At 44.1% G+C, this 93495-nt stretch carries 70 protein-coding genes; 34 read left to right on the top strand and 36 right to left on the bottom strand.

All coding sequences use genetic code 11. The features are described from left to right. Positions 1-28 precede the first annotated feature (28 nt). The gene (locus I6E86_RS05110) at positions 29-895 is read left to right on the top strand and encodes a glycosyltransferase (protein ID WP_197175799.1); all 867 of its coding nucleotides are present in this window, start codon (positions 29-31) and stop codon (positions 893-895) included. Between the two features lie 64 nt (positions 896-959). Then, the gene (locus I6E86_RS05115; RefSeq protein WP_197175801.1) at positions 960-2060 is read left to right on the top strand and encodes a glycosyltransferase; all 1101 of its coding nucleotides are present in this window, start codon (positions 960-962) and stop codon (positions 2058-2060) included. Here I6E86_RS05115 and I6E86_RS05120 read toward each other — a convergent pair. The 4 genes from I6E86_RS05120 to I6E86_RS05135 all read right to left on the bottom strand — a co-directional run bounded on the left by I6E86_RS05120 (position 2057) and on the right by I6E86_RS05135 (position 6198). Next, on the bottom strand, positions 2057-2824 hold the full coding sequence (locus I6E86_RS05120; RefSeq protein ID WP_194363170.1) for a hypothetical protein: 768 nt from the start codon (positions 2822-2824) through the stop codon (positions 2057-2059). The genes I6E86_RS05115 and I6E86_RS05120 overlap by 4 nt on opposite strands. 93 nt (positions 2825-2917) lie before the next feature. Next, a complete protein-coding gene (locus tag I6E86_RS05125) occupies positions 2918-3931 on the bottom strand; it encodes an NAD-dependent epimerase/dehydratase family protein (RefSeq protein WP_197175802.1) in 1014 nt (337 codons plus the stop codon). After that, entirely contained in the window at positions 3931-5097 is a 1167-nt protein-coding gene (locus I6E86_RS05130) for a nucleotide sugar dehydrogenase (RefSeq protein WP_197175805.1), read from the bottom strand. The genes I6E86_RS05125 and I6E86_RS05130 overlap by 1 nt, the downstream gene beginning before the upstream one ends. A gap of 99 nt (positions 5098-5196) precedes the next feature. Continuing rightward, on the bottom strand, positions 5197-6198 hold the full coding sequence (locus I6E86_RS05135) for a Stealth CR1 domain-containing protein (RefSeq protein WP_197175806.1): 1002 nt from the start codon (positions 6196-6198) through the stop codon (positions 5197-5199). Positions 6199-6466: 268 nt separating this feature from the next. On the opposite strand from I6E86_RS05135, the gene I6E86_RS05140 reads away from it, so the two are divergent. Next, positions 6467-7588, top strand: coding sequence for a glycosyltransferase (locus I6E86_RS05140; protein WP_197175807.1), 1122 nt, complete (start codon positions 6467-6469; stop codon positions 7586-7588). Positions 7589-7590: 2 nt separating this feature from the next. On the opposite strand, the gene I6E86_RS05145 is transcribed toward I6E86_RS05140, so the two are convergent. From I6E86_RS05145 to aspS, 4 genes are all read right to left on the bottom strand, one after another. Next, entirely contained in the window at positions 7591-8448 is an 858-nt protein-coding gene (locus tag I6E86_RS05145; RefSeq protein ID WP_197175808.1) for a hypothetical protein, read from the bottom strand. A 110-nt stretch (positions 8449-8558) separates the two neighbouring features. Next, entirely contained in the window at positions 8559-9335 is a 777-nt protein-coding gene (locus I6E86_RS05150; protein ID WP_197175809.1) for a glycosyltransferase, read from the bottom strand. 29 nt (positions 9336-9364) lie between these two features. After that, positions 9365-10279, bottom strand: a complete 915-nt coding sequence (locus tag I6E86_RS05155; RefSeq protein WP_197175810.1) for a lysophospholipid acyltransferase family protein — start codon at positions 10277-10279, stop codon at positions 9365-9367. A 67-nt stretch (positions 10280-10346) separates the two neighbouring features. Further along, entirely contained in the window at positions 10347-12173 is a 1827-nt protein-coding gene (gene aspS / locus I6E86_RS05160) for an aspartate--tRNA ligase (protein WP_197175811.1), read from the bottom strand. 357 nt (positions 12174-12530) lie between these two features. Here aspS and sohB point away from each other — a divergent pair, with 357 nt between their 5' ends. The 5 genes from sohB to I6E86_RS05185 all read left to right on the top strand — a co-directional run bounded on the left by sohB (position 12531) and on the right by I6E86_RS05185 (position 18524). Beyond that, positions 12531-13511: a protease SohB gene (gene sohB / locus I6E86_RS05165; RefSeq protein WP_197175813.1), complete on the top strand. Its 981-nt coding sequence runs from the start codon at positions 12531-12533 to the stop codon at positions 13509-13511. A gap of 258 nt (positions 13512-13769) precedes the next feature. Beyond that, positions 13770-15020 (top strand): acyl-CoA dehydrogenase family protein, encoded by a 1251-nt coding sequence (locus tag I6E86_RS05170; protein WP_227680550.1) that lies wholly within the window; start codon positions 13770-13772, stop codon positions 15018-15020. A gap of 352 nt (positions 15021-15372) precedes the next feature. After that, positions 15373-16680 (top strand): phosphotransferase family protein, encoded by a 1308-nt coding sequence (locus tag I6E86_RS05175; protein WP_197175823.1) that lies wholly within the window; start codon positions 15373-15375, stop codon positions 16678-16680. Positions 16681-16727: 47 nt separating this feature from the next. Further along, positions 16728-17483: a histidine phosphatase family protein gene (locus I6E86_RS05180; protein WP_197175825.1), complete on the top strand. Its 756-nt coding sequence runs from the start codon at positions 16728-16730 to the stop codon at positions 17481-17483. 171 nt (positions 17484-17654) lie between these two features. After that, positions 17655-18524, top strand: coding sequence for an SDR family oxidoreductase (locus tag I6E86_RS05185; RefSeq protein ID WP_197175827.1), 870 nt, complete (start codon positions 17655-17657; stop codon positions 18522-18524). Positions 18525-18769: 245 nt separating this feature from the next. On the opposite strand, the gene I6E86_RS05190 is transcribed toward I6E86_RS05185, so the two are convergent. From I6E86_RS05190 to I6E86_RS05210, 5 genes are all read right to left on the bottom strand, one after another. Continuing rightward, positions 18770-20470 (bottom strand): AMP-binding protein, encoded by a 1701-nt coding sequence (locus I6E86_RS05190; RefSeq protein WP_197175828.1) that lies wholly within the window; start codon positions 20468-20470, stop codon positions 18770-18772. 706 nt (positions 20471-21176) lie between these two features. Continuing rightward, positions 21177-22874 carry an AMP-binding protein gene (locus I6E86_RS05195; RefSeq protein WP_194363184.1) on the bottom strand — a complete coding sequence of 566 codons (1698 nt, stop codon included), beginning with the start codon at positions 22872-22874 and terminating at the stop codon, positions 21177-21179. A gap of 451 nt (positions 22875-23325) precedes the next feature. Continuing rightward, positions 23326-24120: an ABC transporter permease gene (locus I6E86_RS05200; RefSeq protein WP_197175829.1), complete on the bottom strand. Its 795-nt coding sequence runs from the start codon at positions 24118-24120 to the stop codon at positions 23326-23328. 88 nt (positions 24121-24208) lie between these two features. Then, positions 24209-25087: an ATP-binding cassette domain-containing protein gene (locus I6E86_RS05205; protein WP_197175832.1), complete on the bottom strand. Its 879-nt coding sequence runs from the start codon at positions 25085-25087 to the stop codon at positions 24209-24211. 5 nt (positions 25088-25092) lie between these two features. Beyond that, positions 25093-25677, bottom strand: coding sequence for a hotdog domain-containing protein (locus tag I6E86_RS05210; protein ID WP_197175834.1), 585 nt, complete (start codon positions 25675-25677; stop codon positions 25093-25095). A 231-nt stretch (positions 25678-25908) separates the two neighbouring features. Between I6E86_RS05210 and xthA the strand changes: the two genes are divergently transcribed. The 3 genes from xthA (at position 25909) to I6E86_RS05225 (ending at position 28791) form a co-directional block, all read left to right on the top strand. Then, on the top strand, positions 25909-26733 hold the full coding sequence (gene xthA, locus I6E86_RS05215) for an exodeoxyribonuclease III (RefSeq protein WP_197175836.1): 825 nt from the start codon (positions 25909-25911) through the stop codon (positions 26731-26733). 98 nt (positions 26734-26831) lie between these two features. Further along, positions 26832-28055, top strand: a complete 1224-nt coding sequence (gene argJ, locus I6E86_RS05220; protein WP_197175839.1) for a bifunctional glutamate N-acetyltransferase/amino-acid acetyltransferase ArgJ — start codon at positions 26832-26834, stop codon at positions 28053-28055. 337 nt (positions 28056-28392) lie between these two features. After that, positions 28393-28791 (top strand): DUF4377 domain-containing protein, encoded by a 399-nt coding sequence (locus tag I6E86_RS05225; protein ID WP_194363190.1) that lies wholly within the window; start codon positions 28393-28395, stop codon positions 28789-28791. Positions 28792-28928: 137 nt separating this feature from the next. Here the strand turns inward: I6E86_RS05225 and I6E86_RS05230 are convergent, their stop codons facing one another. Continuing rightward, on the bottom strand, positions 28929-30362 hold the full coding sequence (locus I6E86_RS05230; protein ID WP_227680537.1) for an L-serine ammonia-lyase: 1434 nt from the start codon (positions 30360-30362) through the stop codon (positions 28929-28931). Positions 30363-30889: 527 nt separating this feature from the next. On the opposite strand from I6E86_RS05230, the gene I6E86_RS05235 reads away from it, so the two are divergent. Continuing rightward, positions 30890-32338 carry a solute carrier family 23 protein gene (locus I6E86_RS05235; RefSeq protein WP_227680538.1) on the top strand — a complete coding sequence of 483 codons (1449 nt, stop codon included), beginning with the start codon at positions 30890-30892 and terminating at the stop codon, positions 32336-32338. Positions 32339-32471: 133 nt separating this feature from the next. Here the strand turns inward: I6E86_RS05235 and I6E86_RS05240 are convergent, their stop codons facing one another. Then, entirely contained in the window at positions 32472-33404 is a 933-nt protein-coding gene (locus tag I6E86_RS05240; RefSeq protein WP_197175840.1) for a DMT family transporter, read from the bottom strand. A gap of 574 nt (positions 33405-33978) precedes the next feature. Between I6E86_RS05240 and I6E86_RS05245 the strand changes: the two genes are divergently transcribed. Further along, a complete protein-coding gene (locus I6E86_RS05245; protein ID WP_413786988.1) occupies positions 33979-34905 on the top strand; it encodes a WG repeat-containing protein in 927 nt (308 codons plus the stop codon). A gap of 150 nt (positions 34906-35055) precedes the next feature. Here I6E86_RS05245 and I6E86_RS05250 read toward each other — a convergent pair whose 3' ends face one another. Beyond that, positions 35056-36090 carry an alpha/beta fold hydrolase gene (locus tag I6E86_RS05250; RefSeq protein ID WP_194363194.1) on the bottom strand — a complete coding sequence of 345 codons (1035 nt, stop codon included), beginning with the start codon at positions 36088-36090 and terminating at the stop codon, positions 35056-35058. A gap of 27 nt (positions 36091-36117) precedes the next feature. Next, on the bottom strand, positions 36118-36282 hold the full coding sequence (locus I6E86_RS05255) for a rubredoxin (RefSeq protein WP_011280463.1): 165 nt from the start codon (positions 36280-36282) through the stop codon (positions 36118-36120). Between the two features lie 517 nt (positions 36283-36799). On the opposite strand from I6E86_RS05255, the gene I6E86_RS05260 reads away from it, so the two are divergent. Continuing rightward, complete coding sequence (locus I6E86_RS05260) at positions 36800-37366, top strand: adenine phosphoribosyltransferase (protein ID WP_197175845.1); 567 nt, start codon at positions 36800-36802, stop codon at positions 37364-37366. Between the two features lie 197 nt (positions 37367-37563). Here I6E86_RS05260 and I6E86_RS05265 read toward each other — a convergent pair whose 3' ends face one another. Beyond that, a complete protein-coding gene (locus tag I6E86_RS05265; protein WP_197175847.1) occupies positions 37564-38073 on the bottom strand; it encodes a hypothetical protein in 510 nt (169 codons plus the stop codon). Positions 38074-38178: 105 nt separating this feature from the next. Continuing rightward, entirely contained in the window at positions 38179-39120 is a 942-nt protein-coding gene (locus tag I6E86_RS05270; protein WP_197175855.1) for a transaldolase, read from the bottom strand. Positions 39121-39543: 423 nt separating this feature from the next. Between I6E86_RS05270 and pheA the strand changes: the two genes are divergently transcribed. The 6 genes from pheA to I6E86_RS05300 all read left to right on the top strand — a co-directional run bounded on the left by pheA (position 39544) and on the right by I6E86_RS05300 (position 46836). Further along, positions 39544-40725, top strand: coding sequence for a prephenate dehydratase (gene pheA, locus I6E86_RS05275; protein WP_194363198.1), 1182 nt, complete (start codon positions 39544-39546; stop codon positions 40723-40725). 104 nt (positions 40726-40829) lie between these two features. Then, on the top strand, positions 40830-41972 hold the full coding sequence (gene hisC / locus I6E86_RS05280; protein WP_197175857.1) for a histidinol-phosphate transaminase: 1143 nt from the start codon (positions 40830-40832) through the stop codon (positions 41970-41972). Between the two features lie 277 nt (positions 41973-42249). Further along, a complete protein-coding gene (locus I6E86_RS05285) occupies positions 42250-44583 on the top strand; it encodes a bifunctional prephenate dehydrogenase/3-phosphoshikimate 1-carboxyvinyltransferase (RefSeq protein WP_197175859.1) in 2334 nt (777 codons plus the stop codon). Between the two features lie 266 nt (positions 44584-44849). Continuing rightward, positions 44850-45812 carry an EamA family transporter RarD gene (rarD, locus tag I6E86_RS05290; RefSeq protein WP_197175861.1) on the top strand — a complete coding sequence of 321 codons (963 nt, stop codon included), beginning with the start codon at positions 44850-44852 and terminating at the stop codon, positions 45810-45812. Positions 45813-45875: 63 nt separating this feature from the next. Then, positions 45876-46313, top strand: coding sequence for a dihydroneopterin aldolase (gene folB / locus I6E86_RS05295; RefSeq protein ID WP_197175863.1), 438 nt, complete (start codon positions 45876-45878; stop codon positions 46311-46313). Continuing rightward, complete coding sequence (locus I6E86_RS05300) at positions 46303-46836, top strand: 2-amino-4-hydroxy-6-hydroxymethyldihydropteridine diphosphokinase (protein ID WP_227680539.1); 534 nt, start codon at positions 46303-46305, stop codon at positions 46834-46836. The genes folB and I6E86_RS05300 overlap by 11 nt, the downstream gene beginning before the upstream one ends. 157 nt (positions 46837-46993) lie before the next feature. Here I6E86_RS05300 and cysE read toward each other — a convergent pair whose 3' ends face one another. From cysE to ggt, 5 genes are all read right to left on the bottom strand, one after another. Next, positions 46994-47902: a serine O-acetyltransferase gene (cysE, locus tag I6E86_RS05305; protein WP_197175865.1), complete on the bottom strand. Its 909-nt coding sequence runs from the start codon at positions 47900-47902 to the stop codon at positions 46994-46996. Between the two features lie 132 nt (positions 47903-48034). After that, on the bottom strand, positions 48035-48913 hold the full coding sequence (locus tag I6E86_RS05310; RefSeq protein ID WP_197175867.1) for an RNA methyltransferase: 879 nt from the start codon (positions 48911-48913) through the stop codon (positions 48035-48037). Continuing rightward, positions 48913-49287, bottom strand: coding sequence for an Hpt domain-containing protein (locus tag I6E86_RS05315; protein WP_197175868.1), 375 nt, complete (start codon positions 49285-49287; stop codon positions 48913-48915). The genes I6E86_RS05310 and I6E86_RS05315 overlap by 1 nt, the downstream gene beginning before the upstream one ends. Before the next feature lie 339 nt (positions 49288-49626). Next, positions 49627-53331 carry a DNA polymerase III subunit alpha gene (dnaE, locus tag I6E86_RS05320; RefSeq protein ID WP_197175869.1) on the bottom strand — a complete coding sequence of 1235 codons (3705 nt, stop codon included), beginning with the start codon at positions 53329-53331 and terminating at the stop codon, positions 49627-49629. Between the two features lie 294 nt (positions 53332-53625). Beyond that, the gene (ggt, locus tag I6E86_RS05325) at positions 53626-55575 is read right to left on the bottom strand and encodes a gamma-glutamyltransferase (RefSeq protein ID WP_197175870.1); all 1950 of its coding nucleotides are present in this window, start codon (positions 55573-55575) and stop codon (positions 53626-53628) included. Positions 55576-56068: 493 nt separating this feature from the next. Between ggt and I6E86_RS05330 the strand changes: the two genes are divergently transcribed. Continuing rightward, positions 56069-58111 carry a hypothetical protein gene (locus tag I6E86_RS05330; protein WP_197175871.1) on the top strand — a complete coding sequence of 681 codons (2043 nt, stop codon included), beginning with the start codon at positions 56069-56071 and terminating at the stop codon, positions 58109-58111. Between the two features lie 54 nt (positions 58112-58165). Then, the gene (locus I6E86_RS05335) at positions 58166-59761 is read left to right on the top strand and encodes a hypothetical protein (protein WP_197175872.1); all 1596 of its coding nucleotides are present in this window, start codon (positions 58166-58168) and stop codon (positions 59759-59761) included. A gap of 149 nt (positions 59762-59910) precedes the next feature. On the opposite strand, the gene I6E86_RS05340 is transcribed toward I6E86_RS05335, so the two are convergent. After that, the gene (locus I6E86_RS05340; RefSeq protein ID WP_197175873.1) at positions 59911-60444 is read right to left on the bottom strand and encodes a Spy/CpxP family protein refolding chaperone; all 534 of its coding nucleotides are present in this window, start codon (positions 60442-60444) and stop codon (positions 59911-59913) included. A 211-nt stretch (positions 60445-60655) separates the two neighbouring features. Here I6E86_RS05340 and I6E86_RS05345 point away from each other — a divergent pair, with 211 nt between their 5' ends. The 3 genes from I6E86_RS05345 (at position 60656) to I6E86_RS05355 (ending at position 70074) form a co-directional block, all read left to right on the top strand. Continuing rightward, positions 60656-61342, top strand: a complete 687-nt coding sequence (locus tag I6E86_RS05345; protein ID WP_197175874.1) for a response regulator transcription factor — start codon at positions 60656-60658, stop codon at positions 61340-61342. 14 nt (positions 61343-61356) lie between these two features. Continuing rightward, positions 61357-62991 (top strand): sensor histidine kinase, encoded by a 1635-nt coding sequence (locus I6E86_RS05350; RefSeq protein ID WP_197175875.1) that lies wholly within the window; start codon positions 61357-61359, stop codon positions 62989-62991. A 432-nt stretch (positions 62992-63423) separates the two neighbouring features. Continuing rightward, on the top strand, positions 63424-70074 hold the full coding sequence (locus I6E86_RS05355; RefSeq protein WP_197175881.1) for an ESPR-type extended signal peptide-containing protein: 6651 nt from the start codon (positions 63424-63426) through the stop codon (positions 70072-70074). Between the two features lie 173 nt (positions 70075-70247). Here I6E86_RS05355 and I6E86_RS05360 read toward each other — a convergent pair whose 3' ends face one another. Further along, positions 70248-71429 carry an acyl-CoA dehydrogenase family protein gene (locus tag I6E86_RS05360; RefSeq protein ID WP_197175883.1) on the bottom strand — a complete coding sequence of 394 codons (1182 nt, stop codon included), beginning with the start codon at positions 71427-71429 and terminating at the stop codon, positions 70248-70250. 267 nt (positions 71430-71696) lie between these two features. Between I6E86_RS05360 and I6E86_RS05365 the strand changes: the two genes are divergently transcribed. After that, positions 71697-72830, top strand: coding sequence for an energy transducer TonB (locus tag I6E86_RS05365; protein WP_197175885.1), 1134 nt, complete (start codon positions 71697-71699; stop codon positions 72828-72830). A gap of 71 nt (positions 72831-72901) precedes the next feature. On the opposite strand, the gene I6E86_RS05370 is transcribed toward I6E86_RS05365, so the two are convergent. The 5 genes from I6E86_RS05370 to maiA all read right to left on the bottom strand — a co-directional run bounded on the left by I6E86_RS05370 (position 72902) and on the right by maiA (position 77951). Then, the gene (locus I6E86_RS05370) at positions 72902-74047 is read right to left on the bottom strand and encodes a HupE/UreJ family protein (RefSeq protein ID WP_197175886.1); all 1146 of its coding nucleotides are present in this window, start codon (positions 74045-74047) and stop codon (positions 72902-72904) included. After that, positions 74044-75273 carry a tetratricopeptide repeat protein gene (locus tag I6E86_RS05375; protein ID WP_197175887.1) on the bottom strand — a complete coding sequence of 410 codons (1230 nt, stop codon included), beginning with the start codon at positions 75271-75273 and terminating at the stop codon, positions 74044-74046. The genes I6E86_RS05370 and I6E86_RS05375 overlap by 4 nt, the downstream gene beginning before the upstream one ends. Positions 75274-75349: 76 nt before the next feature. Beyond that, positions 75350-75619, bottom strand: coding sequence for a hypothetical protein (locus I6E86_RS05380; RefSeq protein ID WP_197175888.1), 270 nt, complete (start codon positions 75617-75619; stop codon positions 75350-75352). Positions 75620-75646: 27 nt separating this feature from the next. Then, the gene (locus I6E86_RS05385) at positions 75647-77143 is read right to left on the bottom strand and encodes a DUF4331 domain-containing protein (RefSeq protein ID WP_197175889.1); all 1497 of its coding nucleotides are present in this window, start codon (positions 77141-77143) and stop codon (positions 75647-75649) included. Positions 77144-77303: 160 nt separating this feature from the next. Then, positions 77304-77951: a maleylacetoacetate isomerase gene (gene maiA / locus I6E86_RS05390; protein WP_197175978.1), complete on the bottom strand. Its 648-nt coding sequence runs from the start codon at positions 77949-77951 to the stop codon at positions 77304-77306. Positions 77952-78081: 130 nt separating this feature from the next. Here maiA and I6E86_RS05395 point away from each other — a divergent pair, with 130 nt between their 5' ends. Beyond that, on the top strand, positions 78082-78939 hold the full coding sequence (locus I6E86_RS05395; protein ID WP_197175890.1) for an IclR family transcriptional regulator: 858 nt from the start codon (positions 78082-78084) through the stop codon (positions 78937-78939). Between the two features lie 45 nt (positions 78940-78984). On the opposite strand, the gene I6E86_RS05400 is transcribed toward I6E86_RS05395, so the two are convergent. The 5 genes from I6E86_RS05400 to I6E86_RS05420 form a co-directional block, all read right to left on the bottom strand. Beyond that, on the bottom strand, positions 78985-80037 hold the full coding sequence (locus I6E86_RS05400; protein WP_197175891.1) for a TRAP transporter substrate-binding protein: 1053 nt from the start codon (positions 80035-80037) through the stop codon (positions 78985-78987). 153 nt (positions 80038-80190) lie between these two features. Continuing rightward, entirely contained in the window at positions 80191-80766 is a 576-nt protein-coding gene (locus I6E86_RS05405; protein ID WP_194363224.1) for a VOC family protein, read from the bottom strand. 173 nt (positions 80767-80939) lie between these two features. Beyond that, positions 80940-82241 carry a fumarylacetoacetase gene (gene fahA / locus I6E86_RS05410; RefSeq protein WP_197175892.1) on the bottom strand — a complete coding sequence of 434 codons (1302 nt, stop codon included), beginning with the start codon at positions 82239-82241 and terminating at the stop codon, positions 80940-80942. A gap of 255 nt (positions 82242-82496) precedes the next feature. Beyond that, positions 82497-83693 (bottom strand): aromatic amino acid transaminase, encoded by a 1197-nt coding sequence (locus tag I6E86_RS05415; protein WP_197175893.1) that lies wholly within the window; start codon positions 83691-83693, stop codon positions 82497-82499. 157 nt (positions 83694-83850) lie between these two features. Then, the gene (locus I6E86_RS05420; protein ID WP_197175894.1) at positions 83851-84798 is read right to left on the bottom strand and encodes a LysR family transcriptional regulator; all 948 of its coding nucleotides are present in this window, start codon (positions 84796-84798) and stop codon (positions 83851-83853) included. Between the two features lie 161 nt (positions 84799-84959). Between I6E86_RS05420 and hppD the strand changes: the two genes are divergently transcribed. From hppD to I6E86_RS05455, 7 genes are all read left to right on the top strand, one after another. Next, positions 84960-86060 (top strand): 4-hydroxyphenylpyruvate dioxygenase, encoded by a 1101-nt coding sequence (hppD, locus tag I6E86_RS05425; protein WP_197175895.1) that lies wholly within the window; start codon positions 84960-84962, stop codon positions 86058-86060. A 132-nt stretch (positions 86061-86192) separates the two neighbouring features. Continuing rightward, a complete protein-coding gene (locus tag I6E86_RS05430) occupies positions 86193-87155 on the top strand; it encodes a phenylalanine 4-monooxygenase (protein ID WP_197175896.1) in 963 nt (320 codons plus the stop codon). 148 nt (positions 87156-87303) lie between these two features. Beyond that, positions 87304-87645: a 4a-hydroxytetrahydrobiopterin dehydratase gene (locus I6E86_RS05435; RefSeq protein WP_194363230.1), complete on the top strand. Its 342-nt coding sequence runs from the start codon at positions 87304-87306 to the stop codon at positions 87643-87645. A gap of 197 nt (positions 87646-87842) precedes the next feature. After that, positions 87843-89246: a Na+/H+ antiporter NhaC gene (nhaC, locus tag I6E86_RS05440; protein ID WP_197175897.1), complete on the top strand. Its 1404-nt coding sequence runs from the start codon at positions 87843-87845 to the stop codon at positions 89244-89246. Positions 89247-89624: 378 nt separating this feature from the next. Next, positions 89625-91112, top strand: coding sequence for a PepSY-associated TM helix domain-containing protein (locus tag I6E86_RS05445; RefSeq protein ID WP_197175898.1), 1488 nt, complete (start codon positions 89625-89627; stop codon positions 91110-91112). Between the two features lie 688 nt (positions 91113-91800). After that, positions 91801-92763 carry an OmpA family protein gene (locus I6E86_RS05450; RefSeq protein ID WP_197175899.1) on the top strand — a complete coding sequence of 321 codons (963 nt, stop codon included), beginning with the start codon at positions 91801-91803 and terminating at the stop codon, positions 92761-92763. Between the two features lie 86 nt (positions 92764-92849). Then, positions 92850-93495 (top strand): hypothetical protein (locus tag I6E86_RS05455; protein ID WP_197175900.1); only part of this gene is annotated, 646 nt, incomplete at its 3' end.

Consider the following 93495-nt stretch of genomic DNA (forward strand, 5'->3'; position numbering starts at 1 on the left):
AAGCATGATTTAGTGAATGGATAAAATTATGAAAACAAACGATGCTATTAGAGTCTTTGTTGGTTGTGACCCAAATAACTGTGATCTAGAGCAGATGATGGTTTTAGATTATAGTATTCACAAACACACCAGTGTACCCGTTGAGATAGTATGGATGCAGCTATCGCGCGATCCTAATAGCTATTGGTATTCTAATCCCGAGGCTGGCGAGGGCTGGAATACTACTAAATGGTCGACACCTTTCTCAGGATTCCGTTGGGCAATTCCAGAATACTGCAATTATTCTGGACGAGCCATTTATATGGATGCTGATGTCATTATTTTAGATGATCTAGCAAAGCTATGGCAGCATCCTATTGAAGGGCAGTCCATAGTGGCGGCCAAAACGAATGCTGATATGACTCGTCTATGTACCTGTATATGGGATTGCGATGCTGCAAAAAACGTTGTTTTTCCTATCGAGAAACTTAGAAAAGATCCCAAAAGTCATAAAGAAATGATGGCTTTATTCAAGAAAAACACGCAATTGATTGAGTCTTATCAAGACAGTTATAACTGTATAGATGGTGAAAACTTAGCAGTAGAAGAAATCAAAATTTTGCATTACTCAGATATGGGAACGCAATTCAGTCATAAGTACTCGTTACCTAGAGTGAATGAGGAAGGAATCGAGCATTGGTTTGACGGAGAAGTTCTGCCACATCCAAGACAAGATTTGGTCGACCTTTTCGATGACTATTATAATGAAGCACTTACTGCTGGATATCATCTAGAGAGCTATAGAATTGAGCCTTTTGGTGCTTTTCCAAAGAAATCCCAGCAAGGCTATATTGGTAATAAGGTGACTCGTCCAAAAGCCTCCAAATCTCTATTTGCAAAATTATTCAAGCGTTGATTCATTTAACATAATAATATTTTACACACTAAATGAATAGAAATTCATCCATAGGTTATCGTTTATGAAGCAGCATAAAAAAATAGCGTTGCTCGCTATTAATTGTCTACAAGGTGGAGGGGCAGAGCGAGTTGTTCTTACTTTAGGACAGGGATTTTATGAATTAGGATACGAAGTACATATTGTAAGGTTTAAGCCGCGGGTCGAATACGATCTTAATCCAAACCTTATTTATCATGTGCTCAAATTCAAACCCTATAAGATGATACCAGGAGCACAGCGTCGTGATAAGTTTTTTGCTTATGCGGTAGATCGTTATGTCAAAAAAAATATTGGACAGCCTGATATTATTTTGTCGAACCTTGATCGTTCAGATAGTATCTTTAGCTACAGTAGCCTGCCGAACATCATTTATGTGATTCATAATACTTTGTCACTACTTTATAAGTTTGCAAAAACAGATGTGGGTCATCAGAGAAAAGAAAACTTTACCAGAATTTATTCCAAAAATCCTTGTGCCTGTGTCAGTAATGGCGTAGAAAAGGATTTTGTAGAAAACTTTGGTCATGTTACTTCAACAACGGCAATACATAATCCAATTGATAGAGACGGTATTCAAAAATTAGCTGATGCCTTTATTCCAGAATATCAAAATTATATTATTCACGTTGGCAGTTTTAAAGAAGCAAAACGTCACGATGTGCTGTTGAGAGCTTATGCAAAGACAGATCAGTCTTTGCCGTTGCTTCTGTTGGGTAAAGGCAAGCTTCAAAGTAATATAGAGGAGTTGGTCGTAGAGCTCAAGCTAGAAGATAAGGTTGTTTTCTTAGGCTTCCATGAAAACCCTTTTCCTTATATAAAGCATGCGCAGTTTAAAGTACTAACTTCTGACTGGGAAGGTTTTGCTTTGGTGATTGCAGAGTCTTTAGTTTTAGGAACACCAGTTATCAGTACTGACTGCCAGTCTGGGCCAAGTGAGTTATTGCCTCAGAAAAACCTAATGCCTATGAGAGACATAGATGCTATTGCAGCTAAATTAAGCTTAGCAATGAAGAATCCAGAGCAATTTCAGTCCGAATTTAGTGAAACGCTCCTTCCTGTCACAATAGCAAAGAAATATATTGAATTCGCATCGAATTGTGAGAATACAGATAAGAGATCTTAATCTAACCACCATTTGGACCAATCATCTCTATGCAATTGCCGTAGCGTGGCAAAAGCACTCTGGTTATTCTGTAGTTTTTCGAATACAGCGAGCAGTATAGTAGTAGCTAATTTGTCGACTTTGTGGAATTTGTGATAGCGCTTGCGCATATTTCTCAGACTGTCATCGGTGCCGATACGAAAATAAGTGAGACCATCATATAGAGACAAGTCGCCGGCATACAGTATGTCGGTTTTTTCATCTAATAATGCTATGGGTTCGGCATCAGGAGGGGCTTGTAAAAAGTTTTTGGTCTCATAAGCTCGGACAGTATTCATTAGTGTGATGACATTCATCAAAATAGCGGCTCTATTGACGTTATCTGAGTGATCGATGAAAGTATCGCAGGCTGAAACTATCCAGCGTAGTGACAGGTTTTCTAATAAATAATGGTTCTCTGCCACCCACAGCCTTTCGAATTCTGCAAATATTTTGTCTATTTTGTATTTACGGCGCATCAATATAATGAGTGTATTGTGATAAAAGCAGAGTTCAGACTCACCCAAGGATTGATGCTTTAAGTTATTTAAATGACTTTCTAACGCTTTGCTCTTACGTTCGTCTGTCAGCGTCTCAACATCGCACATTGACTCTGTAATCATTGTTGCTTTCATGTCGTCAAAGCTTTTGCCATCATAGTTTTTGATAACCTTGCCCGCATTCAATCTTTTTTCACTTCGAAAGATTAATAGCAGTTTTCTTTGCCAGTTTGAAGGTGTAGTCATGTCACTAAAATCCTTTGAACAAATATGATGCGATTAGAGCTTAAACGTCTATCTAAAAAATTGATACTAAAGTGGTTTATAAAATATTTTTATTCAAACTGAATAATATCGCTTATACCATTCGACAAATTTTGCGATTCCATCTTCTATATTGGTTTCAGGCTTAAATCCAATATCATCCACCAATTCGTCTATATCTGCATAAGTAATGGGCACATCGCCTGCCTGCATGGGTAGCAGGTTTTCATTGGCTTTTTTGCCGCAAGCATCCTCGATGGCGGTGATGAAACGACGCAGCGTAATAGGTTGGTTATTACCGATATTATAAATTTTATAAGGGGCTGCTGCTGTCGTAATACCAGAGTGTTGGTTAGCCGGTACTTTTTTCATTACTCCTATGATGCCTTTAATAATATCATCAATGTAGGTAAAGTCACGCTGCATATCACCATTGTTAAACACATCAATCGGTTCACCAGCTAGGATTTTTTTGGTAAAAGAAAAATAAGCCATGTCTGGTCTGCCATAAGGGCCGTAAACGGTAAAAAACCGCAGTCCTGTCGTAGGAATGTTATACAAGTGACTATAACTGTGTGCCATGACCTCATTAGACTTTTTGGTAGCAGCGTATAGGCTGATAGGAAAATCAACACAGTCAGCAGTTGTAAATGGCTGCTTGATATTCATACCATAGACAGAGCTAGAGCTGGCATAGATCAGATGCTTGATATTATGGTGGCGACAGCCTTCGAGGATATTTACAAACCCGACCACATTTGAGTCAATGTATGCATTTGGGTTTTCGATAGAGTAGCGCACACCTGCTTGCGCGCCTAGATTGATAACTGTATCGAACTGATAGGCGGAAAAAAGCTCAGCCATCGCATCACGATCAGCCAAATCTAATTGAATGAACGTAAAATTTTCTGGTGTTGAGACGCTATTTAATATCTCTAAACGCTCTGCTTTTAGGCCTATGTCATAATAATCGTTAAGATTATCAATGCCAACGATCAGCAATGCTTCATCAGATAGGTGCGTCTCTAACAATGCTTTGATTAAATGAAAGCCAATAAAGCCCGCTGCGCCAGTTACTAGTACTTTCATCAATCGCTCCCAAACAAGTCTCGAGTAAATACTTTATCCGCCACATCTGCTATATCAGCAGACAAGCGATTTGCCACAATGACATCACTCATTGCTTTAAACGCATCTAAGTCTGTAATCACTCGCGAATTGAAAAAATTATCCTCTTTTAGTACGGGTTCATAAACCACGACTTCGATACCTTTTGCCTTAATACGCTTCATAATGCCTTGTATCGCGGACGCTCTAAAGTTGTCTGATCCACTCTTCATCACCAGTCGGTGTATACCGACGATTTTTGGCTGTCTTTCGATAATTTTATCAGCAATAAAATCTTTACGAGTTCTATTAGAGTCGACAATGGCCCTGATCAAGTTACTGGGCACTTCATCATAGTTTGCCAATAGCTGCTTGGTGTCTTTGGGTAGGCAGTAGCCACCGTAGCCAAATGATGGGTTGTTATAATGATCGCCAATACGCGGATCTAAGCCAATACCTTCTATGATTTGTTTGGTTTCGAGCCCGAATGTCTGAGCATAGGTATCTAGCTCATTAAAATAAGCCACGCGCATCGCTAGATAAGTGTTAGAGAACAGTTTGATCGCTTCAGCTTCGGTCGACTTCACAAACAGTAGCGGCACCTCTTTTTTGATAGCGCCTTCAAGCAATAATTCAGCAAATTGCTGTGCCTGTTCAGACTGTGCGCCCACAATAATTCGAGAGGGGTAAAGGTTGTCGTGTAGGGCTTGGCCCTCTCGCAAAAACTCAGGTGAGAAAATAATGCGATCCGTTTCATATCGCTCTCTGATACTAGCGGTATAGCCAACGGGCACAGTAGATTTTATGATGATGGTTGCCTGTTGATTGACCAATAGTACTTGTTCAATCACGGATTCTACCGTTGAGGTATTAAAGTAATTGGTCTTTGCATCATAATCGGTTGGCGTTGCGACAATGATAAAATCTGCGTTTTGGTAAGCCTGCTCGGCATCGAGTGTGGCAGAAAAATTAAGATCCTTATGTGATAAGAAGTCCTCGATATCTTTGTCTTCGATCGGCGACTGCTTTGCATTTAGCAGGTCAATCTTTCCAGCGATGACATCGACAGCGACCACTTCATTATGCTGTGCCAATAACATGGCATTAGATAATCCCACATAGCCTGTGCCTACTACTGCTATTTTCATAATATATCCAAATAATATTCAAGCATTGATAAAAAGAATTAATTTAAAATTGAGTAATGATAATAGTCATTCAACCATGGCTAACGTGTTTACCTAAGTTTAATCGCTAGTATGGCCTGCGACCGAATTGGGTAGATATTCTGAGAATTTATCTCTCATCGCCTGACTGACTTTTTGGTATAAATCTGGTTCAAGCAAATCCAAACTTTGAATGCAGCCATACTTTATGGTTTTATCTTCTAAGTCAATGACAAAATTTTCTACGCTGTCTTTGTTTTTTAAATAGTTGATAGACGTCTCAGGTTTTAAGTGTGCTTCATCTTTTTGAATTTTCAGATGATTCATCAGTGTTATAGGATTCACTTGCGCCACATCCCTAAATTTATACTTTATCTGCTCTGTTAGTAATTGAGGATGTGTTAGTAAATGGTCTTTTAAAATCGTCTTATCGACAATGTGAGGATAATGATGAATCTCAAAAAACTGATCCATATCAAGTATTTTGGCACTTAACATCTGCGCTATTGTATGCCTTGGCTGTATAGGTGTACCGAATAATTTCAAGCGAGATTTTCGAAAGTTGAGCTTGGCATTTAGAGCCGCATTTTTGCGCCAATGACCATGAATCATCAATTTTTCATTGTCTAAAAAGTCATCTATCACTACTGGCTGATTAAAAAAGAAATCATCGTTCATATAGATAAAATAATCAGACAGGCCTTTTATATTCCATATCATGGTCTCAATTGATCGGGTATTAAAGGTGGGCAAAAACTGCTCATAGCCTGAAAAAATATCTTTGTGATCAACCACTCGTATGGTATCTGCTGAACAGATATTTTGCTTGGCAAACTCATCGATGAATGCTGGCTGCTGCTGGTCTGTGACGATATAGATATGACGCACAAAAGGAACATACTTGATAATCGAGGCAATATTATAATATATCTCATCGTCACTGGCGAAACGTGTTGCCGTTACCGCATCTGAAGCCACTGTTTTGCCTGATTTGTACTGTTCTCTTTTTTGCTTCAGGATAGGGTCTGTACCATCTACCCAAGCAATGACCACATCTAGCGTTTTATCATTAGGCTGTTTCATGACAGATCCTATTATTTTTATTAGCATCTAAATGCTTGTAAGATTAAAAGTGATATCAGTAACGCAAGCGTTTGTGTGGTAGTTATTACTGACTGATATGGCTATAAGTGAGGGTGATTCTACTATGGGCAATTATACCAGTCAGGCTTATACTCTAGCGAATAACTGTATGGGTATAAAAGTAGATGAGACTAGCATATAAAGCCAGAAAGCTGCAATCACTATGACTACCAATGATCATCCGTACTGACAAAAAATTGAGATATGAATGCGCCCCATTATTTTGTTTATTTTAAAAGCACTTGAAGGCCGCGGCGCTGAGCGTATGGTCACCACATTAGCAAGTGCTTATGTGGACATGGGATATCGTGTTCATATCTTATGTTTAGAGCAGACACAGGATATGCCATTAGATGGCCGCGTTCGGTATCATATAGTGCCTTATGATGAGGTTTTTGCTGAGCAGAATCTTGACCCAGCATCTACACAAGCACAAGCCTATGAGGCCGTTGCTAGGCGTATTGATAATTATGTGCTCAGTCAAATAGGCGTGCCAGATTTAATACTGGCCAATATCTATAAAATAAACTGGATCATGGCCTATAGTCAATTACCCAACATCGTGAATGTACTGCACACAGCATTATCCAAGCAGTTTCAACGTCAGCTATTAGAGACACCAACCCAAACGATTCATCATCTAAAAACGGTCTATGGCGCGCATCCTTGTAGCTGTGTGAGTGAAGGGGCGCGGCAAGATTTAATCTCTCTAATCGGGCAGATTACCAAAACTACGACTATTTATAACCCCTGCGATGCGACAGATATTCAGGTTAAATCAATGGAGCCGTCATGTCTCGAACCGTTTGGCTTAGTAGACAAACAGTATATGATTCATGTCGCCTCATTTGACACCATGAAAGGTCATCGAGACTTGCTACAGGCTTATGCCAAAACAGTGCGAAAATTGCCCTTAGTATTGGTAGGCAAGGGCAAGCTTGAAGATGAGATTAAGCAGCTCGCGGCCGAACTTGGTATTAGCGACTGTGTCAGATTTTTAGGGTTTCAAGCCAATCCTTATCCATTGATTGCCTCAACAGCACTGATGGTCGTGACATCCAAGTTTGAAGGTTTTGGCTATGTCATCGTCGAGGCGCAGGCGTTAGGAGTGCCAGTGGTTAGTACAGACTGTCCGTTTGGCCCAAGGGAGCTGTTACCAGCTAAAAACTTGATACCAGTAGGGGATATCACTGGACTGGCCACACTCATCGATCAGGCAATAGACAACCTGACGCACTATATAGTACCGCTGAATCCGCAGCTATTACCTAAGCACATCGCACAGCAGTACTTGGCGTTTGGGTCAGTAATAGAGGGAAAAAGTGACTGATATTAGAGACTGTCAAATAACGTTCTAGAGACAGGAGAGTGATTGATGACAGGTACGCCGTGCGCTTTATAGGTTTCACCCAGTAAATTGAAGGAAGGTACGATACGTTCGCTCATGACTTTACTTAGCGTACTTGGTGCGCTGTTGCTTTTGTTTTCATAAAAACGTGGCTGGTCGCTGTTGAGCAGGTCGATACCATATAGGTGAATAGCCGCTGCCTGACGAGAAAAAGCGAGCTGAGCAGCCACATAGGCGACCGTACCGGCTTCTACAAATCCATGAGTGATGTTCAAAGAGACACCAATCTCGGCAGTGTTATGACGCTTATCAATAATAAAGTTTGGATGATTGATAAAGTATGACAACGGCATTTTTTTATTCAGACGTTTTTTCTTAAAAATCAGTTTATTGAATAACAGCTTATTTGATTTGACACCCCAAGGTCTATCTACTGGATATAACACCCGCATGGCATGATGATGATTGCGCATGATATCAGGATGTGTTGTCGCCATCGCTTCAAAGACGGCTAGCGTGGCATATAGAGGTTGCCCTGTATAATACTGCCGTAAGACTTCAGGATTATGACTGATAAAGCGCGCGTCACTGATGACATAACCGACGATATCCGTAAAGTGATGCTGATCTGCAAGGCTGATACTGCCATTGACAAAAATAGTAGGGGTGTCTAGCAATGTTGATAATGATAGATCATGTACGGATGGGCCTGAGGCAATAACATTGACACTTTTGCCATGCAGGCTTTGTGCTGGGTCATTGGCATTGAAAGCATTGATAACGACAGATTCACCATCAATACTGAACCTGACGGTAGCTGGTAACCTTAAATATAGCGCCATACTATTTTCCAGTAGTTGACTGTCACTGCGCCTATTCTATACCGTTATCGATAGCCTTTAAACTGTTTATAAGCTCGCTAAGTATATAAATATTATTGCTTTTCAGACCGTTACTGCCAATGGTCTTTTAACCATGGGCTTGGTTTGACATGGCGATACCACTTGCCTCCGCTACCAGCAATGGCATCTGGCGGATTGATTTCACCATGAAAAATAACGATTTTTGCGTTGTCTGGCAAACTGGGCGTGCGCACAAAATTGAAGGGAATAGGAGCGATACACTGGTACTTAAAGCTCACGCACCAGGTTTTGTCCCAGTATTCTAAATGATGGTGTTCACGGAGATAATTGGATAAGTAAGCTTGCTCATGACGTACTTGAGTGCGAATGGTTTCAAAGTTACGCTCAAAGTTAGATAACAAATCGGGATAGGTATTCATGCCAATATTGAAACGATAGACGGAGCTGTTACCGATCATGCGCCACGGTTTTTTCCAATCGCGAATGATGACAACACTGTCCTTATGTTCAGCTTTATAAGTAAAAAAAGCGTCGATACTATCGACAATGACAATATCAATATCCAAAAACAGTGCCACGCCTTTTAGACCGTATAGCTCAGGCTTGAATGTTGTGAGCTTTTTCCAGCCGCGCTCAGGACCGGCAGGCAGATCCATGTCTGGTATAGGATGACAGGTAATAGCAGGGTCAACGCCCGTACTGTCATCGGTCAAGCAGACCATTTGAAAGTCTAAGCTTAGATGACGGCTGACCATATTGTATAAACGATTGACGTACTCAGGACCGTACTTAGTACCCCATTTCATACAAATAACATAACGCTGATCGGTAGCATTATCGTCTGTTTTGGTTGCGTCAGTTGTCATAATGCACTCTTATTGAGATAAATGAAGGACTAATAAGAACGATGAGCTTGAATAAAGGCTTTTAAGGTTGCTTCATCGGTTCGATAAGGGTTGCCTAGTGTTGGTATGCGCTTAAAACGTCGATAGCCCCACATATAATGGCTATAGTGGTCGCTAATCATATGCTCCATGGCTTGATTGAGCGCATGCGTTGCCGTTTCGGCATTGCGATCATAAAGTGCGGCATTATCCAGCTTATAGCAGTGGATATCAAAACCTTGTCCATCATCTCGGCGAATACAGGATAAGCCGACCAGTGCACATTTGGTTTTGCTAGCCAGTTTGGACGCGAGCGTACTGGTCAAAGTATGGACACCGAAAAATGGTACTACCACGCCACCTGACGGCTCTGGGACATGATCTGGTAGCACAATACTAAAACCGGCTTGCTTGAGTGTCTTAAACACTGCTTTGACACCGCTGCCATCTGTCGGTACCAAGGTTGCATTGAGACGTGAACGTCCTTGCAGTACAAAGTTATTGGTGATATCACCCTTTACTGGTTTGTACATGATGGTTGGCGCACCAAACTGATTAAGCCAAGCGTTCATCATCTCCCACGTACCCAGATGTGGAACGATCGCCAGCATGCCATTAGGATTGGCAAGCCCCTCTAACAAAATATCTTTGTTGTGGACATCACGAATCTGAGCAATACTCCATTCAGGTGGCATTGCCCAGCTTTTGATAGATTCAATACTGGTCAAACACTGATGATAAATAATGTCTTTGACCAGCTGGCGCTTTTGGTGTTCAGGGAGGGCCTGAGCAATGAGTGCCATATTGATATGCACAGTGCGCATGATGCTAAGGCTCGGTATCTTTATGATCACCCAAGCGACAAAACGTGCCAACGTCTGCAGTACAGACAGTGGCACGAATCTGAAAAGATGGTATGGATTCATAACCACTCGCATGGTGATGAATCACATAACACATACAGCAGATAATAACGTTGCATCATCAAGCTGCTTATTGGGAAGGCTTGTTGGCATCGGCTTGTGCTTTTTCGCGCACACGGATACCAAGATCACGTAGCTGCTTGCTATCGACTTCAGCAGGTGCTTGAGTAAGTGGACATTCAGCAGTTTTGGTTTTTGGGAAGGCGATGACATCACGGATAGAGTCTGCGCCTACCATGAGCATAATCAGGCGATCCAAACCAAATGCTAAGCCACCATGCGGAGGCGCACCGAACTTCAATGCATCGAGTAGGAAACCAAACTTGTCTTCAGCTTCTTGCTCACCGATACCTAGCGCATCAAGTACCGCTTGCTGCATATCGTACGTATTGATACGTAAGCTACCACCGCCAACTTCTGTACCGTTCAATACCATGTCATAAGCGATAGATAGGGCAGCTTCTGGGTTGTTTTTCAGCTCATCGACTGAGCCTTTAGGCTTAGTGAACGGATGATGCATTGAGGTCCAGCGACCATCGTCAGTCTGCTCAAACATTGGGAAGTCAGTGACCCAAAGTGGCGCCCACTGGCAGGTAGTCATTTCAAGGTCTAGACCGATTTTTTGACGTAGTGCACCAATTGCATCGTTCACGACACTGGCTTTATCTGCACCAAAGAAGATAATATCACCATCTTCTGCACCAGTACGCTCGATTAGGCTAACCAGTACATCATCAGTCATGTTTTTGATGATTGGAGACTGTAGGCCAGACTCTTTGTCCACACCGTTGTTGATGCTGCTAGCATCATTGACTTTGATATAAGCCAAACCACGTGCACCATAGATACCAACGAACTTGGTGTAGGCATCGATTTGCTTACGGCTTAATGAAGCGCCACCAGGGATACGTAAGGCAGCCACACGACCTTTAGGATCGTTAGCAGGACCTGCGAACACTTTGAAGTCGACATCTTTCATCAAATCTGCAACGTCGACCAATTTTAGTGGAATACGTAAGTCAGGCTTGTCTGATGCATAGTCACGCATGGCTTCTGCGTAAGTCATACGAGGGAACTGTTCAAACTCAACATCCATCATGGTCTTAAACAAATGCTTGATAAGGCCTTCGTTGATGTTCATGATTTCTTCTTCGTTTAAGAAAGAAGTCTCAATATCCACCTGAGTAAATTCAGGCTGACGATCAGCACGTAAATCTTCATCACGGAAGCATTTAGCGATTTGATAATAACGGTCAAAACCTGAGACCATCAATAGCTGTTTAAATAGCTGTGGTGACTGCGGTAATGCAAAGAAGTTACCTGGACGGGTACGTGATGGTACGAGATAGTCACGCGCACCTTCTGGCGTCGCACGAGTCAAGATAGGAGTTTCAACGTCCAAGAAGCCATGGTCATCCAAATAACGACGAATCGTTGACGTGGCTTTGGCACGGAATACCATACGCTCTTGCATTTGCGGACGACGCATGTCTAGGTAGCGATACTTGAGACGCAAATCTTCTGATACCGTCGTTTTTTCGTCATTTAATGGGAAAGGCGGCGTTTCAGATTTCGCCAGCACTTCAATCTCTTTGCCTAGCAGCTCAATCTGACCACTGGTCATATTATTGTTTTCAGTACCTTCATAACGGCGACGTACACGGCCTGTTATTTTTAGCACATATTCAGGACGTACTGCATCAGCAGTCGCAAATGCTTCTGGCGTATCAGGGTCAACCACCACCTGTAATATACCAGCGCGGTCACGCATGTCTAAGAAAATCACGCCACCGTGATCGCGACGACGATGTACCCAGCCTACGATGCTAATGGTTTGATCGATGAAGCTCTCAGTTACGGCTCCGCAATATTCGTCTCGGTATTCGCTATGCGTCATAATATAATTATCCAGTTATCAGCCCAATTCGAAATACAATAATGCAGCCATAGTTGTGTGTTTCAAGATAATTGTGAAAAACACACAAACAACGCGATTATGACAATGGGTCATCACGTTGGCTACACAAAATTTATTATAAAGGCATATTATGCCTAATCTGCCCTTTTTATACAACCTGCTGAGTCCAATCAACGTAAAGCCATACACAAGTATCTGATGTATGTATCTATCCCTCTTTATATTGAGCAAAAGATAACTGTCTCGCTTGAAAATAGAGCGAGTCGTGCCTATATCAACCGCACGCTAATAAAAACAGCCATACTGATATATCTACTGACTTGAGGATTTGTAATCATGCTATTTCATCCAACCAAAAACCCTGTTGAACTGCGAGTTATCCATCTAAATAAAAATCAAGAGCACCGCCGTGAAGATTTAATGGAAGCCACTCAAGGTAAAGCGGCGCTTAAGCAGTTTAGAAAAACGATGGCTAAGAAAGCCAAACAGGCGCTAAAAGTGAAAACCAAGAATAAGAAAAAACATACTGATGATAAAGCACAAGTCTTTGTCCTTGATTTTGATGGTGATATTAAAGCCACCGCAGTCAAGCACTTGCGTGAGGAAATTAGTACGTTGATCAGTAGCGCGAATAAGGGTGATGAAGTCATTGTACGTCTTGAGTCCGGCGGTGGTGTGGTACATGGTTATGGTTTGGCCGCCGCACAATTGGTTCGCTTAAAAGATGCAGGTCTAAAACTGACTGTCTGTGTGGATAAAGTTGCCGCGAGCGGTGGCTATATGATGGCTTGTGTCGCAGATAAGATAGTGGCAGCACCATTCGCTATTATTGGCTCAATCGGTGTGGTATCACAGTTGCCAAACTTTCATAAATGGCTAAAAAATCATGATGTCGATTATGAGATGTTTACTGCGGGCGACTACAAGCGTACAGTCACTGTGTTCGGTGAGAACGATGCAGCAGATCGTGCCAAGTATCAAGAAGAACTGGAGCAGACACACGAGCTATTCAAACATTTTGTCAATAACTATCGCCCAACACTAGATGTGGCAAAAGTGGCCACTGGAGAGCATTGGTATGGCGAAGATGCGCTAAAACTCAATTTGATTGACAGTTTGCAAACATCAGACAGCTATATTTTAGAGCGCATGGAAGACAGTGAAGTGTATGCACTACATTCACGTCAAAAACCAACACTCGCTGAAAAGCTAGGACTAGCGCAAGCAGCTGAAGCAACATTGAGCATGGCGGTTGATAAACTGCCTGATGCACTGGCGCGTTTTGATTTAAATAGTCGCTTAAATATTCTGAAATAATGTTAGATATCATTGTGATAGTAAGTCTATGATATCGTAGAGTTCAAATGGTCTTCTACACATTGTTTGAGTTTTGTAAAAGGCGTGGCCTAGCTGGTCGCGCCTTTTTGCTGTTTATTGATAATTGCTGTGTTATAAATGTAGCATACGGAAAACAGTATACGTACGTGCACTAAAGCTCTAGTAGAGCTTTTTATTAACACTTGATTTAGACAATCAATAAAGAAAAGGAAGTCATTTATGTCTAACGACAATTTAATGTTTACCGCAACAGAACATGGTCAAGCCATGCATGCCAAAGTCAAAGCGTTCATTGAAACGTACATTGAGCCAATCGAAGCGCAATTCTGGGAAGAGTGTCATAAGAAAAATCCTGACGGTAATTGGGAAAACTGGGAGTGGCCAGAAGCCTACGAAAACCTGCGTAAGCAAGCACGTGAAGAAGGTTTATGGAATTTATTCTTGCCTGATGACACGCTAGGGGCAGGGCTTTCGGTCACTGATTACGCGCCTATCGCAGAATTGACTGGTCGCAGTTTGCTTGCGCCTCATGTATTTAACTGTAATGCACCTGATAGTGGCAATATGGAGCTGTTGTGGCGTTACGGCACTCAAGAGCAGCAAGACAAGTGGCTTACACCAATCTTAGAAGGTAAGACGCGCTCTGTATTTTGTATGACTGAGCCTGATGTAGCATCAAGTGATGCAACCAATATGGAAGCAACCGCTGTAGTCGATGGTGATGAGATTGTCATAAACGGTAGCAAATGGTGGTCATCTGGTCTTGGCGATCCTGCGGTTGATATTCTAATTGTCATGGCATATACCGCTGATGAGAGCGCAGACCGTCATCATCAACATTCAATGGTGCTTGTACCAGTCAAAACGGCGGGTGTGAACATCAAACGTATGCTCAAAGTGTTTGGTGATTATGATGCACCGCACGGACATGGTGAGATTAGCTTTGATAACGTGCGTGTGCCAGTCAGTCACTTCATCGGTGGACCAGGTAAAGGCTTTGAAATTGCACAAGGTCGTTTAGGGCCAGGTCGTATTCATCACTGCATGCGTTGTATTGGCGCTGCCGAAAAGTCTCTTGAATTAGCGGTCAAGCGAGGCATGTCACGTACTGCCTTTGGTAAGCCATTACTACAATTGGGTGGTAACTTTGAGCGTATCGCTGAAGCACGCATCAAGATTGATCAAGCACGTTTGATGACCTTATATGCTGCACAGAAGATGGATGCTCACGGCACCAAAGCAGCATTGACTGAAATCTCTGCTATCAAAGTAGTCGCGCCAACTGTGCTACAAGAAGTGGTGGATATGGCGATTCAGATTCATGGGGGTATGGGCGTCTGCCAAGACACATTACTACCAAACTTCTATGCTCAAGCACGTGTATTGCGTTTGGCAGATGGTCCTGATGAAGTGCATAAAACCATGATTGCCAAGTTAGAATTGAAGCGTCAAGGCTTTAGCCGTTCTGCTAAGTCTGAAAAAGCTTAATATTTATATGGACAATGGGCTAGGCGGAGTGACTACAATTTCGCTGCTTATTCGCCGCCAAAATGCCATCAAAATTAGGATGGTAATGTGGTAACTGAAAATTCACTACTAATCATTTAGTGGTGAATTTTTCATCACTACTGATGTTTTATCACTAGGGTGTGTCTTCATTTTAAAAATGGTGATAAATTGCCGTCAAACAAGAAAAGTAGCGCAGATAATATCGGAATATTAATCAGCTATTTGACGATGTTTGGCTATTTTTAGCCCTTTTAGATGACTATTGAGTGAATTAAAGACCCGCCCTAACACATATTATAAAAATAAATGACCACATGATAAGGACTGTCTCATGGCAATTGATAACCCTGCTGATAATAATCCTGCCGATAATACTGGCAGTAAAGATACCTCAACGAATAATAAAGTACTAGACACAGGCGGCGAAGTACGTGATGGCGAAGAGCTAGATGCCAAAGCCATTAGCGAATGGCTTCGTAGCCAAGGCATTGATGTGGTAGGTGAGCCTACCGTCACGCAGTTTTCAGGTGGTGCATCGAACTGGACGTATCGCTTACAGTACGAGGGCGTAGGCGATGATAAAGGTCAAGATCTGATATTACGCCGTCCACCAAAAGGCACCAAGGCCAAGTCTGCTCATGATATGGTACGTGAACATACGGTCCAAAAAGCCTTAAAAGAAGCCTATCCTTATGTGCCAGAGATGATCGCGCTATGTACGGACGAATCAGTCATTGGCGCGGACTTCTATGTAATGGAGCGCATGGAGGGGATTATTCCTCGTGCTAATCTGCCAAAAGGTGTCGATTTAGAGCCTGAACAAATTCGTTTGCTTTGTACCAATGTTTTAGACGCTTTGGTTGAGCTGCATCAAATAGACTATACCGAGCACCCTGATTTGGTTGATTTGGGTCGCGGTGACGGCTATTGCGCTCGTCAGGTGAGTGGTTGGGATAAGCGCTATGTCAAAGCAAAAACACCTAATGTGCCAAGCTTTGCATTGGTCAGACAGTGGCTTAACAAACATACTCCTGCCGATAGCAAAACCTGTATTATTCATAACGATTGGCGTTTTGATAATGTGATACTCGATGTGGCTGATCCCACCAAAGTCATCGGCGTACTCGACTGGGAAATGGCGACCCTTGGCGATCCATTGATGGATTTGGGTAGTGCATTGGCTTATTGGATTGAAGAAGATGACAATATCGTGATGCAGCAGTTCCGTCGACAGCCAACCCATTTAGAAGGCATGATGACACGCGATGAAGTGGTTGCTTACTATCTTGAGCAATCAGGCTTAGAGATAGACAACTGGACTTTCTATGAGGTATTCGGCTTGTTCCGGTTATCAGGCATCATTCAGCAGATTTACTATCGCTATTATCATAAACAAACCACCAACCCTGCTTTTAAAAATGCGTGGCTTGCCATTCATGTGATGCATGCCAAGTGCCTCAAGCTTATTGCTCAGTACGAGGGTGAAGCACTATTCAGTGCACATGTTCAGCCGCATTTAGAAGACATGGGCATCGACGCTGCTACCATCGAACAGTTACCAAGCCCTGTACAAAAAGTGATTAAAGGTATTTTACCAAAAGGTTATCTTGCCAAATCCTCTCAGTCACCTGACGCGTAAACATCCAAAATAAACACGCTGGAAAATATGATAAAGGGCATTATTTTATGACAACCATACTTTTAGCACGTCATGGTCAAGCATCTTTTGGACAAGAAAATTACGATCAGCTCTCAGAGCTTGGTACGATTCAGGCGCAAATGTTGGGTCAGCATTATGCCACCACACAGCGCCGTATTGATGCAATATTTACTGGTAGCTTGGTGAGGCAACAGGACTCTGCTCACCATTTTTGGAAGCGCTATGAGCCTTCTATGACGGCCAATGGCGACTCTGTTGTACCAGCAATCAATCTGGATGAGCCTGCTGGTTATGTATTACCTCAGTTTGATGAATTTAATCATAAAGACGTGTTTGTAAAGTCTGCAAATGCTGCTGGCAACCGTGCTGAGATATCGACTGATATGGCTAAGTCAGAAATGCCAGCCACTCGTCTGGCAGAGCTATTTGACCAAGCGATGCAGCGTTGGCATGCAGGGGACAACGATCAGGATTATATTGAGAGCTGGCCACAGTTCCATAACCGCACTCAGCAAGCACTTGAACAAATACGTACAAAAATAACCAGTTTGGGTTTGGGTCATGACAGTACCGTCCTGGTCTTTACTTCAGGCGGTGTCATCGCCGCGATTACTGCACAGTTATTAAAACAAGGCAGTCAAACCGCTTATCAGTTAAATAAAAGCTTGGTAAATACTGGCGTGACATCTATTACTCTAAAAGACCAAAGTAGCCGCTTATTATCCTTGAATGAATACAGCCATTTGTTTTCTGAAGGCAAACGCTTTGTGACATGGCGGTAATCTTGAGCATGCTATATTAATAATGCCAGTCGCTAAGGTCTATAATTATTGTTATCGTCAGAATTGATGACAATTATGGGCCACAGGGTAGGCATTACATACGCTTATGTTCTATAAATATGAGCGTCAAAAAGTTGATTCTGCTCAATATCGGTACACCAAGGATTGTCTATGAAAAATAAGCTAATAAGTTTGGTCACAAGCAGCGCTCGTGCGCGCAAAAATAAGATTGCCAGTGCTATTCAGCCATCACGTTATCTAAAAGGCTTACATAAGCAACAAATAGGCAAAGGCAAAACGGTACTAGTCACAGGCGCAAGTTCGGGTCTTGGTGAGGGAATGGCTAAGATTTTTGCTGAGCTCGGTTATAATCTTGCGATATGTGCACGCCGTACTGATCGTTTGGAGCAGCTAAAATCAGAGCTAACCGCCCAGTATCCGAATATTCGTGTTGAGTACCGTGTACTGGATGTCAGTGACTATGACACGATTTTTAAGGTATTTGATGCGTTTGCTGCTGACTTTGGACGTATTGATCGAGTCGTGGTCAATGCTGGCGTTGGTGACAGTCGCCGCATTGGTAAAGGGCGCTTTGATACCAACCGCCATACAGTTGAGATTAATTTCATCTCGGCATTGGCTCAATGTGAAGCGGCCATGAATATTTTTCGAGCGCAGAACAGCGGTCATTTAGTTGTTATCTCTAGCATGTCAGCAATGCGCGGTTTGCCTAAGCATTTGACCGCTTATGGCGCGAGTAAAGCGGGCTTGGCTCATCTGGCAGAAGGCATTCGTTCTGACATGATCTTGACTAAACTGCCGATCAAGGTTTCTACTATCTATCCAGGCTATATTCGTACCGAAATCAATGAAAATGCCAAACCTTTGCCATTTGAAGTAGATACGGATACCGGAACTAGAGCAATTGTCGCGGCGATTGAAGCAGGGGTAGACGAGGCTTGTGTGCCAAGTATGCCATGGTCGGTAGTTGGTCAAGCGATGAAACATTTACCATTACCAGTGATGAGTCGTTTAAGCTAATATAGTCAAGTCCATATAAATCCGCTATATCGTCATCCTCGCTAACCATACTAATGTATCGCTTGCACTCGGCTTCCTTGTATAGGAATTATTTGAACTCAACTATACCGAACTTTAAAAGTCAGATACGCTGTCGATATTCAATTTATAGAGAACTGACTATATATGAAAAAGGCCTTCTACATTGTGATGTAGAAGGCCTTTTCTTTTTTAGATATAGCACATCTTAAAACATAACGTTAAAGCTATAACGTCCTCGGGTTGTCTGATATATGTTGCTCGCGCAGTTTTTGACGCAGCACCTTACCGACATTACTCTTTGGCAGCTCGCTCACAAATTCAATGTGACGTGGGCATTTGTAGCCCGTCAAATTCTCTAAAGCAAACTCTTTGATAGTCTCTTTGGTCACATTATTGTCTGCAGGGACGATATATATTTTAACGGCTTCACCTTGGTTTTCATCAGGGATGCCAATGACCGCACACTCAATGATACCGTTGCAATCGAGCATAACAGATTCAATCTCATTCGGGAACACGTTAAAACCTGATACCAAAATCATGTCTTTTTTGCGATCAAGCAAGGTAAAATAGCCTTTTTCATCCATGCTAACAATATCACCAGTACGGAAGTATCCATCACTAGTAAAGTCATTGGTGATATCTGAATTAAAGTAGCCTGACATGACATTGGGTCCTTTGATACACATCTCACCCGCTTGATTCATACCAACACGCTGGCCGTTGTCATCTATTACGATGATATCGACACTAGGTACTGGTACACCAATAGTCCCGTTGAACTTACGCTCAGTAATAACATTGGCCGTGCCGCCGGCAACCCCTTCTGTCATACCCCAGCCTTCAACCATCGGGCAGCCAGTGATCTCAAGCCATTTGGCAGCGGTCTGTTCGGTGGCCGCCATACCGCCAGCCTGAGTGATACGTAGTGCGCTAAAGTCCAGATTTTTAAAGTTTGGCTGATCGAGCAAGCCTTTAAATAGGGTGTTGACCGCAGGGAATATATGAAAGGGCTGCTTTGACAACGTCTTAATAAACCCAGGCATATCACGTGGATTGGGTATCAATATAAAGGTATAACCTGAGCGCATACCAAGTAGGCTCAGCATAAAAGCAAAAATATGATACAGCGGTAACGCCATGACCATATTGATGTAAACTTCATTGATATCTGAGGTAACAGGACGGTACCAAGCTTCTGACTGCATGGCTGCAGCGACGACATTGCGCTGCGTCAAAACGGCGCCTTTGGATAGACCAGTCGTACCACCGGTATATTGCAAGATAGCCTTTTGTTGCAATGTGGTCTTAGGTGCTTGTATCGGTAAGTTTTTACCTTTTTTGAGCACTTCAGGGAACTTGGTCACATTGTATTTAGGGTCATTCAGATTGTATTTGGGCACCAGACGTTTGACTTGACGGATAACCGTGTTGACCAAAATACCTTTCAAGCCCATCATGTCGCCCATTTTCGATAGGACAATACGCTTGATGTTTGTCTCTTCAATCACTTGCTCGAGCGCTTGAGCGAAGTTATCCACCACAAAAATCACCTGAGCACCTGAATCATTCAATTGATGACGCAGCTCACGGCCTGTATATAGTGGATTGATAGGGGTGCAAACATAGCCTGCACGCAAGATGCCAATCATGATTGGTAGATATTGCGGGACGTTTGGCATCATAAGTGCCACGACACTGCCTTTAGGAAGGCCTTGCGCTTGTAACCATGCTGCTACCGCAAGAGACGCATTATCGACATCACCATAAGTATGAGTCACACCCATACAAATAGTCATCGGATGCATACGAAAACGATTAAAGCATTCTTCATAAAGCTCTATGAGGCTTTCATACTGATCAGGGTTAATCGTTTTAGGTACATTTGCTGGATATTGGGCAAGCCAAGGCTTATCTATTGTCATGAGTGACGTCCTTAAGTATTGATATAATATCAAACCCAAAAATATGAATAGAGATGTCAAACTCGTATAATCTACAATGCAGAACATTTACACGCGTTTTTTCCACTATCCTCATTTTTGAGTGATATAAGTTAAGGCTCGATAAAAAAGTAGTCACATCCATGTCAACTTTTTATTACTAACAACATAATAAAATGTCGAGTGCTATCCCATTTTGTTCACATACTGCTGAAATAAAGAGATCCTTATAAGTTTTAATCTAACCCCTTAATTGGATTAAGAAGCTAATTATTGATCCCATATCGAAAATATTGTCTCTAGCTATACTCCGTCAGTTCACTTGTCTTAAAATCAAACAAATTAACTGGCAGAAACTATAGTGAAATATTTTGACGTTACATTAACATAAAGACAACCGTTCTCGTTATTCTCATAAAAGAACTGCTTAGTTTACAATTAGATTTGATATGTATAAAAATATATGTTGCAAGATAAACAAGACAAATGGTTGATAAAAAAGATAAAGTCGTTCATTAGATAATTCAGCACCCGTTTATATTCGATCAGTATTAAAAGCATCCTATAACTAATATAAGATGCCTTTTAATAAGAGTAAGTCATTATTTAAATTTGATGTTACTCAAGTTCTATAAACATAGGCATTAATAGAAAATAGCGTTTCTTTTGTCAAAAGACTAATAACCGTCTATCGCTGTGGACGATCTGCATCATGCTTTTCACGCAACTTTTGACGCAATACTTTACCGACATTACTTTTTGGCAATTCACTGACAAATTCAATATGACGTGGACACTTATAGCCAGTGAGATTGTCTAGAGCAAATTCTGTCACCACTTCTTTGGTAACGTTATTGTCTTCAGGCACTATGTATATCTTGACAGCTTCACCTTGGCGATCATCCGGAATACCAATCACCGCACAGTCAATAATGCCTGGGCAGTCAAGCATGACAGATTCAATCTCATTCGGGAATACATTGAAACCTGAGACTAAAATCATGTCTTTTTTGCGATCAAGCAAGGTGAAATAGCCTTTTTCATCCATACTGACAATATCACCAGTACGGAAATAGCCATCACTAGTAAAGTCGTCACTACTGTCTCTGTTCAGGTATCCAGAGGTTACGTTAGGGCCTTTAATACACATCTCGCCCGCTTCATTAGTGTCAACCCGCCGGCCTTCATCATCAATCACAATCATATCGACACTAGGCAGTGGTAAACCGATGGTGCCATTGAATTTGTGATCCGTCACGATGTTGGCGGTGCCTGCCGCCACGCCTTCGGTCATACCCCAACCCTCGACCATAGGACAGCCAGTTACCTCAAGCCAGCGTGCAGCTGTCTGCTCAGTCGCTGCCATACCACCAGCTTGGGAGATACGCAGAGAGCTGAAGTCCAGCTGTGTGAAGCTTGGTGTATCAAGCAGTCCTTTGAATAGGGTATTGACGGCAGGAAATATATGGAAAGGCTGTTTTGATAACGTTTTGACAAATCCGGGCATATCGCGCGGATTGGGTACCAATATAAAGGTATAGCCTGAGCGCATGCCCAGTAGGCTTAGCATAAAAGCAAAAATATGATACAGCGGTAGCGCCATGACCATATTGATATATACTTCATTGATCTCTGAGGTGATAGGCCGTGTCCATGCTTCTGATTGCATGGCTGCTGCTACGATATTGCGTTGTGACAAAATAGCACCTTTAGAGAGGCCGGTTGTACCACCGGTATATTGTAAAAATGCTTTTTGATCCAGTAACAGTTTTGGCTTTTGGAAAGGTAGGTTTTTGCCTTTTTTCAATACTTCAGGAAATTTAGTGACATGGTATTTGGGATCGTTAAGATTGTACTTAGGCACCAAACGTTTGACTTGGCGAATGATAGTATTGACCAAGATACCCTTCAAGCCCATCATATCGCCCATCTTTGATAGGATAACGCGTTTGATGGCCGTCTCGTCGATTACTTGCTCTAAGGCTTGGGCAAAGTTATCCACCACAAAAATAGCTTGTGCACCAGAGTCATTTAATTGATGACGCAGCTCACGACCTGTATACAATGGGTTAACAGGGGTGCACACGTAGCCCGCCCGCAAAATCCCAATCATAGTTGGCAGATATTGCGGGACGTTTGGCATCATAAGCGCCACGACGCTACCTTTAGGAAGCCCTTGCGCTTGTAACCATGATGCAACTGCCAGTGAGGCCTTATCAATGTCGCCATAAGTATGAGTCACGCCCATACAAATACTCATCGGGTGTCCACGGAAACGATCGAAGCATTCTTCGTAAAGTTCCATGATGCTGATATATCTATCAGGGTCGATGGTTTTTGGCACACTTGTAGGATATTGGGAGAGCCAAGGTTTGTTCGGCGACATAGTGAGCGTCCTTGCAATGTAATATGGGTTAAGGTTTATAAAAAATCAGCCATACATATGTCAATATTACCAACCAGTATTGATAGAATTTATAGGTTACTGGGTGCAATAACGTCCTTGTATATTGACAGACTGCTAGCGCTTGTTAGTGCGGTACAATACCAATCAGCCAGTACTAAGAAATGTCTTAGATAAATAACCAAATCATTGTATAAACAAATAACACAAACAGTAAATATCCCAATAAGGGTCATCTATTGTTAGCAACTAGAGTATCAAAAAAATGATACATTTCAGCAATACATTAGCATGAATAAAACAGATAGCAATATGGATTTACAAAACTGTTCAGTACATAAACTGAATTAAATCATATTCTTAATAATGAATATAAGGAAGGGAAGCCGAAAAGGTAATCGCTGAGTGAGGTGAGGGCCAGTAAGTATTTTGATCATTCAGGTAGGATGAACTGACTGTTTTTATTGAAAAATCGTCGGTAAATAAGTAAAGCGCTGATGGTGCAGCCAAGTGTGCTACTCACACATATCAAAAACATCGTTATGATCTGATAACGAACGGCTTGGGTAGGATCTGCACCTGCCAGTATTTGCCCTGTCATCATACCGGGTAAGCTCACAATACCTACGACTAACATAGAGTTTAAGGTCGGGGTCATCCCATTAATAATCGCTGCCCGTATTTGCTCATGTACGGCCTCAAATGGCTTGGCAGATAGGCTAAGCATCATCTCGATACGAGATTGCTGCTGATGAAAAGACTCAACCAATTGGTTGCTAGTCAAAGAAATGGCGGTTAAAGAATTGCCCAGTATTAGCCCTAAGATAGGGATAATAAATTGAGGCGTGTACCAAGGAGTGACTCTCAAAATAGCTAAGATGGCTATCGCAGTGACCAATATGGCTGAGGTACTAACGGCCAGTAGTGTGTCTGCCAATAAACCTTTATAACTGCGTTTGACACGGTTTTTTGCAGCACTTGAGGCAATCAAGGTCATGATGGTCAGAATGATCAGTACTTCGTACCATTGCTCGCGTGCGAACACCCATGCCAATATCAGGCCAACAAAACTCAGTTGTACGATGGTTCTGATAGCAGCCGTTAATAGTGTCTTTGTCAGCCTTAAACGCAATTGCCATGATACGACAAGGACGATGAGGATTAGGCTCCCAGCAAGTGCGATATCACCATACGTTAAAAACACTTGCATATCATTTGTCCCGCTCATATGTACTCATTATAAGGGTGTAAAGGGAAGGTTGGCGTACAATCAGAATATTGTATCTTAAGATTTATATCATAGTTTAACAGTCGATTTAGAACACGTTGGTTAATACGCCTGCTTGCATATGCCAGTGTCTATCCGCCAATGGCATGATGTCCTTGGTATCGTGAGTGACCCATAGCAATGTACGCTGCCTATCGGCTTGTAACCAACGAATAAGCAGGCTGACCAACTGCGCGGATGTATCGACATCTAAGGCAGCGGTCGGTTCATCCAGCAATAGTACTCGAGGGTTGAGTTGTAGTAAGCGCAACGTATTGACCAGCTGCCGCTCGCCACCAGATAGATAGTTGGCATTTTGCTGCAAAAACGCTGCGCTTTTACCCAAATGTACAAGCTGAGCAATGTGCCAATCAATATCAAAGGTCTGAGACTCATGTGCTTGCAGATCATAAGGCATTTTTAGGTTGTCAAGGACAGAGCCTTCTATCAGTTGTGGATGCTGCGAGAGTAACGCAACTTGCTGACGCCACTCTATATAGCTTGTTTCGTGAATACTGTAATATACATCACTGTTTGGTTTGGCAGGGTTAAGTAATTCAGCCTTGCTACGTAAACGGACGTCACCAGCACTTATAGGAAGCAATCCAGCCAGCAGTCGTAGTAGTACAGACTTGCCACTGCCAGAGGCACCGGTCAAGACGGTCACTTGCCCTGAAAATAGCATACCACTCACATCGATGATTAATGCTGGCGGGTTAGCTGGCAGCGCCTCGCTAGATGCAGTATCTTTCTCTCGTTTACTTGTCCATTTCTGATAGCGTGTGCTGAGAGCATTACCTTTTTTTTGAGTGCTATCCTGTATTTGAGCGATATTAGTATCTGTATCCTTAGCAGGGCTGGTGGTCGGTCTACTGTAAAACCAAAGATGGTTAAACTCAATGATAGGACTGTCGCTATTAGTGTTCATAGCGTCTATTGATGCTCAATCAGTTGCTGGCTCATAGCTTGTTCAATAGCCTCGCGCAGTTTTTTGGGTACACGTATAGGGCGCATCGGTGCATCAGTAGATACAGTATCAGATTTGTCGTTTTCATCATTTGCCATAGGCTTTGGTTTGACTTGATTTTGTACACAAGCAATGACAATCTTGGCGCTGCTCAAAATCTGACTATTGACAGCTGTATTTACTATCCCATTATTAGGTGCTGTGCGACGAATGCTTTGATAAAATACCATGCTGGCAGGCTTTAGCTCTACTTTATCGACACGTACACTGATGATCTCATCTAAGAGAATGGCGTTGGTATAGCGCAAATCTGCCTGACTGACCACAAAATGCTGCACATCGCCTGCATCGGTCTGCAAAAAATAGCCGTTTAAGCCAAGTTCAGTGAACCAATCACGGCGGCAGTTTTCAAAAAAAACCAAATGATTGGCATGGTAGACTATGCCACCAGCATCAGTATGGTTAATATAGACGTTGTAATCTTTGGCAAATAATGGGGCAACTTCATCGTTGCTAACTTTATTGGTGTTTTTTCGCATCGTTGTTGTCATAGTCATACTCAGTATTTTTTAATAAGTAAGGTTGAGGGTATGCCCTCATGATAAGGATGTGAATCAGCGAATTTATAAGAATAGCGTTTATTATCGTTGTCACAAGCGTTACTCTAGCCGAAGATATAAGACGGCGCAACAGCTAGCTCAGCCTATGTCTGCTATCATAGGTGCTTGCGACTCATTCGCTCGTATCAGCACTGCATTTTATCAATTAGTATAGGATAGTTTATGACCCGTTTTGTCAGTTTTAATATCAATGGTATTCGTGCTCGTCAGCACCAGCTTGAGGCCGTTCGGGAGGTGATTGATCCTGACGTCATGGGTCTACAAGAGACCAAAGTACATGACGATCAGTTCCCGCTAGGGGATGTAGAAGGAATAGGGTATCACGTAGAATACTTTGGACAAAAGGGACATTATGGCGTGGCATTACTGTCTAAAGTTGCCCCTATATTTGTACAAAAGGGCTTTCCTGGTGAAGAGGTAGATGCGCAAAAGCGTTTTATTCATGCACGCTATGAATTTGATGGGCGCGAGGTAGATGTGCTTAATGGTTATTTTCCGCAAGGAGAGAGCCAAGATCACCCGACCAAATTTCCAATGAAACGGGCGTATTATGCAGATTTGATGGCTTATATTGATACATTAAAAGCTGAGGGTCGTTCGATCATTGTCATGGGTGACATGAATATTGCCCCAGAAGATATCGATATCGGTATTGGTGAAGTCAATGCAAAACGTTGGTTAAAAAATAGAAAAACCTCGTTTTTGCCAGAAGAACGTGAATGGTATAGCGATCTGATGTCACGCGAGCTAACTGATACTTATCGTTTGCATTATCCGGAGAGTACGGAGCTTTATAGCTGGTTTGATTATCGCAGTCGCGGCTTTAACGATGAACCTAAGCGCGGAATGCGTATCGATCATATCTTATGCACACCAGATTTGGTTGATGCTTGTGTCGATGCTGGTATCAGCTACGAATTACGTGCGATGGAAAAACCGTCTGACCATGCTCCGATTTGGTCAGCATTCGACTTAAAAAAAGTGTAATACTCAGATAATAAGTATTACCTTGATACTCGGTAAATTTAGCTTCTATTCACTTCTATCTATAAGTAACGATAAATATCACAAATAAGGACTTTATTATGGCAGTTGGCAATGTAGCAGTACCTGATACTATTTATCCCATTGATGGCATTAAGCTCAGTGCAACTGCCGCGGGCGTACGCTATAAAAATCGTGACGATTTGGTCGTGATAGAAATCAATGAGCAGGCAACGACGGCGGTTGTTACGACTAAGAATACGTTTTGTGCGGCGCCTGTACGGGTATTGCGAGAGCACTTTACTAAAGTCAGTCCGCGCTATTTGGTGACCAATACGGGTAATGCCAATGCAGGCACGGGCGCTGATGGCAAGCGCCGTGCTATCGATATCTGTGCTGCATTGGCAGACAAAGCAGGTGTAGATGTCGCCACTGTACTGCCATTCTCAACCGGGGTGATTGGCGAGCCATTAAATAGCGACGCGGTCATCGCAGGTCTGGATGCCGCATTGTCTAATTTAGCTGCTGATAGTTGGCTGGCTGCGGCCAACGGTATCCGGACGACGGACACTATTCCGAAACTTGCCAGCCAAAAAATCGAAGTAGCAGGAACTCATTATCATATTACGGGCATGTCAAAAGGCTCAGGAATGATACGTCCGAATATGGCCACCATGCTCGGCTACGTGGCAACAGATGCCAATATCGCTGCTGACGTATTACAAGAGATGCTCAGCGCCATCAATGAGCAGTCTTTTAATCGCATCACGGTCGATGGCGATACCTCAACCAATGACTGCTGTGTATTGATAGCCACTGGCGCTGCCAGCTCGGATATGATTGATGGTCCAGCGCATCCGCATTATCAAGCAGTGTTCGACGCGTTGAGTGAGGTGTTTATACGTCTGGCACAATTGATTGTACGTGATGGCGAGGGTGCGACCAAGTTTATGACCGTTAAAGTGACGGGTGGTCAAACCACTCAGGAATGCTGTGATGTGGCTTATGCCGTCGCACATTCACCACTGGTAAAGACAGCATTTTTTGCCAGTGATGCAAACTGGGGGCGCATTCTAGCAGCAGTTGGCTATGCGGGTATTGATGACCTAGACACCGAGCAAGTTGATGTTTATCTAGATGACGTTATGATTTGCCAGAACGGCGGTGTCGCCGCCAGCTATACAGAGGAAGCTGGCAAAGCGGTTATGAGCCAGTCTGAGATTACCATTCATATCAGTCTTGCACGCGGTGATGCCCATGACACGGTTTATACCTGCGATTTGTCATATGATTATGTGAAGATAAATGCTGATTATCGCAGTTAGGCAATAGTTTTAAATCATCTTTAGATAGCTTAACCATGAAGCCAGAGTAGAGTCTACTCTGGCTTTTTATTGTCTATAATCTAAGACTTGGCTTGGCCAGTATCAATTTACCTTGTGATTTCATACGATACATTAACATCAGTTGCAAAAGCTGACGTTACTTTACAAAGCAGTCATAGAGGGTAAGACGACGAGCGACCTATACTAAGCTCAGTAAACGGCAAATAGCCTTATTGGGTTTTACTAGGGCAAATTAAGGTGTTCGAAATAATAATTTAGTATAAGCAACAATAAGCCAGCAATAGAAAACTAATAACAACTATCTGAGGATTATATAATGAAAAAATTAGCACTTGCAGCATTGATGACGACTTTTGCTCTTTCTGGTTGTTCTACTATGGGTATGGACAATGAGCGTACCATGGTAGTCGAAGGACAGACCATGAATGTAAAAGTAATCAATATTCCAAGTTTTGAGGTAGAAGTTGCTCCGCGTAAAGCCGTGTGTGACTTGACAGCAACAGATGGTACGATGGTTGAATCGCAGTGCTTGCAATATCGTCAGACTTATCAGAAAAACTATACCACGCTAAATGGTAACATTCAGGGCTTTACCTATGAGCCGAACTACCGTTATGTCTTAGATGTACGTCAAGAAGCAATGACAGCAGAAGGGTCTAACGTGGTTAAGCCGGTTTGGATTCTTAACAAAGTGGTATCCAAAACAGCTGAGTAACATCAATAAATGCGAGCTGACTTCGTTACATTCATCATAAAAAAAGACCTCTAATTTCTTAGAGGTCTTTTTTTGTTTCTACAGTATCTATTTCCATGACGACATATTATTGCTAATCATGTAGTCGATAGGTCAGATTAACATTGGCTATAGTTAACACTGACGCCGCGAGTAGCGGTAGGGATTCTATTATCAGCGTAAACAGCAAGGCCACCACGTGCCGTCTCTTTGTATTTATCAGACATGTCAGCACCTGTTTGCTTCATGGTTTCTATGGCTTTATCCAAAGAAACAAAGTGCTGACCATTACCTCTACAGGCCAGACGTGCCCCATTGATCGCTTTGACCGCGCCCATGGCATTACGCTCGATACAAGGCACTTGGACTAGACCACCAATAGGGTCGCAAGTGAGACCTAGATTGTGCTCAATACCGATTTCTGCTGCATTTAAACATTTAGCGGGTGAGCCATTCATAAGTTCTGCTAGGGCAGATCCTGCCATGGCACAGGCAGATCCTACTTCACCCTGACAGCCTACTTCAGCACCAGAGATCGAGGCATTTTGCTTGATGAGGCTACCGATAGCGGTGGCATTCAACAAAAACTTGCGGACACCGTCTTGGCTATAGTTTGGCAAAAAGTCACGATAGTAATGCAGTACTGCTGGAATGATACCTGCCGCGCCATTGGTTGGTGCTGTGACCACTTTACCGCCATTGGCATTTTCTTCATTGACGGCAAGTGCATATAAGTCAACCCAGTCCATCGCAGCCAGTTTGTCATTCTTAGTGATGGGTTGATCTTTTTCAGCACACAACTGTAGGTACAAGTCCTTTGCACGGCGTTTGACATCTAAACCACCGGGCAAAATGCCGCCGTTTTCACAGCCTTGTGTGACACAGTCTTGCATGACTTCCCAAATATTGTCTAAATAGGCAAACACCTCTTCTTCGCTATGAAAATAAAGCTCATTTGCCAGTACCAATTCGCTGATACTTAAGTCATGCTGACGACATTGCTCTAACAGCTCTGCTGCGTTATTGAAAGGATAAGGAACACGATCAATCGTTGGGCTGGCATGATCCTCATTTGGGTCAGTGGCATCTTCTTCATTGATTACGAACCCACCACCAATCGAATAGTAGGTCTGCTGATAGCGCACGCCTTCCGTTGAGATGGCACGAAGGGTCAATGCATTAGGGTGGTAGGGCAATACAGTGTCATCGTACCAATAGATATCTTGTTCTGTATCAAACGCAATCGTATGGGTGCCTGATACATTTAATACTTTGTCAGAAAAAATAGGAGACAGATAGCTACTGGTCATGCGTGTGTCAATGGTGCTAGGCGTATGACCCAGTAATCCCAATAAGATGGCCGTATCTGTTGCGTGGCCTTTTCCGGTCGCAGCCAAAGAACCATAAAGCTCAATTTCGATATTAGCAACGCCTGTCAATGCCATTTGCTTAGTTAATGAGGCTAAGAACAGATTAGAGGCCACCATCGGACCTACTGTATGTGAGCTTGATGGGCCAATGCCAATTTTAAATAAATCAAAAACACTAATCATAATGAGTTACCGAAAAGTTTAAGAGCCCTAGCAATTGCATGGAGCGCTTTTATTGAAAATATAATAGACAGCCATAGCTTACAGGCACCGTAGTTCGGTGCGTGTGAGGTGCTATCTATGAAAGGATTACTATAAAAGAGTACAAGTGGTGACTGAATAATAACTTTTATTTATTTTGAAACTCCGCTATCATGCTCGGAGTCAACGACTATGTAACATCCTGTAAGTCAATATCGCTATTAAGTAGGCCAGCTTGTAAATGACCAAAGTACTTTGGGTCGCACACATTGTTCTTGTGCCATTAGCCAGAATTGACCATCATACCAAATAATACTTTTGGTTTGTCATATTACAACATAAACGAATGAATTGGGATGACATATTATAGATAGAAACATATAGTGCTCTTTTATCTATATAAGTTAGCCACACAGCGCTATTTATCAGTCTCTCAATTTCGCTCAGTTTTCATTTTAGCAGTTATTTTAGCTTATTACCTTAGTTCAGCTCACATAGGACAAGCGCGCATGCCATCTCAAAAAGACCCTTTATCAGCGTCAGACAACAGCGCTCCAGATCAGTCAGCTCAAAACGCATTAGAGGCTGCAGGTATTGATTCAGCCGCCATCAACTACCCACACAATCCAGACTTTGAAAATGGCCGTTGGTTTCCGACATGGCGACCTTACAAGGGCAACTTGGATCGTGATCCAGTGGGTATCAATGACTATTTGCCACCATCAAAGAGTGTATTACTAGGTATACAGCATACGTTTGCCATGTTTGGTGCGACGGTGCTGGCGCCACTATTGATGGGATTTGACCCTAACTTAGCTATTTTGATGTCTGGTATCTGTACGGTGATGTTTTTCATGATCACTGGTGGACGCATGCCAAGTTACTTGGGATCAAGTTTTGCTTTTATTGGTCCAGTCATTGCGGTGACGGCATATGCAGGCGCAGGGTTCAATGATAATCTAAATGTTGCGCTAGGCGGTATCATGGCCTGCGGTATTATTTATGCGCTGATTGGCTTGCTCGTGATGAAAACGGGAACGGGCTGGATCGAGCGCTTAATGCCGCCTATCGTCACCGGCGCTATCGTGATGATTATCGGTCTTAATTTAGCACCAGTGACCATTCAAGGGGTGTCTGCCAATCAGTTTGATGCTTGGATGGCCACTTTGACCGTACTGCTCATTAGTGGGGTGGCGGTATTTACGCGCGGTATGCTACGTCGTCTATTGCTACTCGTCGGTCTGGTACTGTCATATGTGGCTTATTTTGTGATGACCAATATCTTAGGTTTTGGGACTGCGATTGACTTTAGTACGGTCGCTGCAGCTTCATGGTTTGGGTTACCGAGTATTCATACGCCTCGTTTTGAGCTGAGCGCCATTATTCTCATTGCGCCTGTGGCCTTTATCTTAGTGGCCGAAAACTTGGGTCATTTTAAAGCAGTAGAGGGCATGACCAAGGCTCGCGTGACCCCTTATATGGGACGCGCGTTTTTAGCAGATGGTTTGGCCACGACTTTTTCAGCAGGCTTCGGTGGTACTGGTGTGACCACTTACGCTGAAAACATCGGCGTTATGGCGGTCACCAAAATATATAGCACCACGATATTTGTCGTGGCAGGTGTGGTCGCTATCATATTGGGACTGTCACCCAAGTTTGGTGCGATTATTCAGACGATACCAGCGGCTCTATTGGGCGGTGCTTCTATCGTCGTCTTTGGCCTGATCACGGTGGCTGGGATAAAAATTTGGATAGACAGTCGCATTGATTTTAGCAAAAACAGCAATTTGATTATCGCTGCTGTGACCGTCATTATGGGTACAGGTAACTTTAGCTTGCACCTAGGAGGCTTTGATTTGGGCGGTATTGGTACTGCTACTTTAGCCGCTATCGTGTTAAATGCCTTGTTTAACCAAAGTGCCGAGACGAAAGCGGCGAATAAAGCGTTGGCTAAATAATCAGTCTCTACAATGTTTAAGTTTGCAGTGAATGCAGTAAATAAAAAGCGCCCATGCTATCAATAGCATGGGCGCTTTTTATTGAATAATATTGATTTATATCATCCGAAAAAATCGAACAATAGTGTCGAGCTTACTTATAATCTCGCTTATAGAACTTTGAAAAAAACCGATAACGGCGTAGTGCCCGTGGTTTTGGTTTTAATGATCCCAAATAAATGGCAAACATAGTCAGTAGTGCGCCGCCCCATTGTAAGCTGTTGATGGGTTTGTCCAGCCAGCTATAGTCAATAATGAGGGCGGCAACAGGCTCGGTCAGTAGTAATAATCCTGTCAGTGCCAGTGATAGCTTAGGGATAGAATAGGCAATCAGGCCCCAAGCCAAGCACTGCATCACCGTACCATAAATCAACACCCAACCAAGCTCAGACCAGGTGTTGGGCAAAATGTTACCCATATCGAAAGCCAACATCGGCACAACCATGGCAAGCACACCACCGATACTGATCAATTGCATCAGCATAAATATGGGTACAGGTTCGGTATCGTGTGTCTTACGGATAAAAGTCATTGATGCTGCCAGCATTGCGCCTGACACAATACCTGTGACAAACCCCCAAATGGCAGCGCTGTTGTGAGCAAGCTCAGGACTGCCGATCATGGCCACGCCCAGCATCGCCAAAAATAAACTGATCAGCTGCACGATAGATTGACGTTCATTAAAATATAAAAAGCCAATAGCTGCTAAGAAAAAAATCTGCAAGCTGTTGAGCAAGGTCGAGATACCAGGGCCGACGGCATAAATACTCTCGTGCCAAAGTGCCAAATCCAATCCCAAAAAAGCACCTGACAGTAAGCTATAAACAATCGCTCGCCTTGATCGGGGTAGATGCTGGCCCATGGTCTTTGCTAAGACCGCAAAGACGATACCTGAAATAGCCAATCGCCAAAACGACATGGCCCAGCCGCCGATATCAACGTGAGCCACAATCAAACTGCCCAGACCAAAAATGATACAACCAATGACTAAGCCAATAGGTGCAGAACGTGAAGAAGCGATAGCCATGTCGGGTCCTTATGTTAATATTCTTATTATGATGTCACGCTGTGCATGTGACGTTTCACCAAGGCCATATTGTCGTGGTTTTAGACATAAAATGAAATGATAAAACCAAAATTTATTCTGGTTTTTTAAATAGGCTGTCGCTATAGCTAATCCTACTGTGTGTACAGGCTAGACATAAACGATTAAAGTTACTGTTAGTGCTGACTAATAGTGACAGCAATCTTGGTCGCAGTGTCGCTATGCAATAGTGCCGACATAGTGAGATTTGTCAGTATAAATCGTAGCACAGTACAGCAATGTCTTTATAATCGAGTGACGCTCTTACAGTAATGACATTGGCGCTGGTACAACAATTTGTTAGTCTAAGATCTGTTTGATATTCAAACAGACCCTTATGCTTTACCGTATATTGAATGGTTCGTCCATTATCTTAAACACTCTGTATATTATTTGCCTAGGTTTACTTATGCTTCGATACTTTTTTTCAAACAAACACTCACACCTAGTATCTGGTACATCTAGAACGGTGGCGCGCTATGGTTTGTTTATCAGTGTCTCTTTGGGTTTGCTGTTTATGGTGCCAAGCGCCCAAGCGGCCAGTTGTAAACTGCCCAAAAGCTACTACAAAAATGTCGCTTGTACCGCGAGTAGCAAGTATTTTTTAGCGACCAAGGATTTTGGTGCGCCTGTGGCATTGATTGACAAAAAAGGTAAAAGAGTCGTTGATTTATCACGCTATCAAAAGGTCGATGCCGATAAAATATCGAGCGATCTGCTACCTGTATTGCGTAACAGTCGTGTCGGCTATCTCAATATGCAAGGCCGCGAAGTCGTGCCTGCAATGTATGACATGCTCACAGAAAGTGGAGGATGGGCGCGGCCTGTATCAGATGGACGTATCGTGGTAAAAAAAGACGGTAACTATGGCGTGATTAACACGGCCAATAGCACGGTTGTTTCATTCTCGGCAGCCATTGATGATATTGATAACTACCGTAATGGCGTGGCGCGAGTACGAAAAAATAGTGCGACCAGTTGGGTCGATAAAAATGGGAATACGGCTCGTGACCCCAATGCATCATCCGCCAAAGAGTCTGCACCTGCTACTGTGACCGATAAGCCATCGTCTGTGCCTAAATCATCGTCAGGGCCTAAGCCGCCTATATCTAGCGGTTTTACCACGTTGCAATCACGTCAACAGGATGGCAAATGGGGCTTTGTTGATGACAATAATATCACCATGATTACTTATTCGTTTGATGAGGTACGCCCATTCTCTGAGTCGCTGGCGGGCGTGCGTATCGGCAAAGAATGGGGATTTATCAATCTGGGCGGAGAGTTGGTGATTCCTTTTCGCTTTGCAAGTGATGGGGTGTTGGCTGACGACTATAGAGGTAAGCCGTCATTTACCTTTACCGGTGGTAAGGCATGGATTGGCAATTTAAAGAATGGCAATAAAATGTGTGTTGACAAAGAGGGTACTGGGGTCGCGTGCGATTAGCGCGACTATCAAAACTTAATACGCAATAAAAAAAAGAGTGCCAACCTATTTATCATAGGCTGGCACTCTTTTTTATTGCACACATTTTTTTATCGAGTACATGATACGTGCCTTGTACTGACAGCAGGTATAGACATGGCAGGGAAGTGGCTATTTATCCGATAAATGATGGCTGATTAAATCAACCATATAAGGCTGATAATACTCTGGAATATCATGTGCCATGCCTTCAATCAGGTGAAACTTAGCATTAGGGATGGTTTTGGCAACCACGCGGCCCTGTGAGGCAGGAATTAAGCCATCAGCGCTACCATGTAGTACAATGGTTGGTGCTTTGACTTGCTTACTAAAGCGACTGATAGAACCTGATGCCAAGATAGCATTAAGCTGCTGAACCGTACCTAGCGGATGAAAGTTGCGCTGATAGCGAATCTTGGCAATCTCACGCACCATCCGTACATTGACATGCCCTGGTGTACCAACGGTTTTCATAAACCACACGCTATGACGCACGATATCACGTTCAGAATGACTCTCTGGACGATTAATAAGGGTGTATAGCTGCTTGGGCTTTGGCGGCTTTAAAAAGGCACGATTGGTCGTCGTAAACATCAGCGCCATACGCTGTACCAAGCTGGGATAACGTGCCGCTACGATCTGTGCGATCATGCCGCCCATCGAAGCGCCAAGCAAATGGGTCTTGCCAAGCTTGAGGGCCTTAATCAAACGCGCGGTGTCTTCTGCCATATCTGTTAGATTATAGGCAACCTGCGTGCTTTTATTGGACAGGCCAGTTTGCAATCGTACCATCATTTTGAGCTGGCTAATGCGTGGCAATCCCTCAATCTGCACCTTAGAGGACAGACCAATATCACGATTGTCAAAACGAATCACAAAGAAACCAGCATCAATAAAGCGTTTGATGAAATTGTCAGGCCAAAATATCATCTGTGACCCTAGCCCCATAATCATGAGTAGCGGCGGATGATTAGGGTTACCTCCTGCCTCGACACACAGCTCAATGCCATCACCGATATCGATCATCGCTTGCTGAAGATGCTGACTCAAATCGGAGTCGCGCCATTGATGTGCCCCAAATCGTTGCCATTCAGGCGTGGGGTAGGTGTCTAGATTGTCTAAGGGTTCAGTCAATTTGGCACTATTGATGTCATCTGATTTTATCATGAAGTGTCCTAATTAGAGGGTCATCTACTACAGCTCAAGCATCTCAAAATCAAGCTTGCCGACGCCGCACTCAGGGCAAGTCCAGTCATCAGGGATGTCATCCCATTTTGTGCCAGGGGCAATGCCTTCTTCAGGGCAGCCCAGTGCTTCATCATATATCCAGCCACAGACGATACATTCATAACGTTTCATAAATAAGTCCTATCGATCATTACCAGTGTTACAGTGCGTTATATACGCTTATGTTTAGGATTGCAGTCATTCATTCAGCCACTACCTTTATGACAATGATATGAGACTGCAAAAGCGCACGTAGTTTAGCATATAACCGTGATTTTCATAGTTAAGTTTACACTTGTATATTGAGATAAGTTGTCTTTTATCAAGCCCGTACTTACGCTATATTGCAGTGATTGGCTGCAACAACAGACGCGCATCCGCCATGTGCAGGTCAGTTATGCTATAATAGTCGCCGTTAAATTTATAGTGTTATAGTCGAACCATTCTTAAAGTGTTACGGCGTTAGACTCGCTTAGCCTACTACTGTAGTACTTGCGCTCGTCTGCCTTGTATCATTTTTAACATGGATTGACTATATCTACTATTTGCCGCTGATATGTCATGAGCGATTTATGAGCAGTCGTCATATCGTTCATATCAGTTATTCAAGTCACGCCAGTTATCTCAGTCATATAAGCTAAGGGTTATCATGAGTATCAATGCTGCCACATCCGCGGCCACCGAAAGCGCGTCATCTCCTACACGTAATACTGACCATCCGTTTTGGCAGGTTATTCGCACAGTACCAGACTTTCCAAAAGTCGGCATTGATTTTTATGATATTACCCCGTTACTCCGTAGTCACATCAATGAGGTCATCGATGCACTGCTTGCTGCATTGCCAGCAGGCCTGATGGATGACATCGACTGCTTGGGTGCTGTTGAAGCACGCGGATTTGTGTTTGCCAGTATGCTCGCAGGACGCTTGGGTAAGGGTATGATATTACTACGTAAGCCGGGTAAACTGCCACCACCAGTGGCCAACAAAGCGTACGCGCTAGAGTATGGCAAAGACACGCTTGAGATGCAAAACAACTTACCACCTGAGCGCGTACTACTGGTCGATGATATTTTGGCGACTGGTGGTACATTGACCACAGCTTATGAGCTGTGTCAATCAGCCGATCATACGGTGGTGGGTGCATTGGTGTTATTAGACTTGATTGATTTGCATGGCGAGTTCCCAGTGCCTGTCTATACCGTACTAAAAGCTTAATAGGGTCAATTGATAATCTAGTTGGTCATAAATATAGTTAATCATAAATAAAGCAAAGGTATGATCTAGCTTTCTTTATGTTTGCATTGGTTTGCACTGAATTGACTATAAGCTGTAAAAATACAAAATAAAAAGCGCCCTGAATAATATCAGGGCGCTTTTATTTTATCTGGTTTAGGTTGAATACTATAATAGACTTACACTGACTGCTGTTTGGTCTGCTCATAACTGTCACAAGCGTGCTCAATCAATCGGCGTCCAACGGTTTTTGGGGCAGTCACCTTAAAGTCTTTTGTGGTCAGTATCGGTTTTTCTGATTGCCATGACTTTAGGACTTTATCGTCAGCATCGTAGTTGACGTAGGCTCTCTTATAGTAACTGGCATCTTTGCAGGAAATCAATAATTGCTGATCACTACGCTGAATGCTATTTTCTTTTATATCGATCTTCTCTTTTGCAGCGCCTTTGTCCTTTACGGCAGTCTTCTCTTTCTTGATCTGCTTTTGCGCGGGGTAGGTTCTGAGCATCGACACTGTGATGTTTTCGACGTCTTTTTCGTCTATGATATTGATGTCAGAGCTTTCAATAGAGTCCAAATCTATACTAAAAGTCGATCCAGAACTGCTCTCAGACACCTCTACCCAGTTGACACCATGGGCACTAATCATTAGTGCACTACTGGCCAATAACATTGATAGCCGTTTCATACTTGAGCCTTGCTGCTGGTTGTTTAAAGTAAGTAATGATAGCCAACTTGCCATTAACAGGCAAATATCTTTTGTGAGAGGTCAGTGAGAATCCTGTTGCCCTTGTTACTCGCGCATGGTCGATAGCATCTTAGCAAGCTCGTCACGTGCGCCAATAAAACCATCAATACCTTTAGGTAGTAAGTCTTGTGTGACCTTATCTTGCTGATAGGCGGCGCTGAATTCTTCATGCGTCAAACTTACTTGAGTCATCGCTTTCATATCCAGCGACATACTAGGGGATAACTGACGGGTAACCTCTGTATCCATCGCCGCTAGCTCGTCAATGAGATTGGGAGCTATGGTCAACAGGTCGCACCCTGCTAGTGCCAAGATTTGCTCAACTGAGCGAAAACTTGCGCCCATGACTTGTGTCTGGTAGCCGTGCTGCTTGTAGTATTGATAAATAAGTTTGACGGATTGGACGCCCATGTCGTCAGATGCAGGGACGTTCTGACGGCTTTGTTGGCGTTTTTGCCAATCCAAGATACGGCCAACGAATGGCGATATCAAGGTCACACCAGCGTCTGCACAAGCGATGGCTTGGTGTTGACCGAATAGGAGCGTCAAGTTGCAGTGAACACCTTGGGTTTCAAGATAACGCGCCGCCTCGATGCCTTGCCAAGTCGCTGCCATTTTTATCAGGACGCGTTCTGAGTCAATACCTGCTTTTTGGTAGGCCTCCATAAATGCCAAGGCTTTGTCTATCGTGGCCTGAGTATCATAAGAGAGACGAGCATCTACTTCAGTAGATACGCGGCCTTCGATCAGCGCTAAAATATCGCAGCCAACTTTTATCGTCAGTGTATCAATAACGGCATCGATGTCACCGTTATGACGGCTCATCGTTTCTGATAGGACAGCTTGATTGTCAGAATGGATAAGTGCTTTGGTAATGAGGCTAGGGTTGGTGGTCGCATCGATAGGTTTTAGGCGTGCAATGTCGGTCAAATCGCCGGTATCAGCGACAATGGTGGTCATGGTTTTTAATTGTTGTAATACGCTCATCAGATAGCCTTCTATAGTAATCACATCGATATTAATGACAGGATGCTTTTTTATTTATAATTTGAGTAGGGGTGGAAAGGGAACTGTAACACAGTTTTGAGCGTGTGTTTTTGCATAGTTGAGGCATGCATCGCTGTTATGAGCGCTAACTGTGATAACATTTATAGCCGTTGTGCTGTTTATACGTATTTACGAATGGGCACTGACCCAAGTTTTTGTTATAGTAGAGCCCGCGACCTATTGGTCTGTTATATTGACTCACCAATGTCGTCGCTAATGGCGATGTCAGATAGCGCATGGTCTTTAATCAGAGTACAGTATCTGATCAGAACACAGTATCCAATCGCAATAATAAAACATGCAATCGTAGTAACAAATATAGTCATACTTAACAGTGATAAAATCTAAAAAGGATGGGCGGTAATGAGCGAGCAGTCACCAGATCAAACCATGGATAATCTAAATCAAATCACCGGAAACGCTAGCGATACCGCAAATGAAAAAGATTTTTTAGACAATATTCGTCAAAATATTGATGCAGTAGACTGCGAAATCCAAACGTTGATCAATAACCGTGCCAAATTGGCTCAGCAAGTGGCTACGGTAAAGAAAAACCATATTGCCAATAACCCGGCGGCTGATAATAGCAACCCGATTTTTTATCGTCCTGAGCGCGAAGCACAAGTATTAAAGGCGGTCATGGCGCGTAATACGGGCCCAATCGCTGATGAAAAGATGGCGCGTCTGTTCCGCGAAATCATGTCGGTATGCTTAGACTTAGAAGCGCCGCAGCGCATTGCCTTTTTGGGCCCTGTTGGTACCTTTACGCATGCCGCTGCGCTAAAGCACTTTGGCAAGGCCGCTGATACTGTGCCGATGACGACCATTACGGATGTGTTCCGTGAAGTCGAAGCGGGCACAGCCATGTATGGTGTGGTACCGGTTGAGAACTCTTCAGAAGGTGTGGTCAATCACACATTAGACGGTTTCTTATCTTCTACCCTAAAAATCATTGGCGAAGTTGAGCTGCCTATTCATCAGAACTTTTTGGTCGCAGAACACACCAAACTAGATGGCCTAAGCCGTATTTATTCGCATCAGCAGTCATTGGCTCAGTGTCGTCACTGGCTCGATGTGAACTACCCTAATGTAGAGCGTGTGGCAGTATCGAGCAACGGTGAAGCGGCGCGTCGTCTCAAAAATGAATGGCACTCAGCAGCGATCGCCGGTGATGTTGCTGTAGCAGAGTATGGCTTACACAAGCTTTATTCAAATATCGAAGACAATCCAAGCAATACCACGCGCTTTTTGATCATCGGTCACGAAGCGGTCGCACCATCAGGTCAAGACAAAACCTCTATCGTGGTTTCAGCACACGACAAAGCCGGCGCGTTGATCGAAATTTTGAAGCCATTGTCCTATCATGGCGTGTCGATGACCAGTATCGAGACCCGTCCTGAACGTCCTAATAAATGGGCATATGTATTCTTTATTGACATGGATGGTCATGTTAATGATCCAAATGTCAGTGCAGCCATCAATGATATTCGTCCATTGGTCAAAGACTTACGCGTACTCGGCTCATATCCAAAGGCTGTGCTATAAAGTATACGGCTTCACTCATTGGTATTCATACATAATAGATGGGTCTAAGTATTAAAAGACAGCATGTAAAGACCACATTTAAAGACCGTATCTAAGGATAAACCATGCAGACGACTCAATTAACCGAATCAAGCTTATTGCCACTCGTGCCAGCTTATGACAGTATTTTGGCGTTGGCGCCTTATCAAACGGGCAAGCCAATTGAAGAGTTGACACGCGAATACGGTATCTCAGATGTGGTGAAGCTTGCCAGCAATGAAAACCCAATGGGCTGCTCACCGCAAGTGACACTAGCCGTCACTGAGCAACTGGGTCAGCTATCGCGTTATCCTGATGGCAATGGTTACTATCTCAAGCAAGCATTGGCAGATTTTAATGATGTCAATGTCGAGCAGATTACCTTAGGTAATGGCTCTGATGATTTGCTTGATATTTTGGCGCGCAGTTTTGTGGGTATCGATGACGCTATTGTTTACAGCCAATATGCTTTTGTCGTGTACTCGATGTTCGCAAAAATGCAAGGTGCGATGGATATAGAGGTGCCTGCGCACCGCTTTGGTCACGACTTAAAAGCGATGAGTCAGGCGGTACAAGATAACTCTAATACCAAAGTCGTCTTTATTGCCAATCCCAACAATCCGACTGGTACGCAGCTTGGACATAAAGAACTGCATCAGTTTGTTGCCAGTGTGCCAAGCTCAGTCTTGGTGGTATTGGATGAAGCTTATATCGAATATAGTCCTGAGAGTAATAATCGCGCGCTACTGGATGAGTTTGACAATGTCGTTATCGTGCGTACTTTTTCTAAAGCGTATGGGCTAGCAGGTTTGCGTGTCGGCTATGCCCTAAGCTCAGTGGCAGTGGCCGACTTACTAAACCGTATTCGTCAGCCATTTAATGTCAGTCGTATCGGTCTGGCGGCTGCGGCTGCGGCACTGGCCGATCAGGACTTTATTGAAAAAACCCGTTTGATGAATGATGAGCAAATGCGCTGGCTAGAAAAGCAGTTCGATGCATTGGGATTGGGGTTTGTGAAGTCGCATGCCAATTTTATTATGGTCGAGGTACAAGTTGAGATGGAAGACATATCAGCGGCTTCAATCCATCAAGCACTGCTCGAGCAAGGCGTTATCGTTCGTCCATTAACGGCTTATGGATTGCCGAATTGGCTGCGCATCACAGTAGGACTGGCCGAAGAAAATCTGCGTTTGATTGATACCTTGCGCTCTATTTTGACTGAAGATTAAATGCATCAATAGGTGCGCTTAATCAAATCAGTGACGTTAGGGCATGTCATTAATTAGCACATGAATACATTTAGTGGCCTTAAAATGGCTAAATTTTGCTAAACATCGTCAGTAATTTTGTCAATATGTTCATATTAACGGCAATTTCTTCCTTGTTTATCTACAATTTTTCTCATTTTAAGACTCACAATCTAATTGATGACACGCCCTAGCCATTAAAATTTATAATACTAAGACTGGCTTTATCTATGTCTGAGTGTGTTCAACGAGAAATGCCGTGAGTAGTCAGAAAAATAATAAACTTCAATCGTCTCTAAATACTACGCCACCTATATTTAAACAAGTTTGTGTGATTGGACTTGGGCTGATTGGTGCCAGCTTTGCGCAAGCGATTAAAGATAACGGCTTGAGCGCGCGTCTGGTAGCGGTCGATAGGCATGCACCAAGTATTACAGAAGCGATTGAGCATGGTCTGCTAGACGCTGGTAGTGCAACCCTGCAAGACGTCATCGACGGTAGTGATTTAATCATCATTGCAGTGCCAGTACAGGCTGTCAAAGCCGTGTTTGTTGATATTAAGCAGGCAATGGATGATGGTCGGCTTGCCAGTGATTGTATTATGACGGATGTCTGTAGTACCAAAGTCAATATCATTGATGCCGCTAAAGCGGTGTTCGGCTCGCTGCCGACAGGACTGGTACCCGCGCATCCAATTGCTGGGGCTGAAAATTCAGGGTATCATGCGCGCCGCGCCAGTTTATTTGTCAATCATAGTGTCATTATCTGTGAGCTACCGACGACTAGTAGTGCAGCTATCGCTAAACTGCGACTATTATGGGAGTCAGTGGGCGCAAATGTCATGTCAATGGACGCTGAGCATCATGATCGCATACTGGCGCACACCAGTCATTTGCCACATTTGCTTGCTTTTAATTTGGTTGAGCAATTGGCGAGCCATGATGATAATTTAGATATGTTTCGTTATGCTGCTGGCGGATTCCGTGACTTTAGCCGTATCGCTGCCAGTGACCCTAAAATGTGGCATGATATATTTTTTGCCAATCAAAGCGCGATTGTGAGCGCCCTTGATGAGTATGGTGTCTATCTACAGACCATGCGCCAGCTTATCATTGATAAAGATTCAACCGCCCTGATGGGACTTTTGGGCCGCGCGCAAGCCGCACGGCGACATTTCGGCCATATGTTAGCCAGCACCCCTTATACGGATACTTCTGCCATGTCAGCTTCTTATAATATTACCCCTAGCAATACTGTTTCTGGCACCATTGCCATTCCTGGTGACAAATCTATCTCGCATCGCAGCATTATGCTGGGCAGTCTTGCCACAGGCGTGACAAACGTTACTGGGTTTTTGGAAGGGGAGGATGCGCTAGCAACGCTACAAGCATTCCGTGATATGGGCGTGACTATCGAAGGCCCTGATAATGGTAACTTGATCATTCATGGTGTCGGTATGAATGGTTTAAAACCTAGCAAAACACCACTGTACATGGGTAACTCTGGCACCAGTATGCGTCTGCTGTCTGGTATCTTGGCCGCGCAGTCATTTGATAGCGTATTAACCGGTGATACCAGCCTGAATAAGCGCCCGATGGAGCGAGTGGCTGCGCCATTACGGTCTATGGGTGCTGTAATTCAGAGCACAGGTCATAGTGGTACGGCACCGCTGAGCATCACTGGTCGTGATAATGTTGGTAAGCCACTCCAAGGCGCTGAGTATGACATGCCAGTTGCGTCAGCACAGGTGAAGTCTTGCTTGCTATTGGCAGGACTGTGGGCCGAGGGTACGACAACTGTCGTTCAGCCCGAGATCAGCCGTGATCATACCGAGCGTATGCTATCAGCCTTTGGTTATCCTGTGACCGTAGACGGCAATCGTATCAGCGTCACCGGCGGCGGTACGCTCACCGGCGGTGATATCGCGGTGCCGGCTGATATTTCTTCATCAGCTTTCTTTATGGTGGCTGCAGCCATTAGCCAAGATAGCGAGTTGACCCTAACGCAAGTAGGCATTAATCCTACGCGTACAGGCATCATCGATATCTTAAAATTAATGCAAGCGGATATTAGCCTGAGCAATGAGACACATGTCGGCGGCGAGCCTGTTGCTGATATCACTATTCGCAGCTCAAACTTGGTCGGTATTGAAATACCAGAGCACCTCGTGCCGCTAGCGATTGATGAATTCCCTGTATTATTTATCGCGGCCAGCTGTGCACAAGGTCGCACGGTATTGACGGGTGCTAAAGAGCTACGTGTCAAAGAATCTGACCGTATTGCTGTGATGGCAGAAGGGCTACATACGCTTGGTATTGATTGTACCGTTACTGATGATGGTCTGATTATTGAAGGTAAAGGCGCTGCTACTGAAAATGGCGACATAAATAATAGCCAGCCAGTTTTTGGTGGCGGTCATATCGTCTCGCACCATGACCACCGTATTGCGATGAGCTTTTCTGTGGCCAGTCTACGTGCATCCAAGCAAATCACCATTGAAGGGGTTGAGACGGTTAACACCAGTTTCCCAGGATTTGCAGAGCTTGCCAATCACATTGGTATGTCTATACAAGTGGATACGGGCGCTGAATAAGTCGTTGCGTATAGAATACTGGACTAATGCTTCTCTACGACTTACCGAGTAAAATAGCCTAAGCCAAAAACTGATCCTGATAAATAAAAGTCCTTAATCCTTCAGTTTAAAATCGTTAGCAATGTACTCATGTCACTATTGGCATGAGTACATTGCTTTTTACCTTTTAATCTTACCGTAGTAACCCTGTGCTCTCACCATCAAAATGATAATAATATTCAGAATTGGGTGAGGGCACGCTTTGCTCTAACAAGTTGTCCTATATTATGACTACCCAAAACGTCGTCAAAAAACCTGTGACCCCCATAAAAACTACCAGACGCGGTATCATCACTGCGCTCATTGCCTTTTTTATATGGGGCGGATTTCCATTATATTTCAAGCAGTTATCTGAATATGATGCCACTGAAATTATTGGCCATCGCATTATTTGGACATTTTTATGTTTGCTGGTGCTGCTGGTCGTGACCAAGCGCTGGCAGTGGATTGACACCTTAAAGCAAAATCCAAGATGGATTGTATACACCTTTTTGTCTGGTTTAATTATTGCGACCAATTGGTTGACCTATGTCTGGGCGGTTAACCAAGACCGTATTCTCGAGGCCAGTTTGGGTTACTTTATTGGCCCGCTGGTGGGTGTGGCGCTCTCGATGATACTGTTCAAAGAGCGCTTACGTACCCTGCAATGGGTGGCGATTGGCTTTGCTTTACTGTCGGTGGCCATTCAGGTGATTATGATTGGTAACTTGCCATGGATCTCATTGATACTGGCGTTCAGTTTTAGCACTTATGGTACGATTCAGCGTCAAACACCGTTGACTGCGATTGATGCGATGTTTGTTGAAACGACCATGTTAGTACCGATTTGTCTATGGTGGTTTTGGCAGTCTGATGTGGCAAGCCACCAATTAAGTTTTTGGTTTAGCCCAAACATTTGGCTGTTGATGATAGCGGGGCCAATCACGTTGATACCACTACTGTTATTCAATAAATCGACCAAACTAGTGGCTTATAGTATCTTGAGCTTTATGAACTATTTAACACCGACCTTTATTTTCTTCTTGGCTGTGTTTTATTATAATGAAGCATTTGATGTAAAACGCTTGGCGGTATTTGGCCTGATTTGGTTTGGCCTGCTGCTGTTCAGTATTGATTTGTGGCGACATCGACCAAGCAAAATGCTGAAGGCGGCACGCCTGCGCGAAGAGACATTGCAGCAAGCCAAGTAGTCGTGTCACTTAAACACTGAATTTAACACTCTAATTAAAAATTTAGCAAGCAAGGATGAGAGCATGTTTTATACCGAATCTGATGTGGTGTTTGTCAAAGGCCTAAAAGTAGAAGCAGTGATTGGTGTTTTTGACTGGGAGCGTGCTATCACTCAGCCATTACTCATTGATATTGCGCTTGAGACGGACATTAGCCGTGCTGCTGTGTCAGATGATGTCAGCGATGCACTGAGCTATAAAGAAGTCTGTGATGATGTGAGTGAGTGGTGTATAGAAATCAAAGCAAAACTGCTTGAGCATTTGGCTGGTCAAATCTCTGATAAGCTATTTGCAAAGTATGACTGTCAGAAAATCACACTAAGCATTGCCAAGCCCACAGCCATTACAGCCGCCGATGCGGTTGGGGTGCAAATCACGCGCTATGCGCCAGTGTCAACCAACGAGCTAGTTGATAAAGAAGCTGCTAAAGAAGTTAATGACAGCCAATCTGATGATGCATAAAACGTCAATGGATTTGAATTTAGCAAAGCTAACACAATGTGCACCTGAGACTGTGCAAGCACAGTCTGTGGCAGAGGTTATGCTAGCACTGGGTAGTAACTATCAAGCCGAAAAGTATCTACCGCTTGCCCGAGAGATGTTGGCAACGCTCGGTGAGATACAATTGTCTACAGCATTTCAAAACCCTGATTTTACTGCGACTACCCAATTACTAAAGCCTGACTATACCAATCAATGTGTCCATTTAGCACTGACCACACCGATAAGCTTGCAGCAACTGCAACATACCTTCAAAATGCTCGAAGGCAATTGTAATCGGTGTCGACAGGCTGAGGCCAATCAGGTGCGACTGGTGACAATGGATATTGATATTCTATTGATCAAACTGGCTGAAAAAGAAAATAGCCTAAGCAAAGAATCGATATCTGAATCAACGTCGAATTGGATTGTGATGGCGGATCGTTATCCGTTTAAAGCGCATGAAAATGCAGGGATAGATGAACTAGTAGATGTCAGTTATTAATCATTAACGTTTATTATTAACCATAAAAGCCCTGCTAGGTAAAATAGCAGGGCTTTTATGGTTATGATGTTACCTGACGTTTCATTTGATGAACTTTATAGATTTTGAACTTTTTGCTCATCTATTAGTAAGTGATTTATATGCAGGTGCATGAATGTTATTTCTGCTCGGTATCTACTGCATCTATATCAGCACGTCCAATCACATCCAAATCTTCTAGACATAGCTTGTCATATTTTTTCTTGCAAAAGCTTGGGTCAATATCACACATCGCTGATTGCAGTTGATCTAGGCGATTCTCTGATTGCTGGATATGCTCGAGCATTTTAGCAAACGCTTCTGCAACAGGGTCTTGTGAATAAGGGTCGATACCATAAGCACGGAAAGTATTGGTACGTTTGGCAGTAGGGGTCATATCTTTAGTTTGCTCGTCGCTCTCACCAGCTTGGGCAACTTTTTCTTGTTGCTTAGCATCCTGTACTTTGGTAGTCAGTGGATTGCCTTTTTCATCATGATGATCTGAGATCATACGAGCAGCACTACCGATCATCGTAGCGCCTGCTGGTACTGGTTTGACTACGACTGCATTTGAGCCGATTTTGGCATTTTTGCCAACCGTAAATGGCCCCAAGACTTTCGCACCAGCACCAACAGTCACACCATCTTCTAATGTTGGATGTCGTTTGCCATTGTTCCAAGACACGCCGCCAAGAGTAACGCCGTGATATAGGGTCACATCATTGCCAATTTCAGCGGTTTCTCCAATCACGACGCCCACACCATGATCGATAAAAAAGCGTCTGCCGATCTTGGCAGCAGGGTGAATCTCGATGCCTGTGATAATACGTGAGCCGTATGAGATAACACGAGCCGCCAGTTTCTGTTCATTGTTCCACAGACAGTGCGCACCGCGATGCAAAATGAGCGCATGAATACCGGGATAGGTCAGAATGACTTCCAAGCTATTGCGTGCTGCAGGGTCACGGGTAAATACCGCATCGACATCTTCTTTTAGGTCTTTTTTGATATTGACCAATGATTTAAAAAACTTGGATGGCAATGACATAAGGCGTCCTGTCTATTCGTCAGTAAAGTATGTTGCTAAAGCGACAATACCGCTAAGTTATTATCGTTTTATAATAATCGTATCTACACAAAGCTATTTTAAGTATGGCAACTTTATAGGCTTAAACGTGTCTTAGTCCTTTGAGAGTTTGGCAATCAAAGCACTGAGTAGCTGATATTCTTTTTGATCAAGCTGCAAACGTGATCCAAGTCTAGACAATCGTGATGGCAACGATTTTAGGTGCTCACTATTTGCAAGACCACGGTTCACCATCAGGTCAGTGGTACGCTGAGTAAGCTGTTGTAGCTGCTGCTGGGTAATAGCAGGCTCATCCCATTGCTGACGTAGATGTACATCAAGCGTTGGCTGAACAGGAGCGCTCAAATCAGTATCTAAATTATCTGCTGTCTGAGTATGCGTTTGGGCGTAAGCAAAGATAAAGCTGGCGATTACCTGCACGGCTGATGCGACATTTAACACAGGGTAAGCAGGGTTGGCATCGATTTGAATATGATAATCTGCATAAGCCAATTCTTCATTGGTCAATCCACGATCTTCACGTCCAAATAAAATAGCGATATTTGGTTTGCTAGAAATAGCTATATCTCGACTACTATCATTTGCACCTAAAGCTGACTGTGTGTCGATAAAGTCAAACATGATCTTAGCGGCTTGCGTAGGTGTCACCACAGGGCGAGGTAAGTGACGGCTACGACTGCTAGCGGCAAACACCAACTGACAGTCTGAGATAGCAGATTCTAGAGTCGGTGCTATCAGTGCAGATGACAACAGATCATTACCACCCGCTGCATGAGACACACTGGTCTCATCAATTGGTAATTTAGGATCGACCACAGTCAAACGAGACAAACCCATGGTATGCATCGCGCGTGCCGCTGAGCCGATATTGGCAGGCAAAGTTGTATTGACCATGACTACTTGCAGGCAATCAAAGTAGTCGCTCACCGTGCGGGCAGATGGTGCTACTGCTAATGAAGAATCGTTACTCATTATTGTCCCAGTCTTAGATTGATTTCTTGTTCAGCACGTTGTAATGCGACGGCGATTTCTTCAACCAGATCTGCTTGTTCGCTGATGCGGCGCCCACGGCAGTGCTCTTGCAGCTGACTGCTAAGACGAACTAGCTGAGTGGTGCCCAAATTGGCGCTTGCCCCTTTTAGTGCATGGGCTGTCTCAAACCCATTGGCATTATCATCCGCTTGCTGAGCGACTCGGAGTGTTGCTATTCGCTGTTGACTGTCTTTGAAATACACTTGTATCAGATCGACAAAGTCTTCTTCTAGCAAATCACGCATGTCTTCGAATTGTTCGTGATTGACAATCTCTTCACTGGTCTGAGTATTATTATTTGGCATATCATCCATGGTTTTTATCCAATTGTTAAAAGTTAAAGCAGTAGGGTCTGTTGAGCATTCAAATATTAGGGCTGCTGATTACTAAAATTGCACCAGACTAGGCGAAAACTGATGATAATGTTGAGACCTTAGCTAGGTTTTCAACAACGTTTGGGGTGATTTTAGCATCAGCCTTTCAGGGCAGTACTATTTTTTGCCAATACATGGCGAAATTGTTTAACCTAGAATGACTAGGTGTCAAAAATTTCACTGCATATTGCCTAAAAAATAGTGACTACCAGCACCACATTTGAATATTCAACAGACCCTGATATTACTATAATGAATTTTTTAAAAGTAATGTACGTCTTAGCTGTAATGGAAATGTAAGTTATCTTCACTTACTAGCATTTTTAGCTGTTGTAAATTATCATCGTTTGGATAAACGCGCCAGTGCTCAGACAGTCCCACATTTGCGATGCCGTACATTTCATAGACGCTAAGGCCAAGCGGTAAACAGTTATCATTGATAGAAGTATCAGTATTGCTCAAGGCATTGTTGGCATAATCTTGATTATTAGCGCTGCCATTATCTAATGCCAGTAAATCATTGCCGTTTTCATCATATAAACTACCACCCATCGCAGGGTCGTAAGCGCCATTACCACTGTTGCTACCATTACCTTGCTCGTCTTGATCTTGGTTATAAGCCAGACGCGGCTCAGGAATGATATCTGCCTGTGCTGACTTAAGCAATGGTTGTAGACGTGTGAGCAAATTAACATCACTACCGTGAACCTTGATACTGATTTTTTTGAGCCAACGCAAGCGTGCATCGACCATGCTCATGGCACTATCTAGACGTGCAAATAGGCGTCCATCACGCTCACGGATGCTGCCTTTGATGATGACGACTTCATCTATTTTCAACTGCTCTTTGACTCGATTGAAACGCTCAGCATAGCAGCTAACCTCTAGCCTCGATGTGCCATCATCTAACGTAATCACGTTGCGATTGCCAAAGTTAGCGATGTCTATAATGAGTCCTGAGAAGTAGCAGCTGCCGTTATAGCCCGTATCTGTTAATTTATCGAGGCGTGCACCAGAGGTATAGCGTTTGAGCTCATCTAAATACTCATTGATAGGATGTCCAGTTAAGTACAGTCCTAGGGTATTCTTTTCAGCTTTTAGACGATGTTTGTCACCCCAGATCAGCTCTGGTGTCATCACAAGTGGCGGCGCCGCCACAACACCATCCATTTCACCAAACAAATCCATCATACCTATTTCACGGTTTTGACGGTCTTGCTCAGCGGCTTGTACGGCGCTTGGCAATTGACTCATTAGCGCACCGCGAATCTCATATGCTTCGTCGCTTGGCAAGTCAGGGCGCAGAGTCGCGGCAAAGTCATCAAAACAACCGGCACTGACCAAGGCTTCAAGGGTACGCTTATTGACCTTTTTGATATCAACACGGCGACAAAAGTCATATAAGTCTTTAAACGGCCCTTCGCGGCGACGTGCATCCACGATAGATTCTACCGCACCTTCACCCACGCCTTTAATTGCACCCAAACCATAAATAATATTGGTCGGGGTATCGGCGACGAAATGCCATTCACTGCGATTTACAGACGGATTCACCACGGTCAATTCAAAGTTCTCGCGGCAGTCATTGATAAAGAATACAACGTTGTCCGTGTTGTTCATATCTGAGGTCAATACTGCTGCCATAAACTCGGCAGGGTAGTACTGTTTTAGATAGGCGGTTTGATAGGCCAGTACGCCGTATGCCGCAGAATGCGAGCGGTTAAAACCGTAACCGGCGAACTTTTCCATCAAATCAAAAACGCCGCCTGAAGTGACTTCATCGATACCTTGTGAGGTCGCACCAGTGACAAAGATATCGCGCTGTTTGGCCATCTCTTCAGGTTTTTTCTTACCCATCGCACGGCGTAGCATGTCAGCCCCGCCTAAGCTATAGCCTGCCATCACCTGTGAAATTTGCATCACCTGTTCTTGATAGACAATAACGCCGTTGGTGTTTTCTAAAATTGGTTCAAGATTGGGATGATCGTAGATGACTTCCTCGCGACCATGCTTACGGTCGATATACATCTCTACCATGCCTGCATCGAGCGGACCTGGGCGATACAGCGCACACATAGCGATGACGTCTTCGATGTTGGTCGGCTGTAACTTAGCCAGATATTTTTTCATGCCCATACTTTCTAGCTGAAAGACGGCCGTGGTCTTAGCATCTTGCAGTAGCTTATAGGCTTTACTGTCATCGAGCGGCAAATCTTCTAAGACCAATGCTGGTACGTTTTCTTTCGCACGGCGCAAATTGATGTTTTCAACCGCTGCGTTAATGACGGTTAAGTTACGTAGACCCAAAAAGTCAAACTTTACCAGTCCAACAGCCTCGACGTCGTCTTTATCAAACTGGCTGACACGGTGACCTTCGTCATCACAGTAGATGGCGCTAAAGTCAGTGATTTTATGCGGGGCAATCAGCACACCGCCCGCATGTTTACCGACATTTCGGCAGACGCCTTCAAGCTTAATGGCCATCTCCCAAACTTCAATGGCATCTTCATAATCCATATTGTCAGGATTGGAGATTAAGTCTTTTAGCTGCGGCTCTTGCTCAAGCGCTTGACTCAGTGTGATACCGGGTGTTTTGGGAATCAGTTTGGATATTTTATTGGCTAAAAAGTACGATTTACTTTGTACGCGCGCGACATCGCGCACGACCGCTTTTGCGGCCATCGTACCAAAGGTAATAATCTGCGAGACCGCATCACGACCATAAGTTTGCGCCACATAATCAATGACGCGATCACGACCCTCGATACAAAAGTCAATATCGAAATCGGGCATTGATACACGTTCAGGGTTCAAGAAGCGCTCGAACAGTAGATCGTAATGAATTGGATCAAGGTCGGTAATGTTTAGCGCGTAGGCAACTAGCGAGCCAGCACCAGAACCACGACCTGGGCCAACGGGCACGCCATTGTCTTTTGCCCAGCGGATAAAGTCCATAACGATGAGGAAGTAACCAGGGAAACCCATGGACAGGATGATGCCCAGCTCATATTCTAGACGTTCATCGTATCTTTGACGAAAATCACCCCAGTGGTCAGTACGTGCTTCCACTGGGAATAGTTTGTCTAGGCGCTGTTCAAGACCACGCTGCGACTCTGCACGAAAGAACGATTCGGTCGTCTCACCCTCAGGGACAGGAAAGTCGGGCAATACATTAATACCCAGCGTCAAGGTCACATTACAGCGCGTGGCTAAGCGTAAGGTATTATCGATGACCTGTGGAATATCAGCAAACAGTTGCTCCATTTGCGCCTGTGTCTTTAGATATTGCTCATCTGAGTAGGTTTGTGGGCGGCTTGAGTCTGCAAGCACGTAGGAGCCTGCTATACACACACGGGCTTCATGAGCATCAAAATCATCTTGTGCTAAGAAACGGACGTCATTATGGGCAATGATAGGTATGCTGTATTTGGCTCCTGACTGAATAGCGGCTCTCATAAAGGCATCTTCGCCTGAGCGATTGGTGCGTTTGATGGCAAAATATAGACGATCATCAAAGTGTGCTTGCCACTCAGTGAGTAGCTCATCGGCTTTTTCTGGCATCGAGCCGACCAATGCTTGACCCACATCTGACTTTTCCGTCAACAGTATAATGACACCTGCTGCATGCTCTAGGATATGACTGCGCTTAATGACAGGTGTACCATGATTGACCGGATCAGCACGACCTTCGGTAAACCCAAGCGATACGATACGGGTAATGTTTTGATAGCCTTCGTTATTCATCGCAAGTAAGGTGAGGCGCGTGTCTTCATTATCTACGATGACTTCGCTACCGATGATGGGCTTGATACCAGCACCCAAGCAGGCACGATAAAACTTCACCGTGGCATATAAATTGGACAAATCGGTCAATGCCAACGCGCGCTGATTGTCAGCCGCAGCAGCTTTTACCAGCGGCTTAATACGCACGATAGAATCGGTGATGGAATATTCGCTGTGGATGCCAAGGTGTACAAATGCCATAGAAGACTCTTACTGGTACGATCAAAAAAACAAGCTACCGATAATATAAATGATGTTTATCAAGCATTTATATTAAAATATAGAGGCAAACAATACCTCGATAGCCATCTTGATACGTTTTAAATGGGGTCGTCAATAATAGCATTATTTGCCGCAGACAGCCACTGATTCAAAGGGTTTAATCTGAGTGAGTTAAGTCAGTAAGCAGTTTATATTAGGTGAAAAACAGTATCAAAAAACCCTCAACACAATGAAGTGTAGAGGGCTAAATTATTGATAATTAAAACAGTTTATTTAGTAACCAACCACTGCCGCATCGACAATACGAGGATCAGACGAGCCATAAACACCATTTGGTGTCAGCATGATAGATTGTGTAGAGCCCATTGCTGATTTTGGACTGACGGTATGACCCATTGATTCGAGCTTTTTGACCGTATCAATATTAAGTGCTTTTTCGACTCTGATTTCATCAGGTAGCCATTGATCATGAATACGAGGGGCATGTGTTGCTTCAGCGATATTCATATCATGGTCGATGACGTTGGAGATAATTTGGGTGACAGTCGTGATGATCCGGCTACCACCTGGGCTGCCTGTGACGATATAGGGCTTATTGTCTTTGAACACAAGCGTCGGACTCATAGACGACAGCGGGCGTTTATTGGCCTCCACCGCATTGGCCTCACCGCCTAATAATCCATAACCATTTGGTACACCAGGTTTGGCAGAAAAGTCATCCATTTCATTGTTGAGCAGAATGCCTGTGCCTTCTGCAACCAGCCCAGTACCATAAGAGAAGTTCAACGTATAAGTATTGGCTATCGCATTGCCTTCTTTATCAACGATAGAAAAATGCGTGGTCTGATCACTCTCGTACGGCAGAGGATTGTTTGCTTTAATAGTAGCCGCTGGCGTGGCTTTATTTGGATCAATCAGCGCACGCAGTTTGTCCGCATAGGCTTGTGAGGTGAGACCGCTAGCAGGTACATCGATAAAGTCAGAATCGCCCAAATATTCTGCACGATCTGCATACGCTAACTGCATCGCTTCCGCCATTAAATGGATGGTCTGTGCGCTGTTTTGTCCGTAGTCTTTGAGCGGATAGCCTTCTAAGATGTTTAGAATCTGGATGATGTGAATACCACCAGAGGAGGGCGGCGGCATAGAGACAATCTCATAGCCACGGTAGTCGCCTTTGACAGGTTCGCGAGCAATCGCTTCATAGTCGCTCAAATCCTGCATGCTCATGCTACCGCCTGCTTCATTAACCGCTTTGACCAGTTTTTGAGCGGTCTCACCCTTATAAAACCCATCAGCCCCTTGTATCGCAATCAGCTTTAGCGAACGGGCAAGCTCTGGCTGTTTTAGACGCTCACCCGGTTGATAGGCGCTGCCATCAGATTTAAAAAATACTTTTTTGGTGCTCGGCCATTTCTGCAAACGATCGCTCAATGCGGTGAGTGATTCGGATAAGCCCGCCGTGACTTCTATGCCGTTCTCAGCCAGTGCTATCGCGGGTGCCATGACTTGTCCGCGGTTCATCGTACCGTGATCTTCTAGCGCTTTTAATAGTCCTGCTACTGTCCCTGGCACACCCACTGCCAAGCCATGATAGCGAGATAAATCGCTGACAGCATTGCCTTCTTTGTCAAGGTACATATCGCGTGAGGCGCTACTCGGTGCTTTTTCACGGTAATCAAGCGCCACCGTTTTGCCTTGCTTGGCATCATAAATCATCATAAAACCGCCACCGCCGATGTTACCAGCCCGCGGTAAGGTCACTGCTAGCGCAAAACCAACCGCGACCCCAGCGTCTACCGCATTACCACCATCCTTTAAAATCTGTAAACCAATGTCAGAGGCAAGCGCTTCTTGGGTCGCTACCATGCCGTTTTTTGCCCAGACTGGGTGATGAATGGCATCTTCAGAGTAAATAGCTTGGTCGCTATTGGCTTTGCTAGATGCGGTATTGAGGGTACTGGTTTTTGCCCGTGTGATGCGCTTGGTTTCAGACAGTACCGTTGGATTATCAGCCATGATAGCCAAATTTATCGTACTGGGATTGATTGAAGTGGTATTAATCGTATTGTTATTTGTTGAGGATGTTGGTTCTAATGCCTGTGCAGAGACAGACAGTAGTAATGCACTTGTAATGAGTAAGATACTGGATTTCAGCTTATTGTTCGTTTTTGATGTGTGCTGCTGATCGCTATGATTGTGATGAGAAAATGGCTGAGACATCGCAAAGTCCTTTTTACGCGAGTGGAAATAGTAGGCTATCCGTTAAGTAAGTCTAGGGCGTGTCATCAATTAGCACATGAATGCATTTAGTGGCCTTAAAATGGCTAAATTTTGCTAAACATCGTCAGTAATTTTGTCAATATGTTCATATTAACAGCAATTTCTTCCTCGTTTATCTACCATTTTTCTCATTTTAAGCCTCACAATCTAATTAATGACACGCCCTAGATAGTAACGAAAATATAGAATAGTAGAAAGTTGTTTATTATCTTTTATTGTCCAGTTTGTTATAAGGCTTTGTCATACGGGCTATATTTTTAAAATGAGGCCATGCCTAAGTATCATCATACCTTCATGCAGGCTAGGTTATTTATCAATGAAGTTTTTCTTTAAAAATTTGCGCTAGTATTACTAAAGTGTAAGCTCTTGTGATATAAATAACGGTACTAATGTACACTCGTTATCGACTGTCTATTTATACCAAGGGACTACTATGCCATCAGACCATATGAATAACCGTAATCGACAACGCTACTCTGAGGTGGCGCATCATCATTCGTCTATCCATCACAATAATAATGGTCCTGTCTATCAAACGTGCAAATTGACTTCTATCGCCTTGCTAGTGGGCAGTGCATCGCTTGTACTCGCAGGGTGTCAATCAAGCCCAGCTGTCTCGTCTAATGCGAGTGTATCTAGTACGCTCATTGACTTTAGTGTCGCAGAGTCTGGGCAGAGTCAACATCAGGGCCGTGCTTTTACGGTCAGCCAAAACGCCCAAGCCGAGCGTTACGTGCAACTGTTTGATCAAGATAAATATCCCAGTACTGAAAACCAAGCCAAGTCGCATTTGTTGACAGCGATTCGTCAGCATTTAGCCACAGAGCATGTGGCCGTTACTCAAGCGAATTATCAAGCAGTGCCGTTCATCGACGCAGATAGTATCGATGCAGGAGCGAGTAGCTTACTCAGAACGATTATAGAAACCTATGCCTATCAGCCTGAAAGTGCTTACATTGACGACTACAATGAAAGTGGGTCTAACGACAACGATGAGAGAAATAATAGTAACTATGACAACAGTGATTATGATGAGAGTAACGCAGACGATGTAGAAAGAAGAGCAATCGCTGCGATATTGGCGGAAGCCGGTGAAAATGAGCCGGCAAGGGATAGAGATTATAGTAGTGGCGCTAACGATGACACTATTTTAGATGAAGACGGTTACGATGTTGATGGCTATGATGAATATGGCTATGACCGTGACGGCTATGATCACGACGGTTACAATGAGTACGGCAATGAAAGAGAAGGCCGTGGTGGCCTGCTCTCAGGCATGAATCCTAAGACAATGGCCGCAAAATACGAAGCCATGCAACTGGCAAAACAGCGCGCTGAGACAGAGCTGAGCACTACGGACAACCTGTCAGCTTCCTCTACTGGCTTGATTGGTAACCTCCTGAGTATGTTCCATCGTACCCCCGAACAGATAGAGGCAACCAATGCCTATCAATATCAGAACTTGACATTCAATAGCGTCAGTCAATATCGCCCAAAGCAGCGTCAGCTACAAAGCGTCTATAGCTACGACTATGTCACCCCAACGATTAGCTCATCGATACAGATACCGTTGGCATTTGATTTTAACAACAGCAATGTCACCGTCGACCCATCGGCCATCATGCCAATCGTCGCGCTCGCTAATCCTGAACACACGCCATTGCCTACGCAGATGGCCTCACATACCGTGAGATTTGGGCTGCCTGAAAGCATAACGGCGCAGTTGCCACCATCAGTGCTGTACGATGCGGTACTCAATGCCATACGAAGCAGCATGGCTGAGCTCGCGCCTGAACATTTCAGCGCTGTAGATATTCGTGGTGATGCGTTTGCCAAAGAAGTTGGTGCGACACGCGCGGTAAAAGTTTATTTTGGCAGTCAGCAAAGCGGTGAGATGATCGGCAAGACGCTTAAATATGTGACGCAGTCACTGCAAGAGTATGTCGATGCCAATCCAAAACAATATCCTGATGGTGCTGTGCTAAAAGCCGCGCTTGCCAAGATACAGCTATACAATAGAGGTTATCAAAGCGCAGATGTGGGGTCGCTGTTACAACTTATCGAAGCGATCGGGCCTATCTCGTTTAATCAGATTAATTACTACTATTTAGACAGCTCAGATCGACTGCTGGCCAAGCAGCAGCGTGTCAATATCGGTGGTGACTTAATGGGGTCTACCACGACCATGCTCAATCAAGTGCGTTATGACAAAGCCAGTTTTAATCGCCATGCTTTGACGCCCCTACTGACAGAGTCGTTTGGTGCTAATGCTGTGTCTCCTATCGATGGCAATGCGTGGATTGCAGAACAGCGCCAGCAAAAAGACAGACTACAAGCGGCACGTTATGTGCGTTACGACTATGAGGATGGCAGCTCAATAGGTGATGATAGCAGTGACGAATATGACCGTAATCATAGCGCAGAGGCAGTCGATGAGAGCGATGTTGACGAGGCCACCGATGCGGCTGAGCAATAGTTTTCAGTCACATCCTCTTGTCACATCTACGCTTATGTCTATTAAGGATAAAAAATGAAAACAGTACATCGAAATATTGGCTTACGTCTGCCATCTGGGATTAAAAGCAACCAACTACTAACTAGTGTATTGCTATCAGGGGCATTGTTGTTAACAGGTTGCCAGTCTACTAATCTAGGCCAATCTAACATGGTGGCCGCTAAGCAATCACCTAGCACTGCAAAAAAGACTTTAGCAGCCGCGTTACAAAAACAGCGCCGCCAATCGTTCAGCTATCATAGTAACCTTGAAATTAGTAATGAAATTAGCAACAACCAGCAGATTACGGGCAAGTCTTCCAAGCCACTGGTCGCATCAGACTATGTAAACGAGCACTGCGAAGAGACGCATGATCAAGCATATGCGGCGTTGATCCTGCAAGCAGAAAAGCAGAACAAAGATATTCTAGCCGCTGATTACGATGTCAAACGTGACACCATCAGACAGTCATACTTTGAGTGCGTAGATGCCTATCATGCATGGGATGATCATCAATATGATAGCGATGTGAAAGTAGCAGCAGATTATCAGGCGTTATTTGACAATTATGAAGACAAACCTAAACCGATAGATGCCAAAAAGGCACAATTGCTCGATGCGTATTTGTTAAAGCCATTGTCTATCAATGCTCAAGGTATCTACCAGCCGATGGCGGGTAAGGCCACTATGCTCGCCAGTGTACAGTACCAAGCGCGCAATCATCACAGCAGTATCAATCAGCCGATCTATGTAGATTTTAAAAACGGTGATGTCTATTTATGGGCAGATAACTTTGCGCTGCTTAATTCTGAGCTGCTAGACGATAAGCTTGGTACAACATGGCGAAATAAATGGTTAAAAATAGCCATTGATGATGGTACGCTGCCCAAGGGATTTGGTAGCGAGCTGATAAAAAGCCACTTCGCCGCGTTAGATGCGACTTACGACGCAGCCCCTGTTGGCCAGTTCGATTATGTGGCTCCTACTACGCTGGCATCATTGACACCCAAATTACCAGCGCATCAGCTATCAGCGATGTTACCAGCTGACCAGATAATTCGCCGAGTGCAAAGCTTTGATAGCTATCAAGCCTCTTATCAAAGCTATATGCAGATTTTCTACAGTCGTATTAGTAAGCAATATCCAGAGCTGGTAAAAGAAGCTGAGCCAATGGCAGCGTTCGAGACCATTCAAGGTTCACCAGATCTCACCAGTAAGGCAATGGTAAAAAAAGTACTGGCAATGATAAAAGAGCAAATGGTTGATGATGCAGCCATAGACACAAACGCCATTGCAAACAAAGATGTCCAAGAATTATATGGTTTCGATAAACGCGGTCAGCTGAAATGGCAGCAGATGCATCGCCAGCTGGATAACACCAGTAAACCTAATACAGATAAAAGCCTGACGGTGGATGTCTTGCAGCAGTATTCTGCTATCAATACCACAGCATTGGCGTTTCCGAACCTGCCGAGTAATGTTCAATCACCGAATGCCAGCAATAGTATCGATTTACGGCAATACGGCCCTGAATTGTTGCAATACTACCAAGATGGTAATGGAACGGCGATGGGTAAGATGATGTTCAATATGCTACCGATGGCAAAAGAGCGTTTCGGTGTGATTGAGTAATTGATTAGGTTGTTAATGAGTGAGTAGAAAGCATTATTGGCTTTCAAGCAGGATAATTTTGCATTAAAAAAAGCGCACCTATTAACGGCGCGCTTTTTTATTTTATACGTATACAGCTGGGTAAAATAACACTTTTCCGGAGTGGTTTATTACATACCTTGCTGTGCACGATCACCACGTTGCTCACGATGGTCTGGACCACGACGGCCTTCGTCGTCACCTTTTCTATCTTCTTTCATTTGTGCAAGTTTTGCGCGTTGCTCAGCAGTTAATACTTGAGCAATGGCGTGTTGAGTTTGTACACGCTCAATAAAGCGCTGCTTGGTCTTAGCGGCTTGCTGATCGGCCAAACGGTTTACTGCAGCACTATTCAATGTGCTTGCATTGGTCAAGGCTTGCATCTGTTGATCCATTTGCGCACGCTCTGCTTGATGCTTTGTGCGATCCGCTTTGTTATTGCTATGCTTCGCTTCCATGATGGCTTTGATTTGTGTTTGCTGAGCTGCTGTGAGGTCTAGTTTAGATAGTGGGCCTCTCATCTCACCTTTTTTCATGCCAGCTTTATGCTGCTTTTGCATTTTTGTCGTAGGCGTTGTATCAGTGGTCGCGTTGACGCTGGTACATGCAGTGACAGTAAATACGCTAGACGCTGCTAATACTGAGGCTAATAATAATTTTTTCATAACGATATCCTTGATTGTATTGAGTGTAACTACATTGAATGTGATGGTAATGGGTTGATAGGAGCTATATTACGACAGTTAAAGGTTACGAACATTTATGAAGTATTAAGAAAGGTAACGTTTTTAGCGAATTGCTACGCGCTTGCCTGATAATATGGGTAACTAAACGAATTAAACCAATGAAAGCTATCGAAAATGAAAGGAGATAAGTGTGCCAAATATATTGATAGGCGATGATGACGAAGAGTTAACCCAGTTATTACAAGAGTATTTGCACAATCATGGCATTCAGTGTGATTGTGTCCATGATGGCGCCGCAGTCATACAACGACTCAAGGCAGTGGCACATGAAGATACGGTCTATGATCTGCTCGTGCTCGATATTATGATGCCGAAACTAGATGGATTGAGTGTGCTGCGCCAATTACCACATATCATTGATATCCCTGTCATTATGCTGACCGCAAAAGGGGAGGAAATTGATCGGATTATCGGTTTAGAGTTGGGTGCGGATGATTATATCACCAAGCCTTGTAACCCTCGGGAGCTGCTGGCGCGTATCAATGCAGTGATTAAACGGACTAATACGACGGCCTCTGAACACACGCCGCTACCAGAGAGTCGCTTGCATCTGGATCAGAACCAGCGCATTTGTGAGATAGATGGCGTGGCGCTACAAGTCACTGGTACAGAGTTTGATCTACTCGTGGCTCTGCTCAAACAAAAAGGGGAGGTGGTGAGTAAAGCATGGCTGTCAGAAAATGTCTTGCAACGCGAATTGCAGCCCTTCGACCGTAGTCTCGACGTACATGTATCTCGCTTACGCAAAAAACTTCAACCTTTTCACGATGAGCCAATAAAAGCGGTGCGTGGCAAAGGTTATCAACTGGTGCTGTAATGACGGATATATCGATGAAAGCTTCTGAACAGAATCTCAAAAAGGCACCTAAATTTAAGGTACGCATCACCTTGTTTTGGCGTCTATTTTTGAGCCTATTACTGACAATTTTGATCACTTCTGTACTGTCCATCGTAGTAGAGCGCTGGCTGGCTGAAAAAGAGCTGACCTCTCGTATGGACGTCCAAATCGAGAGTCTATTGATAAAGCGTGAAGAGATGGTCGCTGCGCTACGGATTGGTGATGTAGAGTCTGTCAGGCAGATGTATCGTCAAGATCGACAGTTGATGAATCAAATCAGGGTTTATGATGAGCAGGGGGCTATTATATTTCCGCGTTACCGTGATAAAGACGGTCGGCAAGGGCAGCTTCAAAATGATCGGCAAACAATGGATCGTGCGATACAACCGTTGCAGCAAATACCGTCTAGACCGCCTAGAGTAGATAATAATGCTTATGGTGTAGAAGGTCGTAATGCTGAAGACAGATTGCGTGAACACGACAATGATATACCGAAAAATGAGCCGTCTTTTTGGCAAAAATTCCTAAAGCCAAGAACGGCAAGTAGCGCAGCAGTAGCTGATATTGATACTCGTCCTGAACTGGCCGATATGTCTGTTGAGTTACCTGATGGTCAGTCAATTATCATACAGTTGCGTCCGCATTTGCGTTTTTCAGACGTGGTAGAGATACAGCATGGTAATTTTCCAATACGTTTGCTATTAATCGTTATCTTTAGTGTATTGGTCTGCATATGGCTCAGTCGTACGCTAACCCAGCGAATTGGCCGTGTACAAAATACAGTACACCGTATGATTGATGGTAATTACCAAGCCAACCCAGAACTGTCTAAGATGGGCGATGATGAGTTGGGGCTACTTGCCAAAGACGTCGCCCATCTATCGACGAGACTGGTTGACAGTGAGCTGGCACGCAAGCAAATGCTCAGTGATATCTCACATGAGCTGCGTTCGCCGCTTGCTCGTCTGGATGTAGCGACTGAGCTGACTCGAGATTTTGCGCCCAATGCTAATCGCTATCTAGATCGCATCGATAAAGAGTCTACACGGATGAATGAGCTGATTGAGCAGATCATTCACATTCAATCCCTGCAAATGCAGCAATATACTTTTGATAATTTGGAGAGTGAGGCAGTCGACATATCTGACATTATCAGTAGTATCGGAGAGGATGTCTGCTTTGAATTTCAACATAAAGACGTGCATTGGCAATGGCAACCGCCTGAAGCCTCAGCGCTAGGTAATCCAGAGGGTTTTTGGACAGTACAAGGCAACGCAGAACAGCTGTATAGCGCACTTGAAAATGTCATTCGCAACGCTTTTATGCACACGGCAGCGGGTTCGACAGTGATTGCCCAAATCAAAGCAATACAAATGGAAAATAAGACCACTGCTGTTCAAATTGCCATAACAGACGAAGGTGGCGGTGTGGCAGACAAAGACTTAGAACGTATTTTTCAACCCTTTGTGCGGCTCGACTCTGCTCGACACCGTGATACTGGCGGTTATGGACTTGGACTGGCTATCGTCCATGCCGTAGTGATGGCACACAAAGGATATATCAATGCACATAATCGCCGTGATGACGTTCAAGGCTTGGTTGTAGAGATTGTATTACCTACTAAATAATAAGACTCATTACTGATAAATATTTTATATAAGTGGCATGCGTTTATGATGCAATGATGGTGCATATAAACGTATACCTGACCTATGTAAGATACTGATTTTTTTTAAAAATGGTCATAATTTAATACATATATTCATAAATATAAATAAATATATTCGTTTTTATGAATATATATGCATGAACGGTATTAAAATACAGATGAACGGTATTGTCTCTCTGTATATATTCGGTAATACTAATATATAAAGAGAGTGATACATAACTTACAAAACAAAACGTCCTATTTTTTAAACTTCGATACCAGAAATTTTTGAAAAGACTAAATTATTATAAGTTCATAATTTGTTTTATTTTACTATATCAACTCTCTTGCAAGATGGATTTTATCTCTGATTTTTTAAATCTGACAAGTCTGTAAGGGAGTACGCATCATGAACCGCATCTATAAAGTCATCTGGAATGAAGCCTTAAGTTGTTTTACCGCCGTTGGTGAATATGCGAAGGGACGTGGCAAGTCTTCCAAATCTAGTGTTAGCTCTAACGCGACTATCAACACAACTTCTAATCTGTCTGCTATCAAGACGTTACGCCTGAGCGCAATAGGAATTGGGCTAATAGCGGCTGGTTTTGGCATGCAGGCAAATGCAGTGGGCACCTACTTTGCCGGAGATGATTCAGCGCCTAAAATCTATACAAATCCATTCTACCACCAGACATTAACGGTCCAAGGTGGTGAAACAGTAATGGGCGATTCTAGTACCAAAAATATTAGCGTCATGGCTGATAGACGTGATAAGTCACTGACGATAAAGCTTGATGAAAATGTCGACTTAGGGGCTGATGGCAGTCTGAAAACGGGCGATACCTTGGTCGATAACTCTGGTATGAAGATTACAGTAAGTGATCCGTTAAATAATGTGGTGCTAGGTAATAACGGCCTGAATAATGGTAACAACCAGATTACAGGCGTTGCGGATGGTTTGATTGCTCTTGGTAGTAAGGAAGCGATTAATGGAGGGCAACTATCTAGCCTAGCGACCACGGTTGCCACTAATAAAACCAAGTATTATAGTGCAAATTCTATTGGCGGTGATAATGAGGACAACCTAGGCGCAACTGGACCAAACGCTATCGCCATGGGTAAAAATGCGAAAGCAATAGGTGAACAAGCTATTGCGATTGGTAGTAGTGGCAGTGGACAGGATACTAAAGCACTGGGTGAACAATCTATTGCCATTGGTGCCAATGTGGTATCAACAGGAGGATCATCTATCGCGATCGGTGGTGATGATTTAGATACTGCGTCAGAGGTTGCTGGTATTAACGAGTTATCTAATGCGTATACTAATAGCGACCTTATAGAAGATCCAAATAATCCATATGGACATACTGAGTCAGGAGGCACCGCATCTGTAGCAATTGGGGTCAAAGCACGGTCCGAGGGTAATTTATCTACCGCTGTTGGTGTCCGTTCAAGCTCAGCTGGTGATGCCTCTTCTGCCTTTGGTATGGGTTCTTCTGCAAATGCCAAAGGTTCAGTGGCACTAGGCGCAGGGTCAGCAGCTAATGTGGCAGGCGGCGAGGTAGGGTATATACCAACAGGTGCCAATACAGCCGCTATTACAGCTATCAAGAATACTCAGAGTGGCGTAGATTTCGGTGCTGTATCGGTTGGTACAGGGGAGGATGGTGGGAACCGTCAGATCGTCAATGTCGCAGCAGGTAGTCAAGACAGTGACGCAGTGAACGTATCTCAGTTAAAAGCATTAGACACTATCGTTGCCGGTATTGATTTTCCTATCCGCTCCAGCAGTTCACAGCCATACACCACGTCAGTAACAGGCACTAACGCTCTTGCTGTTGGCTCGAATACCAATGCAAACGGTAGTAACTCAACCGTTGTTGGAGAAAACGCATTTGGGAACTCAAATGCAACCGCCATCGGTGAAGGCGCAAGATCTTCATACAATGGCTTTGCTGGTGGTCAAGATGCAAAAGCAGGTGTTAATTCAGTTGCGATAGGTCAAAGAGCCACAAATGGAACCGCAAGTCGTGCGGTCGCTATAGGCTATGAAGCAAAAGCAACTGCTAAAGACACCGTTGCACTTGGTCTTGATGCAAGAGCTCAGGCTTTAGGTGGTGTTGCACTAGGTAAAGGTTCTAGAGCAAATGCTCTAAACAGTGTCGCTTTAGGTCAAAACTCTATTGCAGCTGTACAAAGCGGTGCATCTTTCTTAACCAATGTTGCTGCTGATGCCAATAATGGCACCGTCTCGGTAGGAGATGTTGGAAGCGAACGTCGTATCATTAACGTTGCAGGCGGTTCAGCAGATACTGATGCAGTGAACGTATCTCAGTTAAAAGCTGTCACAGACATTGCTAATAGAGGCTGGGATATCAGTGCACAAGGCAACAGTGCCACCGCAAGCACTGTAGAACCTGGCGAATCGGTTGATTTTAATAGTACAAACAGCAACATCATCGTCTCCAAAACAGCAAGCAGCAATGATGTATCATTTGAGCTCAATAACAATCTAGACCTAGGTGATAACGGTAGCGTGGAAATGGGTTCGAGTTCTCCTTTCGGACTGGGTAGTACAACGACACTTGATCGTTCTGGACTCACAACGGGTAATGTATTATCTAACACCACTGTGAATGGCTTAGGTATTAGAACGGGTAACGCCCTCTTTAATACTACCGTTACGGGTGTAGGAGTTGCTGTGTCAAGCCCTCTGTCTACCACTCTCCTATCTAGCAATGGCCTGAACATTGTTGGTGGACCGAGTGTTACCAAGAGTGGGGGCATCAATGCTGGCAACAGAAGAGTTATAAATGTTGATAATGGCATACAAGCTAAAGACGCTGTCAATGTCAGTCAGCTCAATAGTTCCTCTGCCGCTGCTAAAACAGAAGTTGCCGCCGGTACTAATGTTGCTGGTGTGGCGAAGTCAACGGGTGGTAACGGTCAAGATGTCTATACCGTTAATGCTGATGGCGTTACTGCTTCAGCAGGGTCTACCGCAGTCACCGTCACTGCAGCTGACAAAGACCTAGCGACTAACACGACCGATTATGCTGTTGACTTAAGTGCCGATAGCAAAACCAGCTTGGTAAAAGCTGACAGCGCTATGCAAACCGTAATCACTCAAATAGATGGGGATGAAGTTAAGACGCTGAATAAAACTGAAAATACCGCCAACTTCCTCAGTGGTAAGAACATCATCTTAACTGACGAAAATGGTGATATTAAAGTGTCTACATTAGATGAAGTTGAATTTACTGAAGTGACTACAGGAAGTACTTTATTGAACACTGGTGGGGTGAGCTTCCTTGGAGGCAGTACAGTCAGTTTGAGTAGTAATGGTCTTGATAATGGTGGCAACAGAATCATCAATGTAGATGATGGTGATGCGCCTATGGATGCTGTCAATGTTAGACAGCTAGAAAGCGTTAAAGTAACAGCCAATAGAGGCTGGGATATCAGTGCACAAGGCAACAGCGGCACCGCAAGCACTGTAGAACCTGGCGAATCGGTTGATTTTAATAGTACAAACAGCAACATCATCGTCTCCAAAACAGCAAACAGTAATGATGTATCATTTGAGCTCAATAACGATCTTGATCTAGGCAATAGTGGTAGCGTCAGTACAGGTAATATCTTCGGTGGCACCCAAGTTAACAGCCTCGGCATGATCACAGGTGGTCTAGTCATGGGTGGTGTTACTACAGTTAGTGGGCTTGGTGTGACGGTAACGGGTACAAACCCACTATCTAATGCAACGTTGACCAGCGATGGTCTAAGTATGATCGGTGGCCCAAGCATTACTAAGTCTAATGGTATTAATGCTGGCAACAAAAAGATTGTCAATGTTGATGATGGCATACAGGCTAAAGACGCTGTCAATGTTAGACAGCTTAATAGTTCATCTGCCGCTGCCAAAACAGAGGTCTCCGCCGGTACCAACGTTGCTGGTGTAGCGAAGTCAACAGGTGGTAACGGTCAAGATATCTATACCGTTAATGCTGATGGCGTTACCGCTTCAGCAGGGTCTACCGCAGTCACCGTCACAGCAAGTGACAAAGACACGGCGACCAATATGACTGACTACGCCATTGACTTAAGTGCCGATAGTAAAGCCAGTCTGGTAAAAGCTGATAGCGCCATGCAGACTGTTGTTGCTCAGATCGATGGTAATGCAGTCAAAACACTGAACCAAACTGATAACACTGCCAACTTTATCACAGGTGATAACATCGTTCTTACCGCTGAGAATGATGGTATTAAAATTGCGACAGCAGAGAATGTTGCCTTCACTAGCGTCACCACAGGCGATACCTTATTGAATACAGGTGGTGTCAGCTTCCTTGGTGGCAGTACGGTCAGTTTGAGTAGTAATGGTCTCAACAATGGTAATAATCAGATCACTAACGTGGCAAGTGGTGTTGGGGATGACTTCAACGCAGCAAACATAGGTGATGTAAACCGAGCTTCTGCCGCTGCCAAAACAGAGGTCGCCGCCGGTACCAACGTTGCTGGTGTGGCGAAGTCAACGGGTGGTAACGGTCAAGATGTCTATACCGTTAATGCTGATGGCACGACCGTATCAAAAGGCTCTGATGCTGTCACCGTCACAGCAGGTGAAAAAGACACGGCGACCAATATGACTGACTACGCCATTGACTTAAGTGCCGATAGCAAAGCCAGTCTGGTAAAAGCTGATAGCGCCATACAGACTATTGTTGCTCAGATCGATGGTAATGCAGTCAAAACACTGAATCAAACCGATAACACTGCCAACTTCATCACAGGTGATAACATCGTTCTTACCGCTGAGAATGATGGTATTAAAATTGCGACAAAGGATGATGTCACTTTTACCAGTGTTAGCTTCACTGACAGTCCAGTTCGTTTAAGTAGCGACGGTCTCAATAATGGTGGCAACAAAATCACCAATGTTGATGATGGTGAGGCAGATACGGATGCCGTCAATGTTAGACAGTTAAATGCAACCAATAGCACCGTTGACTTGGGACTGAATTTCACAGGAGATGATACGGCCGCTATCGTCAATCGCAAATTAGGTCAAACGCTAACGATACAAGGAGGCGCGACGGAGTTAACTGAAAATAATATCGGTGTGATCGCTGATGAAGACGGCAATCTAAATGTTAGATTGGCTGAAGATGTGGTGCTTGGTACAAACGGTAGTGTGAGAATGGAAAACACAGTTCTCAACAATGCAGGCATCACCATTACTGATGGCCCTAAACAGACCGTTACGTTAAGCAATGAAGGTCTAGATAACGGTAATAATAGAATTATCAAGGTTGGTGAAGGGATTGCCCCAAGTGATGCTGTCAACTTTGCACAGCTCACAACCACCAATAACGAGATTGCTAAAGGTATCAGAATTGGTGACGGCAATAGTGCCAATGATCAGCAATTTGCATTAGGTGATACGATCAATGTGACCGGTGATAGAAACCTTACTACGGTTGCTTCGGCGACTGGTGTTCAGGTGAAACTCAATAACCAATTGGATCTGGGAGATGATGGTAGTATACAAATAGGCAATAGCATCATGAGTAATGCAGGCTTTACCTTCGTTGATAATGGCTTTGGTAGAATGCTCTCACAGGCATCACAGGTCTCATTGACTAGCCGTGGTCTAGATAATGGTGGCAACACAATTACGAATATTGGTGCAGGTACACTTGACAGTGATGCGGTCAACGTTGGTCAATTAAAAGAAGTGGCAATCGCATTAGACCAAGGCTGGGGAATTACTGCTCAAGGTGATATTGCTACTATGGTGAAGCAAGGAGATGCTCTCGACTTAAACAGCACAGATGGCAACATCAAGGTCTCTAGAACATCAGTCAACAATGTAGCGACTACCGATGCGAATGATCGCGTACAAGCAGCGGCCATACCTGCTGGTGTCAATGATATCAGCTTTGACCTCAATCCAGACATCAGTTTGAATAGCGTGACCACTGGTGATACCACTATTAATAGCGATGGTCTCACGATTGTCGGAGGACCAAGCATTACCAAAAGTGGCATCAATGCTGCTGGAAACAAGGTCACTAATATCCAAAATGGTGAGGTTACTGTAGACAGTCAAGACGCCATTAACGGCAGCCAATTGCATGCACAAGGCAGCGGTATCAGTAGTATCATCGGTGGTGCCACTGTTTACAATGCTGCTGATGGTACTTTCACCAATAGCAATATCGGTGGGACAGGTGAGGGTAGTATCGACGGTGCCATTGCTTCTATCCGGCAGGGTACTATCGAAATCAATGAAACCGTAAAAATCAATACCACCGCGATTTCAACGAATACCAGCAATATCGCGACCAACACAACCAACATCGCCACTAATACGACCAATATTGCGACCAACACCAGTAATATCACGACTAATACGACAAACATTCAGTCAAATACGGATAAAATTGATGCGGGTCTTAACTTCGGTGCTGACAGTGGTGCTGATATTAACAAGCCAGTCGGAGATGATAGTGTTCTAAGCTTCACAGGTGGTAATAACATCACCACAACAGCAGAGGGCAGTAGTATCAAGTTTGATCTCAACGGCAACATCAACGTTGATAGTGTCACGACTGGCACGACAGTCATCAATAGTAATGGTATCAGTATGCAAGGCGGCCCAAGTATGACCGCTCAAGGAATAAATGCAGGCAGTCAACGTATTACTGGTGTCGCTGATGGTATCGAGGCAACCGATGCCGTCAACTACAGTCAGCTGAGTGCGCTTGATAGTAGACTCAATAGTAATATGAGTGATTTGGGCTATAAGATCAACGAAGTAGAAGATGATGCAAACGCAGGGATCTCAGCTGCGATGGCAATGTCTGCCTTACCTCAAGCCTATATATCAGGCAAGTCATTGATCGGTGGCGGTGTCAGTACCTATAATGGCGAAAGCGCCGTTGCAGTTGGTTTCTCCAAACTGTCTAATGACGGTCGCTGGGTCATCAAAGTAAACGGTACGGCCGATACGCAAGGCAATGTAGGCGGCGCGGTAGGTGCAGGCTTCCATTTTGATTAAAGCGATTTTGTTATAACGATTATGATGAGATAAAAAAAGCAAGACATCAGATGTCTTGCTTTTTTATGCGTGAATACAACATTAGGGCGTGTTTGATATTCAAATGTGGTGCTGTCAATATTTGTGATGCCATTCAGTTGCCAGTGATCATTGTTAATCAAGCATCACTGCCTTTATATTCTGAACATGGCTGCATGAGGTGTTAATCCAACATAAGCCATGCCTGCTTGACTCATCCAGTGCGGCTGAATAATGCCATGTTGTAAGATCGCATGAATGTCTCTATGTGCTCGCTCTATTCTATGTTTTTTGTATAGTGAGGCCGTGCCAGCCACAGCATAAATCTCAGACACCATGGCTCTGGACTCTCTTGCCGCTTCACAAGATGCCGCCCAGACATCTGCAAGCTGTATATCCGTAAAGGTTTGTTTTTGTAGCGCTGCTTCCCACAGTGTCTCTACACTTTGATGAAGCTGTATGCGTCTAGAGGCCAAGAGTGTTTTACTCTTTGCAATGGTGTCTTGCACCGTCGTACGGTCGCGCAGATCTGGGTTTTTACCAGGTGTCACCCTCTCAAGACACATATCGATCAAATCATCCATGGCTGCCTTTAAGACGCCTAGCGACATGGCCGCACAGCCAGCGGCATTCATACAGCCAATAGGTAGACGACTATAGGCACTGTCTATTATGACAGGACTATCAAAATCAACGGCATATTCTGATTTGACAAAGGCATCTTTGACGATAATATCATGACTGCCTGTACCATTTAATCCGCCCACATGCCAAGTATCTATAACCTCTACGTCTTTTTTCGGAATAAAAAACAGCTTTAGATTGGCACCTGGACCTAGTGTAGTTGGAGAGCCTTCAGAAATAACGAGACAACGTAGCACAAACCAGTCTGCCAACTCAGATCCAGAGACCAACGTCCATTGACCAGAGACTAGGTAGCCTCCATCAACTGTGTTAGCAACCCCTTCAGGACGTGCTGAATTGGCATAAACATGAGACGGATTATTATATATCTCATGCATACTTGACTCGTCTAAAAATCTACCAAATGTACAGGCCAAATGGTTGTTCCAAACGATCCACGCCACTGATGCCTCAGCACTGGCCAGTGTCTCATAAACTTTCAACGTTTCTACAGGGTTACCCTCCCATCCTCCTAAAGACGCCGGTAGACCGAGCCTAAATAACAATTGTTCTGCAAGTTTTTTGACGACGTCTGGAGCAATTTTTCTGTCTTTTTCTGTGTCTTCTCTAGATAAGATTGCCGACTCATATATATTATGTGCCGCATCGGAGGGTAAGGTAATAGTTGCCTGTCCTGAAGATATATCATTCATATTGCTCAACCTTATTATTATGAGGAATAAACGGCATCCATATCTTAAGTCGATGAGTTATTGGCTTTAGATGTAGCAATGCCTAGAGTAAGAGTAACCAACTGTTTACAACCATACAACCAATAATTTGAATATATTAAAAATAATATTGATATAAGCGAATAATACCAAAGGATGATGATGTGTTGTGGTCGTTATCAGCAATGCAAATGCTGCATTTAGCTCTCTAATATTTATTAAATAAACCCGTATACAGGGTTGTTTTTAATGAGTATTCTAGTAGCTATCATGATACCAAGCCCTTTTACTCGTCTTATCACTACTTGGGTTACCATTGCAGTCGTCATACTGCATGGGATGACTGTATGGGCGATGATATCTGTAGATAGTTCAAGACCTTTAGAGCCAGTCAATATACCAAAAGCCATTCAGATAGAGTTAATCAAAGAAGCATCACTCTCTAACAAGTCATCTATAGAAACACCAAGTGCAGAGCCTCAACCTAACACGGCACCTCCCAAAACGGTACTTCCCAAAACGGTACTTCCCAAAATTGAGACACCCAAAATTGAGACATCCAAGCAGCAAACAGATGAGACGATAAAAGAGAGTGAGCCTACTACGTCTTCTGAAACTAAATCTCCTGAAACTTTGGCCGTATCAGAGTCAATCAAACCGCTCAAAACGAAAGTAGATAAAAAACTACTATCTGGTAAAACATCATTGAATAAAACGTCTTCTAAAGATAAAGAACCCAAAACAGATGCCACGTCATCAATACAAAGTCTGACAACCGTAGAAACAAGAAAAATCGTCCGCCTATCTGATGAGTTGTCTGAAACAGAGGATGATTCTGAAGTAGATGATGATTTGTCAGCCATGATTCGAGCAGTGACCGCTCAGTTTAATCGTGAGCAAGCGATACAGAAACGATCCGCTGAAAATCAATCCGGTAGAAAGCAAGCTGAAAGGGAGCGGTGGCGAGTGCAAGCTGCTAATGACTCCATTGCAAAAATGCTGGCATTGGCCGCTGATCAGGCCGCACAGCAAGATAGTGACCAAGCTGAATTGGACACTCAGACAGACAAAAACAAAGCAGTACTTTTTGCCGCAGATGATGGTAGGTGGATCGAGGGGAGCGAGCCGACTACGGGTGTGCCATCGCTGGTATGGCGAAACGTCAGTACTGGGTTAGGGGATATCTTTATCGTTATGCTAGAGCTGCATGTCAATAAAGAAGGCTATGTGACAGAAGTGCAGGTACTTGAATCATCAGGCAGTCCGATTATCGATGCTATTGCCACCACTCAAGTCAGAGCAGGGCAACTCAATCCGCTAAAAGACAATGGCATCGTCGTCGATGCCATTGTGCCTATGTCACTGGTTTATGAGCGGTCTTAGTATTTGCTGCTAGCAAAACATACCTCACAAGCTTTTACTGTTTTGAGTAAAGTTGTCCGTCAATGAGCCATTTAAAAGGCTCGCTCAAAAAACCACCACAAAGCTATCAAAATACTAATTAGTGAACCCGTATAAAATATGCCCCATTTATAAAACTGGGTATGGCGCAGCAGTAAGGCGATAGGGAAAACCACAGCGATAAATACCAACTGTCCCAATTCGATACCGACATTGAAGCTGAGTAACGCCAGTACCCGCGCGCTTGTGGCAAGTGGTAAGTCTACTAGCACGTTGGCAAAGCCAAATCCATGAATCAGACCAAAAACGAACGCCAGATAAATGGCTCTCACTCGCAGCATTGGCACTAAATTATTGAGCGCGGCAAAGGCAATAGACAGCGCGATGACCGACTCAATAAAGCGGGCAGGTACGCTGACGATTTGTAGTGCTGCCAAGGTTAAGGTAATGGAATGGGCTAGTGTGAATGAGGTTGCGATCCAAAAGATCTCAAGTAGCGCTGCTTTTGGCTTGGCAACAGCGACCAGTTGTTTTTGTTTGCGCATGTACACAGCAGGTATGAGTAGCACGAATAAAAACAGCAGATGATCGAGGCCAATAAGCAGATGATGAACACCACTTTTGAGAAAGTTGGTGGCGATAGACAGCCATCCCGAGCTTGCCTCTGAGCCTAAAGGCGTTGATCCCACAGCCAATACTTGCAATGCTGCGTCATCACCAGACTCCGTTAGAATCAGACGATGATTGGCATCGATACCGGCCAATATCTGGTAATCAAGATTGTCGATAGACTGCTCACAGCGTAATGCAAAATTGGTATACAGATAGTTAAAACCGCCACGCGTGTTGATAGCCAGTGGTGCAAAGCTTGTTATTTGGCACAATTGATCAGTGCTTGTGAGCTTTATCTTAGACGTTACGAGCTGTTCTATCAGCGATGTCTGCGCTTTCACCTCCGCCCAACTGACCTGCTGGTCTTGGTTTGGATCGATGTTTATGAGCAATGCCAAATCGCGAAGTGATAGCTCGTACTCAGCCTTGTATATTACGCCTGCTGCATTGTTTGAGCCCTCTATCGCTAGGTTTAGATACGCGGTGCTAGATTCGTGCGCTTGTGCGACAGTGCCTATTAGCAATAAGAAAACCAGTGCGATATAACGATAGGTATAATGCCACATGTTTTTGTTTGGTGCGCTCATAAGGGGTTATCCTTGCTCGTTACTGGCGCACCTGATGTTTTGGCGGTTGAGTTAGGCATGTGGTCAGCTTGGCAGTGTAGGCATTCATCAATCTTACCCAAACGTAATGCACGCTCAAGTGCTGGGTATTCAAACTGCGTGTCTGTCATAAACTGACGTAGTATTTTGATGTCCTTTTGGCTGCTAGCTTTGATAGCGGCGGTTGCATATAGCACGATATCGGCTGTTTCACGCTGATTTTTCCAGTTATCAATGGCCAATTGCAGGGCTGAGTCTGTGTCATTTGCGAGCAAAGCATAAGTCGCTTGCTCTCGTATATGAGCGTTTTCTTGACGTATCTGCCAGACATCGATGCGCTCTTTCATTAAAGCTAAGTTTTTCTGAGCATCATTATTTTTCAGCTTTATTTGCGCGCTAATAAGGCGTAACAGCAGCGCATCTTTATCAGTATGCATTTGTAGCAGCGTACGCACGCGTTGGTACTCACCAATGCTCAACAACCAATCTGCCCGAGCCATCAATGCAGGTACAGTCTGATCATCCATTGCATCAAACACTTGATTGGACAGGGCAACATCTTGACTACGCAGTGCCGCATCTGCTTGAATCAAATAGATCCAGCGTGCCGTCGACGCATCTAGGCCGGGCGCTAGGGCAGCCAGTCCAGCGAGGGTTTGTTTTACAGAACTAAGCTGTCCTGTCATGCTCTGTATTTGAGCGGCGCAGGCCAATGCATAAACACGCAGTTCTGGGTCGTTGAGTCTTTTGCAATAGCTCATGGCCTCTGTAAACTGACCTTGAACAACCAGCAGAGATGAGAGTGTCAATAAGGCATCTGGATGAGCGGCATCGCGACTGAGTATTTGTTTTAAGAGGTCTTTTGCTTGATCAAACTTATGATCGGACTGAAGTGCCCTTGCTTGTAACATAAGCGTGTCGGTACTTTGATCGGTGCTCTGATCCAATTGCGCGCGAGCTTGACCCAACGCGCGTGGATCACCTTGCAGATAAGCACGCTCTAATAGCTGACTGGTTTGCTCCAAAGAGTTTTTGCTGGTATCAGAGGCAAAGTCAGCTGAGGTTAGATAACGCGCTTGCGGGGAGTCTTCAGGTAACGATGCGAGAATCTGTTGGTCATCTGTCGGGATAAAGGGGGCCGCATGAATAAGCGGTATGCTGACGAATACTAACAGTAGTAATTTGATAGGAAATTGAATCCAGTGCATAAAATACCTCAGCTCAGAACATAAAGAAACACCCAATCAGTAATCTGATTAGGTGCTGGATTTATCTCACACGACACTATAGCGAGGCGTTGGCGCCTGTCACTACAACAGGCTCTGCCAAATTGGCCTCGGGCAGTACAATCCGATCGATATCCTGAGGTTCATCGGTGTCCACATTGTTGCTGGCATCAATTACGTCTGATGCTCTGTTGACAGCCAATTCAGCTTTGGCTTGGTCTACGGCAACATCGCTCTTGCCCAGATTTGACGAGCTATCATTATCATTGAAACAACCAGAAAGCGCAGCTGATCCAGTGATCAATACGGCTAACATTATATAGCGCATAGTATTTTTCCTTGGGTTAGATTCAGCTTATCGGCTACCTGGGGTTGGGGTGGTTAGATAAGGGAATACTGAGTCAAATTCGGTCGCAGGTTTAAGTGCACCATCAGTGAATAGTGCCTTGCCAGCTTTGGCATCAGCAGGGACGCAAGTGACGGCAGCTGGTAAGCCTGCATGACATAGGGCACCCATTGATACTCTTAGTGCGATATCGGTCACATCATCACCCGGACGTCTACCATTCGGGAAACCTGCGACATCGTTGGCAGTACTTGGACGGCCATCGTTTTGAGCATCAATGATACTAATCAAGCCCAAATCGTTTTGATTGGCAGCAGCGACTGCAGCTATGCTAGTGTTTAGGCGCAGCATGTCTGATGGCACCATATTTTCGTTAGCTGGTTTGTTGACAGTAGGAACGCCTGTCAAAAATGCGGTGACCAAATCTTGACGCGGGAAATTAGTCGGTGCTGGTGCTTGTGGATATAGCGTCTGAATTAGAGCAGGAAGCGTTGGATAAAAGACATAAGGCGCAAATTTTGCGACGTCATCTTTTGGCTCTGAGGCATTGAACTTGTCTTTGTCTTTAAGACCGATGACCACTTCGTTAACGAGTGGCATACCGAGTCTTGATACCTGAGTCCATGCACCACCTTTTTTGGCAGTGGTACTGATGCCAGAAGCAGGATTGCCATTGACCAAGGTCGCTTGACGCACGCTGGCCGTTGTCCAAGCGCCAATCACAGGGTCTTTGCTCGTGCTATTGACGAGACACGCTTTTGGCACTTCCATCGCGATTGAGGTGACGTTTTTGTCTGCTAGAGTATTGGTACCGCCATCACGCGCACCTAGTGGGTTTAGGTTGACCAAGTCAAACACTTTACCTAGATCAATAGCAAAACCTTCAGCACGCTGACCGACAAATACTCGACCTGTACCACAGCTGCCTAGATTTAGTGGCTTAATAAAGCCACGTGCATAGGTAGGATAGTCTGTAAACGATTTAGTACCAATATAGTCAAATGGCTTGTCAAAATTGCCTAACGAGGTGCGCGAGCCACTACGGCGATCGCCTTTAACCATCGTGACGTTGTAGCTTTCATTTGTTTGCACGTTCGTAGGGTTAGATGCATCGCCTGCATTAGACAAAGGAATAGCAACGTTTGGCGTCGATGGATTACCATCTGAATCAATCTCAATGCTGTTTAGTTTTTGCGTAAAATCAAACTGGAACGTGATGTCTTCGACAGCATCGCCATTGTTATCGATATGGATTTCATACAAGGCGTCGTCGTCTAAGGCAAAGTAATTCGGTCCACCGTAAGCGTCCTGTAGCGGTAAATAGTTGGCAATAATCGTGACATAATCTGCTCGATTGGCTTCATAACTATTGAACATGTAAAAGTCAGAGGCATCAACTTTTGGGGTTTTGGTGATAGATGGAGCTTCACGGTGACTTGAGGCCATAGCACTTGCACTCATGCACAGTGTTACCGCTGCTATTAGAGCCTTTGTAGTATATTTCATACGAATCCTTGTAGATAAACTTTGAGTGATAAGGCGTCTGAGGAGGAGTACTTCTCTTAAATATTATTTAACTGAATAATGTCCTTATTAAGTTATTTTTCACTATACACTTGTTTGCTGTATTGTGTCTACGCTTTTTTCAGTATTATCGTATTGATAATTATTGTTTTTTTGGTGCATCAGATTGCATCATAGGATCGGCATCTGCAAAGGCTTTTAGGGTACGGCAATGCGTATCAATATCGACGATATTGGGATAGCCAGTCATGTCTACTTTGAACCGACGTGCGGAGGATACTTGTGGAATGAGGTAGCAATCTGCGAATGTAGGGCTGTCACCATAGCAGAACTGTCCGCGATTTTTATCTGCGGCTAAGCGTGTCTCTAAAGCAGCAAATCCTTCGCTGATCCAGCGGTTGCACCATACAATGACATTTTCCTCGTTTACCGACAGCTCATTACGCAGGTACTGTAAGATGCGGCGATTATTAAGTGGATGGATGTCGCAACCAATCATGGCGCTCAGTGCACGTACATGCATGCGCCCAGCAGCATCGTTGGGCAATAGTGCTTGCTTAGGATAAGCCTCTTCTAACCACTCCAAGATAGCTGGACTTTGGTATAATAGTAAGTCATCGGCTTGTAATACTGGTACCAACCCTTGCGGATTAATGGCTTTAAAGGCAGCTTCTAACTGCTCATCCTGTGCCAAATTGATCGTGATATCATCATAATCCAAGCCTTTTAGATTCATGGCGATACGGGTGCGGTAAGAGGTGCTGCTACGAAAGTAGCCATAAAGTGTCATCATTGTTCATGTCCTTGATATGATATGTTTTATAAGATAAGTATGATTAAGCAGAGATTGCACTCACTGATATTTGGCCGAATAAGCCACCACCCAAAAACTCTCTCAGCACACTAGAAACGAGCAAAACATGCCAGTCGCTAAAAATATTGTAGGTGGTTCCGCCATCAGTAAAAACCAAAGTGGTGTGCAGTCGCTTGAAATTGGGCTGTCGATACTAGATGTTTTGATCGATCATAATGCACCTATGATGCTAAAAGATATCGCAGAAGCCATGCAAATGCATCCGGCAAAGTGTCATCGCTATTTGGTCAGCCTTATTCGTAAAAACTATGCGAGTAAGCTCGATGATGGTCGATATGGAGTGGGTGATAGAGTCAATGCGTTGGCATCATTGGGACATGCTGAACTCAATCAAAACAATCTTTTGGCGCGTCTCACGCAAGTGGCTAATGAAATCAAAGATACCTTAAACTGCGGTGTACAAATCGCCAAATGGTTTAGTGAAGGCCCTATCATTATTCAGTCTGTTGAGCCAGACAGTCCGATTAGTATCATCACTCGAATCGGCTCACGTATGCCCTTAACCACATCGGCCACAGGGCAATTATTTGCCAGCTATCAACCTGATGCCGTTATTCAGCCACTCGTGAAGGCTGAATGGCAACCGACCAATATCGCAGCAGGTATGGTAGAGAAGTGGCAAGATTTTGCTCAGCTGCAAGCCAAAATTCGTACTCAAGGCTATGCAACAGTGACGGGCGATATGCTCATGGGGATTAACGCTATTACGATTCCTGTCGTATTGCCGCAGCTTGCCAATAGTGCTGCTAAACCATCCACGAGTAGTGATAAAACTGCTGGTGAAGATCTACCGCTAGAATATGCCATCACTATCATTGGAACCACAGAGCAATTGCCAATGAGCGAACAACATAACGTGGTGGAGCAAATACTAACGATAGCGAGGCGTTATCAGATTGCCTAGCCAGTATGTGGTGCTATAAGCTAGGGCGTGCCTTCAATTCATGCTTTAAACCATACAGGCGCTACTGGCCGCTTTTGCTTTTTTGTATACATTGTCAGCGTCTAGACCAGTCGCATTCACTTCATCAAGGTAATGTTGAGAGCCTTCCATTAATGGACCTCTCCAATCTGGGTCATTAAGTGGATCAGGGATATCGATCATGATATCGCCTTTTGCTTTGGCGGCGGCCATCGCTTTGGCATTACTCACATCAAACACCTCCGATATATGTGCTGCCAGCGCTGCGCCAGAATTATCATCAATCACTTTTTTGAGGTCGTCAGGCAAACTGTTATATTTCTCTTTATTCATACTGATCACGAAAGTAGAGTTATAAAAAGGAATGTTGGTGTGCGTGTTGATTAACTCATCAAGGCGAAACGCTTGAATAGGTTGCCAAGTAAAACTAAGCCCATCAATGACACCGCGCTGCAGAGAGGTATAGGTATCACTGGCAGGCATGCCGACAGGTGCAGCGCCCGTCGCCTCAATAATGTGGCTAGCAACGGCAGAAGGTTGACGAATACGTAGGCCTTTCATATCGGCTGGCGTGCGAATCGGTTTATCAACGGTATGAAGCGCACCTTGTCCAGTCCCTATCAAAGCTAGCAAATGAGTGTCTTCGTATTCATCTTTAATGACACCGTCATCATATAGCTTATGAAGTATACAGCTCTGCTGCTGTGCGGTATTGGTGATGCCTGGCAACTCTACAATTTGAGTCAAAGGAAAACGTCCTGCTGTATATCCTTGTGCTTGCATACCAATATCCACACTACCTTTAGCCGTAGCGTCATAGGTAGCACCTGGTTTGCTGAGCGTCGCAGAAGGGTAGATCTCAACCTTTAAGCGACCTTTTGAATCTGCTTCAATTTTCTTTGCCCATGGCTCCAATGCTTCGGTGTTTATATTGTCAGTAGCAGTCATGAAATGCGAGAACCGCAATGTCGTCACTTTACCTGCATCTGTAGACGCGCCAGCTGCTTGGTCGTTATTGGAGCAGCCAGTCACTGCCATCGTGGCAGCTAGAAGTATTCCTAGAGGGGTTTTTATTTTCATCATAGAGTCCTTTCATGATGGTTGGGTATTATTTGCTATCTTTTGTGACCTAGGGCGTGTCTTCAATGAAGACACGCCCTAGGTCATTTAGGCTTAAAAGTGATGATTTATTGACCGCAGGGAGAAAAGGTAGCAAACAGAAAGATAGGGAAATTACTCGCCGACAGGCGCGATTTCCCTTGCTTCAGCCAACTCATCACTATGCAAAAACTGCGTATGTGCTGGGGCGCGTTTGGTACGAGACCACTCATCTAGCATATCTTGCTTGATGGCGTCTGTAATCATCGAGACTTTATCTTCTGAGGTCGGGTCATCATAGGTCAGCTCTAAACGATGACCATTGGGATCAAAGAAGTAAATCGAGTGAAAGATGCCATGATTGGTCACGCCAATGACATCGATGCCGCCTTTTTCCAAATGTTCTTTGGCAACGATTAACTCATCGCGGTCTTTGACCTTTAGTGCTAAATGCTGCACCCAGCTTGGGGTGTTTGGATCAAAGCCCATTTCAGGTTGGTTGGGTACTTCAAAGAAAGCCAAAACATTGCCACTGCCAGCGTTTAAGAAGACATGCATATAAGGGTCGAAGGCTTTGGTCGAGGGCACATGGTCTTCTGCGAATGCCAAGATAAAATCCATGTTCAGGTGTTTTTTGTACCATTCGACGGTTTCTTTGGCATCTTTGCAGCGATAAGCCACATGATGGATTTTCTCAATTTGAAAGCTCATATCAATGTCCTTTTGATAAGGCGTGTCACTCATTTGGCTGTATTCACATAACGATGAGTAGGTGAATGCGCTTGTCTTTCTATCAGCCTGCATGAGAATTTTCACGCCTATTTTGCTATTTCTCTATTTATGTTATTTTTAAATACTATTTATTAGTCACTATTTTCCAAATGCTACTTGTCAAAATCAAAGCTAAGCGCTGGTAATACTTTGCCGCGTACTTCACCAAAGCCAACACGTATACCATCTTTTTCGCTATAGCCTTTCATAATGACCGTGTCACCATCTTCGATAAAGCTACGCGTCTCACCACTTTCAAGCGTGACAGGTTTGGTAGCATTCCAAGCAATCTCTAGCATCGAGCCATACGACTCTGGCGTTGGGCCTGAAATCGTACCTGAGCCCATCATGTCACCGACTTCTACCTTACAGCCAGTAATGGTGTGGTGAGTAAGCTGCTGTGCCATTGACCAGTACATGTATTTAAAATTGGTGTCACAAATGACTGTCGCTGTTTCTGCATCTTTAGGTAGTAGCTCAACTGACAGATTGATATCAAAGCTGTTGTCGCTCGATTTTTCATTTAAATAAGCAAGGGGCTTGGGTTCTTGTGCTGGACAAGCTGTTTTAAACGGTGCCAATGCATCCATCGTGACAATCCAAGGGGAAACCTCAGAGGCAAAAGTCTTGGCATTGAATGGACCTAAAGGTACGTATTCCCACTTTTGGATATCTCGTGCTGACCAGTCATTGAGTAACACCATGCCAAAGATATGATCAGAGGCATCATCTACGGCGATTGGTTGACCAATATGATTACCTTTACCCACGACAAATGCAGTCTCTAGCTCAAAATCTAAACGCTTACAGGCTGAGAAGATAGGACGCTCATCAGGGCTAGGCTTTAGCTGACCGGATGGGCGTATTACATCGGTACCGCTGACGATAACCGTGCTGGCGCGTCCGTTGTAACCAACTGGCATTTCGGTCCAGTTAGGCAGTAGGGCGTTGTTTGGGTCACGGAACATGGTACCAACGTTGGTGGCATGCTCTTTAGAAGAGTAAAAATCGGTAAAGCCTGGGACTTGCACTGGCAAATGCATGGTGACGTCTGCTTGCTTAAATAGCGCCTTTTTTTGCAAGTCTACATTGTCACGTAAGGTAGCATTGTCGCTAGACAGCAGCGTTTGAATGGTTGTGCGTGCCTGCGTCCAATTATCTCGACCGGAATCAATAAAAGCATTCAGAGTAGATTGGTCAAAATAAGGGCCACCTTCCAAACTTAATAAGCCTTCAGTCTCTAGTACAGACAAATCAAGCACGTGCTCACCGATAGCAATGCCTGCACGGCGCTTGTTATTAGTAGCAGCGTCTTTGCTTTCGCTAAAAATACCGTAAGGGAGATTGTGGATTGAAAAGTCAGAGTCCGTGGCGATATCGATAAAAGAGGTGAGGGTACTGTCAATCGTTGACATGATTTGCTCCTTGCTAATATAAATTGTGAATTACGTTATAATTAACTACTTACGTATAATGTAATTTATTGATATATCGATTGCAAGTTTTTTGTGCAATGTCTTGTGTGAAAAGGCTATGTTGAAAATTTATTGACGTTTTTTTGATTAAATGCCATGCACAAAAAAAGGCCGAGCAATCGCTCAACCTTTTTCATTCACGTTTATCTCTTATCAAGTTACATATCAAGTAACCTACTAAGTAAGCTGGCTCAATCAGTCTTTTAGGACATCTGCCATGGCATTGGCCACATAGTCGATGTTGCTAGTATTTAGGCCAGCCACACACATACGTGAGTTAGAGACCATATAAACACCAAACTCGCTTTGTAAGCGCTCAACTTGCTCAGGTGTGAGACCAGTGAAGCTAAACATACCGTTTTGACGAGTAATGTAGTCAAAGTTACGATTAGGGATTTTGGCCTCTAACACAGACTTTAGCTTTAGACGCATCGCTTTAATACGATCGCGCATGGCATAAACTTCGCCAACCCATTGCTTATGTAGTGCTTCATCGTTCATGACGATATCGACCACACGTCCACCATGTGATGGCGGGCTTGAGTAGATACGGCGTACGGCCGCATTTAGCTGACCAAATACACGATCGGTTTCGTCTGCGGTTGGGCATACGACAGACAGGCCGCCGACACGCTCGCCATATAGCGATAAGTTTTTAGAGAATGAGTTACTAACAAACAGTGGCAAGCCCATATCAACCGCTTTACGAATGGCATAAGCGTCGCTGTCCATGTCTTCGCCAAAACCTTGATAGGCGATATCCATGAATGGAATCAGCTCACGCGCTTGCACGACGTTTAACACAGTATCCCATTGGGCTTGGGTCAAATCCATACCGGTTGGATTGTGACAGCAAGGGTGCAACAGAACCACGTCATCTTTGTTTAGGGTCTCAAAAAACGCAATCATCTCATCGAATTTGATGCCGCCAGTGGCTTTATCGTAGTACGGGTATTTGCCCACTTCGACATCAGAGCCTTCAAAGATGGCAATGTGATTGCCCCATGTCGGGTCACTTACATAGCATTTGGCGTGCGGAAACCATTCATTGATAAATTCAGCGCCGATTTTTAGTGCGCCAGACCCACCGATGGTCGCGATAGTCGCGACTAGGCCGTCTTTTAATACTTGTGCGTCTTTACCAAATAGTAGCTCCTGACAGCCTTTACGGTGTCCAGGTAAGCCTGCCATCGGTAAGTAGGGACGCGGTGCGATAGGATCAGCAATACGCTCTTCGGCTGTTTTGACACAGTCGAGTACAGGCAATACGCCATTCTCATCATAATAAATACCAATACCTAAATTGACCTTGTTAGGATTGCTATCTGCTGAGTACTTTTCCATAAGACCTAAGATTGGATCACCAGCGTAATAATCGATACGTTCAAACATGCCATTTCCTTATAAAAATATAAATCGAGCAGCCGAAAATCATAGAGCAAATCGCAGCTGAACTCAACACGAGAGTGAGTTATATGAGGCAATTAATAAAATAAATAGCTAAATATATTATTTATCCGTCTATAAAACACATTTGAGATGCTATACGTCATTTAGTAGACAATGATTCAGAGTGATGTAGGTCGTTATAATGAGTCGCAAAATACGTTTGCAGAAACTGTTTAAAGGCAATCGTCGCCGGAGACAAAGCGCGAGATGCTCGCTGATAGATAAAGAACTGCCGCATTTTGACCGGTTGTGTGAGCGGGCGCATAAGTAGACCATTGGCACTGACCCAATCAATGACCTCAGGCATGTAGGGTAGACACAGCGTGATACCAAAGCCTTGCCGCGTCATCTCAAGCGCGGTAGACATAAAGTTCACCTTGTAGCGGGCTTGTTCGATATGAGCGGAGATAGAATCATCGAGCTCTGCGGTTACTTGCTCAAGGAACGGGCCTTGTAAGGTAATCAGCGGCGTCTCTAATAAATCTTGCCAAGTAATTTCATCTCTTTGTGCCAGTATATGATTGTCTGGCATGACCACGCAGAATGGTAGCTGATACAGCAAGTCAGCACCGATATCATCTTCTGTCTCCAAAAATCCAAGCTCAGTGCCAACGCCCAAATCGACTTCGATATCCTGAATATGCTTGAGCAAATTCTCTGCTGAGCAGTCCAGTAGTGAGACGCCAATATTTGGATATTTTTTGGCGAACTGGGCGATGACGGCAGGCAGGGAGGACGCCGCGAACTGAGAAACAGCCAAGCGCACCTGACCTTGGGCTAAGCTGGTCAAGCTACTCGCTTCATTTTCAAACAGCTGCATCTCATTCAAGATACGCCGCGCTTGTGGTAGTAGATGCCGTCCGACTGCGGATAGAGACAACTGACGAGTGGTGCGATCAAACAGCACGATACCGAGGCCAGATTCTAATTCTTTAATCAAACCGCTGACAGCAGATTGAGTCAAATACATCTGTTCGCTGGCACGAGTAAAACTGCCGTTGTCAGCGACTTTGATAAAGGCTGTCAATTGGCGAATGCTGATATTCATAAGTAAACCTGATAAATAAATCATAAAAAACAATTAGTCTTATAAATAAAGCTAATCTAATATAAATACAACGTCAACAATAAAGATCGATTATCAATCGTTTTATGGACTTTTACTACTAACCGATTTTTTACCACCAATTGAAATTAAGGATAATTACAATGGCAGATTTATTTGACAACCCAATGGGATTAAATGGATTTGATTTTGTCGAATTCGCTTCTCCGCAGCCTGATGCAGTCGACGCATTGTTTAAGCAGCTTGGTTTTGCCCATGTCGCCAATCATCGCTCGAAAGACGTTGCGCTATATCGCCAAGGTGATATTAACCTTATCCTAAACCGCGAGCCAAAAAGCCCAGCCAGTTACTTTGTTGAAGAGCATGGCGCTGGTGCTTGTAGCATGGGCTTTCGTGTACACGATGCCAAAAAAGCATATGAGCGTGCTATAGAAATGGGCGCGCAGCCAGTAGATGTGCCAACTGGTGTGATGGAGCTTAGATTGCCAGCGATCAAAGGCATCGGCGGCTCGCTAATCTATTTGATTGACCGTTATAAAGATGGCGAGTCTATCTATGATGTCGACTTTGAGTTTTTTGCTGATGTCGATATAAGCCCTGTCGGGTATGGATTCAAAGTTATCGACCATTTAACCCATAACGTTTATCGTGGACGTATGGCGTACTGGGCAAAATTCTATGAGCGTATCTTTAATTTCCGTGAAATCCGTTTCTTTGATATTAAGGGTGAGTACACAGGATTGACCAGTAAAGCCATGACCGCACCTGATGGCAAAATTCGTATTCCACTAAACGAAGAAGCCAAGCAAGGCGGTGGTCAAATCGAAGAGTACCTAATGCACTTTAATGGTGAAGGTATTCAGCATATTGCTCTAGCCAGTGATAACTTGTTTGCCAGTATCGATAAGCTAAAAGCAGCTGGTATTCCGTTGATGACTGCACCTAGCGAATCGTATTATGAAATGCTGAGCGAGCGCTTGCCGAACCATGGTGAAAATGTGGCTGAATTGCAGATGCGCGGTATCTTATTAGACGGCACAACAGAGGGCGGCGCACCGCGTCTGCTGCTACAAATCTTCTCTGAAACCATTTTGGGTAGCCCAGTGTTCTTTGAGTTTATTCAGCGTAAAGGCGATTATGCAGATGGCTTTGGTGAAGGCAACTTTAAAGCATTGTTTGAATCGATAGAGCGCGACCAAGTACGTCGCGGCACGGTCGGTCAGCCAGAGACTGAAACGCTATAAAACTACCTAACGCTTAGACCACATTTAACAAACGGACAAGACAAAAGGACTTTGTATTGTCCTTAATAAGTGCATTACCTAACAGCACGCATGCAAAGATAATGCTCTCATTGCGATAAAAGGAACACAGGCATGGAACGCCTCTCACAGATAGATTCTCCTAATATAACCATCGGTGCCAATAGCTCTGTAGCCAATCAGCAGGGCAACGATGAATCTACTCATCACAATGCGACCGATAAAAAACAGCCTTACATCTCCCATCAACCTGATGCAAACGGTCATATTCATTATACTGATGATGAAAACGCAATGTGGCAAGCATTATTGGCGCGTCAAGCAGAGCAAACGCCCAATCGTGCGTGTACTGCATATCTAGAAGGTTTGACTAAGTTAAATTTACCGACGACGCATATCCCGCAGCTGCACGATATCGATGAGGTATTGCAAGCGACCACAGGTTGGCAAACTGCCGCTGTGCCTGCATTAATCAGCTTTGGTAAATTCTTTAAGCTACTGGCCAATAAATCTTTTCCAGTTGCGACGTTTATCCGCCGATTCGATGATATGGAATATATTGAAGAGCCTGACATCTTCCATGAAATCGTTGGGCATTGTCCATTATTGACTCATCCAGCATTTGCGGCTTTTAATGAGACCTATGGCAAGCTTGGTTTGAGTGCGACCAAAGAAGAAAGATGGTTTTTGGCAAGGCTTTATTGGTTTACCATTGAGTTTGGATTGGTCGGCAATCGCATAGAAAATCGTAGAATCTATGGCGGTGGAATATTAAGCTCGCCTTCTGAAACGGTCTACGCACTCGATCATACATCGTACGACCAACCAGAAACTCAAAATACAACACAATATCAACCTAAACAGCATTCAGCTAAACCACAGCCTGAACACCGATCATTTGATTTGCTCGATGTATTGCGTACGCCTTATCGTATCGATCAGATACAGCCGATTTACTATGTCATTGATGAATTAGATACCTTATTTGATATCGTCAATAGTGACATCATGGGTACGGTCAAGCAGGCAATATCACTTGGATTATTTAAGCCGACTTATTCAGAGAAAACTCGTTAAAAACGTCAACTCAAAAGTAAATGTGAATACAGTCACTTCAGTACGGAGTATTGAGATAGCAGCAAAGCTATATCAACATGGACGTACGAATATTAGAAAATAGCTATCAGAACAGACATCAAAACAGCCACTATAAAAGGATTTTATTATGACAACATTATCACAATCTAGCTGCGAAGCCTGCCGTATTGGCGCACCAAAGGTCGATGAGTCTGAGGCACGCGAGTTGCTACAGCAAATTCCCGATTGGTCGTTGATCGAGGTGGACGGCATTGAGCAATTACAGCGCCAGTACAAGTTCAAAAACTTCGTTAAAGCCATGGCATTTGCCAATCAACTGGCAGACATCGCTGAAGCAGAAGGGCATCATCCGGGTATCTTGGTAGAGTGGGGCAAGGCCACCGTCACGTGGTGGTCGCATAGTATCAAAGGGTTGCATCGCAATGATTTTGTCATGGCAGCCAAGACCGATAACTTGCTTGATACTTGATTTGGCTGGTTATTATAAGGTCTAGATAAATTGGATAGGGTATCACGCTTGCTCAGACTGCCATCTGTAGTATCATGGCAGGCTTTTTGCTTATCCGGTTTGTCTTGAACTGACCATATTGCCAAACCCGCTTACTCATACTTCCAAATTCAAACCCAATCTGATGCCAGCATCCACTGGTCATCTAAGGACGACTAATGCCCCCAAAACCCCTCACCCAAATCAGTGCAAAACTGGCATTTGTCATATCAGGCATTGTCATCGCTATCATGGGCATTACCATGATTGGCTTTGGCTGGGTGCCTCATCTGTCGTTGATACTCGCCATCTGTGTCTTACTCGCTATTGGTATATCTAAAGGTCTCAGCTTTGATGACATGCAAGCACAAATGGCCTCAGGTGTCATGCGCGGTATTGGTGCCATCTATCTGTTCTTCTTTATCGGACTGATGGTTGCGGCTTTGATGATGTCAGGGGCGATCCCTACTCTCATGTATTTTGGCTTTCAGCTGATATCACCTGAGTATTATTACATCTCCGCCTTTGTGCTGACTTCTATTATCGGTATTGCTTTGGGCAGTAGTTTGACGACTGCTGCGACCTTGGGCGTGGCGTTTATTGGAATGAGTAATGCCTTTGATGCTAATGTGGCGATAGCTGCTGGTGCGGTGGTATCAGGCGCGTTCTTTGGTGATAAGATGTCTCCTCTGTCTGATACTTGTACTATTGCCTCGTCTGTCGTTGGTATCGATCTGTTTGAGCACATTCGCAATATGATGTATACGACAGTGCCTGCGTGGGTACTGACCGTTATATTATTCTGGATGTTTTCAGGACAGACGACCAGCGCTGATCTCAGTCAAGTGACTATATTACAAGGACAGCTGATAGACAGCGGTCTGGTACATGGATATTCAGTACTGCCATTTGTGATACTGGTTGGATTGGCACTGTTTCGGGTCAATGCGATCTATACGATTATCTGTACTATTGCTGCGGCATTAATCATTACTTATGTACACAGTTCACCGAGCGTTGGTCAGCTGGGTGGTTATCTGTTTGCAGGCTATGCACCTGCTGAGTCGTTAGAGCTGGGTGAGGTAGGCGGTATGCTGTCGCGTGGCGGTGTACAGAGTATGCTCTTTACACAGGCGATTGTGATACTGGCACTCAGCCTCGGTGGACTGTTGACCGCACTGGGTATTTTGCCGGCATTGCTATCTGGTATTAAAGACACACTAACGAGCTCAGGACGCGCAATCTTTGCGGCAGCGATGGCTGCGCTAAGCATTAACGTACTGATTGGTGAGCAGTATCTGAGTATTTTATTGTCCGGTACTGCGTTTCGTTCAACGTTTGAGCGCTTACATCTGCATCCTAAAAATCTGTCTCGCACGATTGAGGATGCGGGAACGGTGATTAATCCATTAGTGCCTTGGAGTGTGTGCGGAGTATTTATCAGTCAAGCATTGGGCGTACCCGTACTGGATTATCTGCCTTATGCGTTCTTCTGTTATTTGTCACTGCTGTTGACGCTGTTATTCGGATTTACGGGGCTGACGATTAGTAGAGTAAAAGAGGGAAAAGTGGTCGAGGCATGATAGGTAATGATTGATAAAAAAAGGTGGGGCTAATATTAGCCCCACCTTTTTTTATTTAAAAATACGTAATTAGTGATCTTCCGTTCAAGCTGTTTTCCTTGCTTTAGTTCACATGGGGCACTTGATAAACAAATGTGCTTGTGATGAGAAATGTAAGAGGTATAAGGCAAATTGATTGCCACAGTTTATGGTTTTTTATTGGGGTTTCTCGTATTATGCAGCCGTGACATTAAAGTCGTTGTTTAGCGTAAAGTTTCTTGAGTAGCAAAAACTCATCTAAAGTAACTTTAAAATTCCGCCAAAGCCTCATATTGTTTATCGTTATTGACAGATTTCGGTGGTTCGCTGAATCACCACAGATCGTTAAAGGTCATATCTATGCATAAAGACACACGCCAACCTATCGCCAATCAACGCTATTTTACGGTTTGGCGGTGGCATTTTTACTCTGGCATTATCATTGCACCTTTGCTAATTGCTTTAGCAGTTACCGCGCTCGGTATGCTGTTTATGTCTAATACGGTAGGTCGCGATGCTGAGCGTATGACGGTAGCGCAATCAAGTATGCAGGCACCCCTGTCTGCGCAAGCTCAAAGCGCCGTCGATAGTATGCCTGATAGCAGCTTGATCAAATATATTGCTCCGCGCAGTGATGAGACGGTGGCACTGTTTCGAGTGACCTCCGATACGGCTGACAATATGGTCGCCGTTGATCCTTATACTGCAAGAGTGGTCGATAGCACGCCTAGCAACAGTGGTTTGTACTATACGTTCAATGATATTCACAGTGATCTGCTGCTGGGTAAGGTAGGAGACTATCTGCTTGAAACCGCCGCCTCATTGACGATTTTGATGATATTGACGGGTTGGTATTTGTGGTGGCAAAAACGCAGATCTATCAAGTCGATGCTAGTACCAGATCAGGGTATACAGACCATGCAAAAACGCTCGTTGTTTCGTACGATTCATGCGACATTGGGCAGTTGGATCTCTATTTTACTGCTGTTCTTTTGTATTTCAGGAATGGCGTGGGCGGGCGTCTGGGGTGAGCGCATGGTACAGGCATGGAGCCAGTTTCCTGCTGGTAAATGGGGCGTGGCACCCGTGCCGGTATCGACTGACCATAGCCAACATGCTGGCATGAGTGAGGCTGCACCAGCCCCTCATGTTCATGGCTCGACGCCCACTACTGCGCCTACGCATGGCAGTGTCCTTAATTCAGGCAGTGCTAAAGAGGTTCCCTGGGTGTTAGAGCTGACGCCAATGCCGATCTCAGGTACTGTGGCTGGCAAAGAGGGCATCGCACCCAATATACCGATCATGATTGATACGGTAGATCGGTTCGCTCGTGAAATCGGTTTTGTGGGGCGTTATCAATTGAATTTGCCGCAAGGAAGCACAGGCGTCTGGACCCTTAGCCAAGACTCGATGAGCTACGATATGAAAAGTCCAACGGCAGATCGCACCGTGCATATCGACCGCTATTCAGGCAATGTATTGGCTGATATTCATTTCGATGATTATAATGCGTTTGGCAAATTTATGGCGGCAGGTCTTGCGCTACACATGGGTACGCTTGGGTGGTGGAGCGTACTGGCCAATGTGCTGTTTTGTCTGTCTGTTATCCTGATCTGTGTCAGCGGTTACATCCTGTGGTGGCAGCGTCGTCCGCATCAGGCGGATCAAAGCAGTGGCTTAAATCCACCAGCCCGTGGTCGGAGCTTTTCGGTTTGGTGGCCGCTTGCCATTCCTTTGTTAATTGTGGCTATCATATTCCCAACTGCTATCATTGCGATTATCGCTATTGCATTGTTGGACTTTTTGGTTATTTCTCGAGTTGGATTTTTACAGAAGCTACTAAAGTAGGCAAGTCATTCAGACAAGGATAACTTGCTATATCGTATATTAGAAATGGGCGTCTCGTAAGAGGTCGCCCATTTTTTTGATATTTATTTTTGCAAGAGCTATAGGGTGGTAAGAATAGAAGGTGGTAACCATCTAGCATTTAGTTTTAAGACTAGGAAGTAAAGTGCTTTTGCACTAGTTGTATAATATATCGCTATTAGGGCATGTGCTCAATTCAAATGACAACCATCTGACTGGGTTAACAATGCCTAAATCTTGTCAAACGTAATCAAATAGTTGGTCAATATCTCGATATTATCTGCGCTATTTTCCTTGCTTGGCTGCGACTTATCTCATTTTTATTACCATTTTCAAAATGAGGACACGCCCTAGGGAGTTATGGGTATCTATGACAATAATAAGTCGGTTGATTTAAGTTGTAATGTTTTTAAAAGGGCTTGGTGATACCTATCAAATTAACGCCCAGTACATTTATTTTTATGTAAAATTGGTTGGTTTTGAGCAACAAAACAATTACTATTGAAGTAATAAAAAAATTTCTTATTATTTGTCTACTTTTTATTAGCCTAAGCACATATAGCCTGCTCTATATACGAATATGGGTCAGCTTTTAATGAAGTAACTTAAGCATTATTTTAAATTACGTATAAACATTATGTCGAAAAAAACTATTATTCAGGGAATTATCATGGAAAAGATATTGAAAACTGCTATCGCTACGCTTGTCCTACCTACCATGTTTTTTGGTATAGCAGGCTGTAGTATGACAGGTAACAGTAGTATCGATAATGAAGGTGACAGCCGCCGTGTGAGCAATGTGGTATGGAATAACCAAGTCGATACGGATTTCCGAAAATTACTCTCAGCAGAAGTCAGTGATGACGAAACACGATTGATATTTATACGTAAAAACGATGACGACTTAGAACAAACCAGTGCCAACATCTCTGTTAATAATAGATATCAAGTGAGTCTGCATCCTGGGAATTATACGGCTGTTAACTCGTGTGTTGGCAATAACCAGTTAAGTGCGCATGCGACTGGCTTTAAAGACAACAACTTATTAGCAGACAAGAAAGACTTCCAATTGGTAGGTGGTCAAACCTACTTCTTCTATGTGGACATGGACGATACAGGTAAAAGTACACTCGAGCAAATAACCCCTGAAAGTGCTTTGCCACTACTAGATACGAAACGCTACCAGTCTCATCAAATCAGTCGAGTCGTGCCCAATTGCTCAGTACCTGTTGTAACAACACCTCCAGTTGTGGCACCAGTCATACCTGTATTGGCTGAAAAAGTGACTATCGAACTTGAAGTGCTATTTGACACAGACAAATCTATTGTGAAGCCTGAGTACTACCCTAAAATTTCTGAAGTGGCAGAGTTTATGACGCAATATCCGAATACCCTAGTGACTATTGAAGGGCATACTGATAGCCGCGCCAGTGATAGCTATAACCAAGCTTTATCACAGCGAAGAGTGGACGCCGTAAAAGAGGTGTTGATTACTCAATTTGATGTCGCTCCTGAGCGTCTGAGTGCGATTGGTTATGGTGAAGCGCAGCCAAGAGCAACCAATGATACGGCAGCAGGCCGTCAGCTTAATCGCCGCGTAATCGCTGTTGTCGAAGAGCGTCCAAATAACTGATATCTATTAGATGATGCTATCACCATAATCGTGTCATAAACCATCAAAATTGATACTGCCATTATTAGAGAATGTAGGATAAACACATGAATACTATTATTATAAAGACAAACAATGCTACTCAGACTATAAAAGAGACGGAAGTCGTTACCAAAGATGGTATACCTACCGTTATTAAATCTACAGAAAAAGTAAATTACGAATTTCATGACAATGCGATAAACCGTGCGCCCAATCATATCATTACCAAACGCATCAAGAACGACCTCCATGTGTCATTTGAAGAGGAAGGTGAGAATAGTGACCTTATCATTGAAGGGTTCTATGATCATGCAGATAGTGCTCTGATTGGTATTGCTGAAGATGGTGAGTATTATTATTATATTCCAGATACTGGCGAAACTTATGATTATGTCACGCAGTTAGAAGCAGGTGATGTAGAAGGACAAGCTTTGGGTGGTGAAGAATATGTAGCCGCTGCGATACCCTGGTGGATACCTGCTGCAGCTGGGATTGGACTGGTCGGATTACTGGCTAGTAGAAGTAGTAACAGCAGAGACGATGATAGCAATACGGAAGAGGGTACTGCGCCACTCGTAACAGATGATCGTCAAACCGGCACGCTCGGTCAACCAGTGGTCATCGACGTGCTCAGCAATGACACCGACCTTGAAGGCGACATCGATCCGACCACCGTGAAACTCATCAACCCAGACACAGGTCTTGAAGTCA

It is taken from the genome of Psychrobacter sp. SWN149 (assembly GCF_015864565.1).
Lineage (GTDB): Bacteria > Pseudomonadota > Gammaproteobacteria > Pseudomonadales > Moraxellaceae > Psychrobacter.

Bases quoted from the DNA above. Each gene is read 5' to 3' on its own strand.
- I6E86_RS05110 (WP_197175799.1), top strand. From the start codon at position 29: ATGAAAACAAACGATGCTATTAGAGTCTTTGTTGGTTGTGACCCAAAT.
- I6E86_RS05115 (WP_197175801.1), top strand. From the start codon at position 960: ATGAAGCAGCATAAAAAAATAGCGTTGCTCGCTATTAATTGTCTACAA.
- I6E86_RS05120 (WP_194363170.1), bottom strand. From the start codon at position 2,824: ATGACTACACCTTCAAACTGGCAAAGAAAACTGCTATTAATCTTTCGA.
- I6E86_RS05125 (WP_197175802.1), bottom strand. From the start codon at position 3,931: ATGAAAGTACTAGTAACTGGCGCAGCGGGCTTTATTGGCTTTCATTTA.
- I6E86_RS05130 (WP_197175805.1), bottom strand. From the start codon at position 5,097: ATGAAAATAGCAGTAGTAGGCACAGGCTATGTGGGATTATCTAATGCC.
- I6E86_RS05135 (WP_197175806.1), bottom strand. From the start codon at position 6,198: ATGAAACAGCCTAATGATAAAACGCTAGATGTGGTCATTGCTTGGGTA.
- I6E86_RS05140 (WP_197175807.1), top strand. From the start codon at position 6,467: ATGCGCCCCATTATTTTGTTTATTTTAAAAGCACTTGAAGGCCGCGGC.
- I6E86_RS05145 (WP_197175808.1), bottom strand. From the start codon at position 8,448: ATGGCGCTATATTTAAGGTTACCAGCTACCGTCAGGTTCAGTATTGAT.
- I6E86_RS05150 (WP_197175809.1), bottom strand. From the start codon at position 9,335: ATGACAACTGACGCAACCAAAACAGACGATAATGCTACCGATCAGCGT.
- I6E86_RS05155 (WP_197175810.1), bottom strand. From the start codon at position 10,279: ATGAATCCATACCATCTTTTCAGATTCGTGCCACTGTCTGTACTGCAG.
- aspS (WP_197175811.1), bottom strand. From the start codon at position 12,173: ATGACGCATAGCGAATACCGAGACGAATATTGCGGAGCCGTAACTGAG.
- sohB (WP_197175813.1), top strand. From the start codon at position 12,531: ATGCTATTTCATCCAACCAAAAACCCTGTTGAACTGCGAGTTATCCAT.
- I6E86_RS05170 (WP_227680550.1), top strand. From the start codon at position 13,770: ATGTTTACCGCAACAGAACATGGTCAAGCCATGCATGCCAAAGTCAAA.
- I6E86_RS05175 (WP_197175823.1), top strand. From the start codon at position 15,373: ATGGCAATTGATAACCCTGCTGATAATAATCCTGCCGATAATACTGGC.
- I6E86_RS05180 (WP_197175825.1), top strand. From the start codon at position 16,728: ATGACAACCATACTTTTAGCACGTCATGGTCAAGCATCTTTTGGACAA.
- I6E86_RS05185 (WP_197175827.1), top strand. From the start codon at position 17,655: ATGAAAAATAAGCTAATAAGTTTGGTCACAAGCAGCGCTCGTGCGCGC.
- I6E86_RS05190 (WP_197175828.1), bottom strand. From the start codon at position 20,470: ATGACAATAGATAAGCCTTGGCTTGCCCAATATCCAGCAAATGTACCT.
- I6E86_RS05195 (WP_194363184.1), bottom strand. From the start codon at position 22,874: ATGTCGCCGAACAAACCTTGGCTCTCCCAATATCCTACAAGTGTGCCA.
- I6E86_RS05200 (WP_197175829.1), bottom strand. From the start codon at position 24,120: ATGAGCGGGACAAATGATATGCAAGTGTTTTTAACGTATGGTGATATC.
- I6E86_RS05205 (WP_197175832.1), bottom strand. From the start codon at position 25,087: ATGAACACTAATAGCGACAGTCCTATCATTGAGTTTAACCATCTTTGG.
- I6E86_RS05210 (WP_197175834.1), bottom strand. From the start codon at position 25,677: ATGACAACAACGATGCGAAAAAACACCAATAAAGTTAGCAACGATGAA.
- xthA (WP_197175836.1), top strand. From the start codon at position 25,909: ATGACCCGTTTTGTCAGTTTTAATATCAATGGTATTCGTGCTCGTCAG.
- argJ (WP_197175839.1), top strand. From the start codon at position 26,832: ATGGCAGTTGGCAATGTAGCAGTACCTGATACTATTTATCCCATTGAT.
- I6E86_RS05225 (WP_194363190.1), top strand. From the start codon at position 28,393: ATGAAAAAATTAGCACTTGCAGCATTGATGACGACTTTTGCTCTTTCT.
- I6E86_RS05230 (WP_227680537.1), bottom strand. From the start codon at position 30,362: ATGATTAGTGTTTTTGATTTATTTAAAATTGGCATTGGCCCATCAAGC.
- I6E86_RS05235 (WP_227680538.1), top strand. From the start codon at position 30,890: ATGCCATCTCAAAAAGACCCTTTATCAGCGTCAGACAACAGCGCTCCA.
- I6E86_RS05240 (WP_197175840.1), bottom strand. From the start codon at position 33,404: ATGGCTATCGCTTCTTCACGTTCTGCACCTATTGGCTTAGTCATTGGT.
- I6E86_RS05245 (WP_413786988.1), top strand. From the start codon at position 33,979: ATGGTGCCAAGCGCCCAAGCGGCCAGTTGTAAACTGCCCAAAAGCTAC.
- I6E86_RS05250 (WP_194363194.1), bottom strand. From the start codon at position 36,090: ATGATAAAATCAGATGACATCAATAGTGCCAAATTGACTGAACCCTTA.
- I6E86_RS05255 (WP_011280463.1), bottom strand. From the start codon at position 36,282: ATGAAACGTTATGAATGTATCGTCTGTGGCTGGATATATGATGAAGCA.
- I6E86_RS05260 (WP_197175845.1), top strand. From the start codon at position 36,800: ATGAGTATCAATGCTGCCACATCCGCGGCCACCGAAAGCGCGTCATCT.
- I6E86_RS05265 (WP_197175847.1), bottom strand. From the start codon at position 38,073: ATGAAACGGCTATCAATGTTATTGGCCAGTAGTGCACTAATGATTAGT.
- I6E86_RS05270 (WP_197175855.1), bottom strand. From the start codon at position 39,120: ATGAGCGTATTACAACAATTAAAAACCATGACCACCATTGTCGCTGAT.
- pheA (WP_194363198.1), top strand. From the start codon at position 39,544: ATGAGCGAGCAGTCACCAGATCAAACCATGGATAATCTAAATCAAATC.
- hisC (WP_197175857.1), top strand. From the start codon at position 40,830: ATGCAGACGACTCAATTAACCGAATCAAGCTTATTGCCACTCGTGCCA.
- rarD (WP_197175861.1), top strand. From the start codon at position 44,850: ATGACTACCCAAAACGTCGTCAAAAAACCTGTGACCCCCATAAAAACT.
- folB (WP_197175863.1), top strand. From the start codon at position 45,876: ATGTTTTATACCGAATCTGATGTGGTGTTTGTCAAAGGCCTAAAAGTA.
- I6E86_RS05300 (WP_227680539.1), top strand. From the start codon at position 46,303: ATGATGCATAAAACGTCAATGGATTTGAATTTAGCAAAGCTAACACAA.
- cysE (WP_197175865.1), bottom strand. From the start codon at position 47,902: ATGTCATTGCCATCCAAGTTTTTTAAATCATTGGTCAATATCAAAAAA.
- I6E86_RS05310 (WP_197175867.1), bottom strand. From the start codon at position 48,913: ATGAGTAACGATTCTTCATTAGCAGTAGCACCATCTGCCCGCACGGTG.
- I6E86_RS05315 (WP_197175868.1), bottom strand. From the start codon at position 49,287: ATGGATGATATGCCAAATAATAATACTCAGACCAGTGAAGAGATTGTC.
- dnaE (WP_197175869.1), bottom strand. From the start codon at position 53,331: ATGGCATTTGTACACCTTGGCATCCACAGCGAATATTCCATCACCGAT.
- ggt (WP_197175870.1), bottom strand. From the start codon at position 55,575: ATGTCTCAGCCATTTTCTCATCACAATCATAGCGATCAGCAGCACACA.
- I6E86_RS05330 (WP_197175871.1), top strand. From the start codon at position 56,069: ATGCCATCAGACCATATGAATAACCGTAATCGACAACGCTACTCTGAG.
- I6E86_RS05335 (WP_197175872.1), top strand. From the start codon at position 58,166: ATGAAAACAGTACATCGAAATATTGGCTTACGTCTGCCATCTGGGATT.
- I6E86_RS05340 (WP_197175873.1), bottom strand. From the start codon at position 60,444: ATGAAAAAATTATTATTAGCCTCAGTATTAGCAGCGTCTAGCGTATTT.
- I6E86_RS05350 (WP_197175875.1), top strand. From the start codon at position 61,357: ATGAAAGCTTCTGAACAGAATCTCAAAAAGGCACCTAAATTTAAGGTA.
- I6E86_RS05355 (WP_197175881.1), top strand. From the start codon at position 63,424: ATGAACCGCATCTATAAAGTCATCTGGAATGAAGCCTTAAGTTGTTTT.
- I6E86_RS05360 (WP_197175883.1), bottom strand. From the start codon at position 71,429: ATGAATGATATATCTTCAGGACAGGCAACTATTACCTTACCCTCCGAT.
- I6E86_RS05365 (WP_197175885.1), top strand. From the start codon at position 71,697: ATGAGTATTCTAGTAGCTATCATGATACCAAGCCCTTTTACTCGTCTT.
- I6E86_RS05370 (WP_197175886.1), bottom strand. From the start codon at position 74,047: ATGAGCGCACCAAACAAAAACATGTGGCATTATACCTATCGTTATATC.
- I6E86_RS05375 (WP_197175887.1), bottom strand. From the start codon at position 75,273: ATGCACTGGATTCAATTTCCTATCAAATTACTACTGTTAGTATTCGTC.
- I6E86_RS05380 (WP_197175888.1), bottom strand. From the start codon at position 75,619: ATGCGCTATATAATGTTAGCCGTATTGATCACTGGATCAGCTGCGCTT.
- I6E86_RS05385 (WP_197175889.1), bottom strand. From the start codon at position 77,143: ATGAAATATACTACAAAGGCTCTAATAGCAGCGGTAACACTGTGCATG.
- maiA (WP_197175978.1), bottom strand. From the start codon at position 77,951: ATGACACTTTATGGCTACTTTCGTAGCAGCACCTCTTACCGCACCCGT.
- I6E86_RS05395 (WP_197175890.1), top strand. From the start codon at position 78,082: ATGCCAGTCGCTAAAAATATTGTAGGTGGTTCCGCCATCAGTAAAAAC.
- I6E86_RS05400 (WP_197175891.1), bottom strand. From the start codon at position 80,037: ATGAAAATAAAAACCCCTCTAGGAATACTTCTAGCTGCCACGATGGCA.
- I6E86_RS05405 (WP_194363224.1), bottom strand. From the start codon at position 80,766: ATGAGCTTTCAAATTGAGAAAATCCATCATGTGGCTTATCGCTGCAAA.
- fahA (WP_197175892.1), bottom strand. From the start codon at position 82,241: ATGTCAACGATTGACAGTACCCTCACCTCTTTTATCGATATCGCCACG.
- I6E86_RS05415 (WP_197175893.1), bottom strand. From the start codon at position 83,693: ATGTTTGAACGTATCGATTATTACGCTGGTGATCCAATCTTAGGTCTT.
- I6E86_RS05420 (WP_197175894.1), bottom strand. From the start codon at position 84,798: ATGAATATCAGCATTCGCCAATTGACAGCCTTTATCAAAGTCGCTGAC.
- hppD (WP_197175895.1), top strand. From the start codon at position 84,960: ATGGCAGATTTATTTGACAACCCAATGGGATTAAATGGATTTGATTTT.
- I6E86_RS05430 (WP_197175896.1), top strand. From the start codon at position 86,193: ATGGAACGCCTCTCACAGATAGATTCTCCTAATATAACCATCGGTGCC.
- I6E86_RS05435 (WP_194363230.1), top strand. From the start codon at position 87,304: ATGACAACATTATCACAATCTAGCTGCGAAGCCTGCCGTATTGGCGCA.
- nhaC (WP_197175897.1), top strand. From the start codon at position 87,843: ATGCCCCCAAAACCCCTCACCCAAATCAGTGCAAAACTGGCATTTGTC.
- I6E86_RS05445 (WP_197175898.1), top strand. From the start codon at position 89,625: ATGCATAAAGACACACGCCAACCTATCGCCAATCAACGCTATTTTACG.
- I6E86_RS05450 (WP_197175899.1), top strand. From the start codon at position 91,801: ATGGAAAAGATATTGAAAACTGCTATCGCTACGCTTGTCCTACCTACC.